The sequence below is a fragment of the Tissierella creatinophila DSM 6911 genome, assembly GCF_001940565.1.
Lineage (GTDB): Bacteria > Bacillota > Clostridia > Tissierellales > Tissierellaceae > Tissierella_A > Tissierella_A creatinophila.
On sequence record NZ_LTDM01000011.1, the window covers coordinates 115,344 to 223,772 of the forward strand.

The 108,429-nt window shown below is 31.5% G+C and carries 108 protein-coding genes, 1 pseudogene, 2 riboswitches and 2 other annotated features (1 of these 113 cut by a window edge); of the genes and pseudogenes, 15 read left to right on the top strand and 94 right to left on the bottom strand.

Annotation, left to right across the window (positions count from 1 at the left end; translation table 11 throughout):
- The 8 genes from TICRE_RS04275 to TICRE_RS04310 all read right to left on the bottom strand — a co-directional run.
- On the bottom strand, nucleotides 1-1,221 hold the 5' portion of the coding sequence (locus tag TICRE_RS04275; protein WP_075725482.1) for a penicillin-binding transpeptidase domain-containing protein. It extends 795 nt beyond the left edge of the window; 1,221 of the gene's 2,016 nt are visible here — the first part of the coding sequence; its start codon is at nucleotides 1,219-1,221; the stop codon falls past the left edge of the window.
- A 162-nt stretch (nucleotides 1,222-1,383) separates the two neighbouring features.
- The gene (locus tag TICRE_RS04280; RefSeq protein ID WP_075725484.1) at nucleotides 1,384-2,505 is read right to left on the bottom strand and encodes a metal ABC transporter permease; all 1,122 of its coding nucleotides are present in this window, start codon (nucleotides 2,503-2,505) and stop codon (nucleotides 1,384-1,386) included.
- Nucleotides 2,505-3,638 carry a metal ABC transporter permease gene (locus TICRE_RS04285; RefSeq protein ID WP_075725487.1) on the bottom strand — a complete coding sequence of 378 codons (1,134 nt, stop codon included), beginning with the start codon at nucleotides 3,636-3,638 and terminating at the stop codon, nucleotides 2,505-2,507. The genes TICRE_RS04280 and TICRE_RS04285 overlap by 1 nt, the downstream gene beginning before the upstream one ends.
- Nucleotides 3,639-3,648: 10 nt before the next feature.
- Nucleotides 3,649-4,386: a metal ABC transporter ATP-binding protein gene (locus TICRE_RS04290; protein WP_075725489.1), complete on the bottom strand. Its 738-nt coding sequence runs from the start codon at nucleotides 4,384-4,386 to the stop codon at nucleotides 3,649-3,651.
- Between the two features lie 24 nt (nucleotides 4,387-4,410).
- Entirely contained in the window at nucleotides 4,411-5,343 is a 933-nt protein-coding gene (locus TICRE_RS04295) for a metal ABC transporter solute-binding protein, Zn/Mn family (RefSeq protein ID WP_075725491.1), read from the bottom strand.
- 13 nt (nucleotides 5,344-5,356) lie between these two features.
- Nucleotides 5,357-5,875, bottom strand: coding sequence for a GNAT family N-acetyltransferase (locus TICRE_RS04300; protein ID WP_075725493.1), 519 nt, complete (start codon nucleotides 5,873-5,875; stop codon nucleotides 5,357-5,359).
- A gap of 26 nt (nucleotides 5,876-5,901) precedes the next feature.
- Nucleotides 5,902-6,531 (bottom strand): metal-dependent transcriptional regulator, encoded by a 630-nt coding sequence (locus TICRE_RS04305; protein WP_075725495.1) that lies wholly within the window; start codon nucleotides 6,529-6,531, stop codon nucleotides 5,902-5,904.
- 119 nt (nucleotides 6,532-6,650) lie between these two features.
- On the bottom strand, nucleotides 6,651-7,367 hold the full coding sequence (locus tag TICRE_RS04310) for an EcsC family protein (RefSeq protein ID WP_143583050.1): 717 nt from the start codon (nucleotides 7,365-7,367) through the stop codon (nucleotides 6,651-6,653).
- A 274-nt stretch (nucleotides 7,368-7,641) separates the two neighbouring features.
- On the opposite strand from TICRE_RS04310, the gene TICRE_RS04315 reads away from it, so the two are divergent.
- Nucleotides 7,642-8,451, top strand: a complete 810-nt coding sequence (locus TICRE_RS04315; protein WP_075725497.1) for a glycerophosphodiester phosphodiesterase family protein — start codon at nucleotides 7,642-7,644, stop codon at nucleotides 8,449-8,451.
- Between the two features lie 23 nt (nucleotides 8,452-8,474).
- Here TICRE_RS04315 and TICRE_RS04320 read toward each other — a convergent pair whose 3' ends face one another.
- From TICRE_RS04320 to TICRE_RS04365, 11 genes and pseudogenes are all read right to left on the bottom strand, one after another.
- Entirely contained in the window at nucleotides 8,475-8,774 is a 300-nt protein-coding gene (locus TICRE_RS04320; protein ID WP_075725499.1) for a YerC/YecD family TrpR-related protein, read from the bottom strand.
- 84 nt (nucleotides 8,775-8,858) lie between these two features.
- A complete protein-coding gene (locus tag TICRE_RS04325) occupies nucleotides 8,859-10,529 on the bottom strand; it encodes a formate--tetrahydrofolate ligase (RefSeq protein WP_075725501.1) in 1,671 nt (556 codons plus the stop codon).
- Between the two features lie 113 nt (nucleotides 10,530-10,642).
- Nucleotides 10,643-11,896 (bottom strand): phosphoribosylamine--glycine ligase, encoded by a 1,254-nt coding sequence (purD, locus tag TICRE_RS04330; RefSeq protein WP_075725503.1) that lies wholly within the window; start codon nucleotides 11,894-11,896, stop codon nucleotides 10,643-10,645.
- Between the two features lie 15 nt (nucleotides 11,897-11,911).
- On the bottom strand, nucleotides 11,912-13,435 hold the full coding sequence (purH, locus tag TICRE_RS04335; RefSeq protein WP_198927487.1) for a bifunctional phosphoribosylaminoimidazolecarboxamide formyltransferase/IMP cyclohydrolase: 1,524 nt from the start codon (nucleotides 13,433-13,435) through the stop codon (nucleotides 11,912-11,914).
- A 48-nt stretch (nucleotides 13,436-13,483) separates the two neighbouring features.
- Nucleotides 13,484-14,059 (bottom strand): annotated as a pseudogene (purN, locus tag TICRE_RS13395) (phosphoribosylglycinamide formyltransferase); the annotation flags it as partial.
- Complete coding sequence (purM, locus tag TICRE_RS04340) at nucleotides 14,053-15,081, bottom strand: phosphoribosylformylglycinamidine cyclo-ligase (protein ID WP_075725508.1); 1,029 nt, start codon at nucleotides 15,079-15,081, stop codon at nucleotides 14,053-14,055. The gene purM and the pseudogene purN, both read right to left, overlap by 7 nt.
- The gene (purF, locus tag TICRE_RS04345; RefSeq protein WP_075725510.1) at nucleotides 15,072-16,427 is read right to left on the bottom strand and encodes an amidophosphoribosyltransferase; all 1,356 of its coding nucleotides are present in this window, start codon (nucleotides 16,425-16,427) and stop codon (nucleotides 15,072-15,074) included. Before purF ends, purM begins: the two co-directional genes overlap by 10 nt.
- A gap of 12 nt (nucleotides 16,428-16,439) precedes the next feature.
- Nucleotides 16,440-16,919: a 5-(carboxyamino)imidazole ribonucleotide mutase gene (gene purE, locus TICRE_RS04350; RefSeq protein WP_075725513.1), complete on the bottom strand. Its 480-nt coding sequence runs from the start codon at nucleotides 16,917-16,919 to the stop codon at nucleotides 16,440-16,442.
- A gap of 14 nt (nucleotides 16,920-16,933) precedes the next feature.
- Nucleotides 16,934-20,584 carry a phosphoribosylformylglycinamidine synthase gene (locus TICRE_RS04355; RefSeq protein WP_075725515.1) on the bottom strand — a complete coding sequence of 1,217 codons (3,651 nt, stop codon included), beginning with the start codon at nucleotides 20,582-20,584 and terminating at the stop codon, nucleotides 16,934-16,936.
- Nucleotides 20,585-20,789: 205 nt separating this feature from the next.
- Nucleotides 20,790-21,476, bottom strand: a complete 687-nt coding sequence (locus TICRE_RS04360) for a phosphoribosylaminoimidazolesuccinocarboxamide synthase (RefSeq protein WP_075725517.1) — start codon at nucleotides 21,474-21,476, stop codon at nucleotides 20,790-20,792.
- 14 nt (nucleotides 21,477-21,490) lie between these two features.
- Nucleotides 21,491-22,993, bottom strand: a complete 1,503-nt coding sequence (locus TICRE_RS04365) for an NCS2 family permease (protein ID WP_158016425.1) — start codon at nucleotides 22,991-22,993, stop codon at nucleotides 21,491-21,493.
- Nucleotides 22,973-23,072, bottom strand: a riboswitch (purine riboswitch). Its footprint overlaps the gene before it by 21 nt.
- Nucleotides 23,073-23,328: 256 nt before the next feature.
- Between TICRE_RS04365 and TICRE_RS04370 the strand changes: the two genes are divergently transcribed.
- Nucleotides 23,329-24,222, top strand: a complete 894-nt coding sequence (locus TICRE_RS04370; RefSeq protein ID WP_075725519.1) for a DUF2935 domain-containing protein — start codon at nucleotides 23,329-23,331, stop codon at nucleotides 24,220-24,222.
- Nucleotides 24,223-24,345: 123 nt separating this feature from the next.
- Here the strand turns inward: TICRE_RS04370 and TICRE_RS04375 are convergent, their stop codons facing one another.
- The 29 genes from TICRE_RS04375 to TICRE_RS04515 form a co-directional block, all read right to left on the bottom strand.
- Nucleotides 24,346-25,896, bottom strand: a complete 1,551-nt coding sequence (locus tag TICRE_RS04375) for an extracellular solute-binding protein (protein ID WP_198927478.1) — start codon at nucleotides 25,894-25,896, stop codon at nucleotides 24,346-24,348.
- Nucleotides 25,897-25,978: 82 nt separating this feature from the next.
- Complete coding sequence (locus TICRE_RS04380) at nucleotides 25,979-26,854, bottom strand: carbohydrate ABC transporter permease (RefSeq protein WP_075725523.1); 876 nt, start codon at nucleotides 26,852-26,854, stop codon at nucleotides 25,979-25,981.
- A 17-nt stretch (nucleotides 26,855-26,871) separates the two neighbouring features.
- Nucleotides 26,872-27,843, bottom strand: coding sequence for an ABC transporter permease (locus TICRE_RS04385; protein WP_075725525.1), 972 nt, complete (start codon nucleotides 27,841-27,843; stop codon nucleotides 26,872-26,874).
- A 17-nt stretch (nucleotides 27,844-27,860) separates the two neighbouring features.
- A complete protein-coding gene (locus TICRE_RS04390) occupies nucleotides 27,861-29,009 on the bottom strand; it encodes a double-cubane-cluster-containing anaerobic reductase (protein ID WP_075725527.1) in 1,149 nt (382 codons plus the stop codon).
- 134 nt (nucleotides 29,010-29,143) lie between these two features.
- Nucleotides 29,144-29,653 (bottom strand): GNAT family N-acetyltransferase, encoded by a 510-nt coding sequence (locus TICRE_RS04395; RefSeq protein ID WP_075725528.1) that lies wholly within the window; start codon nucleotides 29,651-29,653, stop codon nucleotides 29,144-29,146.
- 35 nt (nucleotides 29,654-29,688) lie between these two features.
- The gene (locus tag TICRE_RS04400; protein ID WP_075725530.1) at nucleotides 29,689-29,949 is read right to left on the bottom strand and encodes a late competence development ComFB family protein; all 261 of its coding nucleotides are present in this window, start codon (nucleotides 29,947-29,949) and stop codon (nucleotides 29,689-29,691) included.
- Nucleotides 29,950-30,024: 75 nt separating this feature from the next.
- Entirely contained in the window at nucleotides 30,025-30,747 is a 723-nt protein-coding gene (locus TICRE_RS04405; RefSeq protein ID WP_075725532.1) for an NAD-dependent protein deacylase, read from the bottom strand.
- A gap of 105 nt (nucleotides 30,748-30,852) precedes the next feature.
- Entirely contained in the window at nucleotides 30,853-31,779 is a 927-nt protein-coding gene (gene metA / locus TICRE_RS04410) for a homoserine O-acetyltransferase MetA (protein ID WP_075725534.1), read from the bottom strand.
- A gap of 22 nt (nucleotides 31,780-31,801) precedes the next feature.
- The gene (locus TICRE_RS04415) at nucleotides 31,802-33,091 is read right to left on the bottom strand and encodes an O-acetylhomoserine aminocarboxypropyltransferase/cysteine synthase family protein (protein WP_075725536.1); all 1,290 of its coding nucleotides are present in this window, start codon (nucleotides 33,089-33,091) and stop codon (nucleotides 31,802-31,804) included.
- A gap of 194 nt (nucleotides 33,092-33,285) precedes the next feature.
- Nucleotides 33,286-34,083 (bottom strand): histidinol-phosphatase HisJ family protein, encoded by a 798-nt coding sequence (locus TICRE_RS04420; RefSeq protein WP_075725538.1) that lies wholly within the window; start codon nucleotides 34,081-34,083, stop codon nucleotides 33,286-33,288.
- Nucleotides 34,084-34,096: 13 nt separating this feature from the next.
- Nucleotides 34,097-34,693, bottom strand: a complete 597-nt coding sequence (gene hisIE / locus TICRE_RS04425; protein ID WP_084191825.1) for a bifunctional phosphoribosyl-AMP cyclohydrolase/phosphoribosyl-ATP diphosphatase HisIE — start codon at nucleotides 34,691-34,693, stop codon at nucleotides 34,097-34,099.
- Nucleotides 34,693-35,448, bottom strand: a complete 756-nt coding sequence (gene hisF / locus TICRE_RS04430) for an imidazole glycerol phosphate synthase subunit HisF (protein ID WP_075725542.1) — start codon at nucleotides 35,446-35,448, stop codon at nucleotides 34,693-34,695. The genes hisIE and hisF overlap by 1 nt, the downstream gene beginning before the upstream one ends.
- Complete coding sequence (gene hisA, locus TICRE_RS04435; protein ID WP_075725544.1) at nucleotides 35,439-36,149, bottom strand: 1-(5-phosphoribosyl)-5-[(5-phosphoribosylamino)methylideneamino]imidazole-4-carboxamide isomerase; 711 nt, start codon at nucleotides 36,147-36,149, stop codon at nucleotides 35,439-35,441. Before hisA ends, hisF begins: the two co-directional genes overlap by 10 nt.
- A gap of 2 nt (nucleotides 36,150-36,151) precedes the next feature.
- Nucleotides 36,152-36,730: an imidazoleglycerol-phosphate dehydratase HisB gene (gene hisB, locus TICRE_RS04440; RefSeq protein WP_075725546.1), complete on the bottom strand. Its 579-nt coding sequence runs from the start codon at nucleotides 36,728-36,730 to the stop codon at nucleotides 36,152-36,154.
- Nucleotides 36,717-37,724, bottom strand: coding sequence for a histidinol-phosphate transaminase (hisC, locus tag TICRE_RS04445; RefSeq protein WP_075725554.1), 1,008 nt, complete (start codon nucleotides 37,722-37,724; stop codon nucleotides 36,717-36,719). The genes hisB and hisC overlap by 14 nt, the downstream gene beginning before the upstream one ends.
- A gap of 1 nt (nucleotide 37,725) precedes the next feature.
- Nucleotides 37,726-39,012 (bottom strand): histidinol dehydrogenase, encoded by a 1,287-nt coding sequence (hisD, locus tag TICRE_RS04450; protein ID WP_075725564.1) that lies wholly within the window; start codon nucleotides 39,010-39,012, stop codon nucleotides 37,726-37,728.
- Nucleotides 39,013-39,633: an ATP phosphoribosyltransferase gene (gene hisG, locus TICRE_RS04455; RefSeq protein ID WP_075725566.1), complete on the bottom strand. Its 621-nt coding sequence runs from the start codon at nucleotides 39,631-39,633 to the stop codon at nucleotides 39,013-39,015. It lies immediately after the preceding gene.
- Nucleotides 39,633-40,583 carry an ATP phosphoribosyltransferase regulatory subunit gene (locus TICRE_RS04460; protein ID WP_075725568.1) on the bottom strand — a complete coding sequence of 317 codons (951 nt, stop codon included), beginning with the start codon at nucleotides 40,581-40,583 and terminating at the stop codon, nucleotides 39,633-39,635. The genes hisG and TICRE_RS04460 overlap by 1 nt, the downstream gene beginning before the upstream one ends.
- A gap of 288 nt (nucleotides 40,584-40,871) precedes the next feature.
- Nucleotides 40,872-42,383 carry a PAS domain-containing sensor histidine kinase gene (locus TICRE_RS04465; protein ID WP_075725570.1) on the bottom strand — a complete coding sequence of 504 codons (1,512 nt, stop codon included), beginning with the start codon at nucleotides 42,381-42,383 and terminating at the stop codon, nucleotides 40,872-40,874.
- 223 nt (nucleotides 42,384-42,606) lie between these two features.
- Nucleotides 42,607-44,610: a GGDEF domain-containing protein gene (locus TICRE_RS04470; protein ID WP_075725572.1), complete on the bottom strand. Its 2,004-nt coding sequence runs from the start codon at nucleotides 44,608-44,610 to the stop codon at nucleotides 42,607-42,609.
- Nucleotides 44,611-44,859: 249 nt separating this feature from the next.
- On the bottom strand, nucleotides 44,860-45,165 hold the full coding sequence (locus TICRE_RS04475; RefSeq protein WP_075725574.1) for an AzlD domain-containing protein: 306 nt from the start codon (nucleotides 45,163-45,165) through the stop codon (nucleotides 44,860-44,862).
- Nucleotides 45,166-45,168: 3 nt separating this feature from the next.
- Nucleotides 45,169-45,948, bottom strand: a complete 780-nt coding sequence (locus tag TICRE_RS04480; protein WP_198927479.1) for an AzlC family ABC transporter permease — start codon at nucleotides 45,946-45,948, stop codon at nucleotides 45,169-45,171.
- 95 nt (nucleotides 45,949-46,043) lie between these two features.
- Nucleotides 46,044-46,601 (bottom strand): class I SAM-dependent methyltransferase, encoded by a 558-nt coding sequence (locus TICRE_RS04485; protein WP_075725576.1) that lies wholly within the window; start codon nucleotides 46,599-46,601, stop codon nucleotides 46,044-46,046.
- A gap of 192 nt (nucleotides 46,602-46,793) precedes the next feature.
- Entirely contained in the window at nucleotides 46,794-48,245 is a 1,452-nt protein-coding gene (locus TICRE_RS04490; protein WP_075725578.1) for an MFS transporter, read from the bottom strand.
- A 226-nt stretch (nucleotides 48,246-48,471) separates the two neighbouring features.
- A complete protein-coding gene (gene msrB, locus TICRE_RS04495; protein ID WP_084191827.1) occupies nucleotides 48,472-49,566 on the bottom strand; it encodes a peptide-methionine (R)-S-oxide reductase MsrB in 1,095 nt (364 codons plus the stop codon).
- Nucleotides 49,567-49,712: 146 nt separating this feature from the next.
- A complete protein-coding gene (locus TICRE_RS04500; protein ID WP_075725580.1) occupies nucleotides 49,713-50,603 on the bottom strand; it encodes a carbohydrate kinase family protein in 891 nt (296 codons plus the stop codon).
- A 68-nt stretch (nucleotides 50,604-50,671) separates the two neighbouring features.
- Entirely contained in the window at nucleotides 50,672-52,045 is a 1,374-nt protein-coding gene (locus tag TICRE_RS04505) for a PTS ascorbate transporter subunit IIC (protein ID WP_075725582.1), read from the bottom strand.
- A 21-nt stretch (nucleotides 52,046-52,066) separates the two neighbouring features.
- On the bottom strand, nucleotides 52,067-52,348 hold the full coding sequence (locus tag TICRE_RS04510) for a PTS sugar transporter subunit IIB (protein WP_075725584.1): 282 nt from the start codon (nucleotides 52,346-52,348) through the stop codon (nucleotides 52,067-52,069).
- Between the two features lie 36 nt (nucleotides 52,349-52,384).
- A complete protein-coding gene (locus tag TICRE_RS04515; protein WP_198927480.1) occupies nucleotides 52,385-52,855 on the bottom strand; it encodes a PTS sugar transporter subunit IIA in 471 nt (156 codons plus the stop codon).
- A 226-nt stretch (nucleotides 52,856-53,081) separates the two neighbouring features.
- Between TICRE_RS04515 and TICRE_RS04520 the strand changes: the two genes are divergently transcribed.
- The gene (locus tag TICRE_RS04520; RefSeq protein ID WP_075725588.1) at nucleotides 53,082-54,290 is read left to right on the top strand and encodes an EAL and HDOD domain-containing protein; all 1,209 of its coding nucleotides are present in this window, start codon (nucleotides 53,082-53,084) and stop codon (nucleotides 54,288-54,290) included.
- A gap of 36 nt (nucleotides 54,291-54,326) precedes the next feature.
- Here TICRE_RS04520 and TICRE_RS04525 read toward each other — a convergent pair whose 3' ends face one another.
- From TICRE_RS04525 to TICRE_RS04570, 10 genes are all read right to left on the bottom strand, one after another.
- Entirely contained in the window at nucleotides 54,327-55,625 is a 1,299-nt protein-coding gene (locus TICRE_RS04525) for a methyl-accepting chemotaxis protein (RefSeq protein WP_075725590.1), read from the bottom strand.
- Between the two features lie 112 nt (nucleotides 55,626-55,737).
- Nucleotides 55,738-55,998 (bottom strand): hypothetical protein, encoded by a 261-nt coding sequence (locus TICRE_RS04530; protein WP_075725592.1) that lies wholly within the window; start codon nucleotides 55,996-55,998, stop codon nucleotides 55,738-55,740.
- Between the two features lie 121 nt (nucleotides 55,999-56,119).
- Complete coding sequence (locus TICRE_RS04535) at nucleotides 56,120-57,493, bottom strand: TRAP transporter large permease subunit (RefSeq protein WP_075725594.1); 1,374 nt, start codon at nucleotides 57,491-57,493, stop codon at nucleotides 56,120-56,122.
- 83 nt (nucleotides 57,494-57,576) lie between these two features.
- Nucleotides 57,577-57,786 (bottom strand): hypothetical protein, encoded by a 210-nt coding sequence (locus tag TICRE_RS04540; RefSeq protein WP_075725596.1) that lies wholly within the window; start codon nucleotides 57,784-57,786, stop codon nucleotides 57,577-57,579.
- 267 nt (nucleotides 57,787-58,053) lie between these two features.
- Complete coding sequence (gene thiD, locus TICRE_RS04545) at nucleotides 58,054-58,827, bottom strand: bifunctional hydroxymethylpyrimidine kinase/phosphomethylpyrimidine kinase (protein WP_075725598.1); 774 nt, start codon at nucleotides 58,825-58,827, stop codon at nucleotides 58,054-58,056.
- The gene (gene thiE / locus TICRE_RS04550) at nucleotides 58,828-59,472 is read right to left on the bottom strand and encodes a thiamine phosphate synthase (RefSeq protein ID WP_075725600.1); all 645 of its coding nucleotides are present in this window, start codon (nucleotides 59,470-59,472) and stop codon (nucleotides 58,828-58,830) included. It lies immediately after the preceding gene.
- Complete coding sequence (thiM, locus tag TICRE_RS04555; protein WP_075725602.1) at nucleotides 59,456-60,280, bottom strand: hydroxyethylthiazole kinase; 825 nt, start codon at nucleotides 60,278-60,280, stop codon at nucleotides 59,456-59,458. Before thiM ends, thiE begins: the two co-directional genes overlap by 17 nt.
- Nucleotides 60,281-60,339: 59 nt before the next feature.
- A riboswitch (TPP riboswitch) is annotated at nucleotides 60,340-60,453 on the bottom strand.
- 26 nt (nucleotides 60,454-60,479) lie between these two features.
- Nucleotides 60,480-61,127 (bottom strand): HAD family hydrolase, encoded by a 648-nt coding sequence (locus TICRE_RS04560; protein ID WP_075725604.1) that lies wholly within the window; start codon nucleotides 61,125-61,127, stop codon nucleotides 60,480-60,482.
- 125 nt (nucleotides 61,128-61,252) lie between these two features.
- Nucleotides 61,253-63,277 carry a catalase gene (locus TICRE_RS04565; RefSeq protein ID WP_075725606.1) on the bottom strand — a complete coding sequence of 675 codons (2,025 nt, stop codon included), beginning with the start codon at nucleotides 63,275-63,277 and terminating at the stop codon, nucleotides 61,253-61,255.
- Between the two features lie 118 nt (nucleotides 63,278-63,395).
- The gene (locus TICRE_RS04570; RefSeq protein WP_075725608.1) at nucleotides 63,396-63,773 is read right to left on the bottom strand and encodes a YbaN family protein; all 378 of its coding nucleotides are present in this window, start codon (nucleotides 63,771-63,773) and stop codon (nucleotides 63,396-63,398) included.
- A gap of 145 nt (nucleotides 63,774-63,918) precedes the next feature.
- On the opposite strand from TICRE_RS04570, the gene TICRE_RS04575 reads away from it, so the two are divergent.
- Nucleotides 63,919-65,925, top strand: coding sequence for a methyl-accepting chemotaxis protein (locus TICRE_RS04575; protein ID WP_075725610.1), 2,007 nt, complete (start codon nucleotides 63,919-63,921; stop codon nucleotides 65,923-65,925).
- Between the two features lie 24 nt (nucleotides 65,926-65,949).
- On the opposite strand, the gene TICRE_RS04580 is transcribed toward TICRE_RS04575, so the two are convergent.
- From TICRE_RS04580 to TICRE_RS04605, 6 genes are all read right to left on the bottom strand, one after another.
- A complete protein-coding gene (locus TICRE_RS04580) occupies nucleotides 65,950-66,435 on the bottom strand; it encodes a flavodoxin family protein (RefSeq protein ID WP_075725612.1) in 486 nt (161 codons plus the stop codon).
- A gap of 108 nt (nucleotides 66,436-66,543) precedes the next feature.
- Nucleotides 66,544-67,791, bottom strand: a complete 1,248-nt coding sequence (locus TICRE_RS04585) for a Fic family protein (RefSeq protein ID WP_075725614.1) — start codon at nucleotides 67,789-67,791, stop codon at nucleotides 66,544-66,546.
- 212 nt (nucleotides 67,792-68,003) lie between these two features.
- Nucleotides 68,004-68,342, bottom strand: a complete 339-nt coding sequence (locus TICRE_RS04590; protein ID WP_075725616.1) for an immunoglobulin-like domain-containing protein — start codon at nucleotides 68,340-68,342, stop codon at nucleotides 68,004-68,006.
- 69 nt (nucleotides 68,343-68,411) lie between these two features.
- Entirely contained in the window at nucleotides 68,412-68,957 is a 546-nt protein-coding gene (locus TICRE_RS04595) for a DUF4825 domain-containing protein (protein WP_075725618.1), read from the bottom strand.
- Between the two features lie 88 nt (nucleotides 68,958-69,045).
- Entirely contained in the window at nucleotides 69,046-69,786 is a 741-nt protein-coding gene (locus tag TICRE_RS04600) for a TIGR03915 family putative DNA repair protein (protein ID WP_075725620.1), read from the bottom strand.
- Nucleotides 69,786-71,072, bottom strand: coding sequence for a putative DNA modification/repair radical SAM protein (locus tag TICRE_RS04605; RefSeq protein ID WP_075725622.1), 1,287 nt, complete (start codon nucleotides 71,070-71,072; stop codon nucleotides 69,786-69,788). The genes TICRE_RS04600 and TICRE_RS04605 overlap by 1 nt, the downstream gene beginning before the upstream one ends.
- A 185-nt stretch (nucleotides 71,073-71,257) precedes the next feature.
- Here TICRE_RS04605 and TICRE_RS04610 point away from each other — a divergent pair, with 185 nt between their 5' ends.
- Entirely contained in the window at nucleotides 71,258-71,449 is a 192-nt protein-coding gene (locus TICRE_RS04610) for an H-type small acid-soluble spore protein (protein WP_075725624.1), read from the top strand.
- 31 nt (nucleotides 71,450-71,480) lie between these two features.
- On the opposite strand, the gene TICRE_RS04615 is transcribed toward TICRE_RS04610, so the two are convergent.
- From TICRE_RS04615 to TICRE_RS04625, 3 genes are read right to left on the bottom strand one after another with little or no spacing between them, the layout of a single operon-like run.
- Nucleotides 71,481-72,218, bottom strand: coding sequence for an amino acid ABC transporter ATP-binding protein (locus tag TICRE_RS04615; protein ID WP_075725626.1), 738 nt, complete (start codon nucleotides 72,216-72,218; stop codon nucleotides 71,481-71,483).
- Entirely contained in the window at nucleotides 72,208-72,873 is a 666-nt protein-coding gene (locus TICRE_RS04620) for an amino acid ABC transporter permease (protein WP_075725629.1), read from the bottom strand. The genes TICRE_RS04615 and TICRE_RS04620 overlap by 11 nt, the downstream gene beginning before the upstream one ends.
- A 13-nt stretch (nucleotides 72,874-72,886) precedes the next feature.
- Nucleotides 72,887-73,753 (bottom strand): transporter substrate-binding domain-containing protein, encoded by an 867-nt coding sequence (locus TICRE_RS04625; protein ID WP_075725631.1) that lies wholly within the window; start codon nucleotides 73,751-73,753, stop codon nucleotides 72,887-72,889.
- A 55-nt stretch (nucleotides 73,754-73,808) separates the two neighbouring features.
- Nucleotides 73,809-74,051, bottom strand: a binding site (T-box leader).
- A gap of 161 nt (nucleotides 74,052-74,212) precedes the next feature.
- Here TICRE_RS04625 and TICRE_RS04630 point away from each other — a divergent pair.
- The gene (locus TICRE_RS04630; protein WP_075725633.1) at nucleotides 74,213-74,464 is read left to right on the top strand and encodes a GlsB/YeaQ/YmgE family stress response membrane protein; all 252 of its coding nucleotides are present in this window, start codon (nucleotides 74,213-74,215) and stop codon (nucleotides 74,462-74,464) included.
- Between the two features lie 288 nt (nucleotides 74,465-74,752).
- Nucleotides 74,753-76,555, top strand: a complete 1,803-nt coding sequence (locus TICRE_RS04635; protein ID WP_075725635.1) for a heme NO-binding domain-containing protein — start codon at nucleotides 74,753-74,755, stop codon at nucleotides 76,553-76,555.
- 69 nt (nucleotides 76,556-76,624) lie between these two features.
- Here TICRE_RS04635 and TICRE_RS04640 read toward each other — a convergent pair whose 3' ends face one another.
- Both TICRE_RS04640 and TICRE_RS04645 read right to left on the bottom strand, forming a co-directional pair.
- Nucleotides 76,625-77,164, bottom strand: coding sequence for a DUF5698 domain-containing protein (locus TICRE_RS04640; protein ID WP_075725637.1), 540 nt, complete (start codon nucleotides 77,162-77,164; stop codon nucleotides 76,625-76,627).
- A gap of 312 nt (nucleotides 77,165-77,476) precedes the next feature.
- Nucleotides 77,477-77,902, bottom strand: coding sequence for a universal stress protein (locus TICRE_RS04645; protein WP_075725639.1), 426 nt, complete (start codon nucleotides 77,900-77,902; stop codon nucleotides 77,477-77,479).
- Between the two features lie 247 nt (nucleotides 77,903-78,149).
- Here TICRE_RS04645 and TICRE_RS04650 point away from each other — a divergent pair, with 247 nt between their 5' ends.
- The gene (locus tag TICRE_RS04650; RefSeq protein WP_084191841.1) at nucleotides 78,150-78,704 is read left to right on the top strand and encodes a DUF924 family protein; all 555 of its coding nucleotides are present in this window, start codon (nucleotides 78,150-78,152) and stop codon (nucleotides 78,702-78,704) included.
- Between the two features lie 88 nt (nucleotides 78,705-78,792).
- On the opposite strand, the gene prxU is transcribed toward TICRE_RS04650, so the two are convergent.
- Nucleotides 78,793-79,506, bottom strand: a complete 714-nt coding sequence (prxU, locus tag TICRE_RS04655; protein WP_084191843.1) for a thioredoxin-dependent peroxiredoxin — start codon at nucleotides 79,504-79,506, stop codon at nucleotides 78,793-78,795.
- Between the two features lie 184 nt (nucleotides 79,507-79,690).
- Between prxU and TICRE_RS04660 the strand changes: the two genes are divergently transcribed.
- Nucleotides 79,691-80,119, top strand: coding sequence for a Fur family transcriptional regulator (locus tag TICRE_RS04660; protein ID WP_075725641.1), 429 nt, complete (start codon nucleotides 79,691-79,693; stop codon nucleotides 80,117-80,119).
- A 131-nt stretch (nucleotides 80,120-80,250) separates the two neighbouring features.
- Here the strand turns inward: TICRE_RS04660 and TICRE_RS04665 are convergent, their stop codons facing one another.
- From TICRE_RS04665 to TICRE_RS04675, 3 genes are all read right to left on the bottom strand, one after another.
- Nucleotides 80,251-80,994: a carbon-nitrogen hydrolase family protein gene (locus TICRE_RS04665; protein WP_075725643.1), complete on the bottom strand. Its 744-nt coding sequence runs from the start codon at nucleotides 80,992-80,994 to the stop codon at nucleotides 80,251-80,253.
- A gap of 172 nt (nucleotides 80,995-81,166) precedes the next feature.
- Nucleotides 81,167-82,417, bottom strand: a complete 1,251-nt coding sequence (locus tag TICRE_RS04670; protein ID WP_075725645.1) for an Nramp family divalent metal transporter — start codon at nucleotides 82,415-82,417, stop codon at nucleotides 81,167-81,169.
- A 91-nt stretch (nucleotides 82,418-82,508) separates the two neighbouring features.
- Nucleotides 82,509-83,486: an agmatinase family protein gene (locus tag TICRE_RS04675; RefSeq protein ID WP_075725647.1), complete on the bottom strand. Its 978-nt coding sequence runs from the start codon at nucleotides 83,484-83,486 to the stop codon at nucleotides 82,509-82,511.
- A gap of 186 nt (nucleotides 83,487-83,672) precedes the next feature.
- On the opposite strand from TICRE_RS04675, the gene TICRE_RS04680 reads away from it, so the two are divergent.
- Complete coding sequence (locus tag TICRE_RS04680) at nucleotides 83,673-84,440, top strand: IclR family transcriptional regulator (RefSeq protein ID WP_075725649.1); 768 nt, start codon at nucleotides 83,673-83,675, stop codon at nucleotides 84,438-84,440.
- 50 nt (nucleotides 84,441-84,490) lie between these two features.
- Here the strand turns inward: TICRE_RS04680 and TICRE_RS04685 are convergent, their stop codons facing one another.
- From TICRE_RS04685 to TICRE_RS04750, 14 genes are all read right to left on the bottom strand, one after another.
- Complete coding sequence (locus TICRE_RS04685) at nucleotides 84,491-84,934, bottom strand: DMT family transporter (RefSeq protein WP_198927482.1); 444 nt, start codon at nucleotides 84,932-84,934, stop codon at nucleotides 84,491-84,493.
- Between the two features lie 17 nt (nucleotides 84,935-84,951).
- Nucleotides 84,952-85,920, bottom strand: a complete 969-nt coding sequence (locus tag TICRE_RS04690) for a linear amide C-N hydrolase (RefSeq protein WP_075725651.1) — start codon at nucleotides 85,918-85,920, stop codon at nucleotides 84,952-84,954.
- Between the two features lie 14 nt (nucleotides 85,921-85,934).
- Nucleotides 85,935-87,491: an ABC-F family ATP-binding cassette domain-containing protein gene (locus tag TICRE_RS04695; RefSeq protein WP_075725653.1), complete on the bottom strand. Its 1,557-nt coding sequence runs from the start codon at nucleotides 87,489-87,491 to the stop codon at nucleotides 85,935-85,937.
- Between the two features lie 174 nt (nucleotides 87,492-87,665).
- Entirely contained in the window at nucleotides 87,666-88,046 is a 381-nt protein-coding gene (locus tag TICRE_RS04700; RefSeq protein ID WP_143583054.1) for a heavy-metal-associated domain-containing protein, read from the bottom strand.
- Between the two features lie 613 nt (nucleotides 88,047-88,659).
- A complete protein-coding gene (locus tag TICRE_RS04705; protein WP_075725657.1) occupies nucleotides 88,660-89,034 on the bottom strand; it encodes a hypothetical protein in 375 nt (124 codons plus the stop codon).
- Nucleotides 89,035-89,146: 112 nt separating this feature from the next.
- Nucleotides 89,147-89,344, bottom strand: a complete 198-nt coding sequence (locus TICRE_RS04710; protein WP_075725659.1) for a hypothetical protein — start codon at nucleotides 89,342-89,344, stop codon at nucleotides 89,147-89,149.
- Nucleotides 89,345-89,792: 448 nt separating this feature from the next.
- The gene (locus TICRE_RS13875) at nucleotides 89,793-89,996 is read right to left on the bottom strand and encodes a PDDEXK nuclease domain-containing protein (protein WP_332881340.1); all 204 of its coding nucleotides are present in this window, start codon (nucleotides 89,994-89,996) and stop codon (nucleotides 89,793-89,795) included.
- Entirely contained in the window at nucleotides 89,983-90,132 is a 150-nt protein-coding gene (locus tag TICRE_RS13880) for a DUF1016 N-terminal domain-containing protein (protein ID WP_332881339.1), read from the bottom strand. Before TICRE_RS13880 ends, TICRE_RS13875 begins: the two co-directional genes overlap by 14 nt.
- 209 nt (nucleotides 90,133-90,341) lie before the next feature.
- Nucleotides 90,342-90,530, bottom strand: coding sequence for a DUF4160 domain-containing protein (locus TICRE_RS04725; RefSeq protein WP_143583056.1), 189 nt, complete (start codon nucleotides 90,528-90,530; stop codon nucleotides 90,342-90,344).
- Nucleotides 90,523-90,792 carry a hypothetical protein gene (locus tag TICRE_RS04730; RefSeq protein ID WP_075725661.1) on the bottom strand — a complete coding sequence of 90 codons (270 nt, stop codon included), beginning with the start codon at nucleotides 90,790-90,792 and terminating at the stop codon, nucleotides 90,523-90,525. Before TICRE_RS04730 ends, TICRE_RS04725 begins: the two co-directional genes overlap by 8 nt.
- A 141-nt stretch (nucleotides 90,793-90,933) precedes the next feature.
- Nucleotides 90,934-92,307, bottom strand: coding sequence for a dipeptidase (locus TICRE_RS04735; RefSeq protein ID WP_084191845.1), 1,374 nt, complete (start codon nucleotides 92,305-92,307; stop codon nucleotides 90,934-90,936).
- Nucleotides 92,308-92,532: 225 nt separating this feature from the next.
- On the bottom strand, nucleotides 92,533-94,608 hold the full coding sequence (locus TICRE_RS04740) for a methyl-accepting chemotaxis protein (protein ID WP_158016427.1): 2,076 nt from the start codon (nucleotides 94,606-94,608) through the stop codon (nucleotides 92,533-92,535).
- A gap of 244 nt (nucleotides 94,609-94,852) precedes the next feature.
- On the bottom strand, nucleotides 94,853-96,289 hold the full coding sequence (locus TICRE_RS04745) for an amidohydrolase (RefSeq protein ID WP_075725663.1): 1,437 nt from the start codon (nucleotides 96,287-96,289) through the stop codon (nucleotides 94,853-94,855).
- 44 nt (nucleotides 96,290-96,333) lie between these two features.
- Entirely contained in the window at nucleotides 96,334-96,621 is a 288-nt protein-coding gene (locus TICRE_RS04750; protein ID WP_075725665.1) for a thiamine-binding protein, read from the bottom strand.
- Between the two features lie 149 nt (nucleotides 96,622-96,770).
- Nucleotides 96,771-97,016 (top strand) — a binding site (T-box leader).
- 58 nt (nucleotides 97,017-97,074) lie between these two features.
- Between TICRE_RS04750 and TICRE_RS04755 the strand changes: the two genes are divergently transcribed.
- Genes TICRE_RS04755 through trpA form a run of 5 tightly spaced genes read left to right on the top strand, consistent with a single transcriptional unit; the run spans nucleotide 97,075 to nucleotide 102,891 of the window.
- Nucleotides 97,075-98,532 carry an anthranilate synthase component I family protein gene (locus tag TICRE_RS04755; protein WP_075725667.1) on the top strand — a complete coding sequence of 486 codons (1,458 nt, stop codon included), beginning with the start codon at nucleotides 97,075-97,077 and terminating at the stop codon, nucleotides 98,530-98,532.
- A 1-nt stretch (nucleotide 98,533) separates the two neighbouring features.
- Entirely contained in the window at nucleotides 98,534-99,544 is a 1,011-nt protein-coding gene (gene trpD, locus TICRE_RS04760) for an anthranilate phosphoribosyltransferase (protein ID WP_075725669.1), read from the top strand.
- Between the two features lie 3 nt (nucleotides 99,545-99,547).
- The gene (gene trpC / locus TICRE_RS04765) at nucleotides 99,548-100,342 is read left to right on the top strand and encodes an indole-3-glycerol phosphate synthase TrpC (RefSeq protein ID WP_075725671.1); all 795 of its coding nucleotides are present in this window, start codon (nucleotides 99,548-99,550) and stop codon (nucleotides 100,340-100,342) included.
- The gene (gene trpB, locus TICRE_RS04770; protein ID WP_075725673.1) at nucleotides 100,332-102,122 is read left to right on the top strand and encodes a tryptophan synthase subunit beta; all 1,791 of its coding nucleotides are present in this window, start codon (nucleotides 100,332-100,334) and stop codon (nucleotides 102,120-102,122) included. The genes trpC and trpB overlap by 11 nt, the downstream gene beginning before the upstream one ends.
- On the top strand, nucleotides 102,115-102,891 hold the full coding sequence (gene trpA / locus TICRE_RS04775; protein WP_075725674.1) for a tryptophan synthase subunit alpha: 777 nt from the start codon (nucleotides 102,115-102,117) through the stop codon (nucleotides 102,889-102,891). Before trpB ends, trpA begins: the two co-directional genes overlap by 8 nt.
- A gap of 131 nt (nucleotides 102,892-103,022) precedes the next feature.
- On the opposite strand, the gene TICRE_RS04780 is transcribed toward trpA, so the two are convergent.
- The 7 genes from TICRE_RS04780 to TICRE_RS13170 form a co-directional block, all read right to left on the bottom strand.
- Nucleotides 103,023-103,934: an ABC transporter substrate-binding protein gene (locus TICRE_RS04780; protein ID WP_075725677.1), complete on the bottom strand. Its 912-nt coding sequence runs from the start codon at nucleotides 103,932-103,934 to the stop codon at nucleotides 103,023-103,025.
- A gap of 32 nt (nucleotides 103,935-103,966) precedes the next feature.
- Nucleotides 103,967-104,530: an ABC transporter permease gene (locus TICRE_RS04785; protein WP_158016429.1), complete on the bottom strand. Its 564-nt coding sequence runs from the start codon at nucleotides 104,528-104,530 to the stop codon at nucleotides 103,967-103,969.
- 88 nt (nucleotides 104,531-104,618) lie between these two features.
- The gene (locus tag TICRE_RS04790) at nucleotides 104,619-105,581 is read right to left on the bottom strand and encodes an ABC transporter ATP-binding protein (RefSeq protein WP_075725679.1); all 963 of its coding nucleotides are present in this window, start codon (nucleotides 105,579-105,581) and stop codon (nucleotides 104,619-104,621) included.
- Nucleotide 105,582: 1 nt separating this feature from the next.
- The gene (locus tag TICRE_RS04795; RefSeq protein WP_075725716.1) at nucleotides 105,583-106,215 is read right to left on the bottom strand and encodes an ABC transporter permease; all 633 of its coding nucleotides are present in this window, start codon (nucleotides 106,213-106,215) and stop codon (nucleotides 105,583-105,585) included.
- 27 nt (nucleotides 106,216-106,242) lie between these two features.
- Nucleotides 106,243-107,013, bottom strand: a complete 771-nt coding sequence (locus tag TICRE_RS04800) for a DUF169 domain-containing protein (RefSeq protein ID WP_075725681.1) — start codon at nucleotides 107,011-107,013, stop codon at nucleotides 106,243-106,245.
- 32 nt (nucleotides 107,014-107,045) lie between these two features.
- Nucleotides 107,046-108,098: a uroporphyrinogen decarboxylase family protein gene (locus TICRE_RS04805; RefSeq protein ID WP_075725683.1), complete on the bottom strand. Its 1,053-nt coding sequence runs from the start codon at nucleotides 108,096-108,098 to the stop codon at nucleotides 107,046-107,048.
- 114 nt (nucleotides 108,099-108,212) lie between these two features.
- On the bottom strand, nucleotides 108,213-108,429 hold a 217-nt coding region (locus tag TICRE_RS13170), incomplete at its 5' end, for a hypothetical protein (protein WP_158016431.1).

Below are 108,429 nucleotides of genomic sequence, written 5' to 3' on the forward strand. Positions count from 1 at the left end.
TGGAGAATAGGCTTTATTAAATCTATTTTCAAACACACTTATATCCATATCCTCCCATTTCCTTCTTTGGCTATTTGGTATATATGTGGTGTAAAGATTTGAATCAAATGAAGGAGAACTTACCATAGAAAGAACTTCCCCTGTTTTTGGATCTATTGCAGTAGATGTTCCTATATCTCCATTCATTTCACTATATATCTTCTTTTGAAGCTCAGTATCTATTGTTGTATATAAGTCTTCACCATTTTTCGGTTCTATCTTTGCTAAGACTTTTTTTTCTACCTCTTTTTCATCTTCTATCTTTGAAATATATATTTCCTTACCATCCTTAGCTAAAAGAGTATTTTCATATACTGATTCTAACCCTGCTTTTCCAACTAAGCTAGTATTATGGTATATGCCTTCTTTATCTTCTTTTAATCTATCTGCGGTTATAGGTTTAAGGTATCCTACTAAAGAACCCAAAGCCTCTCCACCGGGATAGACTCTATCTTCTACTTCATAATAACGCACGCCTTCAATTTCTAACACTTGTGCCAATTTTTCTTTATCTTCTAACGCTAATTTGACTATAGGAATAAATTGTTCTGGATCCATGTTTTTCTCTAGCTTTTTATCTATTATTTCTTCATCTATATCCAGTAAATTTGCAAGAACTGGATTACTTGACTTATCATACACCGCAGGATATATTCCTACACTATATCTTTTACCATTTACTGCAAGACCTTTTCCATCTCTATCATAGATCTCGCCCCTTTTAGCAGGTAGAACCTTTACTTTTACTTTATCATCTTTTGACATCCCTGGAAAGATCAAACTCTCATCCCATTCTATAAACCATCCTTTTTTATCTTCCCTCTTTTCTTTTACCATCTTAGCTTTATAGTTATCTATAGATATCTTTCCAGCTAAGGTATCCATTTGCACTATAAAATTGACAGTTTCTTTCTCCTCCTCATTTTCCTTTACGTCTACTTTTATATTTTTAGCATCTATTCCTTCATATATCTTGTTATACCTTTCTATAAAGTCTTCTTCTTTTATCACTTCTTTAGAAGAACTTGATAGCATGGTATACATTTTTTTATAGTCTTTATCTTCTAATGCCGTCTTATATATATTAAAGCTATCTTTAACAGTCTCTTTACTACAAGCTGTGAAAGTAAATATACTTATTATTGCAATCATAAATATAGTTAATATTTTATACTTTTTCATAGAAATCTCCCTTTATATTAATTATATTGATATCACTTAATGTATTATATACCCTATATATTTGTTAGTAAAAGGGAAGTTTATCCATCTGGAAGTATAAGGGAGGACTATTACATCAATTGATGCAATAGTCCTCCCCTTATGTCACATTTTATCACAATACTAAAACTCTGATACTATTTCTTCATAACTTTTTATTGCAAAGTCGCGTCCTTCTTTTGTTAACTTTACAATCCCATCTTCTATATATACCTTTTTTTCTTCTTTCAGAGTCTTCATTATTTTATTTAGAAAATTTTTATCCCAGTTTACATGGTTTTGTATTGTATCAACTCCAAGCTCTACTCGTTCATCACTATCTCCTTCATGATTATAAACATGGAATAATAGGGACTTTTCTGCGAACTCAAACCTTTGACTTTTTCTTCTTCGTATCATAGTTACAAGTCCTCTCTTTGGTGCAAATACAAATACAAGCAAAAATACTACTCCTGTCATAACTGCCATAGAACCTGCAATAGAGACATCAAAGTACACAGCAAATTGATAACCTAATACTCCATTTATAGCCCCTACTAGGGCACTTAAAATTATCATAAATTTCAGATCATCAGTTAAGAGATAAGCTGTGATAGGCGGCCCTATCATAAATGCTATAACAAGAATGGAACCTACCGATTCAAATGCTCCTACTGCTGTAACTGAAACTAGTGTCATAAGACTATAGTGGATTAATGACGGCATGAAACCAAGTATTGTTGCTAGTGCTGGATCAAATGTAACTATTTTTAATTCTTTAAAAAATCCTATTATAAATATTAAATTTATTATTAGAATAGTTCCCATAGAGTAAATTGCCTTAGGTCCAATATCTCTTCCAAATAATTCCAATCTATCAAATGGTGCATATGCAAGTTCTCCAAGAAGAACTGAGTCTGTATCTAAGTGAACTGAACCTGCATATTTTGATATTATTATTATAGCTATACTAAAAAGGAGTGGAAAAACTATCCCTATAGCTGAGTCTTCTGAAACGAGCTTTGTGTTATTTAAAACTTCTGTTAAAAAGACCGTTATAACTCCCATAATAGCTGCACCTACTATTAAAAGTGGAGATGTTAAGCTTTCTGTTAGAAAAAAAGCTATTACTATTCCAAGTAGTATAGTGTGAGTTATAGCATCACTCATCATACTCATCTTTCTAAGAACTAAAAATACTCCAGGAAGAGAACAAGCTACCGCCACTATAACTGCTATAATTTGAATTTCTAAATCTGGGCTCATTATTCTTCCCCCTCTTTAAAATAATTTTCTACATACTCTATTCCACTATCAGTTATACACCATTTATCTAAAGAATTAGACCTTGTAAATCCTTTTTTCTTTAAATCTTCAAGTTGTTTTTGAATGTTTTCTTTCCCTTTTTGTTGTAAATTTGCATCAGGGTTTATAGTAATTAAATCGTGACAGTGTCCCTCGTTATCATGGTTTACATATAGATGATATAGATTTGCTAAAACCTGGTCTTCACCTATAGACCTTTGATTTTTCACATTTCTTAAATATCTCCACACTAAACCTCTATTTGGTGCAAGAGCCAAACTTATTATTACTATAGTACTTATTATTATAACTATCATAGGTCCTGTTGGAAGCTTTGATACAACTGAACTTACAATAGTCCCCCCTATGCCAGATATCGCTCCAAATAGGGCTGATAAAATTACCATTATATGAAGTTTATCTGTCCACTGTCTTGCAGCTACAGCGGGAGCTGTAAGCATTGCACTCATAAGGATTACTCCTACTGTTTGAAGCCCTATTATGATAGATGTAACTATCATAGCAAATAATAAAAATGTTATCTTTTTAGTATCAAATCCTAAACTCTCTGCAAAATCTATATCAAATGAAACTATTTTAAACTCCTTCCAAAATGCCAATACCAATAGTAGAAGTATTGTTCCAAGTATAGCTATTATCTTTACATCTCTAAGAAGCACTGTTGATGCCTGACCAAATATAAATTTCTCAAGACCTGCCTGATTTGCATTTGGCACTTTTTGAATGTAAGTTAAAAGGACAAGCCCTCCTCCAAAGAATACAGAAAGTATAAGTGCTAAAGCACTGTCAAATTTAATTCTAGAATATTTACTTATTCCATTTATTAAAAAGGTTGATAGGAGACCTGAAAGGAGTGCTCCTAAAAGGAGTACTTCAGTGTTTTTAGTTCCCGTTAGTAAAAATGCTAAAGCAATGCCTGGAAGTGCTGAGTGAGAAACTGCATCTCCAAGAAGGCTTTCTTTTCTTATTACTGCAAAACTTCCAAGTACCCCACTTATTATTCCAAGAAGAGCTGAGCCAAGGGATACTATTTGCAGAGTATAATCTGTCAATATAAGATTTATAATGTTCAATTTCTATCCCCTACCTTTTTAAAATTTGACCTGTACTTTTATATGTCTTATTTAAGTTTTCATCTGTAAAGACTTCTTCTACAGGTCCTACCTTTACAATCTGTCTATTTAATAGTACTACCCAGTCAAAATATTCTGGTACTGTTTGAAGATCATGATGAACTACTATAAGAGTTTTTCCTCTGTTTTTAAGTTCTTTTAAAAGTTCAACTATAGCACCTTCTGTCTTTGCATCTACCCCTTTAAATGGTTCATCCATAAAATATATATCTGCATCTTGAACAAGGGCTCGTGCTAAAAATATTCTTTGTTGTTGACCACCAGAGAGTTGAGAAATCTGTCTATCTGCAAATTCTTTCATCCCAACTTTCTCTAAAGCATCAATTGCTAGGTCTTTATCTTTTTTCCCTGGTCTTTTAAACCATCCCAATTCCCCGTATCTTCCCATTAAAACGACATCTAGCACATTTGCAGGAAAGTCCCAGTCTACACTTTCACTTTGGGGAACATAGCCTATATGTTTTCTATGTTCTTTATAACTCTCACCATTAAATAATACCTTTCCTGATACTGGCTTTATTAAATCAAGCATAGCCTTTATAAGAGTAGATTTTCCTGCTCCATTTGGTCCTACAATCGCCATTAAAACTCCTTTTGGAATATCTAAATCAATATCCCAAAGTACAGGTTTTGTACTATAGGCTACCGTCATATCTTCAACTTTTATTATATAATCGTTTTTCTTCATGCTTTCACCCCTAATTCTTACGTATTATTTTAATGCATTTACTATTGTATCAATATTAGCTTTAACTGTCCCTATATAGCTTTCTGCAGGAGTTCCAGCATCTCCTGTGGAGTCAGAGTAGAGTTCTCCACCTATCTTGACATCAAATCCCTTAGCCTTTACCGCTTCTTTAAGAGCTTCTATATTTTTTCTTGGCACTGAAGACTCTATAAATATGACCTTTATCTTTTTGTCTACTATAAAATTGGCTAATTGTCTTACATCTGAAGTTCCAGCTTCTGCATCTGTACTTATTCCTTGAAGTCCGCTAACTTCAAATCCATACTGATTTCCAAAGTATTGGAATGCATCATGAGCTGTTACAAGTATTCTTTTATCAGGATCTATTTCTCCTGTTCTATCTCTTACATATTTATCTAATTCATCTAATTGAGTTAAATATTTCTCTAGATTCTCATCATATTTTACACCATTTTCTGAATCTAGTGTTTTTAACCCTTCAGCTATCCTTTGCGTAGCACTTTTCCAAATCTGTACATCAAACCATACATGTGGATCAAAATATCCTGGGTTCGTATCAAAGTCTAAAAGCTTGCTTTCATCTAAATCTTCATTGGCTGCAAATATTACTTTTCCCTTTATATTTTCAAACACTTCACCCATTTTACCCTCTAATTGAAGCCCATTGTATATAACCATATCTGCTTGACTCATTCTCTTTACATCCCCTGCACTTGCCTTATAAAGATGAGGATCTACTCCAGGACCCATTAAAGCTTCAACTTCTACAAGATCCCCTGCTAAGTTTCTTACCACATCTGCTATTATTGTTGTCGTAGTTACAACTTTTAATTTACCATTATCTTTTGAGTCAATCTCTCCTCCATCTCTTGTGCATCCTGCTAAAACTACTACTATAAGAGATAGCACTAATATACTACTCCATATTCTTTTCATCTATAATATCTCCTTATAATTTCAATTTCATTAAATTGTCTATTTGCTCATCTTCTCCAACTATAAAGATATGTGTACCAAACTTTTTAAAACCTTGCTTTTCATAGAATTTTATCGCATTTATATTTATTTCCCATACTCCTAACCAAACATAGTCTAGATTGTTATCTTTGGCAATTTCTATAGCTTTTTGTATCAATTTTTCACCTATATATTTTCTTTTATATTTTTCTAATATATATATTCTTTGAACTTCTAATGAGTTGTTATGATCTGGTTCTGTTTGTGCTCCCTCAAAATTAATCTTCATATATCCAGCTACTTCATCATTATCTTTAACTATAAAAAATATTGAATTCTTATTTTCTATTTCACTCTTTACCTGCTCATAAGAAAAACTTTCTTTTAAATATTTTTCCATATCTTCTTTTGTATTATCTTTAGCAAATGTTTCATAAAATGTTTTTTTACCTATACTTTTAATCGATTCTATATCTTTTAAAGTGCATTCTTTTATTAAAAATTTTTCCATTGTATTTTATTCCTCCACTATAATTGTTATCCTACAAATATCTTTTTTGATAAGTTTTTTTCTATATCTATGATTACTCCATTTTTCTCTATTTTAATTGTTTCATGTGAGTCTTTTTCCAATATCTTTACATTGTCACCTATTTTTAAATCCATGGCTTTTACATATTTTAAAATCTCTTTTTCATCCACTATCCTTTTTATATAAGCAGTTTCACCTAATTTTACACTATCTAAAGAAGTAGTATTAAAGATATAACTATCATCTTCTAGAGGTGTACCATGAGGACAAACTTTAGGATAATCTAAGTATTTTTCTAGTAGTTCTTCTAATTTAGGACTTGTTATATGTTCTAAAACTTCTGCCTCTTCATGTACATCTTCCCAACTATAACCAAGTTTTTCAACTAAAAACACTTCCCAAAGAAGATGTCTCTTTTTTATTCGTAGTGCTTCCTTTGCACCTTTTTCTGTAAGTTTTACACCTTTATAGAGTTTGTACTCTACATATCCTTCTTCTACTAGTTTTTTTATCATTTCGGATACTGATGGAGGTGATATATTTAAAGACTTTGCTATACTTTTAGTTCCAATTCTATTTTTTTCACCTCCAAGTTCATATATAGCCTTTATATAGTCTTCTCTATTTCCTGTCATCACTACCCCTCCTAAATGTTAGGCATACCTAATCATAGTATATGATACCCTGTTTAAAAAGTTTAAACATATTTTTAAATTGAAAATTGATGTAGGATAGCTCTTTTAAAAGAACTATCCTACATCAATCTCATTCTATAAGCGTTCATAGCAGTCTCACCTAGTTTATTTAATAGTTTGGAGTTTGTGTACCCTCCAACCACCGCCCCAACTCCGGGGAGCATTTGTAATAGTTTTGCTAGGTCTAGGTAATCTCTATATTCTTGCTGAAATTCTCTCCACTCTTCTACATTTAAATCTTCTGGCAAATTCTTGGAATACTCTTCCCAATTTTCCATATTAGAAAATACTCTGTTTCCCTTTTCTTGACTTGAAAAAGCCAATTGAAATATATTTAGAATATAAAGTCTCTCTCTATAATCTGTGATATCAAAACCGTAGATAGTCGCAATATCATATAAAAACTTGATCTTGATAGTTAAAAGTAGTGGAAAGTCAGCTAAAGCCATCAAAATACCTCCTGCACCAGTTCCAATACCCTCTATCATCGCAGTATTTCTATAAAACTTTAATTTTTCTCTTACTAACTTTTCTCTTTTTTCTAAACTCATAGGGGGATATGATTTTTTAGTTATATATTTAGATCCTGTGAGTACAATTTTGACCATATTTTTTATAGCGAGTGTTACTATTTCATGATACTTTTCAGGTAAAATACTATTTAATTTCTTTTGTACACCTTTTGAAGCTCTATTTATAATTGATGGAGATTTTCTCATCCTATTTTTCCATCGCTCCAATTCTCTTAATGCATATCTATCATATTTATCTATCATATTCACCTCTTCTTTTATATTTACCATTTTAAAAATATATATTATATTTTATCATATATCCAAAATATATCCTATACTAACTCTTCATTGTATCCAAATTATAAGAATGATATAATATAGAAAACTTGCATCAGATGCTTTTCTGATGCAAAGTTGCACTTACCCAGGAGCTATGAAATTACATATTCTAGACTGAAAGGATAGAATATTGTAATTTCAAGCTATCGGGCATAGAAAACTTGCATCTTGACAATTAATTTAAAAGGAGATAGATATGTATATAATAATTTTTTTAGTTTTATTGGTCTTTTTTTATCTTTTAAGTATAAAACCTAATAAAAAAAGAAATGTTGATGTATTTTTAAATCACCTCTATTCTCATAGAGGAGTTCATGATAATATGGATAGAAATCCTGAAAACTCGCTTTTATCATTTAGGATGGCGGTAGACAAAGAGTATGGAATAGAACTTGATGTTCAAGTTACAAAGGACAATATCCCAGTAGTATTTCATGATAGAACGCTTTCTAGAGTCTGTTATTTAAAAAATTGTGTAAATGATTTTATACTTCAAGAATTAAAAAATTTAAGGCTTTTTAAAACAGAAGAATCCATTCCAACACTTAAAGAAGTACTAGATGTAGTAGATGGAAAAGTGCCTTTGATAGTTGAAATAAAAAATGAATCTACCGATATAAGTGAGCTTAAATATATAGCAGAAGTTCTAGATAATTATAAGGGAATTTATTCTATAGAATCTTTTAATCCTTTAGTTCTTATGTGGTATAAAAAAAATAGACCCCATGTGATTCGAGGTCAACTATCTTCTTGTTTTAAAAAGAAGGATCATTCATTTGCCAGAAGAGCTAGAGATTTTCTTCTAGAAAATCTTATGACTAACTTTTTAGCAAAGCCTGATTTTATAGCTTTTAACTATAAGCATAAAGATATGTTTAGTTATAAATTATGTAAAAGACTTTATGACCCTTTAACTGTAGCTTATACTATTAAGAGTCAAAGACAACTAGATTTAAATAAAAACGACTTTCATCTATTTATATTTGATAGTTTTATACCAAAATAAGCATGCTAAGTTTTCTTAGCACCTTATTTTATAATACCAAGTCTTTCAAATACAAGTTTATATCCATCTACTCCATAGGTTAAAGATCTATTTACTCTACTTATGGTGGCTGTACTTGCGCCTGTAAGAGCTTCTATTTCTGTATATGTCTTTTTACTCTTTAGAAGTTTTGCAACTTCAAATCTTTGAGATATTGCCTGAATCTCTTTTATAGTACATATATCTTCTAAAAACTTATAACACTCCTCCACAGTTTCTATAGTAAGAACTGCCTCACAAAGTCCATCTATTTGAGAATTTTTTACTCTGGGTGTATAATCCATTCTTTTCACATCCTTTAATCTGTTAATAGTTTATCATTTCTGTATAAGATTAGAAAAAGTTGGGCTTTAGGCCCAACTTTTTTATTAAAACAATCCTACTATTTCTCCACTTGGTAATATATCCATATTGTTAGCTGCTGGAACTTTAGGAAGTCCAGGCATTGTCATTATTTCACCTGTAAGTGCCACTAAGAATCCTGCACCTTTAGCTACTCTGATATCCCTTACTGTTATTCTAAATCCAGTTGGTCTACCTAGCAAAGTAGGATCATCTGAAAGTGAATATTGAGTTTTCGCCATGCAAATTGGCATTTTATCAAGACCTAATTTTTCTATATTAGCAATTTCCTTCGCACACTTCTTAGTAAAGTCTACTCCTTCAGCTCCATAGATTTCTTTAGCTATTGTTTCAATTTTCTCTTTTATGGTTGATTCTACTTCGTAAAGTGGTTTGAAGTTTGATTTTTGGTTTTCGCATACTTCAACTACAGCTTTTGCCATTTCTACTCCGCCATCTCCACCATTTGCCCATACATCTGAAAGTACAGCTTTTGCGCCTAGTCTTTCACAATTTTCTAATACAAATTTTACTTCAGCTTCTGTATCAGTTGGGAATTTGTTTAGAGCTACTACTGCTGGAACACCAAACTTCTTAATATTTTCAATATGTTTTTCAAGGTTACCAAATCCCTTAGCTAATGCATCTAAGTTTTCATTTCCTAGTTCATCTTTCTTGACTCCACCATTGTATTTTAAAGCTCTAACTGTTGCTACTATAACAGTTGCATCTGGCTTTAAATTTCCAAATCGAGATGCTATATTAAAGAATTTCTCAGCACCAAGGTCTGCACCAAATCCTGCTTCAGTTACAGTGTAGTCTGCAAGTTTAAGTCCCATTTGAGTTGCAATTAATGAGTTACAACCATGGGCTATATTTGCAAATGGTCCACCGTGAATTAATGCTGGTGTATTTTCAAGAGTTTGTACAAGGTTTGGTGCCATAGCATCTTTCATTATAAGTGCTACTGCTCCTTCTGCCTTTAAATCTCTTGCAGTTACAGGTTCCCCAGCAAATGTGTATGCAACTATAATGTCCCCTACTCTTCTCTTAAGATCTTCAAGATCATGAGCTAAACAAAAAATTGCCATTATTTCAGAAGCTACAGTTATATCAAAACCATCTTCTCTTGGAACTCCATTTGGCTTTCCACCAAGTCCTACAACTATATTTCTAAGAGCTCTATCGTTCATATCTAATACTCTTTTCCAAACTACTCTTCTTGAATCTATTCCAAGAACATTTCCTTGATGCATATGATTATCTAATAATGCAGATATAAGGTTATGAGATGCAGTTATAGCATGAAAGTCGCCTGTAAAGTGAAGATTTATATCTTCCATTGGTACTACTTGTGCATATCCTCCCCCAGCTGCTCCACCTTTCATACCAAAACTTGGTCCAAGAGATGGCTCTCTTAAAGTTGTGATTGCTTTTTTTCCTATCTTGTTAAGTCCCATTGAAAGACCTATATTTGTTGTTGTTTTACCTTCACCTGCTGGCGTAGGGTTTATTGCGGTTACTAGTATTAGTTTTCCATCTTTTTTATCTTTATATTTATCAAATAAATCTAATGATACCTTTGCTTTATATTTACCATAATGTGATAAATAATCTTCTTCTATTCCTATCTTTTGGGCTACTTCATTGATATGAATCATTTTGGCTTCTTGACCTATTTGAACATCTGTTTTCAATTGAGCTCCTCCTTAAAATTTAAGAATATTTATTAATGCTTTTTATAAAAATTCATACTCTTTACTAGTATACCATAAAGCAGTAAAATAATAAAATGATTTCCTGAATTTTTTTAATATTTCGCTATATCTCTTCTATAGTAAATATTTTTGTAATTCACTTTTTCTATTTCGCTATATATTTTATCCCTAGCACTTTTTAAATCATCTCCCAGCACAGTAAGGGTCAAAACTCTCCCGCCATTTGTAAAGAGTTTATTGTCTATATATTTTGTACCATTATGGAAAATGGTTATATCCTCATCTATAGTTTCTAGACCTGTTATTTCAAAACCTTTTTCATACTCTAGTGGATAACCTAAAGAAGTAGTAACTACACAAAGAGAAACTCTTTCATCCCATATTAAATCTTTTTCTTCTATCGTCCCATCTATTGATTTTAAAAGAACTTCTACTAAGTCACTTTTTAATCTAACAAGTACACTTTCAGTTTCAGGATCACCAAACCTTACATTGAATTCAAGTACCTTTATATCATTGCCATCTATCATAAATCCTATAAATAAAATTCCCTCATATTCTAAATCTTCTTCTTTTAAAGCTAAACTTATATTTTTTAGTACTTCTTCTTCTATTTGTTTTTCTAAATCTTTTGTAATTATATTATTAGGTGAAAAAGCTCCTATGCCACCAGTGTTAAGTCCTTTTTCTCCCTCTTCAATTTTTTTATGATCTTTAGCACTTTCCATTGGAATTAACCTATTTCCAGAGACAAAACATAGTAATGATGCTTCTACCCCTTCTAAATACTCTTCTATAATTATCTTTTCGCCTTCATCTCCAAAACATCTATCTTCAAGTATATCTTTTAAAACCTTTATTGCATTTTCCTCTCTCTCACATATAAATACTCCCTTGCCAAGGCATAGTCCGTCCGCTTTTATAACTAATGGATATGAAAAATCTTTTAATCCTTCCTTAGCTTCGTTAAAACTAGTAAAAGTCTCGTATTTTGCAGTAGGTATATTATATTTTTCCATTACCTTTTTAGAAAACTCTTTACTTCCTTCAAGCTGACTTGCCTTTTTATCAGGACCAAAAACTTTTAGTCCCTTTTCCTTAAATATATCTACTATTCCAAGAGTTAAAGGTTCTTCAGGTCCTACTATAGTTAAATCAATTTTTTCTTTTAAAGCAAATTCTAAAAGAGAGTCTATATCATTTGCTGATATATCTACATTCTTTGCAATTTCTCTTGTTCCACCATTTCCAGGTGCACAAAAGATTTCACTTGTAAGTCTAGATTGTTTTAACTTCCAACAAAGAGCATGTTCCCTGCCACCACTACCTATTACTAATATCTTCATAAGTTTTTCCCCTTTCTAATGCTTGAAATGTCTTATTCCAGTAAATATCATAGCTATACCGTGTTTATCGGCTTCTTCTATTACTTCAGCATCTTTTATTGATCCTCCTGGCTGAATTATAGCCTTAACTCCAGCTTCTCCAAGAACTTCTATAGAATCTTTAAAAGGAAAAAATCCATCTGATGCAAGTACGCTTCCAGAGATTTTATCTTCACTTCTTTCTATAGCCTTTCCAGTAGCCCAGTATCTATTTACTTCCCCTAATCCAAATCCCAGTGTAGCCTTATCTTTAACTATAACTACTCCATTTGAATTTATATGCTTTACACACTTAAAACTAAATAGAAGGTCTTCTAACTCTTCCTTAGTAGGCTCTCTTTTAGTTACTACTTTATACTCTTCTAGAAGAATTTCATCTCTTTCCTGTACTAAAAGTCCTCCAATAGTCTTTTTCATATCTAACTCATCGTAATTATTTCTTCCTATATCATCTATTTGAATAATTCTTATATTTTTCTTTTTAGTTAATACTTCCATAGCATCTTTAGAATAAGAAGGCGCTAAGACTACCTCTATAAATATATCCCCTATCATCTTAGCAGTTTCAATATCTATTTCTCGGTTTGAAGCTATTATTCCTCCAAATATAGATTCACTATCACACTGATACATCTTTTTAAATGCTTCAAATATTGTATCAGCACTTCCTATTCCAGAAGGATTTGCATGTTTTACTCCTACTATTGTAGGTTCTTGGAACTCTTTTAATATCTTTAATGCACCATTTGAATCATTTATATTGTTAAAAGAAAGCTCTTTTCCATGAAGTTGTTTTAAAGAAGATAGTGTTCCTTCCGTATCTTTCAATTCCTCATAAAAGGCTGCCTTTTGATGAGGATTTTCTCCATATCTTAGTTTACTATTTCTTTTAAATGTAAGTGTAATTCTTTCTGGAAACTTGTCTTCATCTAGTTCATTAAAATAACCTGATATAAGGGAATCGTAGTAAGCTGTATAATTGAAAGCTTTTTTAGCTAAACTTCTTTTAAAGTTTTCATCCATGCTATCTAATCTAAGTCTCTCTATTATAAGTTCATAATCCCCTGGATCTGTAACTACTATCACATCTCTATAGTTTTTAGCAGCAGCCCTTATCATAGAAGGCCCACCTATATCTATATTTTCTATCATATCCTCTTGTGAAGCTTTCTTCTTTAACATCTCTTCAAATGGATATAGATTGTTTACTACCATATCTATTGAATGGATATTCATATCATCTATAGTCTTTTGATGTTCTTTATCATCTCTCTTATAGAGGATTCCTCCGTGAATAAGTGGATTTAATGTCTTAACTCTTCCACCTAGTATTTCAGGGAAACCAGTTATCTCATCAACCTCTATGACATTTACTCCTGCTTCCTTTAACTTTTTAAAACTTCCTCCGGTAGATATAATCTCCCAATTTAAAAGTTCAAGATTCTTAGCAAATTCTACTATCCCTTCTTTATCATAAACGCTTATAAGTGCCCTTTTCATAGCTCCACCCCTATTTATAATTGTCTTTTTCCCTTCTAATCTAATCTTACCTTGGGAAAAAAGTTTTACACCTTCTACTATTATCTCATGTTCTATCTTTAGTACCTTTTGTTGTAAATTCTTAACGGTATCATCTTTTTCTACTTCTACCTTTCTTTGAAGAATTATAGGGCCTGTGTCTACCCCTTCATCCACAAAGTGAAGTGTTGCACCAGTATACTTTTCGCCTGATTCAAGTACTGCTGCATGTACTCTTTCACCATAATATCCATCCCCACAAAACAAAGGAATGAGTGAAGGATGGATATTTATTATTCTATTTTTATATTCTTTTATAAACTCTTTGGAAAGTATCTTTAAATACCCCGCTAATACTACTAAATCTATATCTCTTTTTTTAAATTCTTCTACTAATCTTAGGTTGTACTCTTCGTCCGTTCTAAACCCCCTGGAATCTATAAAAAGACTCTCTATACCAGCTAGCTCTCCCCTTTTAAGGCCAGAGCTAGCTTTATTTGAAATTATTAATTCTATTTTCCCATCTATTGTATTGTTAAGAGTATTATCTATCAAAGCTTGAAGGTTTGTACCACCTCCAGAAATGAGAACTCCTATCTTTAGCATACTACTACTCCTTCAGTTCCTTTTTTAACACTCCCTAATTTATAAAACTTTTCCCCTTTTTCATTTAAAAACTCTTCTACCTTTTTTGCTTCCGCTTTTGTTACTACTACTATCATTCCAACTCCCATGTTAAATGTAGAATACATTTCTTTTTCATCTAGTCCGCCCCATTCTTTTAAAAGATGAAATATCTTTGGTGTATCTATAACACTTAAATCTATATGAGCTGAAAGACCCTTTGGAAGAACTCTTGGTATGTTTTCGTAAAAACCACCACCTGTTATATGAGCTAGTCCTTTTATATCAAAGTTTTTTACTAGATCTAAAACTGGATTCATATATATACGAGTTGGCTTTAGCAACTCTTCCCCTAAAGTACCTTCTATTGCCTCAATTTCTTTATCTAAATCGATGTTTTCCTTTTCAAAGACTATTTTTCTAACAAGTGAATACCCATTACTATGAATTCCACTTGAAGGAAGTCCTAGAATAATGTCTCCTTCTTCTATACCGCTTCCATCGATTATCTTTTCCTTATCTACTACTCCAACACAAAATCCAGCTAGATCATACTCTCCCTCTTGATAAAAACCAGGCATCTCTGCTGTTTCTCCACCAATCAAAGCACATCCTGCTTTTACACATCCATTTGCCACGCCTTCTACTACTTCCGCCATCTTTTCAGGTTTTAGTTTTCCAGTACCTATATAATCTAGGAAAAATAGTGGTTTTGCGCCTTGACAAAGTATATCATTTGCACACATAGCAACAAGATCTTCCCCTATAGTATCGTGTTTATCCATCATAAATGCAAGTTTTAGCTTAGTTCCTACTCCATCGGTACCAGAAACAAGTACTGGTTCTTTCATTCCTTCCATGTCTAATTTAAAAAGACCAGAAAAACCACCTATACTTGATAATACATTTTCTGAATGGGTCTTTTTAATGGAATTTTTTATAAGTTCGACCTGCTTATATCCAGCTTCTTTATCTACCCCTGAATCCTTATATGTTAATGACATTTTACCCCGTCCTTTCCTATTGGATAATTCCCAGTTACACATCCCGTACAAAAACCCTTATCTCCTACCGATTTTAATAGCCCTTCCAAAGAGAGGTAGTAAAGTGAATCTATTCCTAAATCTTTTCTTATCTCTTCCACATTATTATTTGCGCCTATAAGATTTTCTTTATTAGGAGTATCCATTCCAAGATGACAAGAATTTGTAACTGGAGGTGATGCAATCCTAACATGAACTTCTTTTGCCCCTGCCGCTTTAAGCATCTCAACAGTTCTCTTTATAGTAGTTCCCCTTACTATTGAGTCATCTACTAGAACTATTCTTTTTCCATTTATGTTTTCCTTCAATACATTTAATTTTATCCTAACTCCTTGTTCACGAAGTTCTTTTGTAGGACTTATAAAAGTTCTTCCAACATATCTGTTTTTTATAAGTCCTTCTGCATAAGGAATTTTAGATGCCTCAGCAAAACCTATAGCGGCTATAATACCAGAATCTGGTGCTCCTATTACTATATCTGCATCAACTGGTGATTCTTTAAAAAGTTGTTTTCCCATCTCTATCCTAGATAGGTATATACTTTCTTCATTTATAAGGCTATCTGGTCTTGCAAAGTAAATTAATTCAAATGAACATAGTTTTCTTGGCTGTTGTTTCTTAAATATACTTTTTATTCCACTTTCATCTATAACAACTATCTCACCTGGAGTAATATCTCTTATAAACTCAGCTCCAAGCGTATCAAATGCACAGCTCTCTGAAGCTAATACGTAACTATCTCTTGTTTTTCCAAGAGATAGCGGCTTTATACCATAGCTATCTCTTGCACCTATAAGCTTATCTTTTGTCATCATGACTAATGAATAAGAACCTTCTATCTTTTCTAAAACTTCATTTATACCCTCTACTATATCAGTGTTAGCCGCTCTGGCTATAAGATTTGCTATTACCTCTGAATTTAAATCTGTCTGAAATATACTACCCATCTCTTCAAGAGAACATCTTAAACTATTATAGTTTGCAATATTTCCATCATGAGCTACAGCAAGAGCTCCATTTTTATACCCTATAACAAGTGGCTCTATATTCTTTTTATCTATTCGTTCAGAAGAAAACGCATATCTTACCTGACCTATACAAATATTGCCTATAAAACTATCCAAAGTTTCTTTTTTATAAACTTCATTTACAAGACCCATATCTTTATAGTAATCTATAAAACCATTGTTATTTATAGCCATTCCTGTACTTACCTGCCCCCTATGTTGAAGAGCGTATAGTCCGTAGTACATCATCTGAGAAATTTTTTCTACATCTTTACTATAAATTCCTAATATACCACTCAAAACTCTTCCCCCTTATAGGTTTAAATCTTTATTCATTTCTTCTACACCTTTTGCCATCTCTACTTTATAGTCTTTAAGTTTATCTTTTAATTCTTCATACTTAAGAGAAAGTATTTGAATAGCAAGAAGTGCTGCGTTTTCTCCACCATCTATTGCAACTGTTGCAACTGGTACACCCTTTGGCATCTGAACTACTGAAAGCAGGGAATCTAGTCCATCCATCGTACTAGACTTTGCTGGTATTCCTATAACAGGAAGAGTACTAAGACCTGCTAGTACTCCTGCAAGATGAGCTGCTTTTCCCGCTATTGCTATTATAACTTCTGTTCCGTTTTTCTCTGCATTTTCTGTAAACTCTACTGCTCTGCCAGGTGTTCTATGAGCTGATATAACTTTTACCTCATAATCTACACCAAATTTCTTTAATATATCAACACTTTTTTTAGCTATTTTTTCGTCTGTTATACTTCCCATTATTATACTTACTTTCATCTCATCATCATCTCCTAATCAAAATATTTTATTCCTGATTCAAAAATCTTTGCTTCTCCCTTTATATCTATGTTTTTATATAGACCAGTATCGATTCTATCTATACTTGAAATAGTTCCAAGTACTCTACCATCAAAACTAGTTAAACTTTCAATATTACTAATGGACCCAGTCGGATTTTTAGCTATTAACTTTGTAGCTATTTGACTTTCATCTAGGTTTGTATCTTCTCCTATTAGGAGTCTTCCTTCATAAGTTCCGATAGGCGCTGTATATATATCGCCCTTTTTCATGGCATTAAACCAAGGTGATGTGCTGTTTTTCACCTCTATATCTTGGAAAGTAGATACAAAACCACCTTCTTTATTTTGAGCTAATACCGCATCCCCTTTAACTATAAGTCCTGAACGAAGAAGTGTTTGGAAACCTTCACCAATCCCAAGTATAAGCCCATCAGTGTTTTGTAAAAATCTATCCATCTCTTCTTTTATTTCAGGAGTTCCTAGGATATATTTTAAAAGTTTTCCGCTACCTCCTGGTTCTCCACCAAAGACTACTCCGTGAGGAAGGGCTAGAATTTGACTAGTTCTGATCTTTTCTTTAAACTTTAATAGAGATTCTTTAAAATCTTTAGGGTTTAAAAACTTAAATACAAACTCTTCTACATCTCCACCAGCATTTTTAAAACTTCTTCCAAGAGTATATTCTCCATGGGTTCCAGTTAAGATTGGAATTAATACTTTAGGTTTCGTAACTTTTAAACCTTTTCTAATCCTTATATCACTATTTTTAGGATAATCTTTTTCTTTTTCTAGTTCTCCCTCTATGCTTGGGAACACTTCTGCTAATGGACTAGTCCATTTTTCTATTAGAGAGTCTATTTCTAAAGATTTTTCATCTATAACTATTTTCTGATCACTTATAGTTTTTCCAAGAAGAGTAAACTCTCCCAATTCATCTATACTTGCATCATCTTTTAATTCTAAAACTATAGAACCATATTTAGCTTTAAATAACTCATCCATATCCAAATCTTTGCACTTAAACCCAATCTTGTTTCCAAAGCTCATCTCTAGAATACTTCTCATCACTCCCCCACGCTTTACGCTTGTTGCAGAAAGGATAAGTCCTTTTTTGTTTAACTCATAAACTAAATCATATTTTTTCATCATATCTTTAGTGTCTATAAGGCCATCTTTATCCTCTTTTAAATCTATTAAAACTACTCTATTATTAGCTTTTTTAAATTCACTTGTCACTATATTTCCTATATTTTCAACTGTAACAGCAAAACTAATAAGTGTTGGGGGTACATCTATATCTTCAAATGTCCCACTCATGCTATCTTTTCCGCCTATAGCTGCTATATCTAAATCCTTTTGAATTGAAAACGCTCCAAGAAGTGCTAAGAAAGGCTTGCCCCATTTAGATTTATCCTCTCCAAGTCTTTCAAAGTATTCTTGGAAAGTAAGTCTTACACCTTTATAGGTTCCGCCAAGGGCTACTATTTTAGCTAATGATTCTATAACTGCATAATAGCCTCCATGGAATGGACTCCATTTTGAAATGCTAGGATCATATCCAAATGTCATAATTGAAGTTGTAGTAGTTTCTCCATCTAATACAGGTATTTTACTTACCATTCCTTCACTAGGACTTAACATATACTTACCACCATAAGGCATTACAACAGCTTCACCACTTACTGTGCTATCAAAGTTTTCTACTAAACCTTTTTGACTTCCTATATTTATATCTTCTAAAAGATCTGTTATCCTATTTTCTACATCTTTCTTTGAAGTTTCTTCCCCTTTTTCTCTTGGGCTTAAAAGTTTTATATCTATATCTTTTTCCAATCCATTTGTATCTAAAAACTCTCTTTTAATAGCCACAACAGTTTCGCCTTTATAGGTAAACTTTAATAGTTTCTCTTCTGTAACCTTTGCAACTATAGTTGCCTCTAAGTCCTCAGCCTTCGCTGCTTCTAAAAACTTCTCTGCATCTTTTTTATCCAATAGACAAGCCATTCTCTCTTGAGATTCTGAAAGAGCTATATCTGTAGCACTAAGTCCAGGATATTTTAAAGGAACTTTATCAAGCTCAACTACTAATCCATCAGCAAGCTCACCAATAGCAACTCCCACTCCACCTGCACCAAAGTCATTACATACTTTTATCATTTTAGAAATATCTTTCTTTCTAAAAAGTCTTATTATCTTTCTCTCAAGTGCAGGATTTCCCTTTTGTACTTCAGCGCCACCTTTATCTAGTGAGTCCTCTGAATGTTCCTTTGAAGATCCAACTGCTCCTCCAAGACCATCTCTTCCAGTTCTTCCGCCTAAGAGTATTATAACATCACCTGCTTGAGGCTTACCTCTATATACATTTTCCTTTGGAGTTGCTGCAACTAATGCTCCGCACTCCATTCTCTTAGCTACAAATCCATCATCATATATTTCTCTTAAAAAACCAGTACTAGCTCCTATTTCATTTCCATAAGAACTATATCCCTTCATAGCAGTTCTAGTTATTTTTCTTTGAGGAAGTTTTCCCTTTAAAGTATCTTCATATATGGTTCTAGGATCTGCTGCTCCTGTTATTCTCATCGCCTGATAAACATAAGCACGACCAGAAAGTGGATCTCTTATAGCTCCTCCAAGACAAGTAGCCGCTCCACCAAAAGGCTCCATCTCTGTAGGGTGATTGTGAGTTTCGTTTTTAAACATAAGAAGCCACTTTTCTGTTTTACCATTTACATCTACATCTATCTCTATACTTGCAGCATTTACTTCATCTGATTCTTCTTTATCTTCTAAAAGACCTTTTTTCTTTAACTCTTTCATATTTATTGTAGCTAAGTCCATAAGGCTTATCGCTTTTTCTCTTTTTTCATAAGTAAACTCTCTAGACTCTAAATAGTTCTTTAACTCTCTTTCAAAAAGTTCCTTATAGTCTCCATCTTCTATTTCAATTTCACCTATTCTAGTCATAAAGGTAGTGTGTCTACAGTGATCAGACCAATATGTGTCTATAAGTTTTATCTCTGTAAGACTTGGGTCTCTCTCTTCTTTGTTGAAATATTCCTTTATAAAAAGTAAATCTTCTACATCCATTCCTATACCTTTATTTTCTTTAAATGCTTTCATAGCTTCTCTATCAAATCCTATAAATCCTTTTACCCATTCAACCGGTTCTACGCTTTCATCTATCTTTTCAACCGTCATATCATCTAATGAAACTTCTTTAAATTCAATAGGGTTTATATAGTATTCTTTTATAGTTTTAAGCGCCTTTTCATCTATTCCTTTGACTACTATTATCTTAGAATGTTTTACCTCTATATCTCCTTCTGAAAAAAGTAGGTTTATAAACTCATTTGTAAAATACTCTCTTTTATTAAACTGTCCTTTTAAATCTTTAATTCTAAATGCCTTTTCATCATCAGAAAGTTCTAATGTTTTTGTATATATATCTGTAAATGGTTCTAATATAATGTTTTCTAATATAGTGTTTTTTTCTTCCTCATTTGCTCCTATTAAATCATATACATCAACCACTCTTACATCCTTTAACTCTTTAACACCTAAATAGCCCTTAAATTCTTTTAAAAGTTCTTCTCTTTCAACATTTACCTCTGTTTTCTTTTCAATAAACAATCTTTCCATTTATAATCCTCCTTTAAAAGATAAAAGCCCAGATGGATAGGTTTCTTTAAGTGAAACCTACCCATCTGGGCTTTTGTCCCTATGGTGTAATGCTTTTTAGCATCTGCGCCGCTTGGACCAGCAAGAAAAATTATTCCTCGGAACCCTAGGCGCACTTTCACTCATGTAAATATCAAAGTATTACTATGAAACTTATATGAGCTTACTATTTACTTAATATCATTTTTTCCAAATCAAGTGGTTCTATATATTCATTTCCCCTATATACCCTCATATTGCCTCCAGATATTTCATCTATTAAAGCAATATGTCTATCTTCGCCTACCCTACCAAATTCTAGCTTTATATCATATAATTCTAAGCCTTTTTGAGATAGTTCTTCTCTTATTATACCGCAAATCTCTTTAGTAAGTCTTTCTATTTCATCATATTCTTCCTTATTTAATATATGGAGCATATCTAGTGCATCTTTTGTAATAAGAGGGTCGCCTCTTTCATCATCTTTAAGAGTAAACTCTACATAAGAATCCAGTTTATCTCCCTCGTTTGCATACATTCCATATCTTCTTATAAAGCTTCCCACAGCTCTATATCTGCATATAACCTCTACTCCTTTACCAAAAGCACTAGCTTTTAGTACTGTCATAGTGTTTTCTTCTATATCTGCATCTAGAAAGTGAGTTGGGATATTTAGATGATTGAGCTTTTCAAAAAAATGTCTAGTAACTTTAAGTCCTGATTTACCCATTCCATCAATACTAAGACCCACTGTATTAGCTCCTGGATCAAACTTTCCATCAACCCCTGTTACATCGTCCTTAAACTTTAATATTACTCTTTGATCATCTAATTCGTATACGTCTTTAGTCTTTCCTTTATAAAGTAATTCCATTATAAAATCCTCCTTTACATAAATATTATTCTTATTAAAAATAATATAGCTAGTATCCACATGGTAAGAGAAATGTCCTTTAACTTACCTGTTATAGCTTTTAATACCACATATGAAATCATTCCAAACACAATACCTTCAGCTATAGAATAGGCAAGTGGCATCATAATAATAGTTAAAAATGCTGGTATTCCATCAGTTGGATCATCAAACTCAATCTTTCTAATAGGACCCATCATAAATAGTCCTACCGTGATAAGTGCAGGAGCTGTAGCCGCTGCTGGTATCATAGTAAATAATGGTGCAAAGAAAAGTGCTAGCGTAAACATTGCCGCTGTAGAAAGAGCTGTAAGTCCTGTTCTACCACCTTCTGCAACCCCTGATGCTGACTCTACATATGTTGTAACAGTTGAAGTTCCAAGACATGCCCCTGCAATAGTTCCTAGTGCATCTGCCATAAGAGCTTTACCAACTCTTGGAAGCTTTCCATCTTCATCCAACATATCGGCTTTAGATGCAACACCTGCAAGAGTACCTACTGTATCAAATATATCTACAAATAAAAATGTAAATACTACAATTAACATTTCAAGAGAAAAAATCTCTTTCATACCTACAAACTGAAAAGCTACATTCTTTATAGTAGGTGGAAGACTTACTATAGTGTTGAAGTTTTCCGGTAATTGAGTTACTCCAAGAGGAATACCTACAAGAGTTGAAACAATTATTCCTATAAGAAGTGCTCCCTTTATATTTTTAGCAAGTAAAAATGCTATAATTATTATTCCAATAAAAGCTACAACTGGCGCACCACTAGCTATATTTCCAAGTTCTAAAGGAGTTCCCTTCCCAACTTTTACAATACCCGCTCCATTTAAACCTATAAATGCGATAAAAAGACCTATACCTACGGATACTGCATTTTTAAGATTAGTTGGTATACTATCAAATATTGCCTCACGCACATTTAAAAATGATAAGATTATAAATATAATTCCTTCAATAAGTACTGCTGTAAGTGCAAACTGCCAAGTCTTACCCATTTCTCCAAGAACTACCGAATAAGCAAAGAAAGCATTAAGTCCCATCCCTGGTGCAAGTGCAAATGGATACTTCGCATAAAGTGCCATAATAAGTGTTGCAAAAGCTGCTGAAAGTGCTGTAGCAGTAAATACTCCACCAGCATCCATACCTGTATCAGATAGAATGAGCGGGTTTACAGCCAAGATATACGCCATAGTCATAAATGTTGTAATCCCTGCTATGACTTCTGTTTTTACATTTGTATTATTTTCCTTAAGTTTAAAAAAGTTTTCCACTAACTTTCCTCCTATTGTTTGTATTAATATAAATATTATACCAAAAACACTTAAAACCCAAGCGGGTAGGTCTTTTAAGTGAAACCTACCCGCCTGGGCTTTTATCCCTTCGGTGTAATGCTTTTTTAAAAGCACCTGCGACGCTTGGACCTTTAATAAATTCTTCTCTTTAGAAGCCCTAGCCGCACTTTCACTCATAGTAGAAGCTTTACGGTCTTCTGTAGAAACTCCCCAACCTTATTATGGGAACTATATGAGTAATTTGTCGATATTTATATTATACTTAGATATTAGCAATTAAAAGAAAATAAGTCAAGAGAATTCTAATAATAAATAAAAAAATCTTCTATAGAAGTCAAACATATATAACACAGACCTCTAGAAATTTGCTCCAAAGAATGCTTGGATTTTCTAAATTACTTACCGATTATTTTGTAAAGCATGAACAAGGGGTTTTATAAAAACATTGTAATATTTCTAAAACCAATCTAATACTATGTATTATGGAATATTATATAAAAGGGGGTATTTTTTTGTTATCTAGAGAAAAGTTTATAAAATTCTCATTAGAATCAAATCTCTTCTACCTTAGAATTATGAAAGAGCATTTATTTTTTATAGAAACTAGTTTAACTCCAGTAGAAGAAGATATACAAAAAATGTCAGATTTACTAAAGAAGAGTCTTGAAGAACTTATGTTGGAAATTCTTCCACTTGCAAATGAATGTATAAGTAAAGAGGTGATAAGTTCTTGTGAGCTCGTTACCAAATATACGCTTGAGGCAGAAAGAATAACATCAAATCTGACAGGCGCAAGCATCAATATGGAGATTACAGAAAAAGAATTAGAACTTTTATGTGATAATGATTGTGACTATAGTGAGTGGCTAGAAACTTATATAGTTAATTTTAACTCTAGAGTATTAAACATAATGGAAGAAGTTCTAAGCTTTAAAGAAAGAATCTTAAAAGAATTTTCAGAATGTAAGCTTTTTATCAGAGTTTATCCAAAGATGTTAGAGCATATAATCCATGAAACAAAACTTTATCTAAAAATTTTAAACTGTTTAAAAGAAAAGGAAATTCCTGTTAACACTCTTTGTGAAGAACTAAATTTTTGGAATCATATAATGGGAGAACATGCTCAGTTTATAGATGGAATGTTAGACCCTAGTGAAGAAGAACTTAAAAAGGCTGCAGAAAAGTTTGTTTTAAACTATGAAATTCTAGTAAAAGAATGCCTAAGAATGCATAAAAAGGACATGGTAAATAAAAGCTTTAAACTTACAGAATATATTAAAGAATATAAAACAGCTGCTACAAAAGGATTATTAGACTGCGAAATAAAATCTATAATCCCACCCCTACTAGGAGATCATGTACTTCGTGAAGCAAACCATTATTTAAGACTTCTTAAAGAAATTTAATACTAAAAAGCTTATAGGAAATTTCCTATAAGCTTTTTAGTATTATCAGGTTTTTATCATAAACTCTTGTATCTTCCATCTTTAAAATCATAGGCACAATTTATAAGAGTTAAGATACCTTTTCTAATCTACTATACCTCTTTTTTTAGCTTCTTTATTTACTTCATCTAACATCTTTTCTAAACCTTTATCCTTATAGCTTTTCATAAGAGAATCTACCATCTTATCTACTGGCTCTGTTCCCATCATAATAGTATAAAAATCTTCATGGGGATTGTAGTAGAATTTATCTTTAAGTGGTGTAGAAATAAGCATTGATGCATCACTTATCTTTGGAAGCACACCATTTGTAACCGCATCTTGATGTCTCTTTATGTTTTCTTCTCTATATTCCTTGGGAATTGAAGTAGGATAGTTTTCGTCCCAATAAGTTGGATTATGAACTGCAAGGTTTGACATATTTGCAAATGGATATTTTTCCGTAAGCACAACGCCTTCTTTTACTATAGGTTTTCCATCTATCATTTCATAATCCTCACCTTCAATACCACAGAACATAAGTCTTTTACCTTCATCAGAAATCAAATAATCAAATAACTTTAAAATAGCCTCCATCTTTTCATCTGAAACTTTACTACTTATATAGGTCTCTGACCATGCTTCTGTATCTACAAAGTACCACTTCTCTCCATCTGCACCAGGGAAAATAGGAGCAAATCTAACATCATCTAAAAACTCTCTACCATAGACTTCTTCATAATCTCTACCAAGTGTATAAAGACTTGATGGACCATCGTTAAATACCATGGCTGCGTTTAATCCTTGTAAAAAACCATCCTTAGCATTTGAACCTGTAACTTGAGCTATATCTTTTGATACAGTTCCTTCTTGATACATGTCCCTTGCAAGATTCATTACCGCTTTCATATCTCCATCAAAAACACTTGGCATAACCTTTCCTTCATCATTTATAATCCATTTCTTTTCCAGTATGCCCCCATAAGGGTACATTACACCTGCAAGTATCTTTGATCCTGTTTGAGTTATACCGCCAATATTTTTATTTTCTGGATCAGCTTTAATTATCTTTCTAAGCATATCTCTAAACTCATCCCAGTTTTCTGGTTCTTTTGTTACCCCTGCTTTTTGAGCAAGATCCCATCTATATACAATGTTTCTATCTAAAACACTATAAGTAATATCTCCATAAGATTGTCTAGGAATTATATAGTTTTTTCCATCTTGCATAGCTTGTTTTGCTCTATCCATTTGCATATATTCTTCTAGATTTGGATATTTTGATAAATCCTCAGGTAATGCTTTTATTACACCTTGATCAACCCAGTCAAAAAAAGAACTTTGTCCAAGACCTACAAAATCCCCTACAAATATATCTGGTAGTTGTCCATTTGTAGCCCAAAGTTGTACTTTTTCGTGATAATCAGAGCTTGTCATATCTTGTGGTATAAGATGAACTCCAGTTTTTTCTTCAAGAGTTTTAAGCATCTTATCATTTTCTCCACCAGATAATGCTTCTTGAGCATTCCAAAACCCTACATTAATCTCTACTTTCCCATCTTCATTTTTAGAAGAGGGTTCTGCCTTATCTTTTGAACAACCAGTAAATAAGACTACTACACATAATAATAATAAATACTTCAATCCTTTTTTCACTATTTCTAACCTCCTAATATTTAATTTTAAATTTAATATAATAAATTGTAATTATATCCTTTAATTTAAGTTTTACTTTGTGCTACTCTTTTAAAGAACCCATCATAACACCTTTTACAAAGTATTTTTGTACAAATGGATAAAGACAGATTATAGGTATCATCGTAATCAATATAGTAGACATTTGTACTGATTGTGGAAATATCTTCATTTGACTCTCTGCTAGAGATTTAAGCTGAGGTGCCAACTGACTATCATAGACTACAAGCAGATCTTTAAGATAAATCTGTAGTGGTTTTAAGTTTTTATCAGAAATATATAAATATGCATGCCACCACTCATTCCATCTCTCTACAGAATAAAAAAGAGCAAATGTTGCCATAAAAGGCTTAGATATTGGAAGATAAACTCGAGTTAATACTTGAAGGTCATTTGCCCCATCAATGATAGCTGCTTCCTCTAGCGATCTTGGTAATGACTGAAAATAGTTTTTCATTATTATTATATAATATGTATTTAAAAGACATGGAAGTATCATTGACCATATACTATTTAAAAGTCCAAGTTTTGTAACTATTAAATATATAGGTACAGTTCCGCCAGAAAATAACATAGTAAAAATAATGAAATTCAATATAAACTTTCTTCCAAGCAACTTTCTTCTAGAAATAACATAAGCTGTTAAAGTAGAAAATATCATATTAAGAGTTGTTCCAACTATAGTTACAAATAAAGTAACTGAAAGAGACTTTATAAAAAAGGGATCTTTTAGTATCTCCTTAAATCCAGAAAAATCTACAGTAAATGGTAGTATATAAGGTGTGTGTTTAGCATAGGTAATTGTATTTGCCACAGATAATATAACTACATTATAAAATGGTATAAGTATAAGTATACAAAGTACTATAAATATAAAGTATAGCAATATATCAAATTTTGTATTTTTCCTTTTTTTCATATATAGTCCTCTCCTTCCTAGAACAATCCTTGTTCTCCTGTTTTTACTATAAGTCTATTTGCAAGGGTAATCATAATAACTCCTATAATCGACTTAAAAAGCCCTACAGCAGTTGTATATCCAAAGTTTACTCCCATCTCAAATGTATACCTTTGGACAAATGTATCTATTATATCAGCAACTCCATATACAGGTGGACTATATAGATTAAATATCTGATTAAAAGATGCCCCTCCCATAATATTTCCAACTTCTAAAATTAGCATTATAGCTATTATATGTTTTATACCAGGTAAAGTAATGTATATCATTTTACCAAGTCTTCCTGCTCCATCTATTTCGGCAGCCTCATAAAGACCAGGATCTATACTTGTAAAAGCTGCCATATAGATAATAGAGTCCCATCCAAACTCTTTCCATATATTTGATATCCATATAAATCCTCTAAAACCATCAGGTGTTATAAGAGGTGAAAATATTTTAAAACCATTATTTATAAGTACCTGATTTATAAGTCCATTACTAGAAAATAAATTAGTAAAGATACTAGCTAAAACTACCCATGATATAAAGTGAGGAAATGTAAATATAGTTTGAAATATCTTTTTAAGTCTAATATTTTTAATTTCATTTAATAAAATAGCAACAATTATAGGAACGGGAAAATGAAATAATAGTTTCCCTAAGCTAAAAATTATTGTATTTTTAAAAGCTTGAATAAATGCTCTATCCCTAAACATATTTCTAAAATTTTCAAGTCCCACCCATGGACTCTTTAATATACCCATATCATATCTGTAAGATTTAAATGCTAGTATAGTCCCTCCCATGGGCGCATAACAAAATATTATATACCATAAGATTCCAGGCAGTATCATCAGATAAAGTATCCAATTATTTTTTATACTTCTTATGATAGAGCTTTCTTTTTTTATCTTTACAACCTCTCGTTCTTTTGGCTTTTTTAAAGATTTACTATCTATATCCATCACCTCATTTTTAACATTTATATCATCTCAAAAAATGCCTCTATTCTAGTTTTTATCTGTCCAAAGTCAAGCATTGAATAATCTGATTCTATATATAGATAAGGAAGATTTAGTTCATCATTTACATGTCTTCTAACCTTTGTAGCTTCAATAGCAAAAGTATGACAAGCTTGAAGTACAACTTCAATAACTGCATCTACCTTAAACTCTTCACAAATCGAACTTATATCTTCAATTCTTCTCGTATTAGGGCTCATGACTGAACAACTAACTTTTAAATACTTTTCAGCTATAGCATCTATTGGATCTTTAGTTTCATCGATTAAATCCCTTTTTTCTCTAATTCCTGAACAGTTATCATAGGCTACTATATCTCCACCAGCTAGTTCAATAGTTTGAAGTATCTTCTCCCTAACACCCCCAACTGGGCAACCTGTTACAAGTATTCTTGGTCTATTTGTTATAGTCCCCTTTAAGTTTTTTTCCCAGTTTTCTTTAAGTTCTTTTGTTCTAGATATAAGATCTTTGTTGCTTTCCTCTCTATCAAATCTAAATCCAAACCCATCTTGAACTCCATTCATCTCAACACCATTAAGAGCTGGAGGATTTAATTTGCCAAGTTCAAAGTATTCCATCATGTTTTTCCTTTGAATATTTCCTCTACGTATCTCTTCCCTTAGTTTTTCTTCTGTTATCTCTACATCAAATTTTTCCTCAAGTTTTTCTTTAAACCTTACTATTTCACTTCTCCAAAGGTCAAATGATGACTTAAGGTCTGGATTTTGAGGAAGTTGCATAACATATGTATCTTTAATCTCATTTAATAGCTCGTACATCTTTTTCTTACCATCACAGGTAGTTTCACCAAGTATAAGATCAGAAAAGTAGAAAAAAGGACAGGTGTCAGATACTGCATGTCCATAGCTTGATTTTATTAGAGGGCATAAGTTTTTAGGAAGATCTCTTTCTGCATATTGTATTGGTTCTTCACTAGTCCCACAAAGTGATACTGGAATTGCCCCTGCCGCATAGACAAGTTCTGCTGGTGAATATGTACAAAATACTCCAACTACGTTTTTTCCGGATTCTTTTAATTCTTTAATATCTAAAAATCCTTTTCTTTTAAGTTCATCATAAGATTCAAATTTTTCGGGTAATTTATTCATAAAATCCTCCTTATAAATATAAATTTAGGTAAATTTTTCTTCCCTATAAGTTTATACCATAATACTTTCACAATGTAAAGCACTAAAAGGATTTTATTTAAAATAGCTTATAGACAATGTTTCCTATAAGCTTTTTAGATATTTAATACTTTTTCAAAAGCAACTCTCTCGTTTCCATCTTTTAAATAGATAATACCACAATATTTAAATCCATTCTTTTTTAAAAAATTTTGCATAGATATGTTTTCTTTATGAGTATCTACCTTTATACTCTTTACTCTATTGTCTGCACACTTTTTTTCTATTTCTTTTAACATCTCCCTAGCTAAGCCTTTACCCCTAAAGTCAATATCTATAGCTATTCTATGTATGACTGCATAACTTATATCTGTAAGCCACTTTCCATCATATATATTGTCATAAGTTTTTTCGGCTTCAAAACTTAAAGCAGTTGTTCCAACTGCTTTTTCATCTTCTATTAAAACATAAGACTCTTGTTTTTCTATATCCACTTTTATTACTTCTTCATTGGGATATCCATTTTGCCACTGGTCTATTCCTTGTTCTTTAAGATGATTTTGGGCTTTTTTTATTATAAGCATTATTCCCTCTATATCAGTTTCTTTAGACCTTCTAAATTCCATAAATTCCTCCTAAAAAATTGTTTATCTCTAAAATTTTAATGACGTGGTTTTTCTTCTACTTTTTTTATAGCAGCCATTATTTGACAGATTATATCGGCTTTGAACTGAACACTTAGATCGTTTAATTTAGTATATACAATCCCCTTGTCACTTGCCACATAGATAGGTTTTAAATTATTAAGTGTAATTGCCCTTATATCTTCCATACATCTTTCGCAACTGCAGTTTAAATCATACTTTTTAAGCACATCTTTTAATACATCCTCTAATAAAATCTCCATATAGTTTTGCAGCATTGTTTCCCTTCTTTCTTTTTTATTTTATAAGTAGATCATTATATCAATCCAATGATCTACTTATACACTTTGTTATTAAGCTTCACTTATTATTTTCTTTAAAGTTTCTCCAATTTCTTCATTAAACTCAATAACATCGTCTACTCCAGTAAGAAAGGTTTCTTCTTGGTTTATAATTATAATAGGCTTCTTTCCATATCCAAAAGCTACTGGAACACTTGCTACTGGTTGAACCATTAGAGAAGTGCCAAGCACTATCAAAAGATCTGCTTTCTCTACCCTTTTAAAGATTTCTTTTATACCTGGAACATTTTCTCCATATAAGACAATCTCAGTCTTATAAAGACCCCCACATTCACAATGAGGTCCATCTTTAAAGACTTCATCTATTGTTTTTTCCTTAGAACAATTAGTACAATATGTATTTTCCATATTACCATGAAGTTCTATTATGTTCTTGCTTCCTGCCTTTTGATGAAGTGAATCTATGTTTTGAGTTAAGATTGTAACTCTTTTATTGTTTTCAAGTTCTGCAAGTATTTTATGCCCTTCATTTGGCAAGATTCCATCCATATTTAGATACTCTTTTAAATAATTATAAAATATTTCAGGTCTGCTATAAAAAAACATTCTTGAAAGTATCTCTGAAGGAGTATATCCTCCCTTGTTAGTATGAATTAAGCCATATTGTGATCTAAAGTCCTTTACACCAGATTCAGTAGACATTCCCGCTCCAGTTAAAACAACTATATCTTTAGCATTATCTATTAAGTTTTTAGCGTCTTTATATTTATTCAAAATATATCACTCCCAATTAGTTTTAAGTTTTATATAATCCTAATCGTAGTTTATAAGGAAATGAGCAAATTGTCAAATAGTTTAATTTTTGATTAAATCTTCTCTTTATAATTCTTTTCCCAATTTAGTCACATCATATGGTGTTTCTTGATATACATAATAGTTTAACCAATTACAAAATAGTAAATTGGCATGACCTCTCCAGGTTAAAAGAGGTTCTTTTGTTGGATCATCCATTGGAAAATAGTTTTTAGGCAATTCTATATCCAATCCTGCATCTATATCTCTTTCATATTCCTTCTTCAATGTGAACACATCATATTCAGAATGACCTGTAACAAACACTTGCCTATCATCTTTTGAAACCACTATATATACTCCAGCTTCATCAGACTCGGATACTATTTCTAAACCTTCTACTTTCTCAATATCGCTACTCTCTATACCTGTATGTCTGGAATGAGGAGCGTAAAAAGTATCATCAAACCCTCTTAAAAGTTTAGAATTTTCCACTCTTTTATAGTGATTAAACACTCCAAAGAGTTTTTGGGCAAGAGCTGTTTTACCAATACCATAATGGTAATAAAGGGCCGCTTGAGCTCCCCAGCAAATATGAAGCGTCGAATAAACATGGGTCTTGCTCCATTCCATTAAATCTTGTAATTCGTCCCAGTAGTCTACCTCTTCAAACTCTAAATGCTCTACAGGTGCACCTGTTATTATAAGTCCATCAAATGTTTCATTCTTTATATCATCTAAACTTTTATAAAATCTATTTAGATGTTCCTCTGGTGTATTCTTAGCTTTATGACTCTCCGGATGGATAAATGTTACATCCACTTGCAAGGGAGTATTTCCTATAAGTCTTAAAATTTGCGTTTCAGTTACTATCTTTGTAGGCATCAAATTCATTATTGCTATCTTTAAAGGTCTAATATCTTGTTGCTTAGCTCTATCTTCTAGCATTACAAATATATTCTCTCCAGCTAAAATATCTGCTGCAGGCAAATCGTTTGGAATATTAATCGGCATCTATGTCACCTTCTTATGTTTATTATTGTTTTACTGCTTTTAAAGCTTGATCTAAATCTTCTATAAGATCTTCTACATTTTCAATACCTATAGAAAGTCTGATCATATCTGGAGCTACCCCTGCATCATATTGTGCTGACTCTGAAAGCTGTGAATGAGTAGTACTAGCAGGATGAATTACAAGAGATTTAGCATCGGCTACATTGGCTAGATGAGAAAATATCTCTAGTTTTTCAATAAACTCTTTACCTGCCTCAAGTCCACCTTTAATTCCAAATGTAAATATAGATCCAGCTCCCTTAGGCATGTATTTTTGTGCTAGTTCATAGTATTTGCTTGTCTCTAAACTAGGATAATTTACCCAACTAACCATCGGGTGATTTATAAGAAAATCACAGATCTTTTTAGTGTTTTCTACATGACGTTCTACACGAAGCGAAAGTGTTTCAAGTCCTTGTAGGAGTAAAAATGAATTAAAAGGACTTAAACATGCACCTGTATCTCTTAAAAGTTGCACTCTAGCTTTTACAATAAAAGCCGCAGGTCCAAAAGTTTTCGTATAGCTAACCCCGTTATAAGTAGGATCATTATCTGTAAGCGATGGGAATTTACCACTCTTTGCCCAATCAAAATTTCCTGAGTCAACTATAATTCCTCCCATAGAATTTCCATGTCCTCCTATAAACTTTGTAGCAGAGTGGACAATTATATCTGCCCCAAATTCAAAAGGTCTAATCAAATATGGAGTTCCAAATGTATTATCTACAATAAGAGGAATACCATTTTCGTGAGCAATTTTAGCTACCCCTTCAATATCTACTAAATTTATACTTGGGTTTCCAATAGTCTCTATATATATTGCCTTTGTCTTTTCGGTAATTGCATTTTGGAAATTTGATAAGTCTTCAGAATCTACAAAGATTGTTTTAATTCCATACTTAGGTAATGTGGCTACAAAGAGATTGTAGGTTCCACCATAAAGTGTACTAGCTGATACGATTTCATCACCACTACCAGCTATATTCATAATTGCGTATGTTGTTGCAGCCATTCCAGATGCAACTGCAAGAGCTCCAACCCCTCCCTCTAAGAGAGCCACCCTCTGCTCTAATACATCTGTTGTAGGATTCATCATTCTAGTATATATATTTCCACCTTCTTCAAGTGAAAAAAGCTTAGCACCATGTTCTACACTGTCAAAACCATATGCTGTAGTTTGATATATAGGTACTGCCCTTGATTTTGTAGTTGGATCAATACTTTGACCACCATGTACCTGTAAAGTATCAAATCCTAATTTCTTTTCATCCATTCAAATTCCCCCCATTTATTGTTTTAAATTATAAGTCAATATAATTTTTTAATTTAATTATAAAGATAAACCTCTATATATAGAGGTTTACTGAATTTGATAAAAAACAAAAGTTGTTACAATATTCGATATTTTTATAATGATATCACAGTAAAACATTAATGTCAATATCAGGGAAATAGAGATTAGGAAGACTAAATAGATATATTCTCAACCTTTCTTTTCCTAAAAGAAGAAACTTTACTAAAACCTAAGTTTTTTAAAAGATCTATTCCTTCTAAAATACCTCCATAATAATCTCTATTAAAATGTGCATCAGATCCTAAAGTAATAATCTTACCACCTAATTCTTTATACCTTTTTAATACTTCTTCTTTTGGAAATGTAGTTTTTAACTCTCCTCTAAGTCCTGAAGTGTTTAACTCTATTCCTTTCCCATTTTTTATAAGCGCTTTTAAAATAGCATCTATGATTTGTTTATAATCTCTATAGTCATAAGACTTATCTTTAAATGGACCATAGCGAACTATATAATCTAAATGACCTACCACATCAAAGTTACTGAAGTTTTCAACCATCTCTAGTACTATCTCAAAATATCTCAAGTAGGAGCTATACTGCGACTTTTCATCGAAAAAGTCCCCTAGATAAAAGTCCTTTCCATCTCCATAGTGGATAGATGAGATTACAAAGTCAAATGGATATTGTCCTAAAAGCTCATCGATTTTATCTTTATAATCTTTTTCATATCCTATCTCCACACCTATCCCTATAGAGATTTCATATTCTTCTTCAAACCTTTTCATAGTTTTAAAGTACTGATCATAGTCTATATGTTTTTGAAATTCAACTTCAATAGCGCCCATATCTATGTGATCGGTAAAGATCACATAAGAAAGCCCAATTTCTTTAGCCTTTATCAAATACTCTTTTATACCTGCATCACTATCTGGAGAATAATTTGTATGGACATGATGATCTGTATATCTCAATTTTAGCACCTCCTTACTTCACTCTCTTATTCAATTCTTCATAGATATCTCCTAAGCTAACTCCTTCATTTACAAGTAATACTAATAGATGATAGATCAAATCACTTGACTCATAGATTAACTCCTGGCGATTATTTTTTGCCCCTATAATCACCTCTGCCGACTCTTCCCCTACCTTTTTAAGTATCTTATCAATACCTTCTTTAAAAAGATAATTTGTATAAGAACCTTCTACTGGATTTTGTTTTCGATCTAATATAACTTTATAGAGCTCAGAAAGAGTGTTTTTATAATCCTTCACCCCTTCTACTTCATTAAAAAAGCAAGAATAACTGCCAGTATGACATGCTACACCTGTTTGATTTACCTTTAAGAGTATAGTATCTGCATCACAGTCATAGTAAAATCCTTTTACCTCTTGAATATTACCTGAAGTTTCTCCCTTTTTCCATATCTTTTTTCTTGATCTGGAATAGTAGTGAGCTATATTTGTTTCTAATGTGAGTTTTAAGGATTCTTCATTCATATAAGCTAACATCAAAACCTCTCCTGTAGCTATATCCTGTGCTATCGCAGGTACAAATCCATCCTTATTGTATTTGATATCCATTATAATCTCACCTCTATCCCCTTTGATCGCATATATTCTTTCAAGTCCTTAATTTCTATCTCTTTATAATGAAAAACACTAGCTGCCAATACTCCATCTGCATTTCCCTCCAGAACTGCCTTGGAGAAATCCTCCATTTTTCCTGCTCCACCTGAAGCAATAACTGGAACATCTACACTATCTGTTACTGCCTTTAAAAGCTCTATATCATATCCTTCCTTCATCCCATCTGTATCAATACTGTTTAATACAAGTTCTCCTGCTCCAAGTCTAACTGCTTCCATAGCCCACTCTACTGCATCTAGGCCTGTATCAACTCTTCCACCATTTATAAAAACTCTCCACTCTTTTGTACCTATTTTTTTAACATCCATCCCGAGAACTACAGCCTTTGATCCATATTTTGTCGCAGCTTCTTTAATGAACCCTGGTGTCTTAACTGCAGCAGAGTTAATTGAAATCTTGTCTGCCCCTTTTTCCATGATTTCACTAAAACCTTCAATCGTACTAACTCCACCACCAACACAAAGAGGAATGTCTATTTTAGCAGCTACTTTTTCTATAAATTCAAGGGATACCTTTCGTCCTTCATTTGTAGCTGTAATATCATAGAAAACCAATTCATCTGCACCAGCTTTAGAATAAAACTCTGCTAAAACTACTGGATCATCTACATCCTTAATATTTTCAAACTTTTTCCCCTTTACAACCCTACCATCTCTTACATCTAAACATGGAATAATTCTTATTGACATTTTAAAACCTCCTCTAAATCTAGTTTCCCATCATAAAGTGCTTTTCCAACAATAGCACCGTAAAGTCCCATCACTTTCAATTTTTTAATATCTTCTAAAGTTGTAACCCCACCTGAGGCGATAACTTCTATATCTACATTTTGAGCCAATTCTTCATATATCTTAAAATTCGGTCCAATTAACATTCCATCTTTTTCAATATCTGTATAGACTATACGATTTAATCCATAAGACTTTAATTGTTTTATATAATCTAGAGCTTTTACATCTGAAACTTCTTGCCATCCATCAGTAGCAATAAGTCCATTTATTGCATCTATAGAAACTATTATTTTCTTACCATATGTTTGGATCATTTCTTTAATCCAAGCAGGATTTTTAAGGGCTACAGTTCCTATGATTACTTGAGAAACGCCCAAATCCAAAAGTGTCTTTACCCCTTGGGTATCCCTTATACCTCCACCTAATTGAACTGGAATGTTTATATTTTTAAGAATTTCTTTTACCACTGGCTCATTGACTCTAATTCCATTTTTAGCTCCATCAAGATCTACCAGATGAAGGATCTCAGCTCCCATAGTTTCCCATCTCTTTGCAACTTTTACAGGATCCTTTTCATATACTGTCATTTTTTCATAGACCCCTTGAGTAAGCCTTACACATGAATTATCTTTCATATCTATAGCTGGATAAATTACCATTATTACAAAACCCCCTTAGTACTTACAACTTCACTACCAACTACACGAACCGCTTCTTTAATTGCCCTTCCCAGTCCTTTAAATACCGCTTCTATCTTATGATGATCATTCTCGCCTCTCATTACATCTATATGAAGAGTTAAAGCTGCTGAAATAGCAAAAGCGTGAAAGAACTCTTTAAAACATTGCGTTTCCATATCTCCTATTTTTTCACATCTAAAACTCAAGTTTTCAACTAAAAATGGTCGATTAGAGATGTCAATTGCAACCAGTACAAGACTTTCATCCATAGGAGTTATGGGAGAGGCAAATCTCTGTATGCCTTTTTTATCACCTAGTGCATCTTTAAAAGCAGCACCTAGTGACAAACCAATATCTTCTACTGTATGATGAGTATCAACATAGAGATCACCATCACATACTATTTCCAAATCAAAACCTGCATAAAAGCCCATAGCCTTTAGCATATGGTCAAAAAAACCAATCCCAGAGTCTATCTTAATTTCTCCAGAACCATCCAAGTTTAAAGCTAGTTCTATCTTTGTCTCCAAAGTATTTCTACTTACCTTAGCTTCTCGCATTTTCTACCTCCTCTATTGCCTCTATAACAATATCATTTTCCTCAGGTGTACCAATAGTAAGTCTATAGTAATCTTCAAGTTCTCCACCAAATTTTCTAATAAGTATATCTTTATCCCATAGGGCATCGAATATATTTTTAGGAGCTTTAAAAAACAAGAAATTCGCTCCAGAAGAAAGTGGCTTTAGCTCTTTTTCTTCTAAAAACATCTTCATTCTCTCTCGTTCTCTTTTGATAATTTCGATATTGTTACTAGTTATCGAATCGTTTTCTAGTGCCTTTAATCCCATCTCTTGTGTTAGAACATTGACATTGTAAGGAGATTTTACCCTATTTATATATCCTATAGTTTCCTTATTGGCTATCATATATCCAAGCCTTATACCAGCTAGTCCCCTAGCCTTGGAAAAGGTTCTTAATACTACAAGGTTTTCAAACTCTCTAGTATCATCACCTTTAGGATAGTTAGAGAATTCAATGTAGGCCTCATCAAGAATCACCATCGCATCTACAGATCTTACTATCTTTAATATATCTTCTCTTGGAATCAAAGTGCCAGTTGGATTATTGGGATTGCCGAGTATAACCAACTTTGCTTTTTTTTCTTTAACAAAATCGATAAAACCATCTACATTCAATCTCTCCATACCATCTAATGGGTAATCTTCATACTTCCCCTTATGAATGATAGTAAATATCTTATACATGCTAAAACTAGGTGAAAAGCTCACCACAGTTTCTCCAGCTTCTAGATAAGCCTTCATCATTAGTTCTATAAGTTCACTAGAACCATTTCCCAAGACAAGCTCATCTGGACTCTTATCTAATTTTTCAGCTAGAGCTTCCCTCAGTTTATCACTTCGGTCAACTGGATAACGATTAAGTCCACCTATCCAGTCCACTCCTTCATTTGCATCTAATTTAACCCTATAATCTCTATTGATAACCTCATAGGCATTAAGATTTTTTATCTCTTCTCTTAGATATTTCTTCATTCTACATTTCCTCCATTCTCACCTTGATAGAATTGGCATGTCCAGTCAATCCTTCGTTATCCGCTAATAGCATAATGTCATTTGCTGACTTTTTAAGAGCTTCCTTTGAATAATAAAGAAGTGAAGTTTTTTTATAAAAATCATCCACGCTAAGTGCTGAAGAAAAGCGAGCTGTTCTGGATGTAGGAAGCGTATGATTAGGACCTGCATAATAATCTCCGACGGGTTCTGGTGTATATTCTCCAAGAAAAATAGCTCCTGCATTCTTAATCTTTTTATAGTCTTCAAATGGATTGTCAGTCAATATCTCTAAATGTTCTGGAGCCAAGCTATTTGCTATATCGAAACATTCATCTTTATTAGCGCAAAGAATAATAGCACCATATTCGCTAAGAGCTTCCTCTGCTATCTCACTTCGTTTAAGAGTTTTCAATTGAATAGAGATCTGTTCTTGAATCTTTTTAGCTAAAATATTGCAGTCTGTAACAACTATACTAGCAGCTCTCTTATCATGTTCTGCCTGAGCTATTAAATCCGCTGCTATAAATCTAGGATTAGCCTTTTTATCAGCTATAACAACTACTTCGCTTGGTCCAGCTATCATATCTATACCCACAAGTCCTGAAACTTTATGCTTTGCCATAGCCACAAAAATATTTCCAGGCCCTACAATTTTATCTACTTTTGTAATCGATTCAGTTCCATAACAAAGAGCTCCTATGGCCTGAGCCCCTCCAACTTTATATATCTGAGTAACTCCTAACAAATCAGCTGCTACCAAAACTGAATCTTTTATCCTGCCATCTCTATCTGCCGGTGTAGTCATTATAATTTCCTTTACACCTGCTAAATTTGCAGGTATTGCATTCATCATCACAGTAGAAGGATATGAAGCTGTACCCCCTGGAACATATATACCCACCTTTTCAATAGGCATCACCATTTGACCCAACATAATATCAGAACCTTCATTTATTGTAAATCCTTCTTTGATCTGTTTTTTATGGAAATTGGTAATATTTCCAATAGCATTTATAATTGCATTTTTTAAATTTTCATCTATATTTGCCTTTGCCTTTGCTATCTCTTCGTGTGTCACCTTAAGCTCAGTTAATCCATTTTTATCATACATCTGGGTAAACTTTAGCAAAGCCTCATCACCATTTTGTTTTACTTCTTCTAATATTTCATCAACTCTTTGGAGAACTTCTTTTGAGTCCATCTGACTACGCGATAGAATCTTCTCTATCTTTTCCATCTCCTTAGCTCCATCTATTATCCTAATCATCTAAACACCTCCCAATACTTTTTCGATCTTTTTAATCTCACTATATTTAAATCTATAACTCGCCTTATTTACAATAAGACGCGCACTTATAGTATCGAGTTCCTCTAAAACTACCAATCCATTATCCCTTAAAGTGTTCCCCGTCTCAACTATATCCACAATAACTTCACTTAGCCCCATAAGTGGTGCCAATTCTACTGCGCCACCTAGTTTAATAATCTCTACTAGCTGACCCCTATCCTTGAAAACCGATTCTACATAGGAGGGATAATTTGTCGCTATAGTGAGTACTTCATTCTTTTTAACTAGGTTTTGATCTTCAAAGCCTGCTACAACAAATCTACATTTCCCAAAACCAAGATCCAAAACCTCATATATATCTTTATTATCTTCTAAAATAGTATCTTTACCTACAATGCCTAAATCTGCTACTCCTTTTTCAACATATGTTACTACATCACAAGGTTTAACAAATATAAAATTAATTTTTTTATTTGCATTGTTATAAACTAACTTTCTAGAGTCTTCTTCCATTATTATCTCATACTCTGTATCCTTAAAAAGCTCCAGTCCTTTTTTTCCCAATCTACCCTTTGCTATAGCTATGGTAAGAATATCCATTACTTTTCCCCCTTAATTCTAATACGAGTAACCAAGTCCATATCAATCATAAAACCTATGGCTGCTACCTTAACACCATACTTTTTAGTCCATTTATCATAACGACCTCCACTTAAGATTTTAGTTGGAACCCCAAGGCAATACCCCTTAAAGATAATTCCATCATAATAGCCAAGGTCTGGCACCATTGAGAGATCAAGTTTTACTTTTCCAATTATATCTTTATGGATAAACAGTTCTTTAACTCTCTCTAGCGAATCTAAAGCACCTTTCATTTCCTCATTCATTTCATAAGCTCTAGCCATATCTAGAACTTCCTTCATATCTCCTTGCATATCCAATATCTTATCTAAGATGGTATTTTCAAGTTTCAAAGATTTGAGTTTAGTTTTTAGACTATCACTGTTTTTCTTAGAAATAAGATTTCTTATCTCAATCTCATCTTGCAGATTTAAATTTATTTCTCTAAAAAATCCATCTAAATATTTAGTAGAGCCCATTTCCAAAATATAAGGTTCTCCTAGGTTTGACATAACAGACATTGCCATTTCAACAATCTCTCCATCTGCTTTGGAAATATCATCACCTAAGGATTCAACTCCCATTTGATAATTCTGTAGGATTTTACCTCTAGATTCATTTCGATAGACCTTAGAATTGTAGTAAACTTTAAGTGGTGGTTCTCCCTCCCATTTGGAGAAGATTTGACTTAAAATATTTGTAGTAATATCTGGTCTTAAAATGTATATTCTAGAATCTCCACCTAGTACCTTTACAGTTTTAGATGAATCCCATCTAGAATTAGATCTGATAAAATCATCATAATCTTCAAACACTCTAGGTTCTATAATAGAAAATCCCATGTCTTCAAAGAAATTTTCCATTTCCCTTTCAATACCCTTTTTAAACTTTGTAACCTCTAGTTCTTCTAAAATATTTCTAAACTGCATCACTATCTCTCCTTTTTATCAAAAAACTAAAAAACCATATAGGCAGCCTATATGGTTAAAATACATTTCCATCATAGATCTCCGCCCAAGTTTTAAAACAACTTAACAAGAGCATGCATCTATGAACTATTAATAGATTTAATAATTAGTTCATTGTTACAAACTCTTCCATCTATGATGATTATGAAATTTATTATTTGTTTTTTGATTTATTTTCATGTCCTCACCCTTATATATAAACACTTTATCACATTATAGCATTATCAAGGTAAATAGTCAACGGTTTTTTTAATATATATCAGACAATTCAAACTTTATCATCTCTTCTATATTTTTATTGTTATTTACAGATGTACTCGCCTCTTGTTTTTCTACAACTATGTCTGGAAGTTTTAATGTGAATCTAGTTCCTTTTCTCAAAGTGCTTTCTACACTTATTTCACCGCTATGAAGTCTAACTAAAGATTTTACTAAAGATAAACCCCTACCACTACCTTCAGATGTGCGAGTTAAAGACTTATTTACCTGATGGAACTTATCAAAGATAATTTCTAGATTTTCTTTGGCAATACCTATTCCTTCATCTTCAACAGTTATCTCTATAAAGCCCTCTTTATAGTATAAATTTACAAATATTGTACCACTTTCATAGGAAAACTTAATTGCATTAGATATAAGATTTAGCATGATTCTCTCAAATTTATATAAATCTAAGCCAATTATCTTTTCTTCAATCTCCGTATCAAAAACTATCTTAAGCCCCTTTTCCTTAATATATTTAGCAACTGATTGGATGATGTCTTCAGTAACAGCTACAATATCTTCATTTTTTAGATTTAGTTTATAAAAACCAGATTCAAGTTTTGAAATATCCAAAATATTGTCAATAAGCTTAGTAAGCCTATAACAATTTCGAAGTATTATTTTATTACTATAATTGATTTCATTATTATAATCTAGGGAAGAATTCTTTTTTAAATCTTGATCTAATAATTGAGAAGCACTAAAAATTAAATTTAGCGGGGTTTTTAATTCGTGGGAAGCATTTACAAACATCTCTTCTTGAGATTTTAGACCCTTAGTAAGTTTTTCATTAGACTTTTCTTCTTCTGTTATATCCATAGCTATAAGGGATATTTTATTGACCTCTTCAGTGACATCGTGAATTACATTTAATAAATATTTTTCTTCTCCATTTGAAGATAGCGGTATAGTAGAAATATCAAAATAAGAAATTGAATCATCTTTATTTATAAAGGGAACTTCAGTTTCATGACCATACTTTATATTTTTATTACAATTTAATAGAAGCTCTGGAAATATAGGCGGTTTTCCTAATAAGTTCTCTGTAGAAATATCTAGTGATAATAATAAATCTATATATGGCTTGTTAGACTTAAGTAAAATATAATCATCTATACTATAAACAGCAATTGACTTTTTATAATCCAGATTAAAAGAAAAAATGTTTTCTAATATATGATCTAATAATTGATTTTCTATCTCTTTAAATGAATAAATTCTCTCTTCTTTATCTTCATTATATCTGCTAGAAATATTTACTCCTTTAGGATTGTCCCATTTTGTAAATATATAAGCACTGTATGGATTGTAAATCTTTTTCAAATCAATCTGAAAATCTAATTTTAATAAAGAACTTAAATCATCAATAGATTTTCCTATAACTTCATTTTCCAGATAACCAGTTAAACTTAAAAATCCTTTATTAACCCTATAGACAATATCTTCTTTAAAATAAATATCCATATTCTCAATACTTTTATGTAAAATTATTTTCACAATGAGTCTCTCCTTTTATACTGTCTTTTATATTGTCTTAAATATTATTATAACATAGCTTTTTAATATTTAATTAAATTTTACATATAGTAAGATATTATTTAAGGGTCAAAATAATATTGTGTTTTTTTATTTTTGATTTCAAATTGATTTTAGTATGATTGTTAATGGTTTATTAATTATACTAAAAACAGGTAGGAGAGTCCTATCTCTCCTACCTGTTTTATTTTATTCTAGAAGCTATTCTATTTCTACCAGCATTTTTAGCTCTGTACATTCTCTTATCTGCTAATCCAATCAATCTATCTATTACAATTTCTTCCTTCTTTATTTCCTTGCAATTTGCAACGCCAGCACTAAAGGTAAAGTTTATATCATTTCCATTACAATTAAAAGTTTTATTTCTGATAACATTTAAAATTCTCTCTAAGATTAAAACGCTTTCCTTTTCATCAATATCATTTAAAATAACTATAAACTCTTCCCCGCCATACCGTCCCAATATATCATATGGTCGCAAATTTTCTTTTATAACGCTCGTAAACTCTTTTAAAACAAGGTCTCCAATTCTATGTCCATATTTATCATTTACTCCTTTGAAGTAATCTATATCAATTATACAAACTGAAAAATCGTCTTCCCTTTTTTTATATCTTTCAATTATCTCTTCTGCTCTATTATAAACATATCTTCTATTGTATATTCCAGTTAGACAATCTTTATTTGATGCATCAAGTATTTTTTCCTCATACTTCATTCGTTCTGTAATATCCCTTGAAGCTGCATAAATTACATCATTATAAAGATTGGTTCTCCATTCAAAGTAGAGATATTCTCCATCTATTGTTCTATATCTATTTATAAAGTTGGTTAATTTTCCATCTTTTTTAAGTTTCTTTATAGATTCCAATGTATTATGGTGATCATTTTTATGTACAAGTTCCATAGCTCTTCTACCTATTAGAGTATCTACAGGATATCCTAATATATCTTCCCAAGCTTTATTTGCTTTTAAAAACCTTCCCTTCATATCGAGAATACAAAGAAGGTCTATGTTTACACTAAAAAACCTTTCAAGTTCTATGGATTGTTCTTTTGCTAAAGTTATATCTGAGTGTGTTCCAAACATTTTAATAGGTCTTCCGCTTTTATCTCGCTCTGTAACTTTTCCTCTATCACGAACCCATATCCATCTTCCATCCCGATGCTTCATTCTAATTTCACAGTCGTAAGAATCAATCTCATTTTTTAAATGCCGTTTTACCATCTCATCTGATAATTTTAAGTCATCTGGATGTGAAAACCTTCTCCAAGTTTTAATGCTAATTGGTTTTAATTCTTCTAGTGAATACCCTATCAATTTGCCCCACTGCTCATTAAATTCAACTTCTCCTGTGATAATATTCCACTCCCAAGTTCCAAGATTTGTTCCTTCAATTATATTGGTGAGCTTTTGTAATTTATTTCTTAATCTATTTGTAAGTGCTACTTTTTCAGTTATATCTACCATTACTATTAAAAATGCTCTCTTGCCATTATTATTTATTTCTTCTATAGAGAATAGTCCAGTTAAAAAGCTATCATCCTTACACTTTATAACAAGCTCCTCATCTTTTATCTCTTCTCCACTTAATAGTCTATTTCGCATATCTTCATATCTTTTCATGTCAACTACAATATTAAGCTTGTCAACTCGCATACCTACTAACTCTTCTTCTAAATAGCCTGTTTTTTCTAAAAATACAGGGTTTACTTTGATAAACTTTCTTTCCTCTATATCAGTTATAATCATAGGCATTGGATTGTTTTGAAATATCTTAGAGATGAGTCGTAAATTTTCATTTTCTTTTGTAAAATCCCTTGAAATACTGTAAATACAATCCTCTTCGTTCCATTTGCCAAACCAAATCCTAGTTTCTACTTCATATTTTACTCCAGATTTACTTATAGCTTCTAATAAGCACTTATCTCTTGTGCCATCTAGTATTTCTCTTAAAACAATAGAGGCTTCTTCTATTTTCTCTTTTGGATGCAAGTCTAAAATATTCATATTTTTTAACTCTTGAAAAGAATATTCCATTTTATTTAGCAATGACATATTACAATATATTATATTTCCATCTAGACTACTAATAATAAACATATCATCAATAGTCTCAAACAAATTAAAAAACTTAGTTTCAAAAGAAATTAAATCTTCTTTAGATAACAATTTAGAACTTTCCATATATAAGCACCCTCACTCTTTTATAATGTTAAATAACATTCTATTTTTATATCGATTCAGTTAATTACTACTATATCATCTTTTACCCACTGAATACATATATATCCATAAAACATAAACTAATTTCCATAAAATGTAAATAACAAAAAGGAGCCATAGTTTATAAAAAATATTATAAACCATGAACCCATCTTTTTACCAACTAATAGTCTATTCCTTTTATAGAATTATGGAACCATCTTTTAAGCGCTAAATTAGCATTTCAATAATAAATACAACTATACAACACGAAATAGAGATTTGAAAAAGACTTTTCCCAAACCATGCTAGTAAAATCCCTGTAATAAGTGCTAATGCACCTGCAATTGGTTCGCGTGTCGCCTCTAATATTGCAGGGAAGGTCATGACTGCTAAGGTTACATATGGGACATAGTAGAGAAACGAACGCACAAACTTATTGTTTATACGTTTTCTAATCAATGTTAAAGGTAATACACGAATAGCATAAGTTACCACTATCATTATAAATATGTATATATATATATTTCGTTCCATTTTTTAATTCTCCTTTTGAGTTACTGGAAAAAAGATAGCAGCAAAAGCTGAAATGGCTGTTGTCAAAATAATTATTTGTGTTCCACTAGATACCGCTTTAAATAATGCAAGTTTTGAAACAATAAAACTTACTATAAAACAAAGTAGTATCAATCCTGCAACTATACGATTTTTTTTGGCTGGTGGTATTATTACTGCTAGAAACATACCATATAAAGCTACGCTTAAAGCACTCACAACTCTAGGTGAAAGTATGTTTCCTGCTACTATTCCTAGTGCAGTTCCTGTTGCCCAAAATGGCATTGTGACACACATTGCAGCATAAAAATAATACGGATTTAACCATCCTTTACGGGCAAAAGATATACCAAAGAGCTCGTCTGTAACATCAATTCCTATTAAAAAACGATGATGTAATGGCAACTCTGGTTCTAACTTTTGACTTAAAGCCGAGCTCATTAAAAAATACCTTGCATTAGCGATGATGGTAACTAAGGCCATTTCCCAATAAGAGCCCCCAGAAGAAATTAGCATAAACCCAGCATATCCACCTGCTGATGCATTTGTAAGTAAAGCCGCCAAAGCTCCTTGAAAAACTGTTAGCCCTGCATTTCGTGCTGCTATACCTAAAGTAAAAGATACTGCAAAATATCCTAGTCCTATTGGTATACCATCTTTTATACCTTCTTTGAATTCATTTATATTTGCTTTTCTGCCTTCGTCTTGTACTAAAAAGTCTTCTCTTGATGTGTTTTTTGTTATTATATTAGCTTTTGTATCCAACTTTTACTCCCTTTCTTTTGTTAATTACTCTTATATTTTTTCTGTATCATTGCTTTGTCCCAATAATATAATACTACATAATTTAATTCTTTGCATCATTTATATATACTTATAAACCCATAAAAGTTATCCCCCAATACAAACTTATCAATTATCTTTAAATTATTATTTGCTCCAATCTCCTCCAATTCCTCTTCTGATATTCTCATTTCTACTGGAGGGCCCATTGAAGTTTCTCTTTTGTGAAATTCTATTATCATAAGCTTTCCATCTTTTTTTAATATTCTTTTTATTTCATCTATCATAAATTCTTTGTCATCAATATGATGAAGTACAGTTACCATTATAACCAAATCACACACTTTATCTCCTATCGGCAGTATATTTGACTCGACTTTCTTGACTTTTAAGTTTTTTATGTTTTTCTCTACTATTCTATTCTTTAATATCTCTATCATCTCATCTGATTTTTCAAGAGCATAGATGTCATTATCACTAATCTTTGTAGCTGGAATTGAAAATATTCCTGTACCCGCTCCAATATCACATAAAACCATACCTTCTTTAAAGCCTGCTCTTTTAAGAGTATCTATGGGATTAAGTTCTTCAAGTCTTTCTTTGTTTTCAAACTTCTTTATTTTTTCATAGTTCATAAATACCACCCTTTATCTTATATATATTAATTACCAAATCCCTTTTTGTTATAAAAACGCTGGATTATTTCTATCCAAAATAATAGATTATAATAGTTTTTAATTTTTTATTTGAATTTAATTCAATTTGAATTATAAAAGCTATGAATATAAAGAGTTACTTTTTTATATTCACAGCTCTTATAACAAGTTTTAAACTTCTACAGAAGTTTCTACTTTATATCTCTTTTCTTGATATTTTCTAATATAGAAAATTACTAATAAGAAACCCACTATTGTTATAGCTACAGTCAAGACAAATATAGATCTCATACCCCTTACTATGTCTTGCCCCGCTGCATTATATAGGGCTCCACATATTGTAGATGCTAATACAGATGAAAGTGTATTGACAAAGTTTACTAGGGCTGTTCCCGTAGATAGATTGCTAGGGTTAAGAATTTCTTGAGCAGCTGGTGTTACAGCTACCGCTCTAAAACTTTCTGCAAATCCTGTTATTGTAAATGAGATAAAGAAAATTGCAATAGACATACTTGGCGAAATAAACATCAATGGAATAAATGCTAATACAACTATGCCTGTAGCAAGTGCCATAGCCTTCCAAGAATTTGTTCTTTTTTTACCTACCCATACACCTGTAATAGCAGGGAATATAAGTATTATAGCTGTTCTAGGTAGTGTCAATAAACCAGTTATAGTGGCACTTTCACCTAATATTTTTAATGATGCTAAAGAACCATAGTTTACCATAACTGCTTGATAGAAATAAGCTATTAATCCAATAAATAAAAGTACTGTATATTCTTGATTTTTGAAAAGACTTATTGCGATGATGGGCTCTTCCTTTTTTTCTTCTACATTTTTTTCATATCTTATAAATACAATAAGGGAAATTATAATTACCGCAAAACCTAATAAAATTAAGGGATTTGTCCAACCCACATTTGGTGCAAAGTTAAAAGTTAATACAAACGAAGAAATTAAAATAGTTAGTAAAACTATTCCCCCAAAATCTAACTTAACTTTATTTTGTGCTTTAGTATTTGGTAGCGCCATAAATATAAATAATGCAGCTAATACTACAAATGCACCTGTAATAACAAGCCCTAGTTCAGTTTGCTTCATATCATTGAAAGCACCTGCTATCAATGCTCCACCGAAAGTTCCAGCTGCAACTGAACTTGCAAGAAGACCCATAGCTTTTGGAACATCTTTCTTTTCATTGATTATATTCATCAGTATAAATGGAGAAGCTGTAAAGGCTCCTTTAGACAAACTGTTTAATATCGTAAAACCTAAATATAATGAAGTATTAGGACTGTAAGCAATAGCTACAGTAGTTATAAATGCTATAATTGCTGAACCAACCATAAGAGTTCTTCTTCCAATAATATCTCCCAATTTTCCTCCTATAGGGGTCATTATTGCTGAACCTAGTGCTATTAAAATAGCAGAAAGCGAAAAAAATTCCATTCCATTTATTTTAGTAAGTATAAAGCTTTGCGATATAGCTAAGGCTGTACCATGCGCTGCAATATAAAACATAAATAAACAGGATCCCAAAGTAACTAATTTTTTATTTCTCTTACTTAAGGGTAGTGCTACATTGCTACTAACAACTTGTTCATTTTCTTTTTTACTCATCTTATCACTCCTATCAATATTTTTTTAAGACTCTACAGGAAAGATTTAATCCCTTTGAATTTCCTAACAAGTCATTATACTATGACTTATAATATAAAGTCAATTGAGAATTGTTAGAATTGTTTGTTAATAAAAAAACATTCATAGGATCGCAAGTAGCAAACCACAAAGCTGTTATACTAGTTAGGTAAGAGCAAAGCTTTCTCATAGCTCGTTTTATTTTCACCTAGTCAAATATTGTTTTCAAATCTCCATAACCTTCTTTTTCCATTTCTTCATAAGGTATAAATTTAAGGGAACTTCCATTTATGCAGTATCTCATTCCACCTTTATCAGGGGGTCCATCGTTAAATACATGTCCTAAGTGAGAGTCGCCGCTACTACTTTTTACTTCTATTCTATTCATACCAAGAGATTTGTCATTATACTGCTTTATATGTTTTTCATCTATAGGTTTTGTAAAAGAAGGCCAACCACATCCTGCATCATACTTATCTTGGGATGAAAATAGAGGTTCACCTGTTACTATATCAACATATATTCCTCTTTCATCTAATTTATCATATTCATGAGTGAAAGGTCTTTCTGTACTTCCCTTTTGGGTTACGTTATATTCTTCTTTACTTAGCTTTTCTCTTAATTCTTCATCAGAAGGTTTTAGATAAATATCTATATCTCCAAGTGATGGATCTCTTTCAACACCAGTTTCTGCCTCTTTTAAATTTATATGACAGTACCCTGTTGGATTTTTCTTTAAATAGTCTTGATGATATTCTTCTGCCTTATAAAAGTTTTCAAGTGGTAAAACTTCTACAACTATATCTTTTTTATATTTCTTTTGTTCTACCTCTATTACCTTTTTTATTTCATCAACTTGTTTTACATCGGTATAGTATATACCAGTTCTATACTGATTTCCTATATCACTACCTTGTTTGTTTAAGGAAGTAGGATCTATAACCTTGAAATAATAAAGAAGTATCTCTGTAAGATCTATCTTACTTGGATCATATTTTAATTCAACAGTTTCTGCATGACCTGTGTTCTTATAAATAACATCTTCATACGTAGGGTTTTTAGTAGTGCCATTTGCATATCCTGAAACTACATCTACTACACCCTCTATCCTTTCAAAATACCCTTCAACACCCCAGAAGCATCCTCCTGCAAGATATATAGTATTTACATCTTCTTCTCTATAGTCTTTTGTAAGACTAGGATTTTTATTTGCTGGAGCTCTATTTCCAAAGTTCATATTTCTAAGGATTAAAAATACTGTTAATATAACTACTATAATTAGTATAATATATTTATCCTTCATATCTCACCCTTCTTTCTTTTATAATAATATATTTATACCCAAAACTTATGTTTACTAATATAAATTTATTTAAATATTAAAATACCAAGTTTTATAATCCCTTGGTATTTTGGCTATAGAACTTTTATTTGAGGATTCTTCTTTTTCTATATTATTTTATCTTTATCAGGTATAGACTTTCTACCTCCTAAAGTTTGTACTGATATAGCTGATGTTTTTGAAGATAACTTTAGATTTTCTATCAATGAATAGTTATTTATTAGTCCATAAGCAAATGCACCATGAAATATATCGCCTGCTCCTGTGGTGTCTACTGCTTTTACTTTATATGCATCTAAAGATTTTACCTTTCCTTTTTCTTCATATATAAGTCCTCTTTCACCTAGTGTTACTACTATTTGTCCATGTTTATTTAATTTTTTCATTTTACTCATACATTCTTCATAATCATTTTCATTTTTAAGACTTTCCATTTCACAATAGGAAAGTGCAAAGTTTTCTGAAACTATAAGATAATCTACCCTCTCTCCCAATACAAGAGTTCCTTCTCTTACAGACCCCGCATCTAGTATAGTTTTAGCATTTGGAAATAATTCTATAGCTTTTATAGAAGTTTTAAGCTCATGACCATCAAATAGCATTACCTTGGGATTTAGTTTTTCTAAATCTTTTTGATCTATATCTAGTTGAGAATATGGCACTTTACAGTTTATTATAGTTCTTGTACCACTTTTTATATTTACAAGTATTGTAGAATAAGGGGTAGGATAATCTTTAGCCATCTTCACCATAGATGTATCTGTCCCTACATTTTTAAATTCTTCTATAATATTTTTACCATAGGCATCATCTCCTAAAAGTCCTATAAAAGATGTTTTAATTCCCCATTTGGATAATAAATAGGCTGCATTACTAGCCGGTCCTCCTCCTCCCTCTATTTTATAGTCGATTACGTACTTAGAGTTTTCTAATGGGTAGTCTTTTAATGGAAGTGTTACATCATAGGCAACATGACCTATACAAAGCACATCTACCATGTTTTATCAGTCCTTTCTATATTTTTTAAAACAATAAATGCTCCCTAGGGAGCATTTATTGTTTTTTACTATTCATAAGCCTCCACATCATTATTTAGTGTTGGAGATTTAGTTTTCATAAAACTTGGGATTATAAGGGCTAATAAGAACAACCCTGCAATAATATATATTCCCGTGCTACCTAGTAAGTCTGCTGCCTTACCTACTACTATTCCTATAACTCCAAAGTCAAAGTCACCAAATGTTGTGTTTTGGAAACCTAATTGTCCAAGTACCGGTAGGAGAAGTGCTGGTAGAAAAGTAATTCCAAGACCGTTAACAAATGAACCAACTACGGCACCTTTCTTTCCACCTGTAGCGTTTCCATATATCCCAGCTGTAGCCCCGCAGAAAAAGTGAGGAACTAGCCCTGGTATAATAAGAACACCACCTGCAAATCCAAGTATTAACATTCCAACTATGCCTCCGATAAAGCTTGAGATAAATCCAATTATTACAGCTGTAGGTGCATAAGTAAAGAAAACTGCGCAGTCTACTGCTGGAACTGCATTTGGTATAAGTTTTCTAGATATTCCTTCAAATGCAGGTATCAATTCACCTAATATCATTCTTACACCGTTATAGACTATAGTTACTCCTACTGCAAATTTAAGTGCTGACATGATGGCAAAAACTATAAAGTTTGTTCCACCTGATAGTTCCACAACAAAATCAGAACCTGCGGCTATTGCTGCTATAAGATAAAATACCATCATTGTTATTGCAGTGGATATAGTTGTATCTCTCAAGAAACCATATTTTTCGGGAATCTCTATATCCTCTGTGCTATCTTCTGGTTTTCCTACAAATTTACCTACCCAAGCTGAAATATAGTATCCTAAACTACCAAAGTGACCCATTGCTATATTGTCTCCTTCAGTAACCTGTAGGGTAAAGTTCTGACCTATAGCAGGTGAAATGGCTGACCATGCCCCCAACATAAATCCACCAACTAAAACCAATAATGCTCCAGAAAGTCCCCCTGTACTAAGTACTGCTGATAATAAACATGCCATGAAAAATGAATGATGTCCTGTCAAAAATATATACTTAAACTTAGTAAACCTAGCAATTACAAGATTAAAGAGAAGACCAAACAAGAGTATAAGCATTGTTTCTTTACCTAAAACATCTTGAGCAATTGCAACTATAGCTTCATTGTTAGGAATAACTCCTGTTATATTAAATCCATGTTCTATCATCTGTCCTAATGGGTTAAGATTTGAAACTATAAAGTCTGCACCAGCACCTAACATTAAAAATCCTAGAATAGGTTTTAGAGTTCCAGTCATTACTTTATTAAAAGGTTTTTTTAATGCTAAAAGACCTATTAAAGAAATTAAACCTATTAATAAAGAAGGTTGCGTCAAAATATCTTGAGAAATAATTTTTAAAATATTCATTATACTACCTCCTTTTAAAATTTATTTTTTACCTGACATTTCTAGCAATATGTCTAATACATCTGCTTCAATCTTTTTTTTGTTTACATAACTTCTTATAACAGCTACTTTTTTGCCTGTAAATTGATTTGCAAGTTCTTTAATAGTCACTATAAGGTCGCTTCCTTTTCCTTGAGCCGAGTTAAAGTCAGTAGACTCGATATCTGCTTCAATCCCATGTTCTTCGCATATCTCATCTAATCTCATTTTTAACATAAGGCTGCTGCCTATCCCATTTCCACATACAGTAAATATTTTAAGCATATTTCTCACCTCCCCCTTCCATCTTATATTTAAATATTATTTACTAAAACTATTTATTATTCTTATAACATCATCTACACTATCTGAGTGCAATATGGATTCTATATTATCTTCATCTTCTAAAAGCACCATTAATTGTGATAAAGCCTTTAGATGTGTTTTAGAGTCTACCGCGCAAAATGAAATAACTAATTTTACAGGGTCATTTTCTTCATTTCCAAATTCTATAGGGTTTTTAAGAGTAACTAAACTCATACCCATCTTAAGAGCACCTTTTTCTGGTCTAGCATGAGGCATTGCTATTCCTTCTAGTATTACTATATAAGGTCCTATATCTTTCACGGTTTCTATCATCGCATCTACATATCTTTCCTCTGCAGCATGTACGTTAACTAAAAGTGTACCCCCAATTCTTACTGCATCTTCCCAGTCTTTAGCATCTACATTTAATCTTATAGTGTCTTTAGTAATTATGTCTTTTAGCATTGTTCTTACTCCTCCTTTCACAAAGGAAATTCATATTGCCCTATAATTACTATACCCTCTAAGCTTATATCTAAAACCCTATAAAAAACATATATTTAAATGGCAATTTTCAATTGTTTTTTTATATACTAAATATATAGGATAAAAATACAATTTATATATTTAGTATAAGCTTTAAAAAATTATTTTTTTGTATTATGTTGTATAATATTGGGTAATTAGGGATTAAGTGTTAGGGGGGATATCTTTGTTTATTGCAAGACAGCCTATATTTAATAGATTTATGATAGTGTATGGATATGAATTGCTATATAGAGATAGCAAAACGTCAACTGTGTTTGGAAATGTTTCTGCAAAGAAAGCTACGGCAACGGTTTTAGGAGGTTTATTTGAGCTTGGAATAGACACTATTACCGACAACGAAAAAGCATTTATTAATTTTGATTATGAATTTTTATTATCAGATTCAATAGAATTGATTAATCCAGAAAAACTTATAATTGAAGTTTTAGAAGATGTAGAAGTAGATAAAGTACTCATAAAAAGACTTATAGAGTTAAAGAAACATGGATATAAAATTGCCTTAGATGATTTTGTAGAAGATTATGATGAATTTCCTTTAGTCCCAATCTCAGATATAATTAAATACGATATAATAGCTACCCCATTAGATAGTATAAGAGCACAAGTAAGGCTTGCACTGCATCAGGGCAAGACTTTATTGGCTGAAAAAATAGAAACAAAAGAGGAATATGAACAGGCAAAAGGGATGGGGTTTAGTCTTTTTCAAGGATATTTTTTTGAAAAACCAAGTATAGTTGGAAAGTCTAATGATAAGAAATCCACTAAATTCAATTATTTAAGACTTATAGCTGAACTTGGAAAGCCAGAACCTTCCTACAATAAATTAGCTAAAATAATAGGAAATGATGTAAATCTAGCCTATAGACTACTTAGAGTAGTCAAAAACAGCCAGTCAGATGATGTAGTTTATTCTATAAAAAGAGCTTTGGTATATATGGGTTTTAGAAGTATAGAAAGATGGATAAATATACTGATGTTACAAGATTTAGCTACAGATAAGCCACTAGAACTTACCAGACTTTCTCTTACAAGGTCTAAATTTGGAGAAGGGCTTGCAAATCATAGTAAGTTTAAATCAAGAGTTAACGAAGCTTCTACTATGCTTCTTTTTTCAACCTTAGATGCTATATTGGATCAATCTATGGAAGAAGCTCTTGATGGAATATCTCTTACGGAAGATATAAGAGAAGCTCTTATCCATAGAAAAGGAGAGCTTAGTCCTTTACTGGAACTTGTGTATTCTTATGAAAAAGGAGATTGGGATAAGGTAAAAACAATATCATCTGAAATCGGGATAACAGATAGAGAAGAAATATGTAATGAATATTTAAACGCTATAAAATACTGCACTGAAACAATGGATATGCTTTAATATATAGAAATCCTAAGCCTATATAGGCTTAGGATTTTACATTATAGCTTTTAATTTTCTTAATAAGTCTACTACAATATTTGAACACTCATCCATATCTTCTAAAGCTCTTTGAGCCATATCTATATCTCCATTATTATAAGCTGATATAGCTTTTTTTGCTAGAAGATGTAACTCTTCATGAGGTGATTCTAAATTATTTAAAATTTCTATAGCCCTAGAATCTGAAAAAACTTGTTCTTCTATCCAAAGCCCTAGTCTACATGTTTTATGAGTTCCTACTGTATCTTTATTTAGTTTTTCATAACCTAGTAACATATTGTACACTTTCCATCTCCAAATAAGGTGGTCACTTATGCATACTTCTATCTGGACTTTCTTATCTAATAAATTACACTCTTCATATGCTAAAAGTCTTATCTCATCTACTACTTTTGATATTTTGTAGAATGCCTTTCCAGTTCTTTCTATATCTTTTTTAAGAGCAGCAGTCTTTTCATTTATCTCCATAAGATTACCAGCCATCTCTTGTGTTGTTGCTGTTTGTTCTTCAGTATTTGCTGATATGTCATTAAAGGTCTTTCCAATATCTGTAAGAGCTCCACTTATTCCATTTACAGAATGTATAGCATTATCCATTAGAGATTTTGAGTTATTAAATGATTCTAAAGATTCATCTAGTGCTTTTGAAGTATTGGAAATCTTATCAGTTAAAGACTTTACTATACCCCTAATAGAACCTACTTGTTCTTTACTTGTTTCAGATAGCTTTTTAATTTCATTTGCTACAACAGAAAAGCCCCTTCCTTGTTCACCAGCTCTTGCCGCTTCTATGGATGCATTTAATGATAATAAGTTTGTCTGTTCTGCGATTGTTTCTATCATAACTACCATATCTACTATTCTCTTAGCTTCATTGTTTACAAGATCCATTATATCTCTTACTTCTTGAGTTTTTTCCATAGTACCTTCAATTTGACCAAATGACTCTTTTATTTTTTCTATAGAACTATTAGAATCTTGCATACTCTTTGTAGTGTTTTTATAACAATCCTGAACAAAATTTGCTATATCTTCTGAAGAAGTGCTTAGTTCTTCACCACTTGCTGCTACATTTTCTACCATTTCCCCTTGAGTATCCGTATCCACTATCATGTCTTTAATATAGTCAAGTTGAGTCATATACTGTAATAGTTCATTCAGTTTTATAAGCAAGTCTTGATTAGAGCTTTCTTTATGACTTAAACGTTTTTCCAATTCTTTTACTCTTTCGTCTTCTAAAACATTTACTGCACTTGCAGCTTCTACTTCTCTTTTTCTCTTAAAAATCTCCATATCCATCCCTTCTCTCTGATATAATGCAACATCTTTTATGTCTAAATTTTTTATCCTTGTAATATTATAATCGGTATTTTTCTTAAAAAGTTAATCTAAATATATATTTAGATTAACTTTTATCTTCCATAGATAGGGAATGTTTTCCGTTGATATAGGTCCATATAAGACCTGATAAAACTGCTATAGATGCAAGTCTAATGAAGTATGGCATAATCTTTATTGCAGCATTAACTGCTAGGATTTCTCCCTTGGTGCCTCCAATTATCAGCCCAATTACAAACATCAAAAATATTACCCCTCCTCCTAGTATTGCTATTATAAGAGATAAGCTAAATATATTTTCTATAAAGGTTTCTAATTTCTTTTTCATTTTAATTCCTCCTTGTAAATAAAGAAAACTTATATTAGATGAATTTTTCTAATATAGATTTTCTTATCCATATCTTAACTTTTGCTACTTCCATCTAAAGAGGATAAATCTTAATTGTAAGCTATTGAATAAATGGAATAGGAAGTATTCCAGATAGTAGTATTATAGCTAAGACTAAATGGGCAAATACCCATATAAGTGCTAGAGCTGATGTTTCTTTCATTTTAGAACCAGCTATACCCATAGCTGTATACATTGCTAGAGCCAGTGGAGGCGTCATTCCCTCTAGTGCTCCTGTTATTGCTGGAAGTATAGCTGCTACAAGTAAAGGATTTACTCCTACAGTAGCTAGTGAAGCTACTATACCCGTTCCAAATATAGCTACCTGTGAAGAACCAGGAAGGATCATTCCTAAAAATGTTGTAAATATAGGGAAAAATATAATAAGTTGAAGTTTTGTCATATTAAAAGACTCTACATACTCTCCAAGAGAGGCTCCTACATTTGCATCACCAAAGAGAGTTGAGATACTATAAGCGAAATAAACTGTTGCTGCAACGGGAGTAATATGTTGTATCCCTCTTTTAAATAAATCAAATATATTTTTAAAACTAAGTCCTCCGTTTATTTCATCTTTACTTATTAAAAGTGAGTAAATAGCTGCAACTCCTGGTGTAAAAAGAATAACTGAAGCTGAAAATGCTTTTGCCCCTTCCTCGCCTAGTCTTGAAACAAAGAAAGTATCTTTAAATTTAAAATCTAAATATAAAGGTATAAATATAATAAGTGGAACAAGAAGTGCTTTCCATCCATTTTTAAGAGTTTCGCCTATCTTAGGTATTTCATCTTTTGGTACAGGTGAAACCTTGTATTTTCTACAAAATATATATAGAGTTATAAATCTTTGAAGGATAAACCAAATTCCAACTCCCCATACTGCCATCCAAAATGTAGATAGTTCATACTTGCCTGGAAAAACCGTATCTAGCGCTGCAAAGGCCAAGAGTATTGTTCCAGATGGTGGAATCATAGGACCTAGTGAACTTGCAGACATCTCAACTGTAGCTGCAAGTTCACTAGGGAAACCTGTTTTAATCATAGCAGGAATAGTAAACACCCCAGTAGCTGCTACGTTTCCAGGGCCTGTCCCTGAAAGAGCCGCCATAAATGTACTTGCTACTAAACTTACATACCCTGCTCCTCCTTTAAATCTTCCAACTATTGATAGGACAAAGTTTATAATAGCATCTACTACATTGGTTTGTCCAAATATAAAGGCTAAACTCATAAAAGCAACTATCGCATAAAACAAAGTATTTGTAGATGGTTGTATAAGATAATAAATAAACTTGTCCCACTTACCCAGTATAAGTATCATAACTACATATCCAACAAACATCGCCTCATAGATCGGCCTTTTAAGTAATACAAATACAACTACAATGGTAATTAACAATGCAAATAAATATAATAGTTCCATTGGTATACCTGCCATAAATATTCCCCATTTCTTTTTGTTTTTACCTTCAAACTTAAAACTTCTTAATCCTTTAAAGGTTTAAGAAGTTTTAATAACACTTAATAACAATCTCCAAGAACCACCCTAGCCTCTATCGTTCCATCCCCCACATCATAAAAGATCTTGCTTTCTATTTCGAAACACTTCTCTTCTGATAGGACTTTGTTTGACATAAGCATTGCTAGTAGTTCTATCTGAGTTAATTCTAATTCTTTTCTTTTTAGATGAAATCCTCCTGGATAAAATATGGTTACCTTTATTTTTTCCATAATTAAGCCCCCCTTAAGTTTTTTAAAGCACTTCTCTAAATAAGTAAAATAAAATTATGAATTATAAATTATGTTGTATTATATATTTACCCCTTTATTAGTATTATACTACATTATCTAATAGAAAGTTCACAAAATTTTTAGACAACTTTGTAATTAATCTAAATATGTCATTATAAAGGTTACGACTGCCTTTTGCCTAATAAATAATACTCAAAATAATAAAAAAAAGCTTGTTTCCAAGTTTTAAAACTTGGAAACAAGCTTTTAATATAAATGGTTTAACGGTCCTCTTCCTTCCCCTAAATCCAATCCATCTCCTATAGCACCAATTAAATATTCTTTTGCCTTTATAAAGCTAGACTCTACATCCATTCCATTGGCAAGATTTACAGCTATAGCTGAAGATAGTGTGCAGCCTGTTCCATGAGTATTCGGATTTTCTATTTTCTCTCCTTCTATCCAATTTATTTTTCCATCTATTAAAAGCAGATCATCCGCACTTGTTTCTAAATGTCCACCCTTAACTAATATAGCACCATCTATGAACTTTGCTATTATCTTGGCAGCCTTTTCCATATCCTCTTTGTTGTTTACCTCTATACCACTTAAAACACTAGCTTCTTGCATATTTGGGGTAATTATATCTGCTAGGGGAAGGAGTTCATTTATTAAAGTATTATTTGCTTTTGAATCCATTAGTACACTTCCACTAGTTGCAACCATCACTGGGTCTACAACAATATTTTTCGCACCATACTCTCTTAACTTCCTAGCTATTACTTTAATTATACTTTCATTAGAAACCATTCCTATTTTAATAGCATCTGGATATATATCACTAAAAACTGCATCAAGTTGCTTTCCTACAAATTCTGGAGATAAGTCTACTACATCAGTTACTCCCATAGTATTTTGGGCAGTTAAAGAAGTTATAACACTCATTCCATATGTTTTATGTGCAGCAAAAGTCTTTAAGTCCGCTTGGATACCCGCTCCACCACTACAATCAGACCCTGCTATAGTTAGTAACTTTTTCATCTATTTTCCCCCTAAGTATTTCTTTACAAGTTTATTTAAATCTCTCGTAGCCTTTCCTATATCTTCTTTAGCTAGTATTGCCGATATTACAGCTATACCATCTACTTTGCTTTCCTCTAGTAGATGAAGATTTTCATCACTTATTCCACCTATTGCAACAACAGGGATTTTTACCGTTTCTTTGATCTCTTTTAACTCTTTTAAATTTACACTTACAGCATTTGACTTTGAATCGGTCGGAAAAACTGCTCCCACACCAATATAGTCTGCACCGTTTTTTTCTGCATCTAGTGCTTCTTCCATCGTTCCAGCTGAAACTCCTAGTATCTTACCTTCTCCAAGTAATCTTCTAGCTTCTTCTACTTCTATATCATCTTGTCCGATATGAACTCCATCAGTATCCACTTCAATAGCTACCTCTATATTGTCATTTATAACAAAGGGAATTTTATACCTATCTGTAACTTTTTTTATATCTAAAGCTATGTTTTTAAATTCTTCAAATTTGAGATCTTTTTCTCTAAGTTGTACAAAAGTAACTCCATTGTTTATAGCTTCCTCTACTACTTCTTCTAACTTATTTTCTCCAAGCCAATTTCTATCTGTAACCAAATAAAGTAAAAGATCATTATTTGTAAGTTTCAATTTTTAAACCCTCCTTTAAACCTTCTTCATCTAATTTACTTATATAATCTATTAAAAACATTCTAAGAGAACTGGTTCCAACATCTTCTTTTATCATCTTTTTATTTGCAAGTTCTCCACTAAGTCCCATCATTCCAACTGCCATTGTGGTACTTACTAATATATTTGTTGGATTTGCACCTACAAATGCACCTATAAGTCCTGCTAACATACACCCTGTTCCCGTTATCTTTTCCATATTTTCATGCCCATTTCTTACAATGTATGTCTTTTTACTATCTGTTACTATATCAATTGGTCCTGTAATAACTACCACTGATTTATAGATTTCACTTACTTTCTTTGCAACTTTTATATATTCTTCTAAATTTGATTCGTTTATTATATCTTCTACGCTTACATCTACCCCACCAGATGTCTTATTTCCATCTAAGATGGCCTTTATCTCTGATGCATTACCTCTAATTACTGAATACCTTACTTCCTTTAGTAAATTTAAACATGTTTCTGTTCTGAAATTAGAAGCACCTATTGCAACTGGATCAAGCACAACTGGTTTATTTATTTTATTGGCAGTTTTACCAGCTTCAAGCATTGATTTAATAACTCTAGGATTTAAAGTTCCTATATTGATAACGAGTGAATTACATATCTCTATAATCTCAGAGACCTCTTCTATTCCATCTGCCATTATTGGAGATCCCCCAGATGCCAATATAACATTTGCAACATCATTTACAGTTACATAATTTGTGATGCAGTGAACAAGTGAACCTTTTTTTAAATTCTTAAGTATTTTCATGTCCATAAAAGTTCCCCCAAGCTATTATTTTTTAAATAAAAAAGACTTGCCATGGCAAGTCTCATACTTTAATCTCTTGTATGTTCCCTACGTTAGCATTACCTAAATCAGGTTATATGGTCGAACTTAGATAAAAGTTCCTCTCAGCCGAGTTTCTCTCAGCTCCCATTTTCATAATATTAAATCTAATTATATAGAACAAAGTCTATATTGTCAATACATCTATCGCTTCCTTAAAATCTTTAATATAAAAATCTGAAACTTCTAGTATTTTATCTAAATCTTTAAATGCAACAGAATCTTCTACACCTACAATATTTAATCCTACCCTTTTAGCTACTCTCATAGAAAATAGAGAGTCTTCAAATAGGAATATCTCGCCTGGTTCTAAATTCAGATTTTTATATAAAACTTTAAAAAACATCTCATCGTTTTTACTAAGTCCAGTATTTTCACAGGTCTGTATAAACTCAAAATAATCTAAAATATCATATCTATTTAAAACACTTTGTATAAGTTTTTCATCTGTTACACTAGCTATTGCTATTCTAGTTTCTTTTGTTTTTAATCTATCTAGAAATTCTATTACATATGGCTTTAATTGTACCTTGTTTTTATAATAGTTAAGTAATAAATTGTCCATCTCATCTTTTATAGTATTGTTATCTTTTTTAATACTATATCTCTCCTTCATATAGGAAATTCCTTCATCAAGTGTAAGCTTTTCTAAAGCCTTATTTAAATCATCTTCTGCTTTAATTTCTATAGATTCTAAATAGTTTTTAGCGAGATTTTCCCAAAACTCCATAGAGTCTGCAAGCGTACCATCAAAATCAAATACTGCTGCTTTCATAAAATCTTCCTTTCGATATATAATGTTTACCTTTATCATCTTTTAATTACTAAGTAGATTAATAACCTTTAGGGAAGCCTATATAGATAGCTTCCCTAAAGGTTATTAATCATGTTAAAAAGGTTCTACTTAACTATCTTTCTATCCCAATGTCTATGTTTGGCTATTTCTTTAGCAATATTATCTAAGCTATCTTTATTTAAAACACCAGGTTCTTTCGTTTTCCAATTCTCCATCCAATTTATTGAATCTCCTAATGGAGCTATTGTTTTATAATGACTAAAAGCATCATTTAAAAAGTCAGTTGCCTTTTTCTTAAACATTGGATCGGGATTTTTATCAGACATGACAACTATACTATCATAAAGAACAGAATCCGGTGTATCCACTGCCCAATCAACCTTTAGCTTATTACCATCTGAAATCTTAGGCATAGATATTTCAGCGTCACATCCTTCTTTTTTTAATATATCTATTATGTTTTCTGCATCTTTTTCATAAGAAGAATCAGATAACAATATAAGAGCCTTTCTTCCTTTGGCTGTAAATTTTGTGTTCATTTGACTTAAAGCTGGTGAAATATATTCCGGTTTTTTTACATCAACATTTGGGACTTTGCAATCTAGCTTTTCTGCAACATGTTTAGCTAAATCTCTATCTATATTTGCTATCATATTAACTGTGTTTTGCCTTACTTCTTCTGATTCACATTTATTTAACTCAAAAGATATGGCATCTTTAATATGCTGTTTTTCTACTTCACTCATAGAGTTATAGAACATTATAGCCTGGCTAAAGTGATCATCAAAGCTCTCACTTCTCTCTCTTGTCTTGTAGCCTTCTACCTTTTGAGCTAAATGTCTATAATCATGTTCATCATCTGACTCATGAGGATCGTTACCTTTTAAGAAGTTTTTATGATAACTTACTTGTCCAGTATTTATTGTCATCCTATGCATTCCATCCCTTTGATTGTTATATACAGGAGCTATAGGTCTATTTATTGGTATCTCATTAAAGTTTGGTCCTCCAAGTCTAGATAATTGAGTATCTAGGTATGAAAATAACCTAGTTTGGAGTAGAGGATCATTTGTAAAATCTATTCCCGGAATAATATGTCCTGGATGAAATGCCACTTGCTCAGTTTCTGCAAAAAAGTTATCAGGGTTTTTATTTAACTCTATCTTACCTATTATTGTAATTGGAACCATTTCTTCAGGTATAAGTTTTGTAGGGTCAAGAAGATCTATTCCATACTTAAATTCATCTTTTTCAGGTATAAGTTGAACTCCAACTTCCCACTTAGGATAATTCCCTTTTTCTATAGAATCCCATAAATCTCTTCTATGAAAATCTGGGTCTTTTCCTGATATCTTTTGAGCTTCATCCCACACTAGGGAGTGCGTTCCAAGAACTGGTTTAAAGTGATATTTTATAAAATGAGATTTCCCATCTTCGTTTATCCATCTAAATGTGTGCACTCCAAATCCTTCCATCATATTAGTAGATCTTGGTATTCCTCTATCTGACATAGCCCACATTAGCATATGAGCTGTTTCATGGTTTTGGGATATAAAGTCCCAAAAAGTGTCATGGGCAGATGAGGCTTGGGGCATATCGTGATGAGGTTCCATTTTAACTGCATGTATAAAATCAGGAAATTTAATACCATCTTGAATAAAAAATACAGGCATGTTATTTCCAACTAAATCATAGTTACCCTCTTCTGTGTAAAACTTCATAGCAAAACCTCTTACATCTCTTACAGTATCTGATGATCCTTTGTTTCCTGCTACAGGAGAAAATCTCATAAAAAGGGGTGTCTCTTTTCCTTCTTCAGAAAATATTATAGCTTTTGTAAATTCTTTCATTGATTTGGTACAAGTAAAGGTTCCATGTGCTCCGTGTCCTCTTGCATGTACTACTCTCTCTGGGATCCTTTCATGATCAAAATGCATCATTTTTTCTCTGTAATGAAAATCTTCAAGTAAAGTTGGCCCCCTTCTTCCAGCCGTTAAAGATTTTTCATCTTCCGTTACTTTCATACCAGTGTTTGTAGTTAGTGTTTCACCTTCATCTCGAACTTTAAATTTTTCAAGCTGCTCTTGTTTCTTATCCATTTTAGGTTTATTATCCTTTTTATCTTTCATCTTTAGGCCTCCTATATTTTAAGATATATTCTTTAAATATTCAGTCGATATTTTAATACCCAAATAAAGGATTATTATTGAAATTTATAAAATTTTATCTATTTAAAAGATAATCATTTTATTCACTAAGAGTATTTATCCTAAAAGAAAAATAATAATAGATAAACATTATTAAAAAAAGTATAAGAAGTCTTAAATACATATTGTTCATTAAAATAGCAGTTGTAATTAACATAATTGACACAGGTATAACTATTAACAACTTTTTCCTTAGAGTCATAGATCTTGTTCTTTTAAATTCTTCTAGATGGTTTTTATAAATTTTTGTTGATATAAACCATTTATTAAACTTCGGAGATCCTTTAGCAAAGAAGAATGAAGCTAAAAGTAAAAAAGGAGTGGTAGGAAGTACAGGAAGAAATATCCCTATAAATCCTAATCCTAGAAAAACAAATGCTAATATAATATATATTATATTTAAAAATGATACTCTCATAAGTAGAATTCCTCCTAAATTGATGTTTTGTGATTTATACTAGGCATTTGTATTATTTTAGTAAATTTGGCACATTCTCTTTCTTTATTGAATATTATATATTCTATTTGACAAATATACAATCACAATTGAAGGAGGAATAGAGGTGAATTTTAGAAACAAATTAATTATTCCAATATCTTTTATTGTTTTTCTCTCGATGTCTATATTGGGAGTAATTATGTATTTTAATGTGGAATCTTCTTTTGAAAAACAGATAATTGGAGAATCACAAAAACAGCTACAACTTGTAGAAATGATTATTGATAATCAGCTTGATCTAGAAAAAGATATAAAAAGAGAACTAGGATCATCTTACTTGCCTGTTGCAAATAGCATAGCGTTATCTATAGATAAAGATCCTAATATTTTAAATAACGAGAATTTAAATGAACTCTCAAAACAACTTATGTTAGATGAAATCAATGTTGTAAATGGAGATGGATTTATCACTCACTCTACAGTAGATAACTTTATAGGTTATGATATGGCAAGTAGTGAACAATCTAAATCTTTTTTAGAAGTAATAAGTGGCAACAAAAATACAATGATTCAAGATCCTAAAGTTAGAGGTTCAGATAGGATTCTCTATCAATATATTGCAGTAAGAAGAATAGATGCACCTGGTCTTATTCAAATTGGATTGGATCCTAAAAAGGTAGAACAAATAGATGATCAACTTAAAATAGATAAATATATAAGAGATATGAAGTTTGGAAAAGATGGCTATGCTTTTATTTTAGAAAAGGGAAGCGGTAAGACTTTAGTTCATCCTAATGTCAACGTAGAGGGAACACGGGTAAAAGAAGACTTTATAGATTATATAGTTAAAAAGGAGAACGGATATCTAAGATATAGTTTTGAAGGTGTGGAGAAGATAGTTGTATTTAAAACTATAGGAAAAACCATAATAGCTATAACCGAATCTCTTACTGATTTAAACGTTCTTAAAAAGTCAATCTTATATCTACTTATTATAGTTACCGTTATTTGTTTAGCGATATCTATAAGTTCTCTCTATATAATAGTTACAAAGTTTGCCTTAAACCCTATAAAACGTGTCATGGAAGCTGTAGGAGAAATGGAAAAGGGAAACTTAACTGTTCAAATTCCAGAAAAATCTAAGGATGAATTTGGAGATTTGGCAAGAAGCTTTAATAGTATGATAGTAAATATAAGAAATTTAGTATTTAACATCATAAATTTATCCAATACTTTAGACCATTCTTCTTCTACTATGAACGACAATGCACGAGGCATAGGTGCAGCAAGTGAGGAAGTTGCTAAGAGTATTGGTGAGATAGCTGAAGGCTCAAGTAGTCAAGCCCAAGATGCAAATAACGCTCTACAACTTACCAATCTTTTATCTTCAAAAGTAAAAACTATGACAAATACTTTAACTAGTGTAATGACAAGTTCTGGTGAAATGAATCAAAAAAGTGAAGATGGACTTAAAACTTTAGTAGAACTTAAAGAAAAGCTAGATGAAAATGAAACTGCATCTAGTAAAGTATCCCAAAGCGTCTCAGATCTTTCTGATAAGTCTACAATGATAGAATCTATATTAAAGACTATACAAAACATATCAGAGCAAATAAATCTTCTTTCCCTAAACGCTACGATAGAGGCTGCTCGTGCAGGAGAACACGGTCGTGGATTTGCTGTAGTTGCCGATGAGATAAGAAGACTATCTGAAGATACCAATAATTCTACAGGAGAAATACAAAATATAATAGAAGAAATACAGTCAGTTATAGGAGATACATCAATAAATGCAAATTTAACAAGTAAATCTATAGAAAATGCGAGTATCACTTTAGCTAAAACTGAAGATGTTTTTTATGATTTAAAAAGTTCTGTAGAAAACTCCATTTCTAGAATAAATGAATTAAATGATGATCTTATAGAGGTAAGTAAGACCAAGGAAAACACCTTAGTTTCCATTGAAAACATATCTTCTATCACACAAGAGTCTTCAGCTGCAACTGAACAAATTAGCGCCTCTACTGAAGAACAAACGGCTGCTATAGAAGAAGTTGTAGGGAGTATAGAAGACTTAAATAGGATGTCAAAGGAGTTAACTAGTCTTATAGGTCAATTTAAAGTAGAATAAAAAGGTGTGTCTAGACACACCTTTTTATTTATTTTCTAAGCTCTTAGCCCACTCTAATACTCCAGCCTTTACCCCTTCAAACTCATTTTTAACATTGACTAGTCCATATGAAGATAGAAGTTTATTGTTTATTTTTACTGAATCTTTTATCTTACTCTCAGCTTTTCCAGGCCCACCAAGACTAGTATAAAAGAAAGCTATATTTTTATCTTTTAATATACCAGTTTCCAAAAGAGTTCTAATAGCTGGAGTAAAACTCCCAGCCCAAATAGGACTACCAATGAAAATAGTATCATATTCATCTAGGTTTGATTTAATAGAATGGAGATGGGGTTTCTTTTTCATGATAACCTCCCCACTACCAAGTAAGTATTTACTAAATCCTTTGGATTTTAAGTCTTTTATAGGTTTTATCTCTTCACATGGAATGTTCAATTCTTTTGATAGATATTGTGCGACCATCTTAGTACTTCCTTCGAATGAGTAAAAGAGAATTATTTGTTTTGACATGGTTTCATCTCCTTTTATTTAATCTGATTAGTATGTTTTTGTTTAAAATTCATCTTCGCTGGCATCTTTTAATAACTCTTTTAATGTTATTTATATTTAACTTTTTATTTATATTTTGCTTTCTAAATAATCACTTGAAATTATATATCTTATAGGCTTATCTTTTATTTTTTTAATTATACCCTTTTCTTCTACAGTTTTAAGTTTTTTTCTTATAGTAGCTGCTGTATATCCAACATTTACTTCGAAGTCTTTAATACTTAGCCCTTTTTGTTTATCATTTGTAAAATAAAGCTCTTGTGCAAGAATAAAAACCATATTTATTTCATCATTATCAACTAATCTCTCATCATTATTTATTTTTTCAAAAGCCATATCTAACAACTCTATTTTCTCATTTAAGTCCAGCAATAACATTTCTTGTCCTTCTATTATAAGTCCTAAAAATGTATCTACAAAGAAATTCATTTCTCCTCTAGATACTATTTTATTTGTAATATCAAAGGCTTCTAGATATTTTTTTCTTCCCATATTACATCCTCTAGATAGTGACATCGCCGTTAATAGAGAGTATTCTTCCTCTAAATAGATACTACTTATAAATCTACTTGTTCTTCCATTTCCATCATAATATGGATGCAAATATCCAAAATAATAATGTGCTATGGCTATTTTTATAAGATGATGACATTTTTCATTATCTATATCCATAAAGGCAATTAGCTCTTTAATTTTTTCTATTATAAGCTCTTCTGTCTTTTCTCCTGAAGTTAAGCCTCTATGTATTTCTTTAAGTCCTTTTCTTACATAGGTTATATCTTTTCTAAATAGTTCCCCATCTGGCAAGTCATTCTTTGATACAGCTCCAGATGTTATTTCATCATAAATTTTTCTATAATCTTTAACTTTTTCTGGTCTTTTTAAATCTCCCATAATTAATTTAAGATAAGAGTTAATAACACTCCCAAATCTTAAATTAGACTTTTTGTTTTTCTCAGACATTATAGTCCTGGTAGTTTCTACTATTTCTTCACGCGTACTCTTTACACCTTCTAATTCATTGGTACTATATAATTCTTCACTTATAATTATATCCGCAAGAAATCTTTGCTTTGCAACTTCAGGAAGTATTAGATAACTTTCTTCGAGTATATTATCGTTTTTGGTTAATTTACTTATCAAATTCATAGTTAAATTAGTAGGGACATAAAATAATTCAAATATGTCATCTTGATTTATAGGTTTTATTTCTAATCCTGTCTTTATAGTACTCTCATAATTATATCTATTTGTTGATATCTCTTTACGTTCTTCTATTCCTTTTATATTATAAAACATTTTATGAAAATATTTCATTTTAACACCTCTTTTATATATATTATCCATTATATCCTATAAATACATAATACAAACAGTAAACTTAATTGTTTTTATCATTTATAAATTTATATTGTATGCTTATATGCTAATAATCCTTATTTATATAACATATCTATTTAAAAAGCCAATAGATTAATAAAAATTAATTTATTGGCTTTTTAATAATGTTTTATATTTTATAACTTTGATTACTCAATCTCAAATTCTGCTGCTAAATAGTATGTTTTATAATCTCCACTATCTTCCAGATTCGATATGTCTTTTATGATACGATATTCACCTGGCTCAAGTTCTCCATAAAGCCATTGCCAGTCAACTTTAAATTCTCTTTCTTCTCCAGGTGGTAGTTCATATCCAATATCTTTAAATCCATATTCACCATCTATTACTATTGGATACTCATACCATATTCCATCTATCTTTTTTTCTAAAATAAAACTTTCTCCATATATAACTTCATTATAGGATTTACTTAAAAAAAGTAAAGTTAATCCTTTTGGATTGACTGAGTGTTCTTTTGTAGACATAATAATTCGGTCAAGATTATTAACCTTTTCATGTTTTGTAGGTTTTAACTTAGTTTTGTCCCTAGGATCTTATGGTATAAGCACTTTGTCTTTTCTAATATATTCTTCATAAAACTCTACTAACTCTTTAAACTTCCCCTTACTCTTTCCAAGTTCTTTTGTAGTCATTCCTATAACAGATGTAGTAAAACTATCTATATAGTTTCTATCTACTGGAAGAATTCCTTCTGCATTACTGTTTACAGGCACATAAACTATTTCATCTAAATTATCTATTAGTGAAAATAGTATAGCACTTTGACTTGTAATCTTATCGGTAGTTAAATCCTCTTTTTGTGATAGTTCAAAATTTAATATTAATGAATAGGGTTTCTCATCTGATGATATTTTCATTGACTTATATTCATAACCTTTTTCAAACTTTAAGTTTGATATTATATTTCCTACTTTAGAATTATCCCCCACATATTCTGTTTTGTTTTTATATAGTTTGTCAATTAAGTTTTCTTCTTTCTCAATGTCGCATCCTATTAAAAAACTAGTCCCTAAGATGGATACTATTAAAAATAAAATTAAAGACTTAGAAGATATTTTATCAACTTTTTTCTTAATCATCTTTATACCTCCATTAAGATTTTTTCTCCCTCTTTAAATCTATATTATCATAAATATGATTTGTTTTCTCTTTAATATATCACTGACTTTATATATTTTTCTCGGTCAAATATTTCCAATATCTCATTGGCATATTTCTCTTTTGAAGTTTTGGGTTTGTCTTTGTTTGAATTGATATAGCTTTAAAGTAAGTTCTCCAAAGATCTTCATAGATTTCCTCACTATCTTTTACTAAGAATGGGTCTAGTCTTTCTATATCTTTTACTATCCATTCCTTTTTATTGTAAAAAACTCCTATCTCTCTTTTGGTGTCGTGAATTATAAAATTTTCCCCTTTTAACCTTTCTTTAAAATGAGGAGCTACCAGAGCTATTATATTGTGATCTGGTTCTACTCTAGCGTAGAGAATTTCCTCTTTTATCTTTTTAAATCTTAAAATCCCAGTTATTCTATGTCTTTCTTTTCCTACCAGTCTTGATATCTTATCCATGTTTAAAACATCTTCATTTGCTAGATTTAAATCTACATCTGAACCTATCTTAAACCCTACTTGAAGATATCTAAGTATTATCATACCAGAGTCAGGAAGCTCAGAGAGATATGCATAAAAAACTCTTCTAAGGCTTTCCGGGGATATCTTGTTTTCTATAGCGCTATAAACTTTTCTTGCTTTTTCTGAATCAGTTTTTATGTATCCCTTTTCTACCAAAAAGTTTTCCCTAAAGTCTTCTTCTCTAATTATATCTGTTGGCTTTTCTTTAGCATAAAATGCTTCATAGATAGAAGTCAAAAGTCCATCAAAGCTTCCATCATATATATAGGAAATCACTAAATCTCGCCCCCTATCTCCATCCATTTATCTTCAAAGCTAACATTATCAAACATTGAAATTTGTCTTGTATCTTTTCCATTTTTATAAGGAGTTATTATTTGACTTCTTATTATCTCTGGATTTATATCGTTAAATCCAAAGTACTTTCCTTTACAGGTTATAAAGTGCTGCGCTCTTTTTAATACTATTCCCAGTTTTTTTAAATCAAAAAAGTCTAGAGTGGTAAAGTTTCTAGCGGATATTATCCGCTTTGCAGATCTTACCCCTATTCCAGGTACTCTTAGGAGAGTTTTGTAATCTGCTTTATTTATTTCTACTGGGAAGAGGTGGATGTTTCTAAGTGCCCAGTTGCATTTAGGGTCTAGTTCTAGGTCAAAATTAGGATTTCTTTCATCTAGTAATTCTTTAGCTTCAAAGTTATAAAATCTAAGCAACCAATCTGCTTGATATATTCTATTTTCTCGAACTAATGGAGGTGAATTTATAACTGGAAGTTTGGGGTTTGTAGAAACTGGTATAAATGCTGAATAATATACCCTCTTTAAGTTGAGAGTTTTATATAGACTCTCTGATAAGTTTAGTATATTTAAATCATTATCCTCTGTTGCACCCACTATCATTTGAGTTGTCTGTCCTGCTGGGACAAAGTTTGGAGTGGCTTTGAAAATCTTTTTATCTTCTTTAGTTTGTAATATATTATTATGGATAAAGCCCATTGGTTTTAATATATCTTTTTTTGTCTTTTTAGGAGCAAGTAGTTTTAGTCCATTTTCAGAAGGCAGTTCTATGTTTACGCTCATTCTATCTACATATCTGCCTACTTCTTCTACTAGGAGATCATCAGCACCAGGTATAGTTTTAGTATGGATATAACCGTTAAAGTTTTCTTTTTCTCTAAGTGTCTTTACAACTTTTAAAATAAGTTCCATTGTATAATCTGGACTCTTAAATACGGCAGAACTTAAAAAAAGTCCCTCTATATAGTTTCTCTTATAGAAGTTTATAGTTAAGTCTACTACCTCTTCTGGTGTAAATATAGCTCTTGGAAGATCATTTGAGCTTCTATTTACACAATATACGCAGTCATAAACACAATAGTTGGTAAGTAGGATTTTCAAAAGTGATATACATCTTCCATCATCTGACCAACTATGACATATTCCAGCTGTACTTGTATTTCCAAGTCCATCTTTCTTATTTTTCCTATTGCTTCCACTTGAAGAACAAGATACATCATACTTTGCAGCATCAGATAGTATCTCAAGTTTTTTAAGTTTATCCATCTTTTCAACCCCTTATGCCTTTTAGAAAATTATACCATAAAGACCCTATTAATTCAAACATACGTTTTATTGTTATTGATTGTTTTTAAAATTTATTTTAACTTTAAAGTAATTTTTTGTAAGAATATAAATCTTTCTTTTACTCATACTAAAAGAGAAGTGAAAAAACTTTAGGAGGAGATTTTGTGAAAGAATCTAAAGCAAAAAAAGTACTTCATGGTGATAAAAATCAAAAAGTAACACATAATGGTCAATTAGTTTGGCTTGAGCATGTAAATGAATCAAGTGGAGAAGCTCTAGTTTCAGTTATGGATACAGGAGAAAAGAAAACAGTTCCTGTAAGTGAATTAGAACATCAAGGTCAAGGACTTAGATAAATAAAAAATAGCCTTTAAAGGCTATTTTTTATTATAGAACTTTACCTAGAAATTCAATTGTTCTTTCATTTTGAGGATTATCAAATATTTCGCTTGGAGTTCCTTGTTCTGCTATAATTCCTTCATCCATAAATAGTATTCTATCACTAACTTCTCTAGCAAATCCCATTTCATGGGTTACTATTACTATCGTCATATTAGATTTTGCTAAATCTTTGATAACTTCCAATACTTCTTTTACCATTTCAGGATCTAGTGCACTTGTTGGTTCATCAAATAACATTACATCAGGTTTCATGGCAAGTGCTCTTACTATTGCAAGTCTTTGCTTTTGTCCTCCAGATAATCGAGTCGGGTATTCATCCCTCTTGTCAAATAAACCTACTCTTTTTAAAAGTTCAAAGGCATCATTTTTCGCATCTTCTTTTGAGACCTTTTTTTCTAGAACTGGAGTAAGTGTTATATTTTCTAAAACGGTTAGATGTGGGAATACATTAAAAGACTGAAAGACCATACCTATCTTTTGACGATATTTATTTATCTTTATAGATTTATCTGATATATCTACGTCTTCAAAAAAGACTTTTCCGCTCGTAGGTTTTTCAAGTAAATTTAAACATCTCAGAAATGTACTTTTTCCACTACCAGATGGTCCTATTATGCAGACTACTTCAGCTTCGTATATGCTTTCATTTATATTTTTAAGCACCTCTAGTTTGCCAAAGGATTTACTTAAATCTTTTACCTCGAAAATTTTTTTACATGTCATTTAGTCTCAACCTTCTTTCAAATATATTAAGTCCTTTGCTTAATATCGTAGTAATTATAAGATATATAATTCCTACTATTACAAGAGATGGAACTGCTAAAAAGGTTGCTGATTGTACAGTTTTATATGATGTCATAAGCTCTCCCACAAAAAAGACTGAAGCAAGAGATGTCTGTTTTATCATTGTTATATATTCATTTCCTAGTGCTGGAAGTATGTTTTTTATAGCTTGAGGTAAGATTATCTTTTTCATTGTATTTGCATCACTAAGACCTAAGCTTTTAGCAGCTTCTGTTTGTCCTTTATCAACTGCTTGTATTCCTGCTCTTATGATTTCAGCTACATATGCACTTGCATTTACTATAAGTGCAATCACAATGCAAACTGTATCACTAAGTTCAAAAGGTGTAATCTTAGGTAGAACTAGCCAAAAGAAATAAAGTTGCAATAATATAGGCGTTCCCCTTAGAACACCTATATATAGAGCAGTTATAAAATCAAATATCTTTATTTCTGATAATTTCATAATTGCTATTACTGTTCCAATTATTGTAGCTATAAACACTGTGATTGCTGCAAGATATATCGTACCTAGTAAACCATTTATATAAACGTAATCATATTTTGTCCATAAATCTATAACTGTCTCTACCATACTTTAACACTCCCTAAAGTCCTAATTTTTTAGCGTATTGCTCATATTCTTTTCTCCACTCTTCGTATAATCCTTTATCTACTACTTCATCTATTATTTCATTTATTTTTGCAGTTAACTCTTCTTCGCCCTTTGGAACTCCTATTCTTGTTCCAGAGGTTTCTGGTTTTTCTTCAAATTTAAAGCCTTCTACTACCATCAGATTACTATTTGGATTGGCATCTATATAAAGTCTAGCTGTAGCAACTTGAGTTGCACATACATCTGCTTTATTTTCTTGAACAGATAGAAAACCATCCGTTGTAGCAGATACTCTCTTAAATTCTTTATATTTTGGAATTTGTTCATTTATAAACATTTCTTGAAGTGAACCACTTTGTCCTACTATGACTTTATCAGCTATATCTTCTACTCCTTTTATTTTGTCTTTATCTTCTTTTCTTATAAGTAATCCGTGACCTTCTTCATCATCTGTAAATTCATATGCTTTAGATAAGTTCATAGCTTCAGCTCTTAACGGAGTATATGCTAGGGCGGAAATTGCCATATCATATTTTCCTTCTGTTACACTACCAAGTACTGCAGTAAACTCTAGAGGAACTATTTTAAGCTTAACTCCTAGTTTATCGGCAATATACTTTGCAAGCTCTATATCGCTTCCTACATACTGCTCATCACCTTTTTTACTTGGATCTATAAACTCATTTGGCGCAAAAGATGGTTCAGTTGCAACTTCCATATATCCTCTATTCTGTATTTCTTCTAAAAGGTTTTCACCCTTTTTTGTGCTAGCTGGGCTGTCTTTACTACAAGCTGATAATAAATTTATTGATAAAAATAAAACTAATATTATTCCTATTACCTTTATAATCTTTTTCACATTAACCATCTCCTCTTTTTTTATTTAAACTAAAAAATCTCGTCATCTAGCTTAGCTAGAGGACGAGATATTAATCACGTGGTTCCACCTCTTTTTAATGATACACTCACGCATATCAAACTCATAAGGTACTATCATACCTTTGCACTATAACGGGTGCGAGAGATCCGAAACTGGTTACTTTTTTCGCCAATTTGCTCAAAGATGTGTTCAATATATAATAAATATGCAATCTCACCACCTCTTGCACTCTCTTGAAAATATTATTATATTTACTATTTCTTATCGTCGCTTTACTATACTACCTTGGTCACTTATTATCTTACCATAGTAGTTTTAGATTGTAAAGGTTTATTTTAATTTTTTTAATATTTATGCTTATTTTTCTAATATGGGGTATAAGTAATATATAATAGAGACAAATTAGATATTATAATATATTTACAAGGAGGGTTTATTATGGGTATAATTGCTTGGATTATTTTAGGAGCACTATCAGGATGGTTAGCTAGCAAGATGATGCATACAGATGAATCTATGGGTGCTATTGCAAATATAGTAGTAGGTATAATAGGAGCTTTAATCGGTGGATTTATAATGAACTTCTTTAATAAAGCAGGAGTAGATGGATTGAATTTATATTCTCTATTTGTAGCATTTTTAGGTTCTATAATTCTTATAGCTATAGTAAAGGCTGTTACTAGAAGATAAAAAGGAAAGAGGTGATAAATATGTTTGGAAGAAAAAATGGCAAAAATAAAAGAAGTTGGCTTTTACTTCTTCTATCCTTTTTAGGAGCAAAAGCTATTATTAAAAAGAATAATTTAGATAAATAATAGAAGGTCTTGGATTCATTATAAATTTAATGGATTCAAGACTTTTTTTAATATAACTATAAAAAAATTTAACTGCTTAGAACTATATTAATTGTTTAACATTTCCATATTTATACCGATAGTTATAATTCAAGGTATGTTTATAAATAAGGAGTTGGAAACTATGAAAGGCACTATTGTTTCAGCATGGGTTGAAACTTGCAGAGAACTTTATGGAGAAGATTTGACTAATGAATCACTTCTTCATAATAGTATTGATAAGGATAGGATTTTTAGACCTTCTGAAGATATTCCGGATAAAGAAGCCATAGGGATACTTGAATATATCGGAAAAAAACTAGATAAAAGTTCTGATTATATGTGGAGAACTATGGGAAACCATAATGTTATAACTTATACAAAGGTATATCCTGCATTTTTTAGATATAAAAATTTGTATTCTTTTCTTCAAGCCATGTATGATATTCATGTAGTTGTAACTAAAAGAGTAAAAGGAGCTAAGCCTCCTATCTTAGATATAAAACCTGTAGATAAGTACACAGCACATATGACTTATTCTTCCCCTAGAGGAATGTTTTCTTATTTTGAAGGGATGTTAGAGGGAGCGGCTAAATATTTTAAAGAGGATGTTAAGGTAGAAACTTTAGAGAGAACAGATGACTTTCTAAAACTTGCAATTACATTTCCAAAAGAAATTTACTATCAAAAAAAGTTCATGATTAACAATGCTTTGTCATTTGGTTTTATAAATAATATGGAAGGTAAAATAGCACTATCATCACTACTCTTTGTAGGACTACCAAGTGCACTTATATTTAGGTTTGCACCAGAGAGTGCTTCTATAGTTAGCGTTTTAATTCTTTCTGCTATTATACCATTTATTATTAGTAAAGGATTGTTTAGACCTTTGAAACATATCAATTTATATTTAGATGAACTTAAAAACAAGGACTTTTCTTTGATTCACAATATGAGTACAAACGACTTTTTTGAAGATATAAATGAGAAGCTTAGAGAAATCAAAGACTCTATAAAGACAGATTTTGTAGGTCATAAGGGTACTACTGATGAGTTAAATGTATTTGCTGATAGATTTGCCCAAATATCTAAAAATATGAGTGCGACTTCAAATGATATGTCTGCTGTAGTTGATCAAGTAGCAGAAGGTGCTACTAGTCAGGCCTTTGAAACAGAAGAGATAGCTATTTCTTTAAATAATTCCATTACTTCTTTAAATGGAGTAGTTGAAAGGGAAAACAAAGGTAAGATAGAATTAGAATTATCTGTAGAGACGATAAGTAAAGGTTTTAAAGATTTGAAATCTACTTCTAATAGTTTAAACAGGGTGTTAGAGCAATTTTCTGGGGTTAGGACAAAGGGAAATGATTTACAAAATAGAGCTAAGGAAGTTCGAAGTATAGTAGATACGGTTGAAAAAATAGCAGAACAGACCAATCTATTAGCCTTAAATGCCAGTATTGAAGCAGCTCGCGCCGGAGAGCATGGAAGAGGTTTTGATGTGGTAGCTTCTGAAATAAGAACACTTGCCGAGGGTTCTAAAGATGCGGTTAAAACCATCAATACTAATTTAGAATCATTTATTTTAAATATAGATACACTTGTACTAGATATCTCAGATCAATATAACGTACTTGAAAATGAAAATATTAAGCTAAATTCTATAACTGATGAAAATATGGTATCTATAAATTCTATAGAAAAGGTAAATCTTCTTATAGCAAACTTAATAAACGAACTCAATATTGAGGCAAATAATATGAATTCTATTTCTCAAAATATAGAATCACTAGCTGCAATTGCAGAAGAAAATTCAGCCGCTTCACAAGAAGCATCAGCCAATATACAGATCTATAGTGAAGAGATTAAAAAGATGACTCGAAATATAGACGAATTTAAAAAAGTAAGTATGGAGTTTAGCCAAGACCTAGAAGTATATATACTGTAAACAAATAAAAACCTTAAAACCTTTAAAGATTTTAAGGTTTTTATGTTTTTTAAAAATATGGAGCTCTATTTATGCTTCTTTTAATTTTGTAGTTGTAATTTTACCATTTACTTTGTTTAAAGTCTTTATTTTTAAAGTAGGGCTTTCTACATCAAAATCTTTTATTATTTCTTCTAAGATTTTTATCTCTTTTCTGTTTATAACGACTTCTACTTGATGTCTTTCGGTCTCATTATTTCCACCAACTAGAAAATTGTTGACTGTGTATCCAGTTTCTCTAATCCTTTGAGCTATCTCATTTGCTTTTATACCATCATTTAAAAATAAATCCACTTCGCATATTCCAAGTGCTAGTTTGTTTTCAATCTTACCACCTAGATACACTCCCATTGACTTACCAAGTCCAAATGCTATTGTATAAGCCATTCCATCTGAACTAGTTACTTTACTTACTATTGTGGCAAAAATAACTGCATCTATAAACACTAAAGTATAAACTGGATTCATAATATTCTTTGACATAAATATTGTCTTTAATGTTGATAGGATATTTGTAAAAGCTGTTATTAAAAACATCACAAGAAGTCCTATTATCATGCTATTTTCCATTAATTTTATCTTCCTTTCTATTTTTCTCTATTAAAAAAACCACCATATACATTATATGGCAGTTAGCTATTAATTAGTCCTGTATTTAAATAATTTATGTTAAAATTTTATGATTATAATCTAATTCCTCTAAGACATAAGTGATACACAAAATATTGCATTTTTTATTTTAAAACTATTAATCTAACTAAATAAGTATATACTATAAAAACTCATCTGTCAAGCTATTTTTTTAAACAATGAGTTTCATTTTTAAAAGGATACCCACTATAATAAAGTGGGTATCCTTTTAAAAATATCATATAAATGAATCTATTTAACTATTAATACATTGGTATCAACATGATTTAAAACTTTGTGGGATACGCTTCCTAACATAGTCCTTGAAAATGTTCCAAGTCCCCTACTTCCCATAACAACTAGTTCATAGTCTTCTTTTTCTGTCTCTTCTATTATTACTTCTGCAGGATCTCCTGCTTTAAGCTTTGTATTTACTTCTCCTTTAAAGTCATCAAAATACTTTAATGAATCGTCTAAGATTTCTTGTCCCATTTTTTTTAAATCTTCAATTGCTTCTGGTGTGTAACGCTCTATCCTTAAATAAGAGTTTTTAACCAAATACTTTACTACATATAATATGTCAATATTTGCATCCAAAGCTGTTGCCATTCTTTTAGCCTCAAGTAAAGCCTTATTAGCATTGTCAGAACCATCTGTGGTAACTAAAACTTTTTTCATTTTCTATCCCTCCTATTTACTTTTACAATAAAATACTTTCTCTCTATATTTATATACCCCCAAAAAAAGGATAAGAACAAATTAATTTATATATTGCTTAATTTTTTTAAATTTTTAAATTTTTTACTTCCAGATTAAGTTTTTAATATTAGATTTAAAAAAGTTTCAAATATCTTTGTCTATCTATAATTATTGGGTATATGGTTAGCACTACTATTTACTACTAATTTAATAAAGGAGTGATTAAATGGCTAATATAAGTTATAAAGATGTTTTAGACTTTTGGTTTCACCCTGATCATATACCTCTTCACTTTGCTGAAGATAAAGAATTTGATGAAAAGATTCGCAAGAGATTTTTAGAAACCTGGAAAAAGGGCTCTGAAGGACTTTTAGTCAATTGGAGAGATACAATAAAAGGTAGACTTGCAGAAATTATCGTGCTAGATCAATTTTCGAGAAATCTTTGGAGAAATGATATAAGAACATATACTCAAGATAAAATGGCTATAGCACTAGCTCAGGAAGTTATCAGACATCCAGATTATGATAATTTATCCAGTGCTGAGAAAAACTTTATACTTTTACCCTTTATGCACTCTGAATCTTTAGAACTTCACGACTGGGCAAATAAGTATTATGAAGAACTTGGTGATGAAAAATTAATGTATTTTGAAAAGCTTCATAGAGAAGTTTTAGAAGAGTTCGGCCGATATCCTTATCAAAATAAAGATTTGGGTAGAAAATCAACACCCAAAGAGTTAAAAATTCTCAAGGAGAAAAAAGATGGTTTCTATAGCTAAATTATCAATTTTTTAAAGGTGCATCATAGGATTTAACTATGATGCACCTTTATCTTCAAACAAATTTACAATTTTAATTCAAATTATACTAGTCTTCAAAAGCCTCACTAACTTTCCACTCTTTCCATACATTTCCTACTAAGTCTGGACCTGGCTTTAATGTTTTCTTACCTGGTTTCCAGCCTGCTGGTGCAACTTCGTTGCCTTTAGTTTCTCTAACCAATTGGAATGCTTGAACCTGTCTTAAGGTTTCTGATAGTTTTCTTCCAACTGGTGGAGTAAGTACTTCATAGGCTTGAACTATACCATCTGGATCTATTATAAATCTACCTCTGTTTTCTACTCCAGCATCTTCATCATAAACTCCATACTGAGTTCCTATTGCACCACTTGAATCTGATAACATTGCAAAAGGAATATCTTTATTTACCATCTTAGAAAGTTCCTGATCGTTCCACATCTTGTGAACGAACACACTATCTACACTAACAGATAATACTTCTACTCCTAGTTTTTGAAAATCTTCATACTTTTCAGCAACTGCTGAAACTTCAGTAGCTCAGACAAAAGTAAAATCTCCTGGATAAAAACATAGTACTACCCATTTACCTTTATAATCCTCTAGTTTTACATTTATAAACTTACCATCTTTATATGCTTGCGCCTCAAATAAAGGTGCCGGTTTACCTACTCTTATCATTTGAACTTCCTCCTTTTTTTCGACTACTTCTTCTACTATTTTTTCTTCATTTTCTTTGTGTGATACAGGTCTTGCACAACCAATTTTAATATCTTCTTCCATAAAATTACCTCCTATAATTTTATATATTACATTTTCTTTACTAATAGACTAATATATATTATAATAATATATATTAGATACAAAAATGTAATGATTACAATATTATATCCATTACAATTATAATAGCTCATTAATCTACTTTTGTCAATAGTTACCATAAATACTTTTATAGAGAGGTGTAGATATGATAAATACTCAAGAACAGATTACTAAAATATTGAAAGATAAGGAGATTGCTCCCTCCTATACTAGAATAAAAATATATGATTATTTAGCAAAAGATAAAATTCATCCTACTGTAGATGAAATTTTTATAGATTTAGTAAAACTTTTTCCCACCCTTTCTAAGACAACAGTTTATAACTCCTTAAAATTATTTATTGAGAAAGGTTTGGTTAGATCTGTTAATTTACATGATAACAAGATGAGATATGAACTAGTAAGATCAAGTCATGGTCATTTCAAATGTGATACTTGCTCTAAGATTTATGATATTACAATGGAAATAAATATAAATCTTCCAAAAGAACTAGAAGGCACTATTATAGATGATTATCATCATCTTCTTATAGGAACCTGCTCTAATTGTTTAAACAAAGAGAATTCCAATTAATCCTTTCATTAAAAATAGGAGCTATATGGTATAGACATATTAGCTCCTAATAATTATTTAAAATATCTCTTTAGTTGGATATGCTTAATATTAATTCTCTTCTATAGTAGTTTTAATACTACTCTAATCTATTAGTTTTGATGCAATAATTTATCAGTATCTACTTCTAAAACGCCTTCAATACCCATCTCTAATGAATCTACTAATTCTCCATCTTTAAACACATAGCATCCGCCATTAGCACCTTTTGGATCTTCTTTATAGCTATTATACATTAAAGCTGGGACACCAAGTTTAAAAGATCTTTCTATATATTGTTCTTCTTCAGAAATCTCCCATCGCTTCTTAGAAAAATCTATATACATAGGCCAAAGGATTATATCTTTATTAACTCTATTCATCTCATCCACATTTTCATCATACCAAAGATCTCCACAGATAGCCGTTGAAAACTTTATTCCATCTAGTACAAATGAATGAAAACCATCTCCTTCTTTATATTGACTAGTAGTTTTAGTTACCTTCCAACCTTCTGATACTCTTCTAAATACATCCACAATATTTCCATCTTTATCTATAACTAGATTTGTACAATATAAATCTTCTTTATATTTTTCTACAAAACCAAATGATAGTGCACATCTATATTTCTTAGCTAAATCTTTTACTATTCCTATCACAGAACTATTTAAATCTAGTCCTATATTCTTATCTATTTCATAATCCCAGGTAAGCGCATCAAATCCTTGTAAAAAGCTTTCTCCAAAACATAGTAGTTCACAATCTTTGTTCTTCTTTAGATAGCTCTCTATAACTGATAATTGATGATCTACATCATTATCTTTTATTAAAGCTGCAACAAGTCCTATTTTCATATATATCTTCCTTCCAGTAAATTTTATTTTTTATAATAAGTTTTTAAAGCTTTCCTAATATGTAGTTTTAACTTATCAAGGAAAGTGGGCAAATTCATTATATCACAATTCATAAAATCATAAAAATATCCTGCCAATAAGATGATTCGAATATCTTATTAGCAGGATATAATTAAAACATTTGTATAAAAGATTTAATCGCATCTATTAAAGAGTTTCCGCCTAGTGCTATGGTTATTGTGGCTACAGCTACACCTAACCATTTTTGTATAGGGGAATTTTTATATTTGCCCAGTTGCTTTTTACTTGATGTTATATAAACTAAGTAAATTGCAATTACCGGTAAAACTATTCCATTTAATGCTTGTGCAACAAGTATTACTGTTAAAGGATTTAATCCCAATCCTGATACTATAGCACCAATTGCTACAATTCCTAAATTTACAGCTTTAAATCTCTTATCACTATTATCATATTTCCAGCCTAAAAGCCCAGCCAAAGTATATGATGCTCCAAGAGGAGTTGCTATTGCAGAAGATAGTCCTGCTGCAAAGAGTCCTATACCCATAAATAGTTTTGCCCAAGATCCAAGTAAAGGCTCTAATTGAATTGCCATATCTGCAGCTGAGTTAACTGTTACCCCTCTCATAAAGGTAGCTGAAGTAATTAGAATTGCAGCTGTAATAAGTCCACCTAAGGATATAGATACATATGTATCCCATTTAGATAATTCTAATTCATCTGGGGAAGACCAAGTTTGCCTTGCTGTTGTAGCATGGATAAAGAAATTATAAGGTACAACTGTAGTTCCTATAAGGGATATTACATATATTAAACCTCCCTTTGGTATTCTCGGTACAAGTCCTGAAAATATTTCACTGAAATCTGGCTTTGCTACAATCATTGTAGTAAAAAATACAACTGCCATTACTACAACTAATGCAGTTAAGAATTTTTCTAGAAATTTTGGTGAGCCTTTATATACCATAAAAAATACTATTATACCAATGAATGGCCCCATAAAATTTGATTTAATTCCTATAATTGTTGAAAGTCCAAGAGCCGTTCCAGATAAGTCTCCAGAGATATATGATGCACACCCAAGAGTTATAGCTCCACCAACAAGTAATATGCTTATTTTTTTAACAAAAGGGTCATCAAATTGTCTAACAATAGCTTCCCCAAGTCCACTTCTAGTTATTATTCCAAGCTTTGCAGACATCTCTTGGAGTATAATCGTTGCAATAATTGAAAATAATACAGTCCATAATAAACCATATCCATAACCTGCTCCTGCACGAGTTGCCGTTGTTACTGTTCCAGGACCTATAAAGGATGCAGTTATCATCGCACCTGGACCTATGGCTTTTAATTTATCTTTCCACGTATATTTTCTCTTAATCATTTTGTTGTTTTGTTCCATAGCTTTTCCTCCAATTTTTCTGATTTTAAATTCTGATAATAAATAGTTTTGTAGCTAGAGTTATCTAGATAACTCTAGCTACAAGTTTTCTTTACAGATTAAATTTTCTCTTTGTTACTCCTGATAATAAATAGATTGTCATCCATGATGCAACATGGGATGAAACGTTTTGTGGATCTTGTGGAGGATATATTTCTACAAAGTCAAAGGCTTCGCATTTTGCCTTTCCACATTCATGCAATGCCATGGCAAGTTCAAAACTTGTAAGTCCACATGGATCTGGTGGCCCTCCTGGATTATTTGCTACATCGAGTATGTCTGAGCAAACAGTTACATAGATTGCATCTGTTCCATCACTTGCAATTTCAATAGCTTTTTTAATTGATTCTAATACTCCATTTAGCTTAATTTCCATTCCAGTTATAACATGAGCACCAAATTTCTTAGCTGTTTTTATTCCATCTGGATTGTTCCTTGGTCCTCTTATACCAAAATGAACCATGTTTTTAGGATTTACATTTTCATCTTCATATAGTCTGTGAAATGGAGAACATCTAGCATACTTTTCCTCTCCATAAGTTTCCATATTGTCCATATGAGCATCAAAGTGTATAACGCCGATTTTACCATTATATTTTTTTGCAAATTCACTTATTAAAGGATAAGAAATAGAATGATCTCCACCAAATACAACTGGAAATTTGTTTGCATCTAAAATTTTCTTGTACCCTTCTCTAATGCTTTTAAATGAAAAATCATAATCTCCATTTTTTATTGCAACATCTCCATAGTCTCCCCCTGAGAAATGATCAAATATATCAATATCATACTCTGGAAGATATCCGCCATATCTTACAGAAGCTTTTCTTATAGTTTTAGTAGCCATTTCAACACTTGTAAAAGGTCCGTTTGTATTGACACCTTCCCAAGGTACACCCATTATTACAATATCACTTTTTTCTAAATCTTCTTTTGTCTTTATCACAGGTAGTCCTAAGAAACTTGAAACGCCACTAAACACTTCTGGAATTTCTCTACCTGGTACATAACAAATAGGTTTGTTTTTCATTGTCTCTCTTCCTTTCGTTCTACATTGTCGCACGCCATATCGTATTGCCGTATTATAATTATATATTTTTACTTTACCCGTGTCAAGCAATTTTTAAAAATTTTTTTCTACAATTTTATTTGCTATATTATGTGTTTTTAATTACAATATATTTAAGCAGAAATATGATTTAAGGAGCAGACTTCAATGAAAAAAAATGTTGCAAAAAGTAATTTAATTCAATCCATCCAAAGAGCTATAGACATACTCGATTGTTTTGATGATAATAATCCTGAACTATCTTTAGCTGAAATCACTAAAAAGGTAAATTTACATAAAAGTACCGTATACGGTATTGTAAATACTCTATATTTTAATGATTATCTTACACAGGATTCTGAGACAAGTAAATATTCCTTGGGTATTAGGCTCTTGATAAAAAGTAGCTTAGCTTCAGAAAAACTTAATATTAAAAATATAGCGGCCAAATATATAGAAAAGTTAACTCATAAATACGATTTAACAACTCATTTAAATATATTTGAATCTGAAAAAGTTTATTGTTTAGATAAACTCAGTTCAGATACCTCATACTACACACTTAGTTCTATAGTAGGTAGAGCACTTCCTTTAAACGCTACTGCCTCTGGGAAATTGATGCTTGCTTATTTAGATAAAGAGGATTCTATGAAAATCATTGATGGTTTAGAGTTTACCCGCTATACAGAAAATACCATTACAGATAGAGAAACTCTGTTAGAAAACTTAGATAAAATAAGAAAAACTGGATATTCTTTAGAATATGAAGAAGTAGAATACGGTGCTGTCTCCGCTGGGACTCCAATATTTTTTAAAAACGAGATAATAGGAACTATAAGTGTTACAAGCTCTACTATAAAATTTGAATTGATTAAAGAAGATGTTATAAAAGACTTAATAACTTACGCTAGTGAGATCACAAAAAAGTTGTCGTAATTTAAAATAAGTAAAGGTTGTCTTAAAATCTAAGACAACCTTTTTACTCTCTAACCTTTCCATTTAAAAACAATAACTCCAATAACCATAATTATTATTCCCATTAATTTTGTAAGACTAAAGGGAATCTTATCACTTCCAAATAGCCCAAATGTATCAATAACAGCTGCAAAAGATAGTTGAGATATAACCATAAGAGATATGGCAAATGAAGCTCCTAGTGTTGAAACTCCCATCGTAACACTAAAGATTATAATAACACCTATAGCCCCTGCAAATAAATATAATTTATTAACATCTAAAACACTTTTATAGCTGCCATCACCAAGAATATATGCCATTATTATAGCAAAAATAAGCCCAATTAAATGGATAACTGCTGTGGTTTCCCACATACCTACCTTTTCACTAATTCTCGTAGAAAATACATTTTGCGTAGCAATAATAGTACCTGCCAGTATAGAATAAAAAACTCCTATCAGAATCTTGTCCATGTTTTTCTCCTTAAGTTTTATAGGTCCATTACCTTTCTAAGCTTAATGGTCTTTATATCTTTTGCATCTTTATAGTCATCTAAATAAAAGGGTTGTATACTTATATTGTCATGACACTTTATAAAATAAGCACATTTTTTAGTATCCATAATGGAAGTATAAAGTGTTTCATCTGCGTGGTTTTCTATCGGATCGATTACAGAACCAGTTGGTATATCAAATTGTGATAATATACGAAAACCTTGTAATATAGCTGATGTTCTATCTAAAGCTTTAGGAGTATTTGATACAAAATAAGCCGCCCTTACAAATCTAGATGGAGGAGTAAAGTCTCCAGGAAGTCCTATCATCCCAGTTCCCTCCCCCAGCTTTGAAAGGGTTTCTCCATTGAAATTTCCTTTTTCAGTATTTTGAGGTCTTAAATTAATATAGTTCTTTAAATTCGTAACATGCCAAGGGAATTCTGGAGAATTTGTTAGGACTCCATATGGATTATCATGTGCTATTAATGTTCCTTCTTGAGGTTCTAATACAATTCCCTTGCCATTAGCATCCATAAAAAAGAAATGTGAACTGGTTGATTTATCTTCTTCATCCTCTCCATGATTTAAAATTACAATCTTCTCTGCCCTCTCTCTTACTTCATCTACATCTTTACATCTAGTTAGTAAATAATCAAAAGCATTAGAGATTGTCATACTTATCCTTCCAATGACTGGATGCTTTGAAAAGCTTGCATATCCTGGAAGAAAGTTATTAGAGCCCATAAGTCCCATTTCATTTATACCATCACCAAATGATGTTATATCAAAAAAGCTAGTACCTATCGTAGCATATTTAGAGGGAAATTTAAGTCCCTTTGCCTCTATAAAATCTTCTTTACCAGCTGGAACATATAGTATCTTATTATCCATCTTTATTCCAATTTCAAGTGTTCTCCCAAAGACAAATCCTTCTTTATATTTAAAACCTATAGTTGTGCACATTTTACCCACCTCTTTTAAAATATTTTAGTAGACCACTCTTCACAATTCCATATTTTAGTGGCTACATCTCTATAGAATTCAGGTTCGTGAGATATAATTAGTATTCCGCCTTTATAAGTTTTTAAAGCTCTTTTAAGCTCTTCTTTTGCATCCACATCTAAATGATTTGTAGGCTCATCTAGTATAAGGATATTGGTCTGTCTATTTAAAATCTTACAAAGTCTAACCTTTGCCTGCTCTCCACCGCTTAAAACCATAACCTTAGACTCGATATGATTTGTAGTAAGACCACACTTTGCAAGTGCTGCTCTAATTTCATACTGTTGCCATCCTGGAAATTCTGTCCATAACTCTTCTATACAAGAGTTATTATTCTTTTCTTTTATCTCTTGTTCAAAATATCCTATCTCTAGATTATCTCCTAAATTTACTTTACCAGAAAAAGGTTCTATAAGCCCAAGTACCGACTTTATCAGAGTAGTCTTTCCTAGTCCATTTGGTCCAGTTAAAGCTATCCTCTCTCCTCTTTCCATTCTTAGATTAAGGGGTTTTGATAGAGCTTCATCATAACCAATTACCAAATCTTCAGTTTCAAATATTAGTTTACCAGCTGTCCTACCTTCTTTAAAGTTAAACTGCGGTTTTGGTTTTTCACGAGTCAATTCTATTATGTCCATCTTATCTAGTTTCTTTTGTCTAGACATAGCCATATTTCTAGTGGCAACTCTCGCTTTATTTCTAGCAACAAAATCTTCTAGATCAGAAATTTCTTGTTGTTGTCTTTTATATGCTGCTTCTACCTGAAGTTTTTTGGCCTCATATATCTTTACAAACTCATCATAATCTCCAACATAGCGACTAAGTTCTTTATCTTCAACATGATAGATAAGATTGATTACACTATTTAAAAAAGGAATATCGTGTGATATAAGTAAAAATGCATTTTCATATTCCTGTAAATATCTCTTTAACCATATTATATGTTCTTCATCTAAATAGTTAGTAGGCTCATCAAGCATAAGAATATCAGGTTTTTCAAGTAGTAGCTTTGCAAGAAGAACTTTTGTCCTTTGTCCACCGCTTAAATCATGAACATCTCTATCTAGTCCTATTTCATCTAAGCCAAGCCCCTTGGCAATCTCTTCAATCTTAGAATCCACTACATAAAAGTCATTGTGATCAAGCAAATCTTGGATTGTGCCTACTTCTTCAAGTAAACTATTTAGTTCAACTTCATCTACATCTCCCATTTTCATATAAATTTCTTGCATCTCTTGTTCTAAATCAAAGAGATATTTAAATGCATCTCTAAGAATATCTCTTATAGTTAAGCCCTTTTGGAGCACAGTATGCTGATCTAAGTATCCCACTCTTACCCTCTTAGCCCATTCGATCTGCCCTTCATCTGGCTCTAATTTACCTGTTATTATATTCATAAATGAAGACTTACCTTCACCATTTGCCCCTATTAGTCCAACATGTTCTCCTTTTAATAATCTAAAGGAAACATTTTTTAATATTTCTCTACCGCCATAACTATGACTTAAATCTGTTACTGTTAATATACTCATTTTGATACCCCTTTCAAATTGAAACCATTTTATTATTTTATCTATTAATGAATGGAAAAGCAATAGATAAGTTGCATAGAGCAAATAAAAATGACTGCCCATTTTTAAGGCAGTCAAAATACAAATTGCTTTTCCATTCATTTGTTTTAAATTTAGCATTTCTTATTCTATAATCTAAAATTTTCCTATCTGCTCTTTTAGTTGTTGTTCTAGTAATTCTTCTAGATACTCTATATCTGTAGATGAATATTTGCTTATTTCTTCTTTATTTTCTAAACCTATCTTTACTATAGTATCTATCCAATCTATGATTCTTCTTTCATTTGTTCTTCTAGCATCATACTCAATTAGGATAGTTCCCATTTCATAATTGACATCTACTTCTTCTACTTCATCTAAAAATGAGATAGCCTTTTTTAATTCTCTATCATAAGGTGCTACTTGTTCATATACACTTTCTGGTGCATTTGATTTAAGTTTTATTTTACCTGGTATACTTTCCATTACCCTAAATTCACATAATCTTTCTAATACAAAATTTTTAAAAAACAACAAAAAATCCCCTCCATCTCTATTTAAAACTCTGCTATTATTATATTTAAACTTGATATTATTTGTTACATCTTTTTGTGTTTATTATATTTTAATATGGTTATAGAGCAGGGATTTTATAGTTGGTATTTTTAGGTATACTTATCAAGTTGCGGTGCATATCTCTCAAGTTTATATCTGTATACGCCATTTGATCCTTTTAATTTATCGCTTAACACCTCTTCCATATCACTTTCTATGTCATTGCTATCTTCTTTTAGCTGTTCTATTTTTATTAGTGGAGACCCAGGCTGTTTACCAAAGGAACCAGAACCTCTCCTTTAGATTTTACTGCATGATAGGTTTCGTGAAAGTTGTCGACTCAATCTAAGAAGAGTACATTGTCATCCTTTTTTTGTTCCTATAATAGTTTCTCATAAATATTGTGAAAAAGGATTTATGACAAGTTGAAGCTATGTAGATAAACTAGAACAGAATTAAAATCATATTCTACCCTAGTTATATCAATTGTTATAACTGTTTTATTCAGTTTGTCATATTTGACATTAAGACAAACTCAACAACTATTTAAAATCTGATATGTTCATAATCTAAATATATACTTCTTTCTTTATCTTTATTTGTCACTACTACTTTCTATTGAAAGATTCTTAAATGTTAGTGTTATACCCCAAAACAAAAATCGAAATACAATCAAAATAATAAAAACCATCAAAATAAATCCGAATGGAGTGAATGGTTCATAATCCAATAAATAAGCATTAAAAAAAACTAGTATTAAAGACATTAGTTCCATTAAAGAATCTTTAAACCCAAACTTTTCGTACAAATGGCTAGTTTTTCTAAAATTAAAAACATCTAAGACCTCTTTACTCAGAACTCCTTTTATCGCACTTAATCCTATTAAATAAATTCCTAAAGCAATTGTAAACTTTAAATTTAAAATTTGTGTTACTACACAATAAACCATCGTAAATAAAATTAAATACACTTTTACAACTCCTTTTAATATTTAGTTTTACTCAATTATATTTAAGTAAAACTCATAACTTTTTACTATAAAATATATAACCCACTCATTTTGGGTAATATTTCCATAAATTTTAATTCTTTTTTATTTTTTTGATTGTAAAATCTGCTAATATTAAACTTGTAATTATTGCTATAAAGTAACTAACTAGCGCCATTAAATCTGTAAATAGGCTTAGTGTATTCCTGAAAATCAAATCAATGCCTTTTGCAAATATAATAAAGTAAATGACTACAAAAAAAATAAAAAATATACGACTTTCTTTTTTCATTTTAATTCTCCTAATGTTGTAATTTTTAAAAAAAGATATAGTTGTATTATACATTAATTCTCTGTTTTTTCAATTATTTTAGAAGATATGAATTATAATAAGATATTTGTGATTTGTTTTGAAATATACAGGTAGGTAGATTGTAAAAAGATTAACCATTCCTAAGATAGTAATAGAAATGAGATTGTTATGAAAATTAAAAGATTATGTAAACTGATTACTTTATTTTTGTGTGTATCATTTCTTGCACCTACATTTGTATTTGCCACTAATTGTACATTTTAATTGTAGCATTTACATTTCAAGATATGATGATGCCTAGGCATGATGAGACTCATCTATAACTATATAGTCAAAAGCTGCTACCATAGTTTTCCCTGTTCCTGTGGCATTGTAAATCAAATAGATACCTTCTCCTTATTCCCCTTATCGCTTTATTCACACCAAATTATTGTTCTTCATGCCATTCTTCTACAACAGACTCTACTTCTCTAATTAATCTTTCCTTATCTGGAATATAAAGTGTATATTTAGAAGCAAATATCTTATTTGATAGACCTCCTAATGCATATTCTGCCGCTACATTATCCTTATCGGTGCATAGGATTATTCCAATAGGGGGATTATCTATTTCATCATTAACTACAGTAATGAGACCAGCTCAATTTGCCAGACAGTGTCTGGCTTTTTGGATAGGCTAGATAAAGATTCCTCATATTTTGCAAATTCGACCTAGAAAAGCCTCTTACAAACTGTTTTGTCAATTCTTTTGAGAGTTCTTTTATCAAGCCTTTACCATAATCAGCCCTATCTTGGTGATTTTGTTAATCTTGTAAAATTATCCTTCCTAATTTGCCAATAAGCTTTAACAGGAGAATCCACCTTCTGTGTCATTATCTCGGTTGCATATCAAATTCTGATTTAATAAAGCTCCTACTGCATATTCTGCTGCTAGGATATAAAGCTAATCTCAATTTTGTTACATTATGAAATTACTTTAACAATAGAATTTAATTTCATTTGTTTTAAAATGTTCCTTCCATTCCTTACATATTAAAAAGTATTGTGCTGCTATTATTTCTAAAATATTATTTAATTCTTTTGTTGGTATCCTGCTTGAATTATTAGCTAAGATACAACCACCTGAAGCAGTTAACCAAATTTTAGTAGCATTTGGGTTAGGCAATTTGAATACCCCCTATTGAGGCATATTTATATAGAAGATGTGTATTATGTCTAAGCATTTCATTGAAGTTTTCAATTTCTTCATCAGTATAACCTTCTATTTTTATCCAAGTATAATTAGGCAAAATACACCTTGCTGTATCAAATCCATGTTCTGTTGGCCGCTCAAAGTGAACTTCTACTTTCTTTACATCATTTTCTTCAATTATATGAGAGTGAGTAATTTCGGTCTCATCTGCTAATGTAATATAAGGATACATCATATCAAATACCTCCCAACTTAAATTTTGTATTTTCATATCTACTTATACTGCGTAACTGAAAATGATTATAATATAAGTATACTATATATTTATAAATTCTTAAAGAATCAAAATAGACTCAAGACTTCAAAATTCACTCCATCAATCATTAATATAAAATATCCTTGTTTCCCTCTTGCATTTATCTTCATTATAAACTATTTCAAACGTAGCTGCATGGAAGTTTTCTCTTAATGGCTCTTCTATCTTTAAACTAAATGTAGAGTCTTCTTTATTATACTTGCCCTTATAAACTATCCCATCAACTATTATCTTAGACTTTTCTTCATCTATTTCCACTTTATTTAAACCTTCTACTCTACAAGTAAACAGTTTAGGATTCTTTATTTTTTCTCCCATATTAAAGTCTGGGATTATATTTAAATCTTTATCTTTTTTACTATCTGTAGGTTCTGCATTTTCTTCTACATCCTTTAAGACTCTTAGCATATTTTTGCCTAAAATCTTTTCTATATCTTCTTTCTTATATCCTCTTTTGATTAGTTCTTCAGTAATCTTATACATTTCCGAACTGTCTTTCATATCTACTGGTATTTTAGTACCATCAAAGTCAGATCCAAGTCCTACATAGTCTATTCCTATCAAATCTACTATATAGTCAATTTGATCTATAAAGTCTTTCATGTATGAAGGAGGATTGTATGTAAGAAAAGCTTCACTTAGTACCATTCCCACTGTTCCACCATTTTTAGCTATAGCCTTTAACTGATCATCTTTTAAATTTCTAGGATGTTCTCTTAAAGAATACACTCCTGAGTGTGAAGCTATTATAGGTGATTTTGTAACTTCTATAGTATCCCAAAAACTTTTTTCACTCATATGGGAAACATCTATTACCATTCCAAGGTTGTTCATCTCTAGAACAAGTTCTTTCCCAAGATTTGTAAGTCCCTCTCTTGAAGGGGTCTCATCGGGATCGTTGTAAATTCTACTTGCACCTTCGCCTAGTTCATTTGAATAGTTCCAAGTAAAAGCTATGACTTTAACACCTAAATCATGATATTGTTTGATTAGTTCTTTTGTATTGTCTTTATCAAAGGAATAGCCCCCTTCAATTGTTGGAACAGCTGCTATTTTACCTTTATTTACAGTATCTTTGATTTCTTCTAAAGTACTTGATATTTTAAAAGTATCGCTATTTTTCTTTTCTGTAAAATAGAGTGCATTTATAATTCCTAGCGTTCTGCTTATACTTCTCTCTAGATTGTTATAATATCCATCTGTAAAAGCTGCAAAAAAACAAGCATTTATTCCACCCTTTTTAAGCTTTGGAATATCTATATGATTTTCTGTGTTTTCACCAATATCTATCTTTGGTAAAAAAGTTTCTTCATCTATAACTTTCATCATCGTATCATTGTGAGTATCTACTACTATTGAATCAAAATGAATCTTTAAGTCAGTTAAGTTATCGTCCATTATATCTACTCCTTTTGTATCTATATTTTCATTCAATCCTGAATGATATACCTATTTACCTCAAGGTCTTCCACCTTTTTTAATAACTAAAAGCATTATTGCAACAAAAGCTATAAGTGGTATTAAATCTGTAAAAACCATAGAATTTCCACCTCTCTTTCTTGTGATTTCTCTTTAAATATATCGTACCATGTAGTAGGAGAAACGACAATAAAATTGACTATATTATTTTCTAATATAGTCAATTTTAAAACTTGTTTTTTAAACTTTAAACTTTCCTATCATAAAATTAAGCTCTTCAGCAATCCTTGATAACTCATCACTCGCACCTGAGATTTCAGTCATAGCTGCATTTTGCTCTTCTACAGATGCAGAAGCCTCTTGGGCACCTGCTGCATTTTCTTCTGAGATTGCTACGAGATGTTCCATTACCTCTTTTATCTTTTCCTTTTGATTTATCATTTCATCACTTGAACTATTTACTTCATCTATAGCATGCTCCATTTCATCTAGAGCATGTGCTATTCCATCAAATTTGCTACTTGTCAACTCTACACTTGTTTCTTGCGACTTTACAACTTCTCCAACTTCTTCCATAGTTTGAACTGCACTGGATGTTTTTGCTTTAAGTTCCTTAATTATCACTCCAATTTCTTCAGTAAATCTATTGGACTCTTCTGCAAGCTTTCTTATTTCATCTGCCACAACAGCAAAACCTCTACCTGCTTCCCCTGCTCTTGCAGCTTCTATGGCGGCGTTTAAAGCTAGTAGATTGGTTTGATCTGCTATGCTTTTAATCATTTCACTTGCAATTACTATTTTTTCTGTACTCAAGTTAGTATCCTTTATAACTTCTTGTACTTCTATTGAGGACTTAATATTTATATTTGTCTTTTCAACTAAATCTTTTATCAGTTCTAATCCTTCATCTTTAAGATAGTTTACTTTTTTAGTTGATTCATTTAGAGTTTTTATATGTTTTGTATTTTTAAGCACTACATCTCCAAGTTCTTCTGCAGTGGCAACACCTTGTTCAGTATCTATCGCCTGTTCACTTGCCCCAACTGCTATTTCTTGGATAACCTTAGATACTTCATCAGATGCCTTTTCAGATTCATGTGTTGTTGCAGTAAGCTCTTCTGAATGGGCAGCAACCATATGCGATTTATCTAATACATTTTTAATCATCTCTCTTATTGCTTGTTGCATAGTATTTACTGATTTTGCTATCTCTCCAAATTCATCTTGCTTTTCCATGATATCCACTGGTACATCTTCTCTAAAATCTCCTAAAGCCATATAATTCATTAATTGTTTTAACTTATTTATAGTTTTAACAGCATAATTAGAAGTTGAAAATAGTATGAATCCAAGAAGTGAAATAGTTATAAGCCCTGCAAAGGCAATAGTATATAAGTTTTTAAAAATGGATGAATTAACAGCTTCCATAGAAAGACCCATATTAATAGCTCCAATATTTTCCCCGTCTATAACTACTGGATATACAATATCATAGACCTTTATTTTATCTTTTCCAAATTCATATTCTGATGAATATGGAACCCCTTCTGTAACTGCCGATATAATTGCTTCATCTTTTGAAAAATCTGTTCCTATATCCTCAGGATTACTATCTGCAATTGCTACTAAATTTTTATCTATAAAAGTTGTATATACGATTTCTTCATCTAATACCAGCTCTTCCATAAGCCTTTGGTAGCTAAATTGCTCTGTTAATTCATTGATATGATCAGCATTTATTCCCGCCTGAAGGAGAGTACCATCAGTGTTCTTTATAGCCCCATATTTAATATAGACATCACTTACGGTATCGTGTCTAATACCCTCCATCAATTCAGTCTCATCACTATTTATAAATTTGCTCATTGGGTGGTCTTTCTCTCCAGCTGGATCATAACCTATATTCTCTGGAATATTTGAATATATTATAACTCCATTCTCATCCCAGAAATTCAGCTGATTAGCTCCTAAATCCTCTGCTAACTGAGTCATCTTTTCATTGCTTACTCCATCTCCTAGTCTTCTCATAGACTTAGTAGCTTGTATGATATCGTTTTCCAGCGAGTTATTTATAACCTCTAAAGATTTTGAATTATCCTCTATTCTTCCTACTACTTCCCTCAATACAAATTCTCCATTTTTATTCATTTGGTCTAGCAAGCTATTCTTAGACATATAGTTGGAAATCATACTTATCGTCACAATAGATATTATTACTAGAATTATGGGTATAATTAAAAGTTTAATCTTAATTGAACTTTTATTGAACTTTACCTTATTTTTCACTTTTTCCTCTCTTACCATCTCTTTTTCCACTTTCAACATCTCCTTATATGTAAAATTAATAGTCAATTATATATATCGGATAATAATAATAAAATTATAGTAGTATTTGAAATTTATTAAAAAGAGTAAGATAAAGCTTATAAAATCCATATGTATAAAATAGAAGTCTTAATTTCTTTTTAAAAAGATTTAAGACTTCTATTTCTTGTGTATTGACACTTTCTTATAATATTTATATTCATATTTAGCTTAGATAGAACTACAATTATACACTTTAATATTTTCCTATAGGTGGTTTAACTGAGTCTGGTAGAGGACATTTGTAACTTCCTCCATTTTGTTTTAAAACAATTTTCTTTGCCTTTTCTATTATCTCTGGTCTATCCATAGTCCTTATTGCTGAAAGTGCCATAGCTTTAGCAGCTGTAATCAAGCCCTTATCAGTAATACTACTATTTCCTTGACCTGTAGTTTGCCAAGTATGTCCTACATTGCCAATACATACAGTTGCTATGTGAAGGTTTAGAGTCGGTACAGTATAGCAGACATCCCCTACATCTGTAGAGCCAGATTCATAAGAGGTATTTTTGCTATCATATGGGTGAACTATTGGATCAAGTGGCTTATAAAGTCTTTCTTCTATTTGATCTTCTCCATATATCTCTGCTATCTCTTCTTTTATTTCATCTAGAGTATTTTCATTATAGGAAAGTAAATACTCTCTTGCAAGAGAATAGTCCTCTTCGTCCCATAAAGGTGCTCCCACATCTTGTAGAGCCTCATCTGCAACTTTTGCTAACGCACTGTTGGGGATATAATCAGAAAATGCCATAGTTATTTCATACTCCATTTGTGTACCTGTCATTAGCGCTGCACCGCGAGCAACATTTACGACTCTTTCAAATAATTCATTTACTCCTTTAACATTTGGAGAACGCACTTCATATTTTACTAAGCTGTGATCTTGAACCACATTTGGAGCCACTCCTCCTGCATCTACATATGCATAGTGAATACGAGCCTGATCTATCATATGTTCTCTTAGATAATTGACTCCAACACTCATAAGCTCAGCTGCATCTAATGCACTACGACCTAAGTGAGGCGCACTCCCAGCATGAGATGTTATTCCATTGAACTCAAAGTTTGCACCCATAATAGCCACTGACCTATTAGATGGTATTTCATTTTTACTTGCAGGATGCCATGTATATACAAAATCCACCCCATCAAAAACACCAGCTCTAGCCATAAACTGCTTTGAGCCTGCTCCTTCTTCTCCAGGACAACCAAAATAAATTACTCTACCTTGTTTTTTATTTTGCTTAAAGTACTCTTTTATTGCAATGGCTGCTCCTAAAGATCCAGCTCCTAGAGCATTGTGACCACATCCATGACCAGGCGCACCTTCTTTAACTGGACTCTTTACTGTTTTTCCTCCCTCTTGGCTAAGGGTATCAAGCGCATCATATTCCCCAAGAAACCCTACTACAGGACTTCCACTTCCAAACGATGCAGTAAATGCAGTTGGTATATCAGCTACACCTTTATTTATAGTAAAACCTTCATTTTCTAATACTTCACATAAAAGATCTGCGGACTTTACTTCTTCATAAGGTAGTTCTGCAAACTCCCATATCTTATGGCTAACATCCAAGATCATATCTTTTTTTTCATCTATAATTTTATTTATAAATTTTAAATCCTTCATAAATTCTATCCTCCATTATAGTAAAAACATTCATATTTCCTTAATTATCTATATTTACCAACTTTTTCATCCATTGTTACGCCCTCTGATTTATAATCAATCTTAACTATAGATACTACTCTAGTTGCCCCTTCTTTTATACAAATTTCTTGAGCATCTTTAACTATTTTTAAAAGAATATCTATTTCACCTTCCATTGTTGTCTCCATCGGTCCAACTTCATATTTAACTCCTGATTTTTCAATGTGTTCAATAACTTTATCTACAACATCATAAATACATTCATCTGGAACAACTGGTAAAACTTGTAAGCTTACATTCACATTTCCCATTTTTTATTCCCCCTTAAACTTGTTTTTATTATATGGTTATTCTTATATAAAGTCAATTAATGGTGTATGATAGAAAACTTTTTTTATTTGTTGAAATTTACTATTGACAAATTCTATTATAGTGATACAATTATGAATAATAAAAAAACTCTAAACTATTGATACGGAGATAAAAACAAGAAAAGAGCTTAAAGAGAACTTGGGATGGTGAGAACCAAGTAGTTACTGCTTGTTAAATGGACCGTTGAGGGCACATTGAAAGATTGTCTTTACAATCGAGTATCTTGTGACGTTATGACTTACGTTAGTAGTCGGGAATATGTTAGTATTTCGCAGAGATTATGGCTTTGCCATAAATTAAGGTGGTACCACGGGTATATTGACTCGTCCTTAGCAGATTAAACTGCTTGGGGCGAGTTTTTTTGTTTCTTTAAAAAGAAAGGAAGAAAAAACATGAACTTTTATCCAACAATCCAAGAAGCAGAAACAATTTTAAAAACAGATGACTTTAAAACTATCCCTATTAGTTATTCTATAGATGCGAAAAAAGATGCAACTGATATCTATAAAGTACTAAAGAACATCAGTCGCAATGTATTTATTTTAGAGTCAGCTAGATATGATAAAACTTGGGGGCGTTATACCTTTTTAGGTTTTGATCCAAAACTAGAAATCACCTGTAAAGATAGAACTGTTAAAATCAACTCAGGTACTAGTTTAACATTTGAAGATAAAAGTCCACATGAATATATACGGCAAATTATCGAAGAAAACAAAAGTCCTCAAATTTCTTCTTTGCCTACTTTTACAGGAGGTCTTGTTGGTTACTTCTCATATGAGTTTATCAATTATAGTGAACCTAACACAGTGTCAGATACTATGGACGAAGAAGGATTTAACGATGTTGATCTAATGCTCTTTGACAAGCTTATAGCGATTGATAATCTTGAACAAAAGATCGTATTTATTGTAAATATAAAAACTGATGATTTAAAGTCTAATTATAATAAAGGAATCTTAGATTTAAAGCAGTTAGAAAACCTTGTGATAAATGGAGAATTTGTAAACGAAGAAAAAGGAAAACTACTAGAACCGTTGACTCCACTATTTGATGAAACTAGATACTCTAAGATGGTTGAAAATGCAAAACAAAGTATATTAGATGGAGATATATCTCAGGTAGTTTTATCAAATAGATTGTCTGCAAAGTACACGGGAAGTCTTTTTAATACTTACTGTACTCTTAGAAAAGAAAATCCATCACCTTATATGTTTTATTTTTCAAGCAGTGATATAGAGATAGCTGGAGCCTCTCCAGAGACGCTAGTAAAGCTCGAGAATAAGAAGATTTCAACTTTCCCTTTAGCTGGAACAAAAAGGCGAGGAAAAACACCAGAGGAAGATAAGGAACTGGAAATTGAACTTTTAGGTGATCAAAAGGAGTGCTCAGAACACAATATGCTGGTAGATCTTGGACTCTATGATCTAGGAAAGATAAGCGAACCTAGCAGTTTAAAGGTAGCTAAGTATATGTCAATCGAACGATTTTCACATGTAATGCATATAGGATCAACTGTTCAAGGCACAATAAGAGGAGATAAAGATGCACTTGATGCTATAGATGCTGTTTTACCTGCTGGTACACTTTCAGGCGCTCCAAAACTCAAAGCATGCGAGATAATCAATAGATTAGAAAACAATAGACGTGGAATTTATGGCGGTGCTATTGGCTATATTGACTTTAGCGGAAATATGGATACTTGTATCTCAATAAGACTTGCCTTTAAAAAGAATGGAAAAGTTTTCGTTCGATCGGGAGCTGGAATTGTAAAAGACTCAATTCCAAAAAAAGAATATGAAGAATGTATAAATAAGGCTAGAGCAGTCGTAGAAGCATTGGAGGAGGTATAACATGATTAAAGAAGCTATTATAAAACTTACAAATAAAGAAGATATGACTTATGAAATGGCAGAAGCTGTTATGGATGAGATAATGAGCGGGTGTGTTCCAGATCTTCAAATAGGTGCTTATCTAGTTGCCCTTTCAATGAAAGGTGAAACAATAGATGAAATTACAGCCTCGGCAAAGGGCATGAGAAATCATGCAGTCAAACTCTTACATGATCTAGATGTATTAGAAATAGTAGGTACAGGCGGAGATAAATCAAATTCTTTCAATATCTCTACAACAACGGCTATAGTTGTTGCAGCGGCGGATGTATTAGTTGCAAAACATGGTAATAGGGCTGCTTCAAGCAAATGTGGTGCAGCCGATGTATTAGAAGCACTAGGGGTTAACATTTCAATTTCAGCTAAAAGGAGTAAAGAAATACTAGATAAAATTGGTCTATGTTTTTTATTCGCACAAAAGTATCACTTGGCAATGAAGTATGTTGCACCGGTGAGAAAAGAACTTGCAATCCGCACTATCTTCAATATATTAGGGCCACTTTCAAATCCAGCAGGAGCAAGTATGCAGCTTATGGGTGTTTATGATGAAATGCTTGTTGAACCACTTGCAGAAGTACTTTTAAGACTTGGAGTTAAGAAAGCTATGGTTGTATATGGAAAAGATGGGCTCGATGAGATTTCAATGAGTGCCCCAACAAAGGTTTGTGAAATAAGAGATGGTTGGTTTAAAACATATACTATAAATCCTGAAGATTTAGGCTTTAAGCTCTGTAAAAAAGAAGATCTTCTAGGCGGTAATCCTAAGGAAAATGCTAAAATTACACTTGATATCTTAAATGGTGTAAAGGGACCAAAACGAGATACAATTGTTTTAAATTCTGCAGCTGCACTCTATCTTGCAAAAGAAGGTTTGACACTACAAGATGCAGTTTATGAAATAGAAAATATAATTGACAATGGAAAAGCACTTGAAAAACTAAATGCTTTCATTAAACTTTCAAATGAGGTGTAATAAATGATTTTAGAAAAAATAGCAAATTATACAAGAAAAAGAGTCCAAGAAGATAAAAAGATAGTAAGTTTGGAAGAGGTTGTAAACAAGGCAAATCTTTTACCTGAAGGAGACTTTAAATTTGAACAAACACTTAAAAAAAATAAAGTTTCAATTATCTGTGAAGTAAAAAAGGCGTCACCATCAAAGGGTATAATTTCTGAAGATTTTCCTTTTGTACAAATCGCAAGAGAATATGAAAATGCAGGTGCAGACTGTATCTCTGTTCTTACAGAACCAAAATGGTTTCTTGGAAGTGATGAGATCTTTAAAGAGATAAGAAAAAATGTAAATTTGCCAATGCTTAGAAAAGATTTTACTATTGACGAATATCAGATATATCAATCAAAGCTCCTAGGTGCAGATGCAGTTTTATTGATTTGTTCTCTACTAGATACAAAGACATTAAAAAAATATATTTCTATTTGTGATAGTTTAGGCTTATCTACACTTGTGGAAGCTCATAATATAGGTGAAATAAATTCAGCAATAGATGCTGGTGCTAGAATCATAGGTGTAAACAACAGAAATCTTAAAGATTTCACTGTTGATTTATCAAATTCTATAAACCTTAGAAAAAGTATTCCAAATGATATCTTGTTTGTAGCAGAAAGTGGAATTTTAAATGTAAATGACGCTATCTCTCTTATAAGATCAGGTGCAGATGCACTACTAATAGGAGAAGCTATGATGCATGCTAGTGATAAAAAAGCTTTTATAAGAGAAATAAAACAAGGTGGTGCTTTAAATGAAGATTAAAATTTGTGGTTTATATAGAGAAGAAGATATTGAATATGTAAATATTGCAATGCCTGATTTTATTGGATTTATAATTGACTTTCCAAAAAGTCACCGAAGTATTACCCCACAACTGGCAAAAAAATTAAAAAGCAAATTAAATCCTAAAATCAAAACAGTAGGAGTCTTTGTAAATGCACCATATGAATATATAGCTCAAATCTGCAAAGAAAATATAATAGATATGGTTCAACTTCATGGAAGTGAAGATGATGAATATATAAAGATGTTAAAAGAAATTACAGATAAGGAGATAATAAAGGCCTTTGTTGTAAAAGATGACTTTGACCCTAAACAAGCAGAACATTCTCTTGCCGATTATATTCTACTTGATGGAGGTATGGGAAGTGGAAAGAGTTTTTCCTATGAAAAGATAAAAGATATAAGGAGACCATTTTTTCTTGCAGGAGGACTTTCACCAGAAAATATAGAAGAATCTACCAGCCTAATTAAGCCTTTTAGTATTGATATGTCATCAGGAGTAGAAACCGATAAAGTTAAAGATTTTAAAAAGATTATTTCTGCTGTAAAACAAGTTCATAGGAGGGAAAACAATATGAAAAAAGGAAGATTTGGAGTTCACGGGGGTCAGTATATACCCGAAACATTGATGAATGCAGTTTTAGAATTGGAAGCTGCTTATGAGTATTATAAAAATGATGATGGTTTTCAAAAAGAACTTACAGAATTACTAAATGAATATGCTGGTAGGCCATCAAGACTTTACTTTGCTAAGAAGATGACTAAGGATCTAGGTGGAGCTAAGATTTATCTTAAACGTGAGGACTTAAATCATACAGGTGCTCATAAGATCAATAATGTACTTGGTCAAGTTTTACTAGCGAAAAAAATGGGCAAAACTAGAGTTATAGCTGAAACAGGTGCGGGTCAACATGGAGTAGCAACTGCAACGGCAGCAGCACTCTTTGGGATGGAGTGTGAAATCTTTATGGGCAAGGAAGATACTGAAAGACAAGCTCTTAATGTCTATAAAATGAGACTTTTAGGCTCAAAAGTACATGAAGTGACATCTGGAACTGCCACATTAAAGGATGCAGTATCTGAGACTATGCGTGAATGGACAAAACGTATCCATGATACCCATTATGTACTTGGTTCTGTAATGGGACCTCACCCCTTCCCTATTATTGTAAGAGATTTTCAAGCTGTGATTTCAAAGGAAATAAAAGAACAATGTCTCGAAAAAGAAGGAAGACTTCCCGATGCAGTTATTGCTTGCGTAGGTGGTGGTTCAAACGCTATCGGTGCTTTTTATAACTTTATAGAAGATGAAGATGTTCGTCTAATTGGATGTGAAGCAGCGGGCAGAGGAATTGATACATTTGAAACAGCGGCAACAATTTCAACCGGAAGTCTTGGAATTTTCCATGGAATGAAAAGTTATTTCTGTCAAGATGAATACGGACAGATAGCACCAGTTTATTCAATTTCAGCTGGTCTAGATTATCCAGGGGTAGGACCTGAACACGCATATTTAAATGATATAAAAAGGGCAGAATATGTTCCAGTAACTGATGAAGAATCAGTAATAGCTTTTGAATATCTTTCTAAAATGGAGGGAATTATTCCAGCGATTGAAAGTGCCCATGCACTCTCATATGCAATGAAACTTGCACCAACACTATCAAAGGATAAAATAATCGTAGTAAATCTATCAGGAAGAGGAGATAAAGATTGTGCTGCTATAGCTAGATATAGGGGGGAAGATATAGATGAGTAAAATAAAAAAAGCATTTGAAAACGGTAAGGCATTTATTCCATTTATAACTTGTGGTGATCCAAATTTAGATATCACTGAGGAACTCGTATATGCCATGGAAGAAGCGGGAGCGGATTTAATAGAACTAGGTATTCCTTTTTCTGATCCAACTGCAGAAGGTTCTGTAATTCAAGCTGCAAGTCTAAGAGCATTAAATGGCGGTGTTACAACAGACAAAATATTTGAGATGATTAAAAGGATTCGAAAAAATAGTGGGATTCCTCTTGCAATTATGACTTATGCAAATGTTGTTTTTTCATATAATACAGAAAAGTTCATTAAAACTATGGGTGAGATGGGTGTTGATGCACTTATTCTTCCAGATGTTCCATTTGAGGAAAAAGAAGAGTTTTCACTAGTCTGCGAAAAATATGATGTAGACTTTATTTCACTTATCGCTCCAACATCAAATGAAAGAGTAGAAAAAGTAGCAAGAGAAGCAAAGGGATTTGTCTATTGTGTTTCTTCTTTAGGAGTTACAGGAACGAGGACGGATATATCTAATGACATTGGAAGTTCAGTTGAAATGATCAGAAACAAAAGTAATCTTCCTTGCGCAATAGGATTTGGAATCTCAACTCCTGAGCAGGCAAAGAAAATGGCTTCCCTTTCAGATGGAGTTATTGTAGGCTCAGCAATTGTAAAACTATGTGGTGAATATGGAGAAGAATGTGTACCTATTGTAAAAGATTTTGTAATGGAGATGAAAGAGGCTATTAGAACTGTATAATAAAAAACCTAAGCCACAACAAAATTTTGTTGTGGCTTAGGTTCATCTTTTATAAAAACACTTCTTAACAAACTACCAACGATAGATAGGAAAAGCATTACTTTTCTTACAACATTAAAGTTTATCTATCTTTACTTAATTAATCCATTCTCAACCAAGAAATCTTTTGCTGCTTCTTCTACAGACATTTTATCTATATCTACTTTAGAATTTAAACTCATGACTGATTCATTAGTAATTATATCTGTTAATTTAGCTATCTCTGCTTCAAGGTCTGGATATTTCTCTAAAACCTCCGTTCTAAAAACAGGTGCTATACTATATACTGCAAAGGCATTTTTATCATCTTCGAGTGGAACATAACCATCTCTTTCTATTATACCATCCGTAGCAAAACCTGTTGTAACCTCTGCTTTACCATTTTTCATTGCTTCATAGAATAATCCCAGTTCAAGATTTAATCTATCTTCATTAGGAACATTGAAATCATATACCTCCATCAATCTAGGCATCATATCTGGTCTTTCATATGATTCTGCTGCCGTTACTAATGTAATACTGTTACCATCGTTATATGCTTTTGCAAGATCACTTACATTTTTAAGCTTATACTTCTCAGCTAATTCTGGGGTAGCAACCATTACATAGGTATTGTTTGCACTAGAATATGGTAACCATGTAATATCATTATCCTTATCCCATTCACTTACTAAGTTATAAGCTTCTTCTGCATCAAATACAGGTTCATGCTCCATAAACTGCATTAAACCGGTTCCTGTATACTCAAAATATCCATCAATCTCACCTGAAGTAAGTGCTGTTCTAATAATAGCAGTTTCTCCTAATCCTGTTTCATCGTTTACAGTATATCCAAGATCTTCTAAATATTGAACCATAACACTACCCAATACAAGGCTTTCAGTAAAAGTTTTAGAACCTATTGTAATTTCTCCTTTAGAATTTTTATCCTTCGTATTACCACAGCCAACTAAAGAAACTACACATACTACTAAAGCAATAAATATTATTAATTTTCTTTTCATTATTTAACAACTCCCTAAATCTATTTTTTATTTTAATCATCACTACCAAATACTTTTATCATTAATTTTGTTTCAATCTTTTCAATAAAAAAATTCATAGTTAAAGCAATTACAGCACATAGGGATGCCCCAATAAATAAATATTCAGGATATAGCATCGCAATTCCACTTGATATTAGTACTCCAAGACCACCCGCTCCAATAAATCCTGCAAGTGTAGAAATACTAACGACATATGTTGATGATGTCTTTATACCATTTAATATATATGGTGTTGACAGTGGTATTTCTAATTCTCTTAACACCTCCATATCTGTCATACCGAGACCTTTTGCAGCTTCTCTGGCTTTGTTATCTACTTCGAGCATTCCAACCATTGTACCTTTAACAATTGGAAGCACAGCTTGTATTACTAATACAACTATAGTTGGCAAATATCCAAATCCTAACAATGGTATTGATATAGCTATAAATGCAAAAGCAGGTATTGTTTGTAATGTGTTCAATAGTTGCAAAGCAATATTTGATGTAACTCTTACTTTATTACGACTTAACAAAATCCCCAAAGGTATTCCAATTAATATTGCTATTGTCAATGATATCAGTACTAGGCTAATATGTATCGCAAAATTAATTGGGACTAATTCTGTTAATGCTCTTGCTACTCTAATCATATCCATATTATCATTCCTTATAGAGATATTTTGAAATATCATCAAATGAAACTTCTGTTATAGGTTTATTTTCATTATCAACTATTGTAATAATACTTTTATTTTTTTCTATCAAATTTGCCAATGCCGAGTATAATGTAGAATTATCATTTAACTCTATCTTTCTATCTAAATTTTCATCTGTTATTTTTTTGTGATTATCCTCAATTAAATCCTTTAATTTAATAATCTTCAATGCATCTAACACTCTTGTTTCTCCCATAAATTCTTTGACAAAGTCATTCTTTGGTCTCATCAGAATTTTAATTGGTTCATCACATTGAACTACTTTCCCTTCATTAAATATTGCTATTTTATCCCCCAGTTTTATTGCTTCATCAATATCATGAGTTACAAAGCATATGGTCTTTTTCTCAGCATTTTGAATTTTCAATAGATCATCTTGTAATTTGGTTCTGGCTATAGGGTCTACTGCTCCAAAAGGTTCATCCATTAAAACTATAGGTGGATTTCCAGCTAGTCCCCTTGCTACTCCTACCCTTTGCATCTGACCACCACTCAGATGCCTTGGATATTTCTTTCCTTCAATATCAGGGTCGAGACCTATCATAAGTATTAAATCTCTTACTCGTTGGGTAATCATTTCCTTATCCCATTTTTTTAATTTTGGAACTATAGCTATATTCTCTTCTACAGTTTTATTTGGCAATAAGCCAATATCCTGTATAACATACCCTATATCTCTACGTAGACTATCTTCATCAAAGTCTTTAATGTTTTTACCATTGATAGTAATCGTTCCACTTGTAGAATCGAGCATCCTATTTATTAATCTAAGAGTAGTTGACTTTCCACATCCTGATTTGCCTAAGAAAACAGTTAGTTTCCCTGCTTCTACATGTAGATTTAAATTATCAATGGCAGGTATTTTTTCACCTGGATATAATTTTGTAACACTTTCTAAAAATATCATTCTATTCACCACCTGCATTAGTATTATACCAGCTTAATTTATCTTCTATCTTTGATAGAATAAAATCAAGTAATAATGTAATTATTGAAACGAGAATCGCACCTGTTGCAACCATTTCCATATTACTTCTTGATAAGCCCTGAGATATTAGTCTACCTAGGTTTTTTTCTCCAATATAAGTTGCTAAGGTAGCTGTACTTGTAATCATAATTGTCATTATTCTAAATCCAGAGAAAATAGAAGGAACAGCCATAGGCAATTCAACTTCCCAAAAAATATTTCTTGCATTCATTCCCATTCCCTTTACTGCTTCTATTAATGACTTGTCCACATTTTTGATTCCTGTATATACACTTCTTGTCATAGGCATCATAGAATATAGAACTAAGGCAATAATAGCAGATTTTCTTCCCAATCCTAAAAATGGAATCGTAATAAGTATGGCAAACATTGCTATTGATGGAATACAGTATAAAATATTGCTTGTAGCAAAGATAAAATTTGCAACTTTTTTATTTCTAGTCATATATACTCCTATTGGAATCCATAAGATTAGAGAAATCAATATAGCTGAAATAGTAAGAGAAAAGTGTGCCAATGTGTATTTAGTTATTACACTTGTATTTTTCGACATATATTCTATCAAGCTTTCACCTCAATTCTAAATATAATAATTTTTATCTAACTCAATTCCTAAATCAATACCTTTTTTAGATAATTCTTCAATAATCCTTAGTTTCTTTTCATTAGGCTCTGTAGGGTTTATAGTGTTTATAATACCATCAATAATATTATTCATTTTACTATAAGGTATTCCAATTGAAATATCATTTTCATCCCATTTAGCAAAAAATCTAGTTCCCGAACATAACATAGATATATTTATATCATCTTCAAGATAAGGAGTAGCAGTAGATTCAGAGCATATTGCTTGATTACCACCTATTCTTATGCTTTTATTGATGCCATAATAATAAGAGTAACCTTGGGCAATTCTCATTATTGGATAAGATGTATCAACAATAATTGCTACATCAAACTTCCTATTAGGATAATCTTCTAGGGGAAACACCTCTATTCCATAGTTCCTTTCCTCAATATATTTAATATCTTCCTGTGCAGATTTTGCTACTTCACGATCTATATATAATCCTAATGATTCATATACTTCTCCGGATATTACATTTTCGGGCACATCTATTAACCCTAATGCTTTTGATGCACCCACGCACCAAAAGTTATCAGCTTTTGACTTAAAATGTTGCCCAGAACCACCTCGCTTTATCATATAACAATAAGTTACCTTGCTTTTAATCTCTTTAGCATTTATTGAATCATATTCTTTCTTATTTTTTATAATTCTTACTGCTACAACTTTTCTCTTTAGATTTAGCAATATTGGTAAAATACTTATTTTTTCACTTAATTCCATTTAAACACCTCTATATAAAATTATATTATAAATTAATATCTGCCAAAATCTTCACAAGCTCTATACATTGCAAATACATTAAGGGGCGGTGTATATGGTGGTAATGTACATGACGGCATCAATACAAAACCTCCATCTCTAAATTTGTTTTTTGTTATAATATTCCTTGAAGCATTGTATACTTCACTAGGACTTCCACTCATTAAAATACTTGTAGAAACATTTCCACCTAATATATATTTATCCCCTAAAATTGAGTCTGCAAATTCCAAATCTATCTTTTCATCTAAACTGATAAACGTTTTTTCTGGTAAATTCATTTCTTTAAAATAATTTAACTTCTTATTATGATTGCCACATAAATGAAGAGAATAGCTCTTTACTCCTTTTTTTTTAAAATATTCATATATTTCATAGAAATATGGTAAAGAATACATTTCAAATAATTTAGGAGAAATTAGAGAATCAATTGGAAAGTTTGCAGAACAAGAGCATTTATCTACTCCAAACATTTCTATTGTAATATCACCTAATTGCTTCAAATAATTAGTTGCATATTTTAACAATAAATGTAACTTATCTGTATTCTTGCTAAATAGTTTAAGTAGTAATCGAGTATCACAAATATTACCTGCAATTTCCAACGGTGATCCCATAGTTATAGATATTGATACTCCATTTTTATCTAGTATTTTCAAAAAATTAATTCTTTCTTTTAAATGCGGATTTTTATTTAAATTAGGCATAACTAATTTATCTATGTCATCTAAAGATTTTACAAAAGGTTTAAGTATAGGAAGACCAAAATGGGGGTTGTCCTTAAACTTAATTTCGCCTCCAAAAAACAATCCTGCATAACCCGGAAAATCAAAAGCAGGGTTACCATCACAATTGTGTAAATCTAAAGTTAATCTCTGAACTTCATAAGATCGTTCTTGATTCAAGTAAAACTCCTCAGATTTAAGTCTCCCTAATACTCCTGCATATATTGTAGAATTAGAAAAAAACGGTACCCTATCAAGTTCTTCTCCTTTATAAAGCTTTTCCACACGATCTTTACTAGACATCCTTTCATGATATTTCAAAGTAATCACCACCTTTTTTTGACTCAAACAATTCTAGTATATTTTGGGATGATAACCTATCCCATTGGGTTGATATAATATTGTCATTAGGATTAATCTTTCTAATGGAATTTATTACTTCACACTATATTTCCTACTTCCATCAATACTCCTACCACTTGATATACAGCTTCCACCAAAAAAGCGTCCATTCTCATCCTGTTTAATCAAATCTACTGCCAATAATGAAGTAGATGTTTTTGGACAAATATGAATCTTAGTATTACTCTTAGAATCTATTTTTTCTAACACTCTTAAAAAGGATGGCCCAGCAACTTTCTTGTAAAGTTTA

Bases quoted from the DNA above. Each gene is read 5' to 3' on its own strand.
- hisA (WP_075725544.1), bottom strand. From the start codon at position 36,149: ATGGTAATTTATCCAGCTATAGATATGAAAGATAATTCATGTGTAAGG.
- TICRE_RS04585 (WP_075725614.1), bottom strand. From the start codon at position 67,791: ATGAAATATTTTCATAAAATGTTTTATAATATAAAAGGAATAGAAGAA.
- TICRE_RS04730 (WP_075725661.1), bottom strand. From the start codon at position 90,792: ATGATGTATCCTTATATTACATTAGCAGATGAGACCGAAATTACTCAC.
- trpC (WP_075725671.1), top strand. From the start codon at position 99,548: ATGATTTTAGAAAAAATAGCAAATTATACAAGAAAAAGAGTCCAAGAA.
- TICRE_RS04535 (WP_075725594.1), bottom strand. From the start codon at position 57,493: ATGGCAGGTATACCAATGGAACTATTATATTTATTTGCATTGTTAATT.
- TICRE_RS04615 (WP_075725626.1), bottom strand. From the start codon at position 72,218: ATGACATGTAAAAAAATTTTCGAGGTAAAAGATTTAAGTAAATCCTTT.
- TICRE_RS04300 (WP_075725493.1), bottom strand. From the start codon at position 5,875: ATGGAAAAATTTTTAATAAAAGAATGCACTTTAAAAGATATAGAATCG.
- hisB (WP_075725546.1), bottom strand. From the start codon at position 36,730: ATGCGAGAAGCTAAGGTAAGTAGAAATACTTTGGAGACAAAGATAGAA.
- TICRE_RS04685 (WP_198927482.1), bottom strand. From the start codon at position 84,934: ATGGACAAGATTCTGATAGGAGTTTTTTATTCTATACTGGCAGGTACT.
- purD (WP_075725503.1), bottom strand. From the start codon at position 11,896: ATGAAGATATTAGTAATAGGTAGTGGTGGCAGGGAACATGCTCTTTGT.
- TICRE_RS04710 (WP_075725659.1), bottom strand. From the start codon at position 89,344: ATGAAAAAAGAAAGTCGTATATTTTTTATTTTTTTTGTAGTCATTTAC.
- TICRE_RS04510 (WP_075725584.1), bottom strand. From the start codon at position 52,348: ATGCTTAAAATATTTACTGTATGTGGAAATGGGATAGGCAGCAGCCTT.
- TICRE_RS04620 (WP_075725629.1), bottom strand. From the start codon at position 72,873: ATGGTAGAGACAGTTATAGATTTATGGACAAAATATGATTACGTTTAT.
- TICRE_RS04680 (WP_075725649.1), top strand. From the start codon at position 83,673: ATGAAAAAAAATGTTGCAAAAAGTAATTTAATTCAATCCATCCAAAGA.
- TICRE_RS04695 (WP_075725653.1), bottom strand. From the start codon at position 87,491: ATGAGTATATTAACAGTAACAGATTTAAGTCATAGTTATGGCGGTAGA.
- TICRE_RS04570 (WP_075725608.1), bottom strand. From the start codon at position 63,773: ATGAGAGTATCATTTTTAAATATAATATATATTATATTAGCATTTGTT.
- metA (WP_075725534.1), bottom strand. From the start codon at position 31,779: ATGCCGATTAATATTCCAAACGATTTGCCTGCAGCAGATATTTTAGCT.
- TICRE_RS04755 (WP_075725667.1), top strand. From the start codon at position 97,075: ATGAACTTTTATCCAACAATCCAAGAAGCAGAAACAATTTTAAAAACA.
- TICRE_RS04675 (WP_075725647.1), bottom strand. From the start codon at position 83,486: ATGAAAAACAAACCTATTTGTTATGTACCAGGTAGAGAAATTCCAGAA.
- TICRE_RS04560 (WP_075725604.1), bottom strand. From the start codon at position 61,127: ATGAAAGCAGCAGTATTTGATTTTGATGGTACGCTTGCAGACTCTATG.
- TICRE_RS04505 (WP_075725582.1), bottom strand. From the start codon at position 52,045: ATGAATATTTTAAAAATTATTTCTCAAGATATTTTGACGCAACCTTCT.
- TICRE_RS04800 (WP_075725681.1), bottom strand. From the start codon at position 107,013: ATGGAATTAAGTGAAAAAATAAGTATTTTACCAATATTGCTAAATCTA.
- TICRE_RS04380 (WP_075725523.1), bottom strand. From the start codon at position 26,854: ATGAAAAAAAGGAAAAATACAAAATTTGATATATTGCTATACTTTATA.
- TICRE_RS04475 (WP_075725574.1), bottom strand. From the start codon at position 45,165: ATGGAACGAAATATATATATATACATATTTATAATGATAGTGGTAACT.
- TICRE_RS04665 (WP_075725643.1), bottom strand. From the start codon at position 80,994: ATGAAAATAGGACTTGTTGCAGCTTTAATAAAAGATAATGATGTAGAT.
- TICRE_RS04530 (WP_075725592.1), bottom strand. From the start codon at position 55,998: ATGAAAAAGAAATTAGAAACCTTTATAGAAAATATATTTAGCTTATCT.
- hisF (WP_075725542.1), bottom strand. From the start codon at position 35,448: ATGTCAATAAGAATTATTCCATGTTTAGATGTAAGAGATGGTAGGGTT.
- TICRE_RS04670 (WP_075725645.1), bottom strand. From the start codon at position 82,417: ATGGAACAAAACAACAAAATGATTAAGAGAAAATATACGTGGAAAGAT.
- TICRE_RS04365 (WP_158016425.1), bottom strand. From the start codon at position 22,993: ATGAGTGAAAGTGCGGCTAGGGCTTCTAAAGAGAAGAATTTATTAAAG.
- hisC (WP_075725554.1), bottom strand. From the start codon at position 37,724: ATGAAGAAATATCTAAGAGAAGAGATAAAAAATCTTAATGCCTATGAG.
- TICRE_RS04565 (WP_075725606.1), bottom strand. From the start codon at position 63,277: ATGAAAGATAAAAAGGATAATAAACCTAAAATGGATAAGAAACAAGAG.
- TICRE_RS04790 (WP_075725679.1), bottom strand. From the start codon at position 105,581: ATGATATTTTTAGAAAGTGTTACAAAATTATATCCAGGTGAAAAAATA.
- purM (WP_075725508.1), bottom strand. From the start codon at position 15,081: ATGTCATTAACATATAAGGATTCAGGGGTAGATAAAGAAGCTGGATAT.
- hisIE (WP_084191825.1), bottom strand. From the start codon at position 34,693: ATGGATATCAAATACAATAAGGATGGATTTGTACCTGCGATAGCACAG.
- trpD (WP_075725669.1), top strand. From the start codon at position 98,534: ATGATTAAAGAAGCTATTATAAAACTTACAAATAAAGAAGATATGACT.
- TICRE_RS04750 (WP_075725665.1), bottom strand. From the start codon at position 96,621: ATGGGAAATGTGAATGTAAGCTTACAAGTTTTACCAGTTGTTCCAGAT.
- TICRE_RS04385 (WP_075725525.1), bottom strand. From the start codon at position 27,843: ATGGATATAGATAGTAAATCTTTAAAAAAGCCAAAAGAACGAGAGGTT.
- TICRE_RS04650 (WP_084191841.1), top strand. From the start codon at position 78,150: ATGGCTAATATAAGTTATAAAGATGTTTTAGACTTTTGGTTTCACCCT.
- TICRE_RS04660 (WP_075725641.1), top strand. From the start codon at position 79,691: ATGATAAATACTCAAGAACAGATTACTAAAATATTGAAAGATAAGGAG.
- TICRE_RS04305 (WP_075725495.1), bottom strand. From the start codon at position 6,531: ATGACAGGAAATAGAGAAGACTATATAAAGGCTATATATGAACTTGGA.
- thiM (WP_075725602.1), bottom strand. From the start codon at position 60,280: ATGGACATGAAAATACTTAAGAATTTAAAAAAAGGTTCACTTGTTCAC.
- purE (WP_075725513.1), bottom strand. From the start codon at position 16,919: ATGAAAGTAAGTATAATAATGGGAAGTATAACAGACGAAAAAATAGCT.
- msrB (WP_084191827.1), bottom strand. From the start codon at position 49,566: ATGAAGGATAAATATATTATACTAATTATAGTAGTTATATTAACAGTA.
- TICRE_RS04580 (WP_075725612.1), bottom strand. From the start codon at position 66,435: ATGTCAAAACAAATAATTCTCTTTTACTCATTCGAAGGAAGTACTAAG.
- TICRE_RS04540 (WP_075725596.1), bottom strand. From the start codon at position 57,786: ATGGAAAAAATAAAGGTAACCATATTTTATCCAGGAGGATTTCATCTA.
- TICRE_RS04595 (WP_075725618.1), bottom strand. From the start codon at position 68,957: ATGATTAAGAAAAAAGTTGATAAAATATCTTCTAAGTCTTTAATTTTA.
- TICRE_RS04490 (WP_075725578.1), bottom strand. From the start codon at position 48,245: ATGAGTAAAAAAGAAAATGAACAAGTTGTTAGTAGCAATGTAGCACTA.
- TICRE_RS04780 (WP_075725677.1), bottom strand. From the start codon at position 103,934: ATGAAAAGAAAATTAATAATATTTATTGCTTTAGTAGTATGTGTAGTT.
- hisD (WP_075725564.1), bottom strand. From the start codon at position 39,012: ATGATTAGGATAATAGATGGAGCTAAGGAGATGGAAAAGATAGAGAAG.
- TICRE_RS04400 (WP_075725530.1), bottom strand. From the start codon at position 29,949: ATGCTGCAAAACTATATGGAGATTTTATTAGAGGATGTATTAAAAGAT.
- TICRE_RS04795 (WP_075725716.1), bottom strand. From the start codon at position 106,215: ATGTCGAAAAATACAAGTGTAATAACTAAATACACATTGGCACACTTT.
- TICRE_RS04295 (WP_075725491.1), bottom strand. From the start codon at position 5,343: ATGAAAAGAATATGGAGTAGTATATTAGTGCTATCTCTTATAGTAGTA.
- TICRE_RS04630 (WP_075725633.1), top strand. From the start codon at position 74,213: ATGGGTATAATTGCTTGGATTATTTTAGGAGCACTATCAGGATGGTTA.
- TICRE_RS04280 (WP_075725484.1), bottom strand. From the start codon at position 2,505: ATGAGCCCAGATTTAGAAATTCAAATTATAGCAGTTATAGTGGCGGTA.
- TICRE_RS04360 (WP_075725517.1), bottom strand. From the start codon at position 21,476: ATGGAATTACTTTATAAAGGAAAGACTAAAGACGTATACGAATTAGAT.
- TICRE_RS04745 (WP_075725663.1), bottom strand. From the start codon at position 96,289: ATGAAGGATTTAAAATTTATAAATAAAATTATAGATGAAAAAAAAGAT.
- trpB (WP_075725673.1), top strand. From the start codon at position 100,332: ATGAAGATTAAAATTTGTGGTTTATATAGAGAAGAAGATATTGAATAT.
- TICRE_RS04415 (WP_075725536.1), bottom strand. From the start codon at position 33,091: ATGGATGAAAAGAAATTAGGATTTGATACTTTACAGGTACATGGTGGT.
- TICRE_RS04355 (WP_075725515.1), bottom strand. From the start codon at position 20,584: ATGGAAAGATTGTTTATTGAAAAGAAAACAGAGGTAAATGTTGAAAGA.
- TICRE_RS04635 (WP_075725635.1), top strand. From the start codon at position 74,753: ATGAAAGGCACTATTGTTTCAGCATGGGTTGAAACTTGCAGAGAACTT.
- TICRE_RS04315 (WP_075725497.1), top strand. From the start codon at position 7,642: ATGTATATAATAATTTTTTTAGTTTTATTGGTCTTTTTTTATCTTTTA.
- TICRE_RS04640 (WP_075725637.1), bottom strand. From the start codon at position 77,164: ATGGAAAATAGCATGATAATAGGACTTCTTGTGATGTTTTTAATAACA.
- TICRE_RS04645 (WP_075725639.1), bottom strand. From the start codon at position 77,902: ATGAAAAAAGTTTTAGTTACCACAGATGGTTCTGACAATGCTAATAAG.
- purH (WP_198927487.1), bottom strand. From the start codon at position 13,435: ATGAAAAGGGCACTTATAAGCGTTTATGATAAAGAAGGGATAGTAGAA.
- TICRE_RS04525 (WP_075725590.1), bottom strand. From the start codon at position 55,625: ATGGAGATTTTTAAGAGAAAAAGAGAAGTAGAAGCTGCAAGTGCAGTA.
- TICRE_RS04390 (WP_075725527.1), bottom strand. From the start codon at position 29,009: ATGAATAAATTACCCGAAAAATTTGAATCTTATGATGAACTTAAAAGA.
- TICRE_RS04395 (WP_075725528.1), bottom strand. From the start codon at position 29,653: ATGGAATTTAGAAGGTCTAAAGAAACTGATATAGAGGGAATAATGCTT.
- TICRE_RS04605 (WP_075725622.1), bottom strand. From the start codon at position 71,072: ATGGATAAACTTAAAAAACTTGAGATACTATCTGATGCTGCAAAGTAT.
- TICRE_RS04690 (WP_075725651.1), bottom strand. From the start codon at position 85,920: ATGTGCACAACTATAGGTTTTAAATATAAAGAAGGATTTGTCTTTGGG.
- TICRE_RS04310 (WP_143583050.1), bottom strand. From the start codon at position 7,367: ATGATAGATAAATATGATAGATATGCATTAAGAGAATTGGAGCGATGG.
- TICRE_RS04470 (WP_075725572.1), bottom strand. From the start codon at position 44,610: ATGGAAAGTTCTAAATTGTTATCTAAAGAAGATTTAATTTCTTTTGAA.
- trpA (WP_075725674.1), top strand. From the start codon at position 102,115: ATGAGTAAAATAAAAAAAGCATTTGAAAACGGTAAGGCATTTATTCCA.
- thiD (WP_075725598.1), bottom strand. From the start codon at position 58,827: ATGAAAAAGTTACTAACTATAGCAGGGTCTGATTGTAGTGGTGGAGCG.
- TICRE_RS04590 (WP_075725616.1), bottom strand. From the start codon at position 68,342: ATGTCTACAAAAGAACACTCAGTCAATCCAAAAGGATTAACTTTACTT.
- TICRE_RS04460 (WP_075725568.1), bottom strand. From the start codon at position 40,583: ATGCAGTTTAGAAATATTTTAGAAGAACTAGAGGTTACAAAGTTTAAA.
- hisG (WP_075725566.1), bottom strand. From the start codon at position 39,633: ATGGATATTCTTACCATAGCTATAGCAAAGGGTAGATTGGGAAAAAAA.
- TICRE_RS04500 (WP_075725580.1), bottom strand. From the start codon at position 50,603: ATGGTAGATGTGCTTTGTATAGGTCATGTTGCCTATGATGTAACACTT.
- TICRE_RS04290 (WP_075725489.1), bottom strand. From the start codon at position 4,386: ATGAAGAAAAACGATTATATAATAAAAGTTGAAGATATGACGGTAGCC.
- TICRE_RS04485 (WP_075725576.1), bottom strand. From the start codon at position 46,601: ATGAACTATGAAAAAATAAAGAAGTTTGAAAACAAAGAAAGACTTGAA.
- TICRE_RS04320 (WP_075725499.1), bottom strand. From the start codon at position 8,774: ATGGATTATACACCCAGAGTAAAAAATTCTCAAATAGATGGACTTTGT.